Annotated in this window: 109 protein-coding genes, 1 tRNA gene and 2 pseudogenes (2 of these 112 running past the window's edge); 65 read left to right on the top strand and 47 right to left on the bottom strand. The window is 61.8% G+C overall.

All coding sequences use genetic code 11. The features are described from left to right. On the top strand, positions 1-367 hold the 3' portion of the coding sequence (locus V0R37_RS02945) for an NADPH-dependent F420 reductase (RefSeq protein WP_420373067.1). Its footprint begins 233 nt before the window's first position; only the last 367 of its 600 coding nucleotides appear in the window; its start codon lies off the left edge, out of view; the stop codon is at positions 365-367. A gap of 46 nt (positions 368-413) precedes the next feature. Here V0R37_RS02945 and V0R37_RS02940 read toward each other — a convergent pair whose 3' ends face one another. Together V0R37_RS02940 and V0R37_RS02935 are read right to left on the bottom strand one after the other, a co-directional pair. Further along, the gene (locus tag V0R37_RS02940) at positions 414-1,097 is read right to left on the bottom strand and encodes a haloacid dehalogenase type II (RefSeq protein WP_420373066.1); all 684 of its coding nucleotides are present in this window, start codon (positions 1,095-1,097) and stop codon (positions 414-416) included. A gap of 36 nt (positions 1,098-1,133) precedes the next feature. Beyond that, positions 1,134-1,754, bottom strand: a complete 621-nt coding sequence (locus tag V0R37_RS02935; protein ID WP_489685791.1) for a TetR/AcrR family transcriptional regulator — start codon at positions 1,752-1,754, stop codon at positions 1,134-1,136. A 153-nt stretch (positions 1,755-1,907) separates the two neighbouring features. Here V0R37_RS02935 and V0R37_RS02930 point away from each other — a divergent pair, with 153 nt between their 5' ends. Genes V0R37_RS02930 through V0R37_RS02920 form a run of 3 tightly spaced genes read left to right on the top strand, consistent with a single transcriptional unit; the run spans position 1,908 to position 4,322 of the window. Then, positions 1,908-2,612 carry a glutathione S-transferase family protein gene (locus V0R37_RS02930; RefSeq protein WP_420373065.1) on the top strand — a complete coding sequence of 235 codons (705 nt, stop codon included), beginning with the start codon at positions 1,908-1,910 and terminating at the stop codon, positions 2,610-2,612. Between the two features lie 31 nt (positions 2,613-2,643). Further along, complete coding sequence (gene yghU, locus V0R37_RS02925; RefSeq protein ID WP_420373064.1) at positions 2,644-3,519, top strand: glutathione-dependent disulfide-bond oxidoreductase; 876 nt, start codon at positions 2,644-2,646, stop codon at positions 3,517-3,519. After that, entirely contained in the window at positions 3,516-4,322 is an 807-nt protein-coding gene (locus V0R37_RS02920; protein ID WP_420373063.1) for an SDR family NAD(P)-dependent oxidoreductase, read from the top strand. Before yghU ends, V0R37_RS02920 begins: the two co-directional genes overlap by 4 nt. A 31-nt stretch (positions 4,323-4,353) precedes the next feature. On the opposite strand, the gene V0R37_RS02915 is transcribed toward V0R37_RS02920, so the two are convergent. Both V0R37_RS02915 and V0R37_RS02910 read right to left on the bottom strand, forming a co-directional pair. After that, positions 4,354-5,016, bottom strand: a complete 663-nt coding sequence (locus V0R37_RS02915; RefSeq protein WP_420373062.1) for a dihydrofolate reductase family protein — start codon at positions 5,014-5,016, stop codon at positions 4,354-4,356. 63 nt (positions 5,017-5,079) lie between these two features. After that, on the bottom strand, positions 5,080-5,718 hold the full coding sequence (locus tag V0R37_RS02910; RefSeq protein ID WP_420373061.1) for an NAD(P)-dependent oxidoreductase: 639 nt from the start codon (positions 5,716-5,718) through the stop codon (positions 5,080-5,082). Positions 5,719-5,858: 140 nt separating this feature from the next. On the opposite strand from V0R37_RS02910, the gene V0R37_RS02905 reads away from it, so the two are divergent. Then, complete coding sequence (locus tag V0R37_RS02905; RefSeq protein ID WP_420373060.1) at positions 5,859-6,800, top strand: LysR substrate-binding domain-containing protein; 942 nt, start codon at positions 5,859-5,861, stop codon at positions 6,798-6,800. 325 nt (positions 6,801-7,125) lie between these two features. On the opposite strand, the gene aptA is transcribed toward V0R37_RS02905, so the two are convergent. From aptA to V0R37_RS02885, 4 genes are read right to left on the bottom strand one after another with little or no spacing between them, the layout of a single operon-like run. Beyond that, positions 7,126-8,451 carry an omega-aminotransferase AptA gene (gene aptA / locus V0R37_RS02900; RefSeq protein ID WP_420373059.1) on the bottom strand — a complete coding sequence of 442 codons (1,326 nt, stop codon included), beginning with the start codon at positions 8,449-8,451 and terminating at the stop codon, positions 7,126-7,128. Between the two features lie 47 nt (positions 8,452-8,498). Next, the gene (locus tag V0R37_RS02895; RefSeq protein ID WP_420373058.1) at positions 8,499-8,996 is read right to left on the bottom strand and encodes a dihydrofolate reductase; all 498 of its coding nucleotides are present in this window, start codon (positions 8,994-8,996) and stop codon (positions 8,499-8,501) included. 20 nt (positions 8,997-9,016) lie between these two features. Beyond that, positions 9,017-9,811, bottom strand: coding sequence for a thymidylate synthase (locus V0R37_RS02890; RefSeq protein ID WP_420373057.1), 795 nt, complete (start codon positions 9,809-9,811; stop codon positions 9,017-9,019). A gap of 51 nt (positions 9,812-9,862) precedes the next feature. Next, positions 9,863-10,285, bottom strand: a complete 423-nt coding sequence (locus V0R37_RS02885) for an OsmC family protein (RefSeq protein ID WP_420373056.1) — start codon at positions 10,283-10,285, stop codon at positions 9,863-9,865. A gap of 248 nt (positions 10,286-10,533) precedes the next feature. On the opposite strand from V0R37_RS02885, the gene V0R37_RS02880 reads away from it, so the two are divergent. The 15 genes and pseudogenes from V0R37_RS02880 (at position 10,534) to V0R37_RS02810 (ending at position 27,329) form a co-directional block, all read left to right on the top strand. Next, the gene (locus V0R37_RS02880) at positions 10,534-12,210 is read left to right on the top strand and encodes a cbb3-type cytochrome c oxidase subunit I (protein ID WP_420373055.1); all 1,677 of its coding nucleotides are present in this window, start codon (positions 10,534-10,536) and stop codon (positions 12,208-12,210) included. Between the two features lie 2 nt (positions 12,211-12,212). Then, positions 12,213-12,806 (top strand): cbb3-type cytochrome c oxidase subunit II, encoded by a 594-nt coding sequence (locus V0R37_RS02875; protein ID WP_420373054.1) that lies wholly within the window; start codon positions 12,213-12,215, stop codon positions 12,804-12,806. A 54-nt stretch (positions 12,807-12,860) separates the two neighbouring features. Continuing rightward, the gene (locus V0R37_RS02870; protein ID WP_420373053.1) at positions 12,861-13,457 is read left to right on the top strand and encodes a c-type cytochrome; all 597 of its coding nucleotides are present in this window, start codon (positions 12,861-12,863) and stop codon (positions 13,455-13,457) included. 13 nt (positions 13,458-13,470) lie between these two features. Next, a complete protein-coding gene (locus V0R37_RS02865; protein ID WP_420373052.1) occupies positions 13,471-14,100 on the top strand; it encodes an SCO family protein in 630 nt (209 codons plus the stop codon). After that, positions 14,097-14,690, top strand: a complete 594-nt coding sequence (locus V0R37_RS02860; RefSeq protein ID WP_420373051.1) for a hypothetical protein — start codon at positions 14,097-14,099, stop codon at positions 14,688-14,690. The genes V0R37_RS02865 and V0R37_RS02860 overlap by 4 nt, the downstream gene beginning before the upstream one ends. A gap of 25 nt (positions 14,691-14,715) precedes the next feature. After that, a complete protein-coding gene (gene coq7 / locus V0R37_RS02855) occupies positions 14,716-15,405 on the top strand; it encodes a 2-polyprenyl-3-methyl-6-methoxy-1,4-benzoquinone monooxygenase (protein WP_420373050.1) in 690 nt (229 codons plus the stop codon). A gap of 541 nt (positions 15,406-15,946) precedes the next feature. After that, positions 15,947-17,026 carry an MraY family glycosyltransferase gene (locus tag V0R37_RS02850; RefSeq protein WP_420373132.1) on the top strand — a complete coding sequence of 360 codons (1,080 nt, stop codon included), beginning with the start codon at positions 15,947-15,949 and terminating at the stop codon, positions 17,024-17,026. Between the two features lie 56 nt (positions 17,027-17,082). Then, positions 17,083-18,357, top strand: coding sequence for a Vi polysaccharide biosynthesis UDP-N-acetylglucosamine C-6 dehydrogenase TviB (gene tviB / locus V0R37_RS02845; RefSeq protein ID WP_420373049.1), 1,275 nt, complete (start codon positions 17,083-17,085; stop codon positions 18,355-18,357). A 14-nt stretch (positions 18,358-18,371) separates the two neighbouring features. Continuing rightward, positions 18,372-19,397: an SDR family oxidoreductase gene (locus tag V0R37_RS02840; protein WP_420373048.1), complete on the top strand. Its 1,026-nt coding sequence runs from the start codon at positions 18,372-18,374 to the stop codon at positions 19,395-19,397. A 1-nt stretch (position 19,398) separates the two neighbouring features. Continuing rightward, entirely contained in the window at positions 19,399-20,754 is a 1,356-nt protein-coding gene (gene murJ / locus V0R37_RS02835) for a murein biosynthesis integral membrane protein MurJ (RefSeq protein WP_420373047.1), read from the top strand. Positions 20,755-20,800: 46 nt separating this feature from the next. Further along, positions 20,801-21,895, top strand: coding sequence for a glycosyltransferase family 4 protein (locus V0R37_RS02830; RefSeq protein WP_420373131.1), 1,095 nt, complete (start codon positions 20,801-20,803; stop codon positions 21,893-21,895). Positions 21,896-21,931: 36 nt separating this feature from the next. Then, a complete protein-coding gene (gene asnB, locus V0R37_RS02825) occupies positions 21,932-23,845 on the top strand; it encodes an asparagine synthase (glutamine-hydrolyzing) (protein ID WP_420373046.1) in 1,914 nt (637 codons plus the stop codon). 2 nt (positions 23,846-23,847) lie between these two features. Then, positions 23,848-24,987: a glycosyltransferase family 4 protein gene (locus V0R37_RS02820; RefSeq protein WP_420373045.1), complete on the top strand. Its 1,140-nt coding sequence runs from the start codon at positions 23,848-23,850 to the stop codon at positions 24,985-24,987. Beyond that, positions 24,984-26,012, top strand: a pseudogene (locus tag V0R37_RS02815) (glycosyltransferase); the annotation flags it as partial. The gene V0R37_RS02820 and the pseudogene V0R37_RS02815, both read left to right, overlap by 4 nt. A gap of 162 nt (positions 26,013-26,174) precedes the next feature. Then, positions 26,175-27,329, top strand: coding sequence for a glycosyltransferase family 4 protein (locus tag V0R37_RS02810; RefSeq protein WP_420373130.1), 1,155 nt, complete (start codon positions 26,175-26,177; stop codon positions 27,327-27,329). Positions 27,330-27,364: 35 nt separating this feature from the next. On the opposite strand, the gene V0R37_RS02805 is transcribed toward V0R37_RS02810, so the two are convergent. After that, entirely contained in the window at positions 27,365-28,756 is a 1,392-nt protein-coding gene (locus V0R37_RS02805; RefSeq protein WP_420373044.1) for a phosphomannomutase/phosphoglucomutase, read from the bottom strand. Between the two features lie 146 nt (positions 28,757-28,902). Between V0R37_RS02805 and V0R37_RS02800 the strand changes: the two genes are divergently transcribed. From V0R37_RS02800 to V0R37_RS02785, 4 genes are all read left to right on the top strand, one after another. Continuing rightward, positions 28,903-30,318: an FAD-binding oxidoreductase gene (locus V0R37_RS02800; protein WP_420373043.1), complete on the top strand. Its 1,416-nt coding sequence runs from the start codon at positions 28,903-28,905 to the stop codon at positions 30,316-30,318. Continuing rightward, a complete protein-coding gene (locus V0R37_RS02795) occupies positions 30,318-31,052 on the top strand; it encodes a response regulator transcription factor (protein ID WP_420373042.1) in 735 nt (244 codons plus the stop codon). The genes V0R37_RS02800 and V0R37_RS02795 overlap by 1 nt, the downstream gene beginning before the upstream one ends. Next, positions 31,049-32,392, top strand: a complete 1,344-nt coding sequence (locus tag V0R37_RS02790) for a sensor histidine kinase (RefSeq protein WP_420373041.1) — start codon at positions 31,049-31,051, stop codon at positions 32,390-32,392. Before V0R37_RS02795 ends, V0R37_RS02790 begins: the two co-directional genes overlap by 4 nt. Before the next feature lie 113 nt (positions 32,393-32,505). Then, the gene (locus tag V0R37_RS02785) at positions 32,506-33,891 is read left to right on the top strand and encodes a phosphatase PAP2 family protein (RefSeq protein WP_420373040.1); all 1,386 of its coding nucleotides are present in this window, start codon (positions 32,506-32,508) and stop codon (positions 33,889-33,891) included. Positions 33,892-33,908: 17 nt separating this feature from the next. Here V0R37_RS02785 and fahA read toward each other — a convergent pair whose 3' ends face one another. The 6 genes from fahA to mutM all read right to left on the bottom strand — a co-directional run bounded on the left by fahA (position 33,909) and on the right by mutM (position 40,394). Beyond that, on the bottom strand, positions 33,909-35,228 hold the full coding sequence (gene fahA / locus V0R37_RS02780; protein ID WP_420373039.1) for a fumarylacetoacetase: 1,320 nt from the start codon (positions 35,226-35,228) through the stop codon (positions 33,909-33,911). A gap of 54 nt (positions 35,229-35,282) precedes the next feature. Further along, positions 35,283-36,584, bottom strand: a complete 1,302-nt coding sequence (gene hmgA / locus V0R37_RS02775) for a homogentisate 1,2-dioxygenase (RefSeq protein WP_420373038.1) — start codon at positions 36,582-36,584, stop codon at positions 35,283-35,285. 22 nt (positions 36,585-36,606) lie between these two features. Further along, entirely contained in the window at positions 36,607-36,813 is a 207-nt protein-coding gene (locus tag V0R37_RS02770) for a DUF2783 domain-containing protein (RefSeq protein ID WP_420373037.1), read from the bottom strand. Continuing rightward, positions 36,810-38,492: an FAD-dependent oxidoreductase gene (locus V0R37_RS02765; protein ID WP_420373036.1), complete on the bottom strand. Its 1,683-nt coding sequence runs from the start codon at positions 38,490-38,492 to the stop codon at positions 36,810-36,812. Before V0R37_RS02765 ends, V0R37_RS02770 begins: the two co-directional genes overlap by 4 nt. Positions 38,493-38,530: 38 nt before the next feature. After that, entirely contained in the window at positions 38,531-39,487 is a 957-nt protein-coding gene (locus tag V0R37_RS02760; protein ID WP_420373035.1) for an MBL fold metallo-hydrolase, read from the bottom strand. Positions 39,488-39,566: 79 nt separating this feature from the next. Continuing rightward, positions 39,567-40,394 carry a bifunctional DNA-formamidopyrimidine glycosylase/DNA-(apurinic or apyrimidinic site) lyase gene (gene mutM / locus V0R37_RS02755; RefSeq protein WP_420373034.1) on the bottom strand — a complete coding sequence of 276 codons (828 nt, stop codon included), beginning with the start codon at positions 40,392-40,394 and terminating at the stop codon, positions 39,567-39,569. 85 nt (positions 40,395-40,479) lie between these two features. On the opposite strand from mutM, the gene V0R37_RS02750 reads away from it, so the two are divergent. From V0R37_RS02750 to ychF, 9 genes are all read left to right on the top strand, one after another. Beyond that, the gene (locus tag V0R37_RS02750) at positions 40,480-42,258 is read left to right on the top strand and encodes a tetratricopeptide repeat protein (protein WP_420373033.1); all 1,779 of its coding nucleotides are present in this window, start codon (positions 40,480-40,482) and stop codon (positions 42,256-42,258) included. Next, the gene (lolB, locus tag V0R37_RS02745) at positions 42,255-42,836 is read left to right on the top strand and encodes a lipoprotein insertase outer membrane protein LolB (protein ID WP_420373032.1); all 582 of its coding nucleotides are present in this window, start codon (positions 42,255-42,257) and stop codon (positions 42,834-42,836) included. The genes V0R37_RS02750 and lolB overlap by 4 nt, the downstream gene beginning before the upstream one ends. Positions 42,837-42,845: 9 nt before the next feature. Then, positions 42,846-43,772: a 4-(cytidine 5'-diphospho)-2-C-methyl-D-erythritol kinase gene (gene ispE, locus V0R37_RS02740; RefSeq protein ID WP_420373031.1), complete on the top strand. Its 927-nt coding sequence runs from the start codon at positions 42,846-42,848 to the stop codon at positions 43,770-43,772. A gap of 2 nt (positions 43,773-43,774) precedes the next feature. Then, a tRNA-Gln gene (locus V0R37_RS02735) sits at positions 43,775-43,851 on the top strand. A 110-nt stretch (positions 43,852-43,961) separates the two neighbouring features. After that, positions 43,962-44,912: a ribose-phosphate pyrophosphokinase gene (locus tag V0R37_RS02730; RefSeq protein WP_420373030.1), complete on the top strand. Its 951-nt coding sequence runs from the start codon at positions 43,962-43,964 to the stop codon at positions 44,910-44,912. Positions 44,913-45,036: 124 nt separating this feature from the next. Then, on the top strand, positions 45,037-45,660 hold the full coding sequence (locus V0R37_RS02725; RefSeq protein WP_420373029.1) for a 50S ribosomal protein L25/general stress protein Ctc: 624 nt from the start codon (positions 45,037-45,039) through the stop codon (positions 45,658-45,660). A 112-nt stretch (positions 45,661-45,772) separates the two neighbouring features. Next, positions 45,773-46,372, top strand: a complete 600-nt coding sequence (gene pth / locus V0R37_RS02720; protein ID WP_420373028.1) for an aminoacyl-tRNA hydrolase — start codon at positions 45,773-45,775, stop codon at positions 46,370-46,372. Further along, positions 46,365-47,153 carry a CPBP family glutamic-type intramembrane protease gene (locus V0R37_RS02715; RefSeq protein ID WP_420373027.1) on the top strand — a complete coding sequence of 263 codons (789 nt, stop codon included), beginning with the start codon at positions 46,365-46,367 and terminating at the stop codon, positions 47,151-47,153. The genes pth and V0R37_RS02715 overlap by 8 nt, the downstream gene beginning before the upstream one ends. 57 nt (positions 47,154-47,210) lie before the next feature. Next, entirely contained in the window at positions 47,211-48,302 is a 1,092-nt protein-coding gene (gene ychF / locus V0R37_RS02710) for a redox-regulated ATPase YchF (protein WP_420373026.1), read from the top strand. A 39-nt stretch (positions 48,303-48,341) separates the two neighbouring features. Here the strand turns inward: ychF and V0R37_RS02705 are convergent, their stop codons facing one another. Continuing rightward, positions 48,342-49,040, bottom strand: a complete 699-nt coding sequence (locus V0R37_RS02705) for a GntR family transcriptional regulator (protein WP_420373025.1) — start codon at positions 49,038-49,040, stop codon at positions 48,342-48,344. Positions 49,041-49,219: 179 nt separating this feature from the next. On the opposite strand from V0R37_RS02705, the gene V0R37_RS02700 reads away from it, so the two are divergent. From V0R37_RS02700 to gcvA, 8 genes are all read left to right on the top strand, one after another. Further along, a complete protein-coding gene (locus V0R37_RS02700; protein WP_420373024.1) occupies positions 49,220-50,260 on the top strand; it encodes an Ldh family oxidoreductase in 1,041 nt (346 codons plus the stop codon). Beyond that, complete coding sequence (locus tag V0R37_RS02695; protein WP_420373023.1) at positions 50,250-51,461, top strand: iron-containing alcohol dehydrogenase; 1,212 nt, start codon at positions 50,250-50,252, stop codon at positions 51,459-51,461. Before V0R37_RS02700 ends, V0R37_RS02695 begins: the two co-directional genes overlap by 11 nt. A 33-nt stretch (positions 51,462-51,494) precedes the next feature. Further along, on the top strand, positions 51,495-52,937 hold the full coding sequence (locus tag V0R37_RS02690) for an NAD-dependent succinate-semialdehyde dehydrogenase (protein ID WP_420373022.1): 1,443 nt from the start codon (positions 51,495-51,497) through the stop codon (positions 52,935-52,937). Between the two features lie 64 nt (positions 52,938-53,001). Next, entirely contained in the window at positions 53,002-53,913 is a 912-nt protein-coding gene (locus tag V0R37_RS02685; RefSeq protein ID WP_420373021.1) for an amidohydrolase family protein, read from the top strand. A gap of 200 nt (positions 53,914-54,113) precedes the next feature. Continuing rightward, positions 54,114-55,097, top strand: a complete 984-nt coding sequence (locus V0R37_RS02680; protein ID WP_420373020.1) for a Bug family tripartite tricarboxylate transporter substrate binding protein — start codon at positions 54,114-54,116, stop codon at positions 55,095-55,097. 36 nt (positions 55,098-55,133) lie between these two features. Beyond that, the gene (locus V0R37_RS02675; RefSeq protein ID WP_420373019.1) at positions 55,134-55,610 is read left to right on the top strand and encodes a tripartite tricarboxylate transporter TctB family protein; all 477 of its coding nucleotides are present in this window, start codon (positions 55,134-55,136) and stop codon (positions 55,608-55,610) included. A 3-nt stretch (positions 55,611-55,613) separates the two neighbouring features. Continuing rightward, a complete protein-coding gene (locus V0R37_RS02670; RefSeq protein WP_420373018.1) occupies positions 55,614-57,110 on the top strand; it encodes a tripartite tricarboxylate transporter permease in 1,497 nt (498 codons plus the stop codon). Between the two features lie 194 nt (positions 57,111-57,304). After that, entirely contained in the window at positions 57,305-58,213 is a 909-nt protein-coding gene (gene gcvA / locus V0R37_RS02665) for a transcriptional regulator GcvA (RefSeq protein ID WP_420373017.1), read from the top strand. Positions 58,214-58,242: 29 nt separating this feature from the next. On the opposite strand, the gene V0R37_RS02660 is transcribed toward gcvA, so the two are convergent. The 3 genes from V0R37_RS02660 to V0R37_RS02650 all read right to left on the bottom strand — a co-directional run bounded on the left by V0R37_RS02660 (position 58,243) and on the right by V0R37_RS02650 (position 61,512). Continuing rightward, positions 58,243-59,439: a CaiB/BaiF CoA transferase family protein gene (locus V0R37_RS02660; protein ID WP_420373016.1), complete on the bottom strand. Its 1,197-nt coding sequence runs from the start codon at positions 59,437-59,439 to the stop codon at positions 58,243-58,245. A 41-nt stretch (positions 59,440-59,480) separates the two neighbouring features. After that, positions 59,481-60,260: an enoyl-CoA hydratase-related protein gene (locus V0R37_RS02655; RefSeq protein ID WP_420373015.1), complete on the bottom strand. Its 780-nt coding sequence runs from the start codon at positions 60,258-60,260 to the stop codon at positions 59,481-59,483. An 88-nt stretch (positions 60,261-60,348) separates the two neighbouring features. Next, positions 60,349-61,512, bottom strand: coding sequence for an alpha-hydroxy acid oxidase (locus V0R37_RS02650; RefSeq protein WP_420373014.1), 1,164 nt, complete (start codon positions 61,510-61,512; stop codon positions 60,349-60,351). A gap of 333 nt (positions 61,513-61,845) precedes the next feature. On the opposite strand from V0R37_RS02650, the gene V0R37_RS02645 reads away from it, so the two are divergent. From V0R37_RS02645 to V0R37_RS02630, 4 genes are all read left to right on the top strand, one after another. Beyond that, a complete protein-coding gene (locus V0R37_RS02645) occupies positions 61,846-62,832 on the top strand; it encodes a Bug family tripartite tricarboxylate transporter substrate binding protein (RefSeq protein ID WP_420373013.1) in 987 nt (328 codons plus the stop codon). Between the two features lie 112 nt (positions 62,833-62,944). Then, positions 62,945-63,277, top strand: coding sequence for a YnfA family protein (locus V0R37_RS02640; protein ID WP_420373012.1), 333 nt, complete (start codon positions 62,945-62,947; stop codon positions 63,275-63,277). Positions 63,278-63,410: 133 nt separating this feature from the next. Beyond that, the gene (gene argH / locus V0R37_RS02635) at positions 63,411-64,937 is read left to right on the top strand and encodes an argininosuccinate lyase (RefSeq protein WP_420373011.1); all 1,527 of its coding nucleotides are present in this window, start codon (positions 63,411-63,413) and stop codon (positions 64,935-64,937) included. Between the two features lie 97 nt (positions 64,938-65,034). Further along, the gene (locus tag V0R37_RS02630; RefSeq protein WP_420373010.1) at positions 65,035-66,033 is read left to right on the top strand and encodes a Bug family tripartite tricarboxylate transporter substrate binding protein; all 999 of its coding nucleotides are present in this window, start codon (positions 65,035-65,037) and stop codon (positions 66,031-66,033) included. A gap of 44 nt (positions 66,034-66,077) precedes the next feature. On the opposite strand, the gene V0R37_RS02625 is transcribed toward V0R37_RS02630, so the two are convergent. Genes V0R37_RS02625 through V0R37_RS02615 form a run of 3 tightly spaced genes read right to left on the bottom strand, consistent with a single transcriptional unit; the run spans position 66,078 to position 69,261 of the window. After that, entirely contained in the window at positions 66,078-66,998 is a 921-nt protein-coding gene (locus V0R37_RS02625; RefSeq protein WP_420373009.1) for a LysR family transcriptional regulator, read from the bottom strand. Positions 66,999-67,028: 30 nt separating this feature from the next. Then, positions 67,029-68,378 (bottom strand): MFS transporter, encoded by a 1,350-nt coding sequence (locus V0R37_RS02620; protein ID WP_420373008.1) that lies wholly within the window; start codon positions 68,376-68,378, stop codon positions 67,029-67,031. A gap of 1 nt (position 68,379) precedes the next feature. Continuing rightward, entirely contained in the window at positions 68,380-69,261 is an 882-nt protein-coding gene (locus tag V0R37_RS02615; RefSeq protein ID WP_420373007.1) for a LysR family transcriptional regulator, read from the bottom strand. A gap of 107 nt (positions 69,262-69,368) precedes the next feature. Between V0R37_RS02615 and ggt the strand changes: the two genes are divergently transcribed. The 9 genes and pseudogenes from ggt (at position 69,369) to V0R37_RS02570 (ending at position 81,473) form a co-directional block, all read left to right on the top strand. Continuing rightward, positions 69,369-70,997, top strand: coding sequence for a gamma-glutamyltransferase (gene ggt / locus V0R37_RS02610; RefSeq protein WP_420373006.1), 1,629 nt, complete (start codon positions 69,369-69,371; stop codon positions 70,995-70,997). A 30-nt stretch (positions 70,998-71,027) separates the two neighbouring features. Next, a complete protein-coding gene (locus V0R37_RS02605) occupies positions 71,028-72,542 on the top strand; it encodes an ABC transporter substrate-binding protein (protein ID WP_420373005.1) in 1,515 nt (504 codons plus the stop codon). A gap of 83 nt (positions 72,543-72,625) precedes the next feature. Then, entirely contained in the window at positions 72,626-73,570 is a 945-nt protein-coding gene (locus V0R37_RS02600) for an ABC transporter permease (RefSeq protein WP_420373004.1), read from the top strand. Continuing rightward, positions 73,567-74,445, top strand: coding sequence for an ABC transporter permease (locus V0R37_RS02595; RefSeq protein WP_420373003.1), 879 nt, complete (start codon positions 73,567-73,569; stop codon positions 74,443-74,445). Before V0R37_RS02600 ends, V0R37_RS02595 begins: the two co-directional genes overlap by 4 nt. A gap of 4 nt (positions 74,446-74,449) precedes the next feature. Continuing rightward, positions 74,450-76,309 (top strand): dipeptide ABC transporter ATP-binding protein, encoded by a 1,860-nt coding sequence (locus V0R37_RS02590; protein ID WP_420373002.1) that lies wholly within the window; start codon positions 74,450-74,452, stop codon positions 76,307-76,309. 27 nt (positions 76,310-76,336) lie between these two features. Then, positions 76,337-77,833 carry an ABC transporter substrate-binding protein gene (locus tag V0R37_RS02585; RefSeq protein ID WP_420373001.1) on the top strand — a complete coding sequence of 499 codons (1,497 nt, stop codon included), beginning with the start codon at positions 76,337-76,339 and terminating at the stop codon, positions 77,831-77,833. Between the two features lie 27 nt (positions 77,834-77,860). Beyond that, positions 77,861-79,656: pseudogene (locus tag V0R37_RS02580) on the top strand (gamma-glutamyltransferase family protein). 131 nt (positions 79,657-79,787) lie between these two features. Continuing rightward, positions 79,788-80,987 carry a phosphoglycerate dehydrogenase gene (gene serA / locus V0R37_RS02575; protein ID WP_420373000.1) on the top strand — a complete coding sequence of 400 codons (1,200 nt, stop codon included), beginning with the start codon at positions 79,788-79,790 and terminating at the stop codon, positions 80,985-80,987. A gap of 33 nt (positions 80,988-81,020) precedes the next feature. Beyond that, positions 81,021-81,473, top strand: coding sequence for a MarR family winged helix-turn-helix transcriptional regulator (locus V0R37_RS02570; RefSeq protein WP_420373129.1), 453 nt, complete (start codon positions 81,021-81,023; stop codon positions 81,471-81,473). Positions 81,474-81,514: 41 nt separating this feature from the next. On the opposite strand, the gene V0R37_RS02565 is transcribed toward V0R37_RS02570, so the two are convergent. Genes V0R37_RS02565 through V0R37_RS02555 form a run of 3 tightly spaced genes read right to left on the bottom strand, consistent with a single transcriptional unit; the run spans position 81,515 to position 83,574 of the window. Then, positions 81,515-81,967: an RrF2 family transcriptional regulator gene (locus V0R37_RS02565; protein ID WP_420372999.1), complete on the bottom strand. Its 453-nt coding sequence runs from the start codon at positions 81,965-81,967 to the stop codon at positions 81,515-81,517. Between the two features lie 4 nt (positions 81,968-81,971). Further along, a complete protein-coding gene (locus V0R37_RS02560; RefSeq protein ID WP_420372998.1) occupies positions 81,972-83,177 on the bottom strand; it encodes an NnrS family protein in 1,206 nt (401 codons plus the stop codon). Beyond that, positions 83,170-83,574: a group III truncated hemoglobin gene (locus V0R37_RS02555; protein ID WP_420372997.1), complete on the bottom strand. Its 405-nt coding sequence runs from the start codon at positions 83,572-83,574 to the stop codon at positions 83,170-83,172. The genes V0R37_RS02560 and V0R37_RS02555 overlap by 8 nt, the downstream gene beginning before the upstream one ends. A gap of 243 nt (positions 83,575-83,817) precedes the next feature. Here V0R37_RS02555 and V0R37_RS02550 point away from each other — a divergent pair, with 243 nt between their 5' ends. Continuing rightward, positions 83,818-84,831, top strand: coding sequence for a glycosyltransferase family 2 protein (locus V0R37_RS02550; RefSeq protein ID WP_420372996.1), 1,014 nt, complete (start codon positions 83,818-83,820; stop codon positions 84,829-84,831). 112 nt (positions 84,832-84,943) lie between these two features. Here V0R37_RS02550 and V0R37_RS02545 read toward each other — a convergent pair whose 3' ends face one another. After that, positions 84,944-85,333, bottom strand: a complete 390-nt coding sequence (locus tag V0R37_RS02545) for a GtrA family protein (protein WP_420372995.1) — start codon at positions 85,331-85,333, stop codon at positions 84,944-84,946. A gap of 24 nt (positions 85,334-85,357) precedes the next feature. On the opposite strand from V0R37_RS02545, the gene V0R37_RS02540 reads away from it, so the two are divergent. Further along, positions 85,358-86,164, top strand: a complete 807-nt coding sequence (locus V0R37_RS02540; RefSeq protein ID WP_420372994.1) for a ChbG/HpnK family deacetylase — start codon at positions 85,358-85,360, stop codon at positions 86,162-86,164. A 36-nt stretch (positions 86,165-86,200) separates the two neighbouring features. Here V0R37_RS02540 and V0R37_RS02535 read toward each other — a convergent pair whose 3' ends face one another. Then, on the bottom strand, positions 86,201-86,794 hold the full coding sequence (locus V0R37_RS02535; protein WP_420372993.1) for a GNAT family N-acetyltransferase: 594 nt from the start codon (positions 86,792-86,794) through the stop codon (positions 86,201-86,203). Positions 86,795-86,841: 47 nt separating this feature from the next. Between V0R37_RS02535 and V0R37_RS02530 the strand changes: the two genes are divergently transcribed. Both V0R37_RS02530 and V0R37_RS02525 read left to right on the top strand, forming a co-directional pair. Continuing rightward, positions 86,842-87,183: a protein tyrosine phosphatase family protein gene (locus V0R37_RS02530; protein WP_420372992.1), complete on the top strand. Its 342-nt coding sequence runs from the start codon at positions 86,842-86,844 to the stop codon at positions 87,181-87,183. 91 nt (positions 87,184-87,274) lie between these two features. Then, positions 87,275-87,736 carry a universal stress protein gene (locus V0R37_RS02525; protein ID WP_420372991.1) on the top strand — a complete coding sequence of 154 codons (462 nt, stop codon included), beginning with the start codon at positions 87,275-87,277 and terminating at the stop codon, positions 87,734-87,736. Positions 87,737-87,835: 99 nt separating this feature from the next. On the opposite strand, the gene V0R37_RS02520 is transcribed toward V0R37_RS02525, so the two are convergent. From V0R37_RS02520 to V0R37_RS02490, 7 genes are all read right to left on the bottom strand, one after another. Beyond that, entirely contained in the window at positions 87,836-87,976 is a 141-nt protein-coding gene (locus tag V0R37_RS02520; protein WP_420372990.1) for an MFS transporter small subunit, read from the bottom strand. 12 nt (positions 87,977-87,988) lie between these two features. Then, a complete protein-coding gene (locus V0R37_RS02515) occupies positions 87,989-89,389 on the bottom strand; it encodes an L-lactate MFS transporter (RefSeq protein ID WP_420372989.1) in 1,401 nt (466 codons plus the stop codon). Between the two features lie 163 nt (positions 89,390-89,552). Continuing rightward, complete coding sequence (locus V0R37_RS02510) at positions 89,553-89,816, bottom strand: formate dehydrogenase subunit delta (RefSeq protein ID WP_420372988.1); 264 nt, start codon at positions 89,814-89,816, stop codon at positions 89,553-89,555. Further along, positions 89,813-90,670: a formate dehydrogenase accessory sulfurtransferase FdhD gene (gene fdhD, locus V0R37_RS02505; protein WP_420372987.1), complete on the bottom strand. Its 858-nt coding sequence runs from the start codon at positions 90,668-90,670 to the stop codon at positions 89,813-89,815. Before fdhD ends, V0R37_RS02510 begins: the two co-directional genes overlap by 4 nt. Positions 90,671-90,680: 10 nt before the next feature. Then, entirely contained in the window at positions 90,681-93,599 is a 2,919-nt protein-coding gene (gene fdhF, locus V0R37_RS02500; RefSeq protein ID WP_420372986.1) for a formate dehydrogenase subunit alpha, read from the bottom strand. A gap of 11 nt (positions 93,600-93,610) precedes the next feature. Further along, entirely contained in the window at positions 93,611-95,182 is a 1,572-nt protein-coding gene (locus V0R37_RS02495; RefSeq protein ID WP_420372985.1) for a formate dehydrogenase beta subunit, read from the bottom strand. A 3-nt stretch (positions 95,183-95,185) separates the two neighbouring features. Then, positions 95,186-95,686 carry a formate dehydrogenase subunit gamma gene (locus V0R37_RS02490; RefSeq protein WP_420372984.1) on the bottom strand — a complete coding sequence of 167 codons (501 nt, stop codon included), beginning with the start codon at positions 95,684-95,686 and terminating at the stop codon, positions 95,186-95,188. 196 nt (positions 95,687-95,882) lie between these two features. On the opposite strand from V0R37_RS02490, the gene V0R37_RS02485 reads away from it, so the two are divergent. Genes V0R37_RS02485 through mobA form a run of 3 tightly spaced genes read left to right on the top strand, consistent with a single transcriptional unit; the run spans position 95,883 to position 98,743 of the window. Continuing rightward, complete coding sequence (locus V0R37_RS02485) at positions 95,883-96,989, top strand: substrate-binding domain-containing protein (protein WP_420372983.1); 1,107 nt, start codon at positions 95,883-95,885, stop codon at positions 96,987-96,989. A gap of 21 nt (positions 96,990-97,010) precedes the next feature. After that, the gene (gene moaA / locus V0R37_RS02480) at positions 97,011-98,117 is read left to right on the top strand and encodes a GTP 3',8-cyclase MoaA (RefSeq protein ID WP_420372982.1); all 1,107 of its coding nucleotides are present in this window, start codon (positions 97,011-97,013) and stop codon (positions 98,115-98,117) included. Next, the gene (gene mobA / locus V0R37_RS02475) at positions 98,114-98,743 is read left to right on the top strand and encodes a molybdenum cofactor guanylyltransferase MobA (RefSeq protein ID WP_420372981.1); all 630 of its coding nucleotides are present in this window, start codon (positions 98,114-98,116) and stop codon (positions 98,741-98,743) included. Before moaA ends, mobA begins: the two co-directional genes overlap by 4 nt. Here mobA and V0R37_RS02470 read toward each other — a convergent pair. From V0R37_RS02470 to V0R37_RS02445, 6 genes are all read right to left on the bottom strand, one after another. After that, positions 98,716-99,921 carry a molybdopterin molybdotransferase MoeA gene (locus V0R37_RS02470; protein ID WP_420372980.1) on the bottom strand — a complete coding sequence of 402 codons (1,206 nt, stop codon included), beginning with the start codon at positions 99,919-99,921 and terminating at the stop codon, positions 98,716-98,718. The two genes, mobA and V0R37_RS02470, sit on opposite strands and share 28 nt — an antisense overlap. Further along, complete coding sequence (moaB, locus tag V0R37_RS02465; protein ID WP_420372979.1) at positions 99,914-100,432, bottom strand: molybdenum cofactor biosynthesis protein B; 519 nt, start codon at positions 100,430-100,432, stop codon at positions 99,914-99,916. Before moaB ends, V0R37_RS02470 begins: the two co-directional genes overlap by 8 nt. Positions 100,433-100,439: 7 nt before the next feature. Beyond that, positions 100,440-100,907: a molybdenum cofactor biosynthesis protein MoaE gene (locus tag V0R37_RS02460; protein ID WP_420372978.1), complete on the bottom strand. Its 468-nt coding sequence runs from the start codon at positions 100,905-100,907 to the stop codon at positions 100,440-100,442. A 5-nt stretch (positions 100,908-100,912) separates the two neighbouring features. Continuing rightward, complete coding sequence (locus V0R37_RS02455) at positions 100,913-101,164, bottom strand: MoaD/ThiS family protein (RefSeq protein WP_420373128.1); 252 nt, start codon at positions 101,162-101,164, stop codon at positions 100,913-100,915. Next, entirely contained in the window at positions 101,145-101,642 is a 498-nt protein-coding gene (gene moaC, locus V0R37_RS02450; RefSeq protein WP_420372977.1) for a cyclic pyranopterin monophosphate synthase MoaC, read from the bottom strand. Before moaC ends, V0R37_RS02455 begins: the two co-directional genes overlap by 20 nt. A 95-nt stretch (positions 101,643-101,737) precedes the next feature. Then, positions 101,738-102,133, bottom strand: a complete 396-nt coding sequence (locus tag V0R37_RS02445) for a hypothetical protein (protein WP_420372976.1) — start codon at positions 102,131-102,133, stop codon at positions 101,738-101,740. Positions 102,134-102,303: 170 nt separating this feature from the next. Here V0R37_RS02445 and V0R37_RS02440 point away from each other — a divergent pair, with 170 nt between their 5' ends. Both V0R37_RS02440 and V0R37_RS02435 read left to right on the top strand, forming a co-directional pair. Beyond that, positions 102,304-102,810: a peroxiredoxin gene (locus V0R37_RS02440; RefSeq protein WP_420372975.1), complete on the top strand. Its 507-nt coding sequence runs from the start codon at positions 102,304-102,306 to the stop codon at positions 102,808-102,810. Between the two features lie 27 nt (positions 102,811-102,837). Further along, complete coding sequence (locus V0R37_RS02435; protein WP_420372974.1) at positions 102,838-104,178, top strand: MFS transporter; 1,341 nt, start codon at positions 102,838-102,840, stop codon at positions 104,176-104,178. Here the strand turns inward: V0R37_RS02435 and V0R37_RS02430 are convergent. From V0R37_RS02430 to V0R37_RS02415, 4 genes are all read right to left on the bottom strand, one after another. Further along, positions 104,110-104,958 carry an EamA/RhaT family transporter gene (locus tag V0R37_RS02430; protein WP_420372973.1) on the bottom strand — a complete coding sequence of 283 codons (849 nt, stop codon included), beginning with the start codon at positions 104,956-104,958 and terminating at the stop codon, positions 104,110-104,112. The genes V0R37_RS02435 and V0R37_RS02430 overlap by 69 nt on opposite strands. A gap of 22 nt (positions 104,959-104,980) precedes the next feature. Further along, complete coding sequence (gene bioB, locus V0R37_RS02425; protein WP_420372972.1) at positions 104,981-106,045, bottom strand: biotin synthase BioB; 1,065 nt, start codon at positions 106,043-106,045, stop codon at positions 104,981-104,983. 190 nt (positions 106,046-106,235) lie between these two features. After that, entirely contained in the window at positions 106,236-106,658 is a 423-nt protein-coding gene (locus V0R37_RS02420; protein WP_420372971.1) for a DUF3293 domain-containing protein, read from the bottom strand. Between the two features lies 1 nt (position 106,659). Continuing rightward, positions 106,660-107,646, bottom strand: coding sequence for a LysR substrate-binding domain-containing protein (locus tag V0R37_RS02415; RefSeq protein WP_420372970.1), 987 nt, complete (start codon positions 107,644-107,646; stop codon positions 106,660-106,662). 133 nt (positions 107,647-107,779) lie between these two features. Here V0R37_RS02415 and V0R37_RS02410 point away from each other — a divergent pair, with 133 nt between their 5' ends. Continuing rightward, positions 107,780-110,068 carry an NADP-dependent malic enzyme gene (locus tag V0R37_RS02410; RefSeq protein ID WP_420372969.1) on the top strand — a complete coding sequence of 763 codons (2,289 nt, stop codon included), beginning with the start codon at positions 107,780-107,782 and terminating at the stop codon, positions 110,066-110,068. Between the two features lie 58 nt (positions 110,069-110,126). On the opposite strand, the gene V0R37_RS02405 is transcribed toward V0R37_RS02410, so the two are convergent. Continuing rightward, a complete protein-coding gene (locus tag V0R37_RS02405) occupies positions 110,127-110,717 on the bottom strand; it encodes a TetR/AcrR family transcriptional regulator (RefSeq protein ID WP_420372968.1) in 591 nt (196 codons plus the stop codon). Between the two features lie 76 nt (positions 110,718-110,793). Here V0R37_RS02405 and bdcA point away from each other — a divergent pair, with 76 nt between their 5' ends. After that, positions 110,794-111,507, top strand: coding sequence for an SDR family oxidoreductase (gene bdcA, locus V0R37_RS02400; protein WP_420372967.1), 714 nt, complete (start codon positions 110,794-110,796; stop codon positions 111,505-111,507). Positions 111,508-111,636: 129 nt separating this feature from the next. Here the strand turns inward: bdcA and V0R37_RS02395 are convergent, their stop codons facing one another. Beyond that, entirely contained in the window at positions 111,637-111,930 is a 294-nt protein-coding gene (locus tag V0R37_RS02395) for a HigA family addiction module antitoxin (protein WP_420372966.1), read from the bottom strand. Beyond that, positions 111,930-112,088 carry the 3' portion of a type II toxin-antitoxin system RelE/ParE family toxin gene (locus V0R37_RS02390; protein WP_420372965.1) on the bottom strand. The gene runs 120 nt beyond the window's last position, so only the last 159 of its 279 coding nucleotides appear in the window; its start codon lies off the right edge, out of view; its stop codon occupies positions 111,930-111,932. Before V0R37_RS02390 ends, V0R37_RS02395 begins: the two co-directional genes overlap by 1 nt.

The raw sequence follows: 112,088 nt of genomic DNA, 5'->3' as shown, positions 1-112,088 counted from the left end.
GTCTACCTGGAAGGGAAAGACCATCGTCGATGTGACCAATGCCTACGGCGTGCCGCCTGAAGAACTGGGAGGGCAGCCTTCTTCCAAGATCATCGCGCAGGCCTTCACTGGTGGAAGACTGGTTAAAGGCTTCAACCATTTGGCCGCTTCCGTTCTCGGCCAGGATACGGCCGTGCATGGTGGCAGGAGAGTCGTATTCCTGTCGAGCGACGATGACGACGCGGCCGAGGAGATCGCTGGGCTGGCGGAAAATCTGGGTTTCTCGCCGATCACGCTTGGCGGGCTTGCGGAAGGTGGACTGCTTGTGCAGGCGCGCGGAAACACCTGGGGCCGACTGATCTTCAAGGACTTGGTCAAGGTCGGCTGATGAGTCGTGATGGCACTAGCTCTACAAAGCGCGGCCCATTAAGGTTTCATGTGCGAAATTGCGAAAGCAGTAGCGGCAACTCGGACAGCGCCTTTAACTGATGCTTCGATGGGGCGCAATGGTACTCAAGCGGGGCGCCTTGCCTGTTGATGCGTACGGCGTTGAATCCGAAAGCCGCTGCGCCCGCCACATCCCACGCATTCGACGACACGAAGCAAACCTCGTGGGGGCGCACATCTAGACGGTCGCATGCCAGTTGATAGACGCTGGGGTCGGGCTTATAGGTCTTGATGTCGTCGGCGGAAATGCAGTCATCCAGCAAGCCGCCAAGATTGCCGGCGCTTATCGCGCCCTGCAGCATGTCATTATTTCCGTTGGACAAGATCGCGGTGATATAGCCTTCAGCCTTCAGCATTTCAAGGCTCTTGGCGGCATCCGGGTAGGCTTTCAATTCGAAGTAGGCGTTCAACAGGCTTTCTTTTAAGCCCGGCCGGTCTTCAAGCCCATAAGTCTGCAGGGCGAAGTCCAATGCTTCAATGGTCAGTTGCCAGAAGTCCGCATATTTTCCCATTACTCCGCGGGTCCATGAATATTCAAGCTGGCGCTGACGCCAGAGGGCCGAGAGTGCCTCGGCGCTATCCCCCACTTTGTCTGCGTTCCCCATGACGGCGGAATGGACGTCCAGCAAAGTGCCATAGGCGTCAAAGACGCATGCACGAATCGAATTCACGTTTATCTCCTGTTGGCCGCGGCGAAAGCCTGGGCGTCATGGTGTGCCGGAGGCGTCCAGAAGGGCCAGGGCAGGCGCTACGATGCCCTTTAGTAGTTCGGGCTCGGGCCGTACCCGCGCCAGAACACGCACTCCCATCAGAACTCCAAGAAGATGCTTGGCCAGGATGTCCGGCGGCATGGATTTTCCTATGCTCCCGTTGGCCTGTCCCGCGCTTAAATGCTCAAAAAAGAATCGTTCGATCTGCTTTAGAACGCCGGCGACGATTTCTTGAAACTCAGGGTCGTGCGGGGCCAGCTCAAGGGCGGCGTTGACCAGCATGCATCCCTTATGCTGAGGATCGCTTAGCGAGCGCTGGATGATATCGGCGAAGAATGCGTCTATCGCCTCGCGAGGCGGCAGTGCATCGCACGACTGGATGCGCTGCGCAACGCTGCAATTGACATAGTGATCCAGCGCTCTTTGATAGAGTGCCCGCTTGTCGCCAAATGCGTTGTACAGGCTCGCTCCGGTCAGGCCCGTTTCATTGATCAGGTCCCGTATCGAGGTAGCCTCGTAACCCTGGTTCCAAAAACATTGAACCGCCTTGTCGAGCACTATTTCTTCGTCGAACTCCCGTGGCCGCGCCATCCGCCTTCCCCCTTTTGTTTCTCGCACTTCAAACGCCTTAACTTTTTCAGCGTTGTATGTCATTATAGAACACATGAACTAAAATAAATCTCGAACTTGGTTTTACATCCAGGGTGTTGCTTTTCGCCGTCGATGAATTCCGCCAACCGGCCGCCTTCGTCACAGATAAAGGATATATGCATGATCCATTTCTATTTTCACCCTACGCCCAATCCGGCAAAGATTGCGCTCTTTCTGGAAGAGTCCGGCCTGCCTTACGAATTGATCCCCGTCGACACAAGCAAGGGGGAGCAACATACGCCGGCTTTTCGGAGGATCAATCCCAATGGGAAGGTGCCGGCGATCGTCGATCCGGACGGGCCGGGCGGCCGCGAAGCGCGTGTGTTCGACTCCACCGCGATCCTGATCTATCTTGCCGAAAAAACGGGCGGCTTCCTGGGGGCGCCGACAGACCGGCCGGAACTGCTTTCCTGGTTGCTGTTCATTGCTTCCGGCCTGGGGCCGTTCTCCGGCCAGGCCGTGCACTTCCAGTTCGCCGCGCCCGAGGGCCTGGATTACGCCGTCACGCGTTACCGGCGCGAGGCCGAGCGCCACTATCAAGTGCTGAACGATCACCTGGAAGGGCGTGAGTTCATCGCCGGCGATACCTATACGATTGCCGATATGTCGGCATGGGGATGGCTGGATCGCGCGGCGCGCGTGCGGAAGGGGGCGGATGATCCCCTTGAACCGTTCCCCAACCTCAGGCGACTTTTTCTGAATGTCGATGCGCGACCAGCAGCTGCCCGCGCGCGCGAGGTGGGTAAGGACCATGCTTTCAAGCGGGCCAACGATGAAGAAACAAGACGGTCCCTGTACCCGTCCAACTATCCTTCCGCCGCCTGAAGCAGACACACGCATCCATGGAGATGAAAGCATGACGAATGTTACCGATTACACACCGCCAGCCGTCTGGACCTGGAACAAACCCAACGGCGGCGCCTTCGCAAGCGTCAACCGCCCAGTGGCCGGGCCGACACACGAAAAGGAATTGCCCGTTGGACGGCATCCACTGCAACTCTATTCCCTGGCCACGCCGAATGGCCAGAAGGTCACGATCATGCTGGAAGAGCTGCTGGCCCTTGGGCACACCGGGGCGGAATACGACGCCTGGTTGATCCGCATCGGCGAGGGCGATCAGTTCGGCAGCGGCTTTGTTGAAGTCAACCCGAATTCCAAGATTCCCGCCTTGATGGACCGTTCGGGCGCAGCGCCTGTACGGGTATTCGAGTCCGGCGCGATTCTGGTCTATTTGGCTGAAAAATTCGGCGCCCTGTTGCCGACGACCCAGCCCGAACGCGCGGAGTGCCTGTCATGGCTATTCTGGCAGATGGGTAGCGCGCCATATCTGGGCGGCGGCTTCGGCCACTTCTATGCTTACGCACCCGTCAAGATCGAGTATGCCATCGACCGCTATGCCATGGAGGTCAAGCGTCAGCTCGATGTGCTGGATCGCCGCCTGGCCGAAAGCGAATACCTGGGCGGCAGCGACTACACCATTGCCGACATCGCTGTGTTCCCCTGGTATGGGGGCTTGGCCAAGGGCTGGCAATACGGCGCAGCCGAATTTCTATCGGTGCACGAATACACGCACGTACAGCGTTGGGCCGACGCGATACTGGCAAGGCCCGCCGTAAATCGGGGACGCAAGGTCAACCGCGTATCGGGGGAGCCGTCGTCTCAGTTGCACGAGCGCCACGATGCCGACGACTTCAATACGAAAACCCAGGACAAGCTGGGAGGGCAGTCATGAATATCAACGGTGCACGCATCCTGATCACCGGTGGCGCAAGCGGCATTGGTTTCGCTCTGGCCCAAGCCTTGCTGGCCAAAGGTGCAAAAGTCGCTATCAGCGGCCGTCGCCCTAATGCTGTCGCAACAGCAGTCCAGGCGCTTCAGTCTGGCGGCTCCGTCGTTCGCGGTATCGCCGCCGATGTGTCGACGGCAGAGGGGCGCGCGGCCACGATCAAAGAGACTTTGGATGCGCTTGGCGGACTTGATATCCTTGTCAACAACGCGGGTGGCGTCAGGGCGGGAAGGCTGGAGAACACCGCGGAAGCCGAGCTCCAGGCCATGATAGATGTCAATCTCGTGGGGCCGATCATGCTGACGCGTACCGCCTTGCCGGCGCTGCGTGCCAGCGGCGGAGCAATGGTGGTGAATGTGTCTTCCGGCATTGCCTTGATCGGCGCGCCGTTCTACGCAACCTACGCCGCCGTGAAAGCCGGCCTTGCCCGTTTTGGCGAATCGATGCGGCGCGAACTGAAAGGCGAAGGCATACACGTCCTGACCGTCTATCCGGGCGGCACAGACACACCGATGATGAAATCCAACCGGGCAGGTCCCGAGCTTGGCTTCTCGCGCGAGCCGGCCTCTGCCGTGGCCGACGCCATCGTCGCGGGAATCGAGTCCGAAGCCTTCGAGGTCATCCGTGGCGGAGATACCCGTGCGCAAATGATCGCCCTGAACCGCGACAACCCCGCAGCCATCGACGAGCGCTTTCTTGGACTAAAGCCGGCACTGGAGGATGCAATAAAGGACCATTCGGCACTCTGATGTGGCCGGGTGTTCGGCGGGTCGCCCATCGTCAGGCGCCGCTGTGTCCTTGGCGCCGGAGGACGACATGGGTGGCCTTCTCCGACGCTACGAATTCAACGCATTCGTATCCCAGAGCCCGCAGGTCGATCCCTTCGTACAGCGATTCCCCCCGGCCGAGCAGGACCGGCGCGATAGCAATGTGCAGTTCATCTATGAGGCCCTCGCGAAGATATTGCCGTATTGTGTCCGGCCCACCGCCGATCCGCACGTCCATTCCGGCCGCGGCCTCGCGTGCGCGGTCCAGCGCTTCATGAATGCCGCCTGTTATGAAATGGAACGTCGTGCCGCCTTCCATCTCGATGGACGGCCGGGCATGGTGGGTCAAGATAAAGGCTGGAACGTGGTATGGTGGATTGTCTCCCCACCAGCCTTTCCAGTTGGTGTCCGGCCAGTCCCCGCGAATGGGGCCGAACATATTCCTGCCGAGAATCCAGGCGCCAACATCCCGAAAGCCGCGGGCGGCGAAGTCGTCGTCAATCCCGACCGTACCGCCATCGTTGCCGAACAAGGCCCACTGGAACGTGCGTGTTGGAAGCAGCCATTGGTGCAGCTCTGTTCCGCCGACGCCAAGTGGATTGTCGATGTCTTGATTAGGACCCGCCCCGTATCCATCGAGCGAAATGGTGAAGCCCTCAACGCGAACTCGTGTCATCGTTTGCCTCCGTTTAACCGCCTGTTAGGTGTCGGGTACAACTGTCGCATTTTCATTCAATAATCAATAGCCTACTGTGAAGCGACTGCGTGGATGCGCGGGCTGTTCAAGTTCATCCATCATCGCAACGGCGTAATCCTCAAGAGAAATACGGCTCTCGCCGGCATTATCGGCCAGCAGCTGGTCCTTGCCGATGCGGAACTTGCCAGTGCGCCGGCCCGGTTCAAGGTGGGCCGAGGGCGCCAATACCGTCCAGTTCAGCTCCGGCTCATTGCGCAGCAGATCCAGGGCCTGGCGCGCGCCTTCCGCCGTGCCTTTCCATTGAGCAGGAAATGTCGGCGTATCGAGCAACTGTACACCCGGCGCGACTTCCAGGCCGCCGGCGCCGCCAACGACCAGCAGGCGCGGTACTGCCGCCTGCTTGACGGCGGAAATTATCGTTTGCATGCCTTTGACGTAATAGCCCAGCACGTCGGCTTGCACATGGCCGCTGAATGCGCTGATGACCGCATCATGGCCGGTCAGCTTGTCGGCCAAGCCGTCTTGTGCCATGACGTCGGCTTGCAATGCGACCACCTTGTCGGAAGCGGGGACCTTGCTTGGGCTGGACACAAGCGCGGTAATTTCATGCCCACGCGCGACAGCCTCTTTCAGCAACGCCGACCCGACAAACCCCGTGGCACCGATAATTGCAATTTTCATACTATTTCTCCGTGGTATTGATGAATAATCGCGGCTAATTCCGATCCGCCGATGTGTAGCATCATCACCGAAACCATTGAATAGAAAAATAGATTAATCAATAATTCACCTTTATTGATTTAATAATAATTGGGTGGTTTATGGCGCTCCCAGGAAGAATTGATCTGAACGATCTCTTGGTATTCGAGGCTGTGGCGGAAGCGGGCGGATTCACCGCCGCCGCGCAGCGGCTTGGCGTCGCGACACCCAAGGTCAGCGTCGAAATCAGCCGCCTTGAATCGAAGCTGGGCGTGGCGCTTTTTAGCCGCACAACCCGGACAGTGGCAATGACCGATGCCGGGCAAGCGCTGTATGAGGAATGCCGGCCGTTGCTGCAAGGGCTGACCGAAGCGATCGAGCGCGCCGCATTCGACACGAAGGAACTGGCGGGCACGCTCCGCATCAGCAGCACGGCTGACCACGTGGCGCTGACACTGGCTCCAGCCATGGCCGCCTTTGCGCAGCGCCACCCGCATCTTGTCGTAGATCTGCGCACAACGGATCGCGTCGTGGACCTGGTCGAGGAAGGATTTGACATTGCCATCCGCCTGGGCTGGCTTCAGGATTCGTCGCTCCACGCCGTGAAACTGGGCGAGTTCGATCAGTACGTCGTCGCTTCGCCTGGCTATCTGCGGCGCATCAAGCATCCAGAGACTCCGAAAGATCTGGAGGATCTTGACTGGGTTGCCCTTACGCTGCTTCCAACACCCTTTACGTGGAAGTTTTCCTCCAGCAGCGGGCAGACAGCAACCATTCACGTCAAGTCACGCTTCCGTGTCGACTCGGCAAGAGCGCTGCGTTCGGTTCTTGAGCAGCACGTGGGAGTCTCTATTTTGGATCAGTTCAATGCGCAGGATGGAATCAATGCCAAACGCCTTATCCGTCTGCTGCCGAAATGGTCTTTGCCATCCGCAGGCGTTTATGCTGTGTATCCCCCTGGGCGGCAGGTGCCGGCGAAAGTCCGAAGCTTTATCGACTTCTACCAGCAATACCTGAAAGATCTAAGGGCAGGGCCAACGTCGACCCTTACAAGAAAGAATTGATCTCTTCCACCTTATCATGATGCAGCCGCAGCCTGGGCCGGGGGCGATTCCGGCGGTAGGCGTGCGCCGCGTGCTTCCGAAGGGAGGGCGGGGGATGTCGTCGGCCGCTGTCTGACCGGAGCGGCACGCAGTGACGCGCAGGGAGTTCGGCCGACGCCCGCCAGTACGAGGAAGACGCGGAAACAAGCACGCCGTGCCGGAATCGCCCCCGGCCCAGGCTGCGGCGTGTACGAAGCGAAGACGAAGTCAGTTCACGAGTTACGTGTTAACTGACGATGCAGCCAAGAAACCAAACCAGCCACAGCGGAATACAGGGATAAGGCGATCAGGAAACCGTCTTCAACACATCTCCAATCTTCCCGAATATCTCCGAGATCTGGCCTTCCTCGATAATCAGCGGCGGCGATATCGCCAGGATGTCCCCGGTGTAGCGCACCATCAACCCCTGGTCGAAGCACTTGGCAAATACCTCCGCTGCACGCGCGCCCGGCGCACCCGGCCTAGGCGTCAGTTCTATACCAGCGACCAGCCCCAGGTTCCGTACATCAACCACGTGCTTCGCGCCTTCCAACTGATGCGCCGCATCCTCGAACACCTTCGACAGGCCCTGCGCACGCTTGAAAAGCTGTTCGCGCTTGTAGATGTCCAGCGTCGCGATGATTGCCGCCATCGCCAGCGGATGGCCCGAGTACGTGTAGCCATGGAAGAACTCGATGCCGTTGGCCGATGCATTCACGATGGTGTCGTGGATCTCGCGTTTCACGGCCACGGCGCCGGCCGGGACGCTGGCATTGCTGATGCCTTTGGCCAAGGCCATCAAATCCGGCGTCACGCCCAGGAACTCGCTGGCCGTGGCGGCGCCCAGACGTCCGAAGCCCGTGATCACTTCGTCGAAAATCAGCAGTATGCCGTGCTTCTCGGTAATGGCGCGCAGCCTTTCCAGATAGCCTTTGGGCGGAATCAGGACGCCGGTGGAGCCGGCCAGCGGCTCGACGATGACAGCCGCGATGGTGGATGCGTCGTGCAGGGCGACGATGCGCTCCAGCTCGTCGGCCAAGTGCTCGCCCCAGGCAGGCTGCCCGCGCGAGTTGGCGTTCTTGGACAGGTCGTGCGTATGCGGCAGATGGTCCACGCCGGGCAGCAGCGCGCCGGAGAACATCTTGCGGTTGGTTGAAATGCCGCCCACCGAAATGCCGCCGAAGCCCACGCCGTGGTAGCCGCGTTCCCGGCCGATAAGGCGGGTGCGCTGGCCCTCGCCGCGCGCCCGGTGATAGGCCAGGGCGATCTTCAGCGCGGTGTCGACGGATTCCGAACCCGAGTTCGTGAAGAAGATGCGGTCCATGCCGGCCGGCATCAGGCTGGCCACGGCCGAGGCCGCGCGGAAGGAGATGTCGTGGCCCAATTGGAAGCTGGGCGCATAGTCCAGTTCGGCGGCCTGGCGCGAAATGGCATCGACGATTTCCTGGCGCCCATGCCCCGCGTTCACGCACCACAGGCCCGATGTGCCATCCAGGATCTCGTGGTCGTCGGCCGCGTAGTAATACATGCCCTTGGCCCGGGTCAGCAGTCGCGGCTGCTGCTTGAACTGGCGGTTCGCCGTAAAGGGCATCCAAAGATTGGACAGATCGGGAAGAGGGGCGTGGCTGGTCATGATCACCTCGAAGACAGGGTTTGCAGACAGGTGCTTGGGTCGAGTGCTTATGCGCCGGGCCGCCGCGTGTAGCGGACGAAATCGAAGGCCAGGCCGTTTTCTTCCGCTTGCGGCAGCCGTTCGACCTCTTGCCATACGGCGGGATCCAGCGCGGGAAAATAGGTATCGCCTTCGATGTCCGCGTGGATTTCGGTGGCGACGATTTCATCGGCCAGGTCCAGGGCGTGGCGGAACAACTGTTCGCCGCCTATGATGCAAGCCTTGTCGGCCGTGCCGCAGGCGGCAAGCGCCCCTTCCAGCGTTGAAAATGTCGTGGCGCCTTCAGGCTGGTAGGCGAGGTTCCGGCTGACGACCAGGTTGGGCCGGCCCGGCAGCGGCCTGCCCAGCGATTCCCAGGTATTGCGGCCCATCACGATGGGGTGCCCCAGCGTCGTGCGCTTGAAATGCGCCAGGTCGGAAGGAAGCCGCCAGGGCAGGGCGTTGTCGCGGCCTATGACGCGGTTTCTGGAGTAAGCGACGACAAGCTGTATGGTGGGCGAGGGCATGCGGTTCCGGTACGGGCGGGTCAGACGGCGACAGGCGCCTTGATGTGCGGGTGCGACTCATAGCCGACAATTTCGAAATCGTCGTAGACGTAATCGAAGATGGAGTCGGGTTTGCGCTTGATGTTCAGTTTGGGGTAGGGATAGGGTTCGCGCGACAGTTGCAGGGCGACCTGTTCCAGATGGTTGCTGTACAGGTGGCAGTCGCCGCCCGTCCATATGAAGTCGCCCACTTCCAGGTCGCACTGCTGCGCCACCAGGTGGGTCAGCAAGGCATAGCTGGCAATATTGAAGGGCACGCCCAGGAAGATGTCGGCGCTGCGTTGATACAGCTGGCAGGACAGCTTGCCGTTAGCCACATAGAACTGGAAGAAGGCATGGCAGGGCGGCAGGGCCATATTGGGGATTTCCGCCACGTTCCAGGCCGACACGATCAGGCGGCGGGAGTCGGGGTTTTTGCGTATCTGGTCCAGCAACTGCGATATCTGGTCGATATGCCCGCCATTGGGTGTGGGCCACGACCGCCACTGCACGCCGTATACCGGTCCCAGGTCGCCGTTTTCGTCGGCCCATTCGTTCCAGATGCTTACGCCTTGCTCTTGCAGCCAGCGCACGTTCGAGTCGCCGCGAAGAAACCACAGCAATTCGATGAAAATGCTTTTGGTATGCAGCTTCTTGCTGGTGATCAGGGGGAAGCCTTCGGCAAGGTCGAAGCGCATCTGGTGGCCGAACACGGAGCGCGTTCCGGTGCCGGTCCTGTCGGTCTTGGCAATGCCATGTTCGTAGACATGGCGCATGAAATCTTCGTACTGATGCATGAGTATCTGATGTATCTGTAGTGGTGGCGCGAGCGCCGGAGCGGCCCGCGGCTAGGCTTCGACGACCGTGGTCGAATGCGTGATCTCGGCGGTCTTGGCCAGCATGGCGCTGGCCGAGCAGTATTTCTCGTGCGACAGCTGCACGGCGCGCTCGACCGCGGCGGTGGGCAGGCCCTTGCCCGTGACGGTGAAGGCGAAATGAATTTTGGTGAAGACCTTGGGATCGGCCTCCGCCCGTTCGGCGGTCAGTTTAACCTGGCAGCCTGTTACGGCATGGCGGCCGCGCTTCAGGATAAGTACCACATCGTAGGCGGCGCAGCCGCCGGTGCCGGTCAACACCATTTCCATGGGGCGCGGCGCCAGGTTGTGGCCGCCGCCGTCCGGGGCGCCGTCCATGGCGGTGACATGGCCGCTTCCCGTGCGAGCCACAAACAGCATCCCTTCGGGACCGCCCCAATCTATCGTGCTTTCCATATCCGTTCTTCCGCTTTCAACGTTCAGGTGAAGGATCAATCATACTCATAAGCGACCCCGGCGTCACATGCCCCGGGAGCGGCGCGAACCCGAGCCCTTCGGCTTGCATTACCAATATTCCGCGTAGGGAGATTACGGGTTTCCCCTTATATATCTCTTATGATTCTGGCAGTTCTATCGTGAAGCGATGTGCTTGCTCACAGCGGTCAAGACCGGCGTTCGCTTCCCGTCCCTGTTCCGGAGTTCTCATGAACACCATCACCATACTGCTTCTGACATTCATCCTTTCCGTCACGGGCCTGTTCGTTTTCATCTGGTCGCTGCGCAAGCACCTGTTCGACGATAACCCCGCCGCGGCCAATGTTATCTTTTCCGAGGGCGAGATCGGGAAAGTCGAGGAGCCGGCCGCCACGGCGGACCAGCACCGTGCGCTGCAAGAAGCGGTGGACGCCACCCATTCCTTCACCGCCGATGCGGCGCGCGACGCGCGCATGGCGGTGGAATTGGCCCAGCGTGTGCAGGCGGACCGTTCGACCGCCTACGTGACCTTCGTTTTCCTGGCCTGTGCGGTGGTATGGCTGATTTTCGCCTCGACCGCCGGACTGATCAGCTCGATCAAACTGCATCAGCCCGACTTCCTGACCGATTATGCCTGGCTTACCTTCGGCCGCATACGCACTTTGCACCTGAATGCGGTGGCCTACGGATGGGCGCCCATGGCGGCCTTCGGCATTGCCATATGGACTTTGCCGCGCCTGTTGAAGACGGAGCTCATGGGCGGCCGCTTCGCGATCCTGGGCGCCATGCTGTGGAATGCGGGTTTGATCGCCGGCCTGGGCAGCATCGCCGCGGGCTTCAACGATGGGCTGGAGTGGCTGGAAATTCCGTGGCAGATCGATATCCTGTTCGTGATCGGCGGGGCGCTGATCGGCCTGCCCCTGGTGTTCACACTGCAGAACCGCAAGGTGGAGCACTTGTACGTTTCCATCTGGTACATGGGCGCGGCGCTGTTCTGGTTCCCCATTCTGTTCCTGGTCGGCAACCTGCCCGGCGTACATTTCGGGGTGGAGCAGGCCACCATGAACTGGTGGTTCGGACATAACGTGCTGGGCTTGTTCTATACGCCGGTGGCGCTGGCCTCGGTGTACTACTTCCTGCCCAAGATCATCGGCCGCCCCATACAGTCGTATAACCTGTCGCTGCTGGGCTTCTGGGCGCTGGCCTTCTTCTATGGCCAAGTGGGCGGGCATCACCTGGTGGGCGGCCCCGTGCCAAGCTGGCTTATCACGCTGTCCATCGTGCAGAGCATCATGATGATCGTGCCGGTGCTGGCCTTCTCGGTGAATCAGCACCTGACCATGCGGCATCATTTCAAGACGCTGATCTATTCCCCCACGCTGCGTTTCATCGTGCTGGGCGGCATGATGTATACGCTCAGTTCCGTGCAGGGCTCCTTCGAGGCGCTGCGCAGCATCAACACGGTCACTCACTTCACGCACTTTACGGTGGCCCATGCGCACCTTGGGCTTTACGGCTTCTTCTCGCTGGTGATGTTCGGCGCGATCTACTTCGTGATGCCGCGCGTGATGTCCTGGGAATGGCCTTACCCCAGGCTTATCGCCCTGCATTTCTGGCTGGTCGTGGTCGGCTTCGGCATCTATTTCATAGGCCTGAGCATAGGCGGATGGCTGCAAGGCGTGGCGATGCTGGACGCCTCGCGCTCGTTCATGGAGTCGGTGCGCGTGACCATCCCCTATCTTGAAGCGCGCAGCGTGGGCGGGGCGATCATGACGCTGGGGCACCTGGTATTCGCCGTGCACTTCGTCACCATGGCCTTGCGTTACGGCCGCAAGCGGGTGGGGCCCGCCCTGTTTCATAAACAATCCGCCGTCGCCGCGGCAGTGCCGGTGCCGGTGGAGGCCTGATCATGGAAAGCGAATACAAACTGCTGGGCGGGGCCATGGTGACCCTGGCCCTGGCGACTGCCACGCTGGTCGTCGTGCCTTATATGCAGCTGTCGGACACGCAGCCGTCCGAAGGGCTCAAGCCCTATACCTCGGCGCAATTGCGCGGCCGGCAACAGTACATCGAGAACGGCTGCGTCTACTGCCACACCCAGCAGCCGCGCGCGCAGTCCCAGGCGCCCGACTTCAAGCGGGGATGGGGCCGCGCGCCGGTGGCGGGCGACTATTACTACGATCATCCGCATTTGCTGGGCACCATGCGCACTGGCCCCGACTTGCTGAACATCGGCGCCCGCCAGCCCAGCGCGGACTGGAACCTGGGCCATCTGTACCAGCCTCGCGCGTACACGCCGGGCAGCATCATGCCGTCCTACCCCTATTTGTTCGAACTCAAGGACAAGGCCGAGAAGGGCGACAAGGTGGTAAGCCTGCCGCCGGCCTATGCGCCGGTGGGGCAAGTGGTCGTGGCCCGTCCCGAAGCCCTGGACCTGGTGGACTACCTGCTGGCGCTGGATCGCACGTATCCGGTCAAGCCGCCGCCCGACGCCGCCCGATAGCCGTCATCCCGGCCGCGCGAAGGCCGGACGCAGAAAGAGTCGTTGGAGAACAGGATGTCAGACACTTCCAAGAAAATCGAAGCCCAGCAGCGCGAGATGCCGGAGCCCTATGAAGGAAACCGGCCCATCCCGTGGCTGGTCATCCTCATCGTGGCGGGGATCTTTGCATGGGCGATCGGCTATATCGGTTTTACGCATCAGACCAATCCGCCGTCCTACGGCGATCGCCGCACGGCCACCGATTTCAAGGTGGCGGCGACGACGGGCGGCGGGGCGGTGGACGGCGCGCAGATATATACCTCGCAATGCCTGGCCTGTCACCAGGCCGGCGGCCAAGGCTTGCCGGGCGTGTTTCCGCCGCTGGCGGGCTCGGAATGGGTCAATGGCAAGGCCACGCTGGCCGTACAGATTGTCCTGCACGGCATTACGGGCGACCTGACAGTGGGCGGCACGCACTACAACGGCCAGATGCCGACGTTCAAGGACAAGCTGGATGATGCGCAGATCGCCGCGGTGGTCAGCCATATACGCGGCAGCTTCGGCAATTCGGCCGGCCCGGTCGATGCCGCCACGGTCAAGGCCCAGCGCGAGGCGACGGCGGCGCATACGCAGCCCTGGAACGGCGATGCCGAGCTGGAGGCGCTGAAATAAGCGGCGGCTCCACATGAAATTGCTCCTGGCCGTGTTGATGGTCGGCGTACTGGGCGTTGGCGCCCTATGCTTCCAGACCGACGGCTTTACCGTGCTGACCACCGAAGCGGCGCGGCGCGCCGACATTGCGCGGCATCCCAAGGCGCTGCCCGATGCGGCCCTGCGTATGAGCGCCGGCGTAAGCGCCCCGTTTCTGCAGGCCTTGCGCGAAGACGGCCGCATCGCCATCGTCAACTTCATGTACACGCGGTGCTTCTCGATTTGCCTGGCCATGGGCGGCGAATTCCAGCAGTTGCAAGACGCCATCCAGCAAGGCGGACTGTCGGACCGCGTCCGCATCATCAGCCTTAGCTTCGATCCCGCCGATACGTCTGACGACCTGGCGCGTTACGCCGCCCGCATGCGGGCGCAGCCCGGCATCTGGCAGTTTGCCGGCATTGCCGACGCGGAAGAGCGCAAGGCGCTGCTTGATGCCTTCGGCATCGTGGTGGTGCCGGCTCCCTTGGGACAGTACGAGCACAATGCGGCCTATCATGTGGTGACGCCTGAGGGACAGCTGGCCCGCATAGTGGATATCGGCGATGCCGCCGGCCTGCTGGATGATGTCTCGGCCCGGATTCGCGGCGTAGGGACGGTGCAATGACGGCTCGTGTCCGTGCCCTGGCCAGCGCGGCGGTATTGCTGCTTGCCGTGGCGCTCGACCCCTTCCTGACGCGCAGCATGAGCCTGCATATGCTGCTGCATATTCCCCTGATTTTGGTTTCGGGCATCCTGGCCGCCAGCGCGCTTTTTTCCGGCGGCATCGGCGAGGCGGGACGCCTTGGGCGCCTGCGCGAACATTATGCGAAATATAATGAGTACGGAATACCCGGGCTGCTGCTATGCACGTTCGTTGCCGCCTACTGGATGATACCCAGTTCGCTGGATCAGGTTCTGGTTTCAGTACCGGCCCATGGCTTGAAGTACCTGGGCCTGTTTATTGCGGGAATGGCGCTGTACGATTCCCTGCGCCGAAGCAATAGCGTGATAGACCTGTTTTTTTTGGGTAATTTTTCCTGGATGACGGCGATCGCCGGCCTGCTCTACCAGGACAATCCAGAGCGGCTCTGCAATTTTTACCTGCTGAGCGATCAGGAGATGGCGGGAAGGGGGCTGGTGGCCGTCGCTGTGCTTGTACCATTGGCCTGGTTGATCGCGGAGCGCCGGCGCATACGGCGATTCTTGCGGCAGTGATTTACACGGAGCACGATAGAAGACAATGGACAAGCAAAATACATTGAACGCCAATTCTGGTTTTTCGCGGCGCATGGGCGTAGTGGATCGGATTCTGTCCGAGGCGGGGCGCGCGGTTCAGGTGCTGGATGGCTCCGTGCATGCCAGCCGCCCCAATCCCGCGGGCAAGCTTCCCTTGTCCGGCGAAGGGTCTGCGGCGCTGTCGCCGGCCGAGCAAAAGCACGCCGCCGGTCTTATGCGGGTAAACCATGTCGGAGAAATATGCGCCCAGGCGCTGTATCGCGGTCAGGCTTTGTTTTGCCGCGATGCATCAATTCGGGGAGTCTTGCATGGGGCGGCTTCCGAAGAGGTCGACCATCTGGCGTGGTGCCGGGACCGCCTGCAGGAACTGCAAAGCCGCCCAAGTTTGTTGAATCCCCTGTGGTACGCCGGTTCGTTCTCGTTGGGAGTGCTGGCCGGCAGGGCGGGGGTGGGCAGGAACCTGGGATTCATGGCCGAGACGGAAAAACAGGTCGAACAGCATCTTGACCGGCATTTAAGCGAGCTTCCGCTTGCGGATAAACGCTCACGCGACATCGTGACGCAAATGCGCGACGATGAAATCAGCCATCGCAATACGGCCGAAACGCATGGCGCGCATAAGCTGCCCGGACCGGTCCGGCTCGCCATGAAGGCCATGTCCAAGGTCATGACCACCACGGCGTACCGGATCTAGATTTTGCGGGACGGCTTTGTAACAGAGTGCGAGGGCAAGGGTTAACACTTAATTACCCCTTTCCGTTTTTAGCTGTGGCATAGTACGAATGACAGTATGAAAAAAGCCACAAAGTAGCTGAGTTACAGTTTTTCCGGCTTTTTATCTTGCATCGCACAAAAGAACGCTATATACTTTAGTTATCGGATGTCGAAACGTGATTGCAGAGGGAAAACCCCAATCACACGGTCTCAAGCCCAGCGCTTTAGCAGCCCGACATGCCAAGGTTGTCTCCTCCACCCTCCTCCTTTGGTGGATTTAGCCCGAGATCGTAAGATCTCGGGCTTTTTTTTTATTTTTTTTGCCCGTGTACCACTTTGGCCGATAGGCATCGGCGCCGATTCGTGCTTATATTTCTTGTTGCAGTTGTTACGGGCAAATCGGAGGCCTTGTTACAGCTTGGCCCGATAATGTTGAAGCTACCATTGTTAATAGGGATTTTGTGATTTCTCCTCAAGCCTGGGAATCGTTCACCTGGTTTTACATCTGTATTGTGGCGTTCATGGTGGGCGGATTGATTGTCGCTTCGGAGCGCTGGCACGGGATGTTCACCGGCGATTCCGACATGAACAAGCCGCAGGCCACTCATTCGCGCGCCGCCCCGCGCGTGGGCGGGCTGGCTGTGCTGGCCGGCAGTCTGGCGGGCCTGCTGGTGCTGGGTCCCAGCAATATGACGCTGACCTGGCTGTGGCCGGTATTGTTTATCGCGGCGATGCCGGTATTCGTGGCCGGCCTGCTGGAGGACATCACCAAGGACGTCGGTTCCGGAAAGCGCCTTTTGGCCGCCTTTGCCTCCGCCGCCATCGCCTGGTGGCTGTTGGGCGGCGTGTCGCGCGTGGGCCTGTCCTGGGCCGACTGGATTCTTTCGTACTGGCCGGTATCCCTGTTGTTCACCATGATCGCGGTCGGGGGCTGCACCCATGCCTTGAATATCGTGGACGGCATGAATGGCCTGGCGGGCATGATCGCCACGCTCATGGCCTTGTCGCTGGCGCTGGTTGCCCTACAGGTCCAGGACATCCCCATTTTCCTGATCTCCGCCGCGCTTGCTTCGGCGACGCTGGGCTTCCTGGTCTGGAACTTCCCTTTCGGCCGTGTTTTTCTGGGCGATGGCGGGGCCTACTTCCTGGGATTCATGCTGGCGGAACTCGCTGTGCAACTGGTGGTGCGCAATCCCAGCGTGTCGCCTTTCTACGCGCTGGCCGTATTGTTCTATCCGGTGTTTGAAACCCTGTTTTCCATCTGGCGCCGCCGCTTCAAGCGCGGCACGCCGGTGGATCAGCCCGATGCGCTGCATCTGCATCAATTGGTTTTCCGGCGCCTGGTCCGCGTTACCTTCAGCCGGGATCGGCGCCATGCGGTGCCGGCGCTGTGCAACGCGATGACCTCTCCTTATCTTTGGGTGCTGGCCCTTATCGGCCTGGTGCCCGCGACCATATGGTGGGATAACGCCTGGGCTCTTTGCGCCAGCCTGGTGGTTTTTTCCTCGGTCTATCTGTGGCTGTATTCCCGCCTGGTTTCATGGCGGCGCCCCGCATGGCTGTTATTGCCTTCGCTGGGGCGCGATAATCGTCACAAGTAGCGCTTGTTCGTAAATAAACTTTCTTCTTTTTTGGCGTATAGCGTGGGAGATTCAAGTTGCAAATTCAAGATGTGAAACTTGCAGTAGTCGGTTTGGGCTACGTGGGCCTGCCTCTGGCAGTGGAGTTCGGCAAGAAGCGCTCGGTGCTGGGCTTCGATATCAATGCCCGCCGCATCGCGGAGCTGAAGGAAGGCCGCGACCACACGCTGGAAGTGGAGCCCGATGAACTTCGCCAGGCCGGGAAGCTGGAATTCAGCCACGAGGCGGAACACCTGGCGCGGGCCAATGTGTTCATCGTGACTGTGCCCACGCCCATAGACGAATACAAGCAGCCCGACCTGACGCCCCTGGTGCGCGCCAGCGAGACCATAGGCAAAGTCCTCAAGCGGGGCGATATCGTGATCTACGAATCCACCGTTTATCCCGGCGCGACCGAGGAAGTGTGCGTGCCGGTGCTCGAGCGCGTTTCAGGCCTGCGTTTCAACGAGGATTTTTTCGCGGGCTACAGTCCCGAGCGCATCAATCCCGGCGACAAGGCGCACCGCGTCTCCACCATCAAGAAAGTCACATCGGGTTCCACGCCGCAAATCGCCGACCTGGTCGACGAACTGTATGGCCAGATCATCGTGGCGGGTACGCACAAGGCGCCGTCGATACGCGTGGCCGAGGCGGCCAAGGTCATCGAGAACACGCAGCGGGACGTCAATATCGCGCTGATCAACGAGCTGGCGCTGATTTTCAACCGAATGGGCATCGACACCCAGGCGGTGCTGGAAGCGGCCGGCACCAAATGGAATTTCCTGCCCTTTCGCCCAGGCCTGGTCGGCGGCCACTGCATAGGCGTCGATCCTTATTACCTGACCCACAAGGCGCAAGCCATCGGCTATCACCCGGAAATCATCCTGGCGGGCCGGCGGCTCAATGATTCCATGGGCGGCTATGTCGTATCGCAATTGGTCAAGACCATGACGAAGCGGCGCATACAGGTGCAGGGCTCCAAGGTGCTGGTCATGGGCCTGGCCTTCAAGGAAAACTGCCCCGACCTGCGTAATACCCGGATCGTGGACATCGTGCGCGAGCTGGGCGAATACAACATCGACGTAGACGTCTATGATCCATGGGTGGATGCGGACGAAGCGGTGCACGAGTACGGCATCACGCCGATCGACAGCCCGAAAGCGGGTTCCTACGACGGCATCATCCTGGCAGTGTCCCATCAACAGTTCGTCGCCATGGGCTGCCAGGCCATTCGCGCCCTGGGCAAGTCCGATCACGTGCTGTACGACCTGAAGTACGTGCTGGCCGCCGATGAATCCGATCTGCGGCTGTAAGAGAAGGGGGATTTATGACTACGCGCTATCAGGAAGTAACCGCCGGACTGCAGTCCGAACCCAAGACCTGGCTGATCACGGGCTGCGCCGGCTTCATCGGTTCCAATCTGTTGGAATCCCTGCTGCTCATGGACCAGAAGGTGGTGGGGCTGGACAATTTCGCGACCGGGCATCAATACAATCTGGATGAAGTCCGGAAGACCGTCGCGCCGGCCCAGTGGGCCAATTTCGTGTTTCATGAAGGCGACATCCGCGATCTGGACACCTGCCGCAAGGCGGTATCCGGCGTGGACCATGTCCTGCACCAGGCGGCGCTGGGTTCCGTGCCCCGTTCACTGAAGGACCCCATTACAAGCAACGGCGTCAATATCGACGGTTTCCTGAACATGCTGGTCGCCGCGCGCGACCAGCAGGTCCAGTCCTTCGTGTATGCGGCCTCCAGTTCGACCTACGGCGATCACGAGGCCCTGCCCAAGGTGGAAGACCGCATAGGCCGGCCGCTGTCGCCTTATGCCGTCACCAAGTATGTCAACGAACTGTATGCCGACGTCTTTGCGCGCGCCTATGGATTCGGCAGCATCGGGTTGCGCTACTTCAATGTGTTCGGCAAGCGCCAGGATCCCAATGGCGCCTATGCCGCCGTCATTCCAAAGTGGATCGCGGCCATGATACGCGGCGAAGACGTGATGGTGAACGGCGACGGCGAGACCAGCCGCGACTTCTGCTTTATCGACAACGTGGTCCAGGCCAACATCCTGGCGGCGCTGGCCCAGCCTGACGGCGTGAACCAGGTGTACAACGTGGCCTACAACGCCCGTACCAGCCTGAACGAGCTGTTCAACTACCTGGCCCAGGCGCTGGGCAACAACGGCATCGTGTACGACAAGCAGCCCGTTTACGGCGATTTCCGCGCCGGCGACGTGCGGCATTCCCAGGCGGACATCAGCAAGGCGAAGCAATTGCTGGGGTACGAGCCCATGCACAACATCGTGCAGGGGCTGGAAGTGTCCATGCCCTGGTATACGCAATTCTTGCGTTGACTTGAAAACTCTGGCGCGGCGGCTTTCCAGTCTGCACTCCGATCACAAGCGCATTGCACAAGGTGCGATGCGCGTGGCGTTTTTCCTGCTGCTGGGCAAGGCAGCGGGCGCGTTCAAGGAAATGGCGGTGGCCTACCGCTACGGCATCAGCGATGCGGTGGATGCCTACCAGTTCACCATGACCATGGCGAACTGGCTGCCCGTTACCATCGTGGGCGCGCTGTCAGTCGTGCTGATTCCGGTGCTGGTGCGTACACGCCGCGAAGCCCGCGCCGGCCGCGCGCGTTTTCTGGGCGAGCTGCAAGGCTGGATCATTGCGGCGGGCACCTTGCTGGCGGTTGCCACTTATGTGGCCTGGCCCTGGGTGCTCGATTTCGCCGGACAAGGGCTGACGCCTGAAGCCCGGCGCATGAGCCGAGAGCTGACCTTCGCCTTTGCGCCGGCGGCCCTGCTGACCCTGATGACGGGCATCAGTGCCGCGCGCTTGCGCGCGCATGAACGCCACATCAATACCCTGCTGGACAGCGTCCCGGCGGTGGTCATATTGATCTGGGTCCTGCTGGCCGCCACCGTGGATAATATTGGCCCCTTGTTGTGGGGTACGCTGGTCGGCTATCTGATTCAATCGGTGTGGCTGCTTTGGCTGGCGGCCAAGGCCGACGGCATGTGGGGGCGGCCGCGCCTGAGCCTGGCTTCGACGCATTGGCCGGAGCTGGTCAAGGCGGCCGGCATCATGCTGGTGGGGCAGGTGGCCATGAGCTTCGTGGGGCCCATCGATCAGTACACCGCGGCCAACCTGGGCAGCAACGCCAATGCAACGCTGGGTTATGCCAGCCGCTTGCTGTCCCTGATACTTGGCGTAGGCGCCGCATCGGTGGGGCGGGCAGCCTTGCCGGTGCTGGCCGACATCCACAGCCGGGGAGACCGGGAACGGGCGCGCGCCACCGCGCTGAAGTGGTCGGTATTGATGCTGGCGGCGGGTGCGGCGGTTACGCTGGCCGGATGGGTGCTGGCGCCCTGGGGCGTGGAACTGCTGTTCGAACGCGGGGCTTTCACGGCGCAAAACACCCAGGCGGTGGCCCAGGTGCTGCGCTGGGGCCTGCTGCAGCTGCCTTTTTATTTTGGAGTCCTGATACTGGTGCAGTTGCTGGCCAGCCAGAATCGTTATCGCATCATGGCCGCCATCGCGGTGGCCAACTTTGCCGTCAAGGCCGTGCTGAATCCGGTCCTGGCTCCGCAGATGGGGCCGGCCGGCATCATGCTGGCGACCAGCGTGATGTACGCCTTGTCGTACGCCTGCTACGTGGTCGTGGCGCTGCGTCCGCCGGCCGCGCCGGCGGCATCCAATCCGCTTTAGAAACACAGGTATTGCATTGAGTCATTCTTTCCAGAAGCCCCATCTCATGATCGTCATCCATTCCCTCAGCGGGGGCGGAGCCGAGCGGGTTGCGGCCGACCTGAGCGCCTATTGGGTTCAGCGGGGCTTTAACGTTACGCTGGTCACCCAGGCGGACGCCAGCACCGATGCCTACCCCTTGCACCCCGCGGTAACGCGCCATGCATTGGGGACCGCGGCGCCCAGCGCCGGCCGCTTGTCGGCCGCGCTGGCCAATCTGCGGCGCGTCTGGAGCCTGCGCCGGCTGATCAAGCGCGAACGCCCCACCGTTGTGCTGGGCATGATGACGACGGCGTCGGTGCTGGCCATCGCGGCGGCGCGCGGGCAGCCCTGCCGGGTCATCGCCACCGAGCATACGCATCCGCCTTCGCAGGAATTGCCGGCGATATGGGAACGGCTGCGCCGCTGGGCTTACCCCCAGGCCAGCGCGGTGGTGGCCCTGACGTCGGGCACGGCCTCCTGGCTGGAAAAGCATGTGCCCGGATCGCGCCTGACCGTCATTCCTAATGCCGTGCGCTGGCCGCTGGAAAGCGCCGAGCCCGTAATCGATCCGCCGCGCCGCAATGGCCGCTACCGCGTGCTGGCGGTCGGACGCCTGCACCCTCATAAAGGCTTCGACATACTGATCCGCGCTTTTCACGAAATCTCCGCGCATTTTCCCGAGTGGGACTTGATCATCCTGGGCGAGGGCGATTGCCGGGCGGAGCTGCAGGATCAGATCGATGCGGCGGGCCTGGGCGAGCGCATCAGCATGCCGGGAAGGGTGGGTAATGTGGCCGACTGGTATATGCAGTCCGACCTGTATGTGCTCAGCTCGCGGGTCGAGGGCTTGTCCAACACTTTGCTTGAGGCCATGGCCAGCGGCTTGGCGCCGGTCGCCTTCGATTGCGAAACGGGCCCGCGCGAAATCGTGCGCAACGGTATCGACGGGGTGCTGGTCAGTCCCGCCGGCGACAGCGAAGCGCTGGCGGCGCATCTGTCCGATATGATGGCTCATCCGGAACAGCGCGAGGCCTACGCCCGGCGCGCCGTGGACGTGCGGGATCGTTTCTCGACCCCCCGGATCATGGCGCTGTGGGGCTATTTGTTTGAAGTGCATTGACGCGGCCCGGCATACGGGCACGTAAGCGAGCGGATTATGTGTGGAATCGTGGGGATCTGGGGCGGCTTGCCTGACAAGCGCGCGCTGATAAGCGGCGGGTGCCGCCGCATGCGGCATCGCGGGCCCGATAGCGAAGGCTATTGGGAGGACGAGGGCGCGGGGCTGGCCCTGGGCCACGTCCGGCTGGCCATACTCGATCTGACACCCGCCGGCCATCAGCCCATGGTATCGGCCTGCGGCCGCTATGTGCTGGTATTGAACGGCGAAATCTACAATCACCTCGACCTGCGTTCGCGGCTCGAGGCGCAAGAGCGGGCGCCGGCCTGGCGCGGCCATTCCGATACCGAGACCATCCTGGCCGCTTTGGCCGCATGGGGCATCCAGGACACCCTGAAATCCGCCGTCGGCATGTTCGCCATGGCATTGTGGGACCGCCAGGAGCGCGAATTGACGCTGATGCGCGACCGCCTGGGCGAGAAGCCCTTGTACCTGGGCTTCGCCGGACGCAATTTTGTGTTCACCTCTGAACTGAAAGCGCTGGACGGTGTTCCCGGTTTCGGCCAGGAACTGGACCGCAAGGCTTTGTCGCTGCTGCTGCGCCACAACTATATTCCCGCTCCCTACAGCATATACAGCGGTATCGGCAAGCTGGCGCCGGGCTCATGGTTGACGCTGTCCGAGTCGCAATTGCATCAGGCGGCCCTGCCGCCCGCGCATTCGTACTGGTCGGTCCAGGAGGCCAGGCGGCAGGCGATGGAGCGTCCCTTGTCTTTCGATTCGGACGACAAGGCCGTCGATGCGCTGGACGCGGTGCTGGGAACGGCCGTCAAAGGGCAGATGATCTCGGACGTGGGCCTGGGCGCCTTCCTGTCCGGCGGCATCGATTCATCGGTGGTGGCGGCGCTTATGCAAAAGGCCGGCACGCAGCCTGTCAAGACCTTCTCCATCGGATTCGACGATCCGGCCTTCAACGAGGCCGAGCATGCCAAGGCCGTTGCGGCTCACCTGGGAACCTCGCATACCGAGCTCTATGTCAGCGCCCAGGACGCGCTGGCAGTGGTGCCGGAACTGGCGGCCATGTACGATGAGCCCTTTGCCGATTCGTCGCAGATACCCACGGCGCTGGTTGCGCGCATGGCGCGCCGGCACGTAACCGTGGCGCTTTCGGGCGATGGCGGGGACGAGCTGTTCGGCGGCTATTCCCGCTACTTCCGCGCACAGCGCTGGTGGGACAAGCGCCAAGCCGTGCCTGCCGCGCTGCGCGGCCCGATGGCGATGGCGGCCCGGGCGGGCGCGGGCCTGATGCCCGCCAGCCATGTGCGCGACCAACTGGAAAAATTGGCCGAAGTATTGGGGGCGGCGCATGCCGGGGCGTTCTACCAGCAGTTCGTGACGTACTGGAAGCAGCCGGCCCAGGCATTGATAGGCGCCGACCTGCCGGCGACGCTGTTCGACGCGCCGCCGCGGGACGGCCTGTTCGAGCATATGATGCTGCTGGATGCGCAGACTTACCTGCCTGACGACATACTGGTGAAGGTGGATAGGGCGGCGATGGCCGCCAGCCTGGAAACCCGCGTGCCGATGATAGACCATCGCGTATTTGAATTTGCGCAAAGCCTGCCGCTGGGCTACAAAGTTCGGGGCGGAAAAGGGAAATGGCTGCTGCGCCAGTTGCTGTACCGTTATGTTCCGCGCGAATTGGTGGACCGTCCCAAGAAGGGTTTTTCGGTACCGGTGGCGGCATGGCTGCGCGGTCCCTTGAAGGACTGGGGAGCCGCCTTGCTCGACCCCGCGCGATTGCGCCGCGATGGACTGTTCCATGCGGAGCCCATCGTGCGCAAATGGGAGGAGCACCAACGCGGCAGTCACGATTGGGGCACGCACTTGTGGAGCATCTTGATGACGCAAGCCTGGCTGGATAGGAATAAGAGCAATACCACGAAGGGATAGCCATGAGAATACTGTTCTTTGTCAGTTCCATGCATGCGGGCGGCGCCGAACGCGTTGCCGCCACGCTGGCAAGCGGCTGGGCCCGGCGCGGCGATTCCGTTACGCTGGTGCCCACCTACACGAAGAAGGGCAGTTGCTTCTACAGCCTGAACCCCGCCGTCCGGCTGATCTGGCTGGCCGACCGCATGGGATGGCTGGGCCGCACGCTCTTGCCGTCCTTAAGCAAATGGTTCGCCATCCGGCGGCTGGTCCGGGAAACCAATCCCGACGTCATTGTTTCCTTCCTGACCAATGTCAATGTGGTGGTCTTGTTCGCCACCCGCGGGCTGGGGGTTCCGGTCATCGTCTGCGAACGGACCAATCCGGCATTCAGCAGCAGCGCGGGCACTTTCCTGCAGCGTTTGCGGCGCTTCAGCTATCCATGGGCGAACGCCGTGGTCCTGCAGTCGCAGGACAGCGTCGACGCATTCAGGCAGATGGTCCCGCGGGCGAAGGAACTGCTGGTCGTGCCCAACCCTCTTCCCCCCGACCTGCGCGACCTTGCTATCGCTCCCTCGGCGCCCGTCGCCGCCCGGCGCCTTGTCCTGGGAATGGGCCGGCTGGTTCCGTTCAAGCGCTTCGATGCCCTGATCCAGGCCTTCGCGGCGCTGGCCAACGATTATCCCGATTGGGATCTGGCCATATGGGGCGAAGGGCCGCAGCGCGATGAACTGATGCAGCAAATCCAGGACACCGGCCTGGCGTCCCGCATTTCATTGCCGGGCCGCACGGAGCAGCCGTGGCAGGAAATGGCCAAGGCCGATATTTTCGTGCTGACCTCTCAGGTGGAGGGTTTTCCCAATGTGCTGCTGGAAGCCATGGCGCTGGGGCGCGCCTGCGTCACCGTGGATTGCCCCAGCGGCCCCAGGGAGCTCAGCCAGGACGGCAAGTACGCGTTGCTGACGCCCCTGGGCGATCAGCCGGCCTTGTGCCGCGCGATGGCGCAGCTTATGGACGATTCCACCTTGCGCGATGTCATGGGCCGGCACGCCGCCGCCTCCGTGCAGGAGCGCTACGGCTTGCCCGAGATACTGCTGCGCTGGGACGAAGTCATGGCCAAGGCCAGGCCGTTCGTTCCGCAAGAGGACAAGGTGGTTGGATGAGCGCAAGGGACAACAAGCCGGAAGATGCGCCTTTGCAGGTGGTGCATATTATTTCCGGCCTGGGCCAGGGCGGTGCGGAAACGGTCTTGCATCGCCTCGTGGCCGCCCCCTCCCAGCCCGATCATCATCATGTTGTTTCCATGGGCGACGCGGGCGTGTTCGGGCCCCGCCTGCGCGAGGCGGGCATTCCGGTCCACACATTGCATATGGGCAGCCCGGCCGGCATGGCCAAGGGTCTTTGGCGCATGTACCGCCTTTTGCGCGAACTGAATCCCGATGTGGTCCAGACCTGGATGTACCACGCGGATCTGATCGGCGGCATCGTTGCGCGCCTGGCAGGCATCAAGGCCGTGTCCTGGGGCATACGCAACTCGGGCGCCGACCTTCATAAAGGCAGCAAGTCCGCCCGCCTGTTTTCGTGGCTGTGCGCCCGCTTGTCGGGCCGGGTGCCGGCGGTCATTGTCTCCTGTGCGGAAAACGCCGCTCAGCGCCACCGTCAATGGGGCTACCGCGCGGACAGGATGCTGGTCATTCCCAACGGCTACGATCTTTCGCGTTGGCGCGCCGATGCACAGGCGCGCACGGCCGTCCGGACGCAATGGGGCGTGCCGGCCGACGCGCCGGTCATTGGCAGCGTGGCGCGATGGAATCCCCTGAAGGATCACGCGAACCTGTTGGCGGCATTCGCGCTCAGCGCCCAACATTTTCCGGCGATGCGCTGCGTTCTGATCGGCCATGGGATGGATGAATCCAACGCCGAATTGATGCGGCTTTTGAATGGCCACGGTATACGCGACAAGGTCATCCTGATGGGACGCCAGGACGATGTGCCCGGCTTGATGAATGGGCTGGATGTGCATGTGCTGTCCAGCCGGGCCGAGGGGTTCCCCAATGTGGTGGCCGAAGCCATGGCCAGCGGGGTCGCCTGCGTGGCGACCGATGTCGGCGACGCCGCCATGATCCTGGGCGGCGCGGGCTGGCTGGCGCCCGCGCAGAATGCGGCCGCCCTGTCGGCGGCCATCGGCCAGGCGGTGCAAGCGCTGGGCACGGCGGATCATGCGGAACGCATTGCGAAAGGCCGGGAGCGCGTGGGCAGCCTGTTCAGCCTGGAAGCCATGGTCGATGGCTATCATGCGGTGTGGCGCCGGCTGGCAGCCGATTTTCCGCGGCGCGCAGGGCCTGGCGGCTTGGCGCCGGAGGGGCAGGGCGCGTCGGCCCGCCGCCTGTTGTTCGTGGTGAACAATCCCGCTTTTTTCCTGTCGCATCGCCTGCCCCTGGCCTTGCGCGCCCGGGATGAAGGCTATGACGTGCATGTGGCGACCATGGACGGCCCGTCGGTTGCCCGAATTGTCGAGCTGGGCCTTGCGCATCATGTCATTCCCATGTCGCGCAGCGGAAAGAACCCCATTCAGGAAATCGGCAGCCTGTATGCGTTGTGGGCCTTGTTTCGCCGACTGCGTCCGCATATCGTGCATGCCGTCACCATCAAGCCGGTGCTGTATGGAGGCATCGCGGCCAGGCTGGCCGGCGTGCCGGCCTACGTCGCCGCCATTTCTGGCCTGGGCTTTATCTTTACCCGGCCGGCCCGGGGCGTCGACTTCCTGCGCGTTGCCGCGACCGTGCTGTACCGCCTGGCGCTGGGCCATCGCAACAGCCGGGTTATTTTCCAGAATGCGAACGATCGCGACGTCTTGCACAAGGCGGGCGTGGTCAGGACGGAGCAGGTCGTGCTGATTCGAGGCTCGGGCGTGGACCTGGATGAGTTCCAGGCCAGGCCGGAGCCGGACGGGCCGCCCGTCGCCATCATGGCCGCGCGCCTGTTGCGCGACAAGGGCGTATTGGAATTTGTCGAAGCGGCGCGCCTGGCCGCGTCCGATCCCGCGGGCTTGCGCTGGGTGCTGGCGGGCAGCCCCGACCCCGGCAATCCAGCCAGCATAAGCCTCGAACAATTCGAGAGCTGGCGGCGGGAGGGGGTGGTGCAGTGCCTGGGCGAGCGATCCGATATCGCGCAGCTTTATGGCGATGCGCACATTGCCGTGCTGCCTTCCTATCGCGAGGGCTTGCCCAAATCGCTGGTCGAGGCGGCGGCCTGCGGCCGCGCCGTGGTCACGACCGATGTGCCCGGCTGCCGCGATGCGATCGAGCCGGATGTCTCAGGCTTGCTGGTGCCCGCGCGCGATGCGCGGGCCTTGGCACAGGCCGTGTTGCGATTGGCCCGGGATGGCGAACTGCGGCGCGGGATGGGGACGGAAGGCCGCCGGCTTGCCGAGCGGGAATTCGACATCCGCAAGGTGGCGCAGGCCCATCTGGATATCTATCAGGTGTTGACGGCCGGCCGCTGACGGCCGAGCAGGGCCGTCGGCCACGGCGGCGGCAATCAAAAAGGCAGGGCGATATCGGGCGCCAGCGCAATCAGCGCCTTGCGGAATTCGTCCATGATGCGTTCCACATCTTCAGCCGAGTCGCCTTCGAAGCGCAATACGATGACGGGCGTGGTGTTGGAGGCGCGCGCCAGGCCGAAGCCGTCGGCGTATTCGGCGCGCACGCCGTCTATGGTGCTGATGTTGGTGGCGCTGGGAAACTGGCCTTCCTTTTGCAGGCGCGCGATCAGGGCGTGAGGCTGGCCTTCCTGCATTTCCAGCTTGATCTCGGGCGTGGAGACATCCTTGGGCAAGGCTTCCAGCACGGTCCAGGGCTGCCCGTGGCCGGACAGGATTTCCAGCAGGCGCGCGCCGGCGTACAGGCCGTCGTCAAACCCGAACCAGCGTTCCTTGAAGAAAATGTGGCCGCTCATTTCGCCGGCCAGCGGAGCGCCGGTTTCGGCCAGCTTGGCCTTGATCATCGAATGGCCGGTTTGCCACATCAGCGGCTTGCCGCCGGCCTGCTTGATGGCGCGGGCCACGTGGCGGCTGCATTTGACGTCGAAAATAATCGTGGAACCGGGTTGGCGTTGCAGGACGTCCTGCGCGTACAGGATCAGTTGGCGGTCGGGCCAGATGATTTCCCCCGATGGGGTGACCACGCCCAGCCGGTCGGCGTCGCCATCGAAGGCCAGGCCCAGCTCGCAGCCGTTCTCTTTTACGTGCCGGATCAGGTCCTGCAGATTATGCGGATCCGCCGGATCGGGATGGTGGTTGGGGAAGGCGCCGTCGACCTCGCAGTACAGTTCGTCGACCTCGCAGCCCAGAGCCCGGTACAGGCGCGCCGCCACGGCGCCGCCCACACCGTTGCCGCAGTCGATGGCGATCTTCATGGGGCGAGCAAGGGTGATGGTGCCGCGGATATGCTCGACATAGGCGTCCAGCAGTTCCAGCTTGCGCCGGGTTCCGGGCTTGATCCCATCGGTGGGCTCGGGCGCGGCCATGGCCTGCGACAGCTTTTGTATATCATCGCCGTACAGGGTCTTTCCGTCCATCATCATCTTGAAGCCGTTGTAGTCGGGCGGGTTGTGGCTGCCGGTGATCGCGACGCCCGAGCCGGTATGCTGCGTGTAGGCGGCAAAGTAGACGACGGGGGTGGGAACCATGCCCAGATCGATGGTGTCGATGCCACCTTGCAGCAGGCCGTTCTGCAGCCCCTGCGCCAGCTCCGGACTGCTTAGCCTGCCGTCGTATCCCACCACCAGCGTGCTTACCCCTTCGGACCGCGCGCGCTGCGCCAGGGCAAGGCCCAGGCCATGGGCGAATTCGGCGTTCAATTGATCGGGCACGGTGCCGCGAATATCGTAGGCTTTGAATACGGCGGCTGGGAAGGGTGGTTGACGGGTCACGGTGTATCCTTGAATGACTGATGCTTGGATATGATTATCGTGGATTATGCCGCGCACCGCTGATCGTGGGAAATTGCCCGGTAAGGATATGTAAAGCCTTAAAATAATGTCCGCAGATGTTTTTGTTTCTTGAAAGAAGGCGCGCAATGAGTCGATTAGACGAACTGGTTCAGATGCTGGGCTCCCAGTATGTATTGACGGGCAGCGATGCCGAACCCTACACGGTCGATTGGCGCGGCCGTTATAGCGGCGCGGCGCTGGCCGTGGTCAAGCCCGGCTCCACGCAAGAGGTGGCCGAGGTCGTGCGCTGGTGCGTCGCGCACAAGGTGCCCATGGTTCCGCAGGGCGGCAACACGGGCCTGTGCGGCGGTGCCACGCCCGATTCCAGCGGGGCCGCGCTGGTCATTTCCCTGACGCGTTTAAGCGCGATACGCAGCATCGATACCGACAACGACACCATGGTGGTGGAAGCCGGCTGCATCCTGCAGGCGGTCCAGCAGGCCGCGCGCGATGCCGACCGCCTGTTCCCCCTTAGCCTGGCAGCCGAAGGCAGTTGCACGCTGGGCGGCAACCTGGCCACCAATGCGGGCGGCACGCAAGTCTTGCGCTACGGCAACGCGCGCGACCTGGTCCTGGGCCTGGAGGTTGTCACGGCCGATGGCGATATCTGGCACGGCCTGCGCGGTCTGCGCAAGGACAACACCGGCTACGACTTGCGCAATCTGTACATAGGCAGCGAAGGGACCCTGGGCATCATCACGGCGGCCACGGTAAAACTGTATCCCGTGCCCGTGGCCCAGTGCACCGCCCTGTTGGCGCTGGATTCGGTCGAAGACGCCGTGTCGGTCCTGTCGGCGGCGCGCAAGGGCTTCGGCGCGGCCCTGACCGGCTTCGAGCTGATCGCGGGCAACTGCCTGCACGGCGTCACCCAATGCTACCCCCAGCAGCGGATTCCCTTCGAAGGCGAATCGGCCGCCAAACCCTGGTATGCCTTGCTGGAGCTGTCCGACAGCGAAAGCGCGGAACATGCCCGCGAACGCTTCGAGGCCATCGTAGGCGAGGCGATCGAGGCGGGCCTGGTGCAGGATGCCGTCATTGCCGAAAACATCAGCCAAAGCAAGGCCCTATGGCATCTGCGCGAAAGCATACCGCTGGCCGAGAAGGCTTTCGGCAAGAGCATCAAGCACGACGTATCGATTCCGGTGTCGCTGATGGCCGAGTTCGTGGCAACCACCAACGCCGCCCTGCAGCAACATTTCCCCGGCATAGAACACGTTATCTTTGGCCATCTGGGCGATGGCAACCTGCACTACAACGTGGCGCGCGGCCAAGCCTATACCGAAGACCAGCTTCTTGCCATGCAGTACGACGTCTACGAAGTCGTGCATGACAGCGTGCATCGTTTCGGTGGATCGATCAGCGCCGAGCACGGGGTGGGGCAACTGAAGCGCGATGCCCTGCCCAAGTACAAGGATCCGGTCGAGCTGGCGCTCATGCGCCGCATCAAGCAGGTGCTGGATCCCCATCAATTGATGAACCCGGGCAAGGTGCTGGCGCCCTGATGGGCGCGGGCCACGGCGGGGCGCTAAAGGCTGCCATGATGGCCATCAAGCCCCGGGTGCTGCTGGTGGAAAACGATTTCACCGTGGTGCAGAATCTGTACGGCTATCTTGAGCTCAAGGGCTTTGTTCCGGATGCTGCTTATGACGGCCATGCGGCGCTGGGGTTGCTGGAGACGGACGAATTCGATGCCGTCATCCTGGATATCGGCTTGCCGGGGCTGGATGGCTATGGCGTGTTGCAGGCGATCCGCAAAAGCCGCCATGCGGACCTTCCCGTCCTGATGCTGACGGCTCGCGGCCAACTGGAAGACAAGCTGGGTGCTTTTGAGCTGGGCGCCGACGATTACCTGGTCAAGCCCTTTGCCCTGGCCGAGGTCGAGGCGCGCTTGCGGGTCATGCTAAGGCATGCGTCCGGCGGCTGCCAGGAGCTTGTCCCGGAGTTCGCAGGCATCGTTTACGACGCGGCGGCGCAAACGGTCCGGGTACGCGGCAAGGCAGTCCACCTGACGCGCAAATCGCTGCTTATTCTTGAGCTGCTGCTGCGCCATGCAGGCAGGTTGGTGTCTCGCCGGCGGCTCGAGCAAGCGCTGTGGCCCGATGAACCGCCCTCGGACGAGGCGCTGCGCAGCCAGGTGCATTTATTGCGCAGGGCCTTGCAGGAGGCTGGCTACGACGGCATCGAGACGGTGCACGGCCAGGGCTGGAAGCTGAACGATCCGGGCGGCATGCCATGATGGCGCGCTATTCCCTGATGCAGCGCGTCACCTGGGCGCTGACGGGGTCGGCGACCCTTTTCGTGGTCGTGTTGTGCGCGGTGTTCTATCTTTCGTTTGGACAGATGGAGGATGATCTGGTCAATGCCGTCCTGGCGACGGAAGCGGGGCATCTGATGGGCCAGCTCGAGCAAGGCCATGCCATTCCCACTGAGCAGAGTCAGACGGAATTGGGTGCGCAGTTGCAGACCTGGCTCATCAATGACCATGCGGATGAAGCGCTGCTGCCCGGACCGTTGCGCGGCCTGGGCCTGGGCACGCATGTGATCGGGCCGGGCAATCAGACCTGGCATGTCCTGGTTGCGCAGACCCCCAAAGGAATGCTTTATTTACGTTACGACGCCACGGCGCACGAGGCCCGGGTATATGAGTTCGGCTGGATAGTGTTGATTCTGGGGGCGATGTGCATAGGCGCGGCTTTTGTTGTTTCCAGGTGGCTGGCCGGCCTGGTGGTGGGGCCGTTGTTGGATTTGGCCGACCACCTTTCGACATGGGCGCCAGGCGCGCCCGACATTTCCGTTCGGCGCGACGACGAAGTGGGGCGTCTGATCGAGGCGTTCAACCGGGTCCAGAACCGCGTTGAAGAATCGCTGGCCTTCGAGCGCGAGTTCGCCTTCAACCTGAGCCATGAGGTCCGCGGAGCCCTTGCGGGGATACGGACGGATGCCGAGATGCTGCTGCTGGACGCCACGCTCGCTCCCGTCGGGAAGCAACGCCTGGAGCGCGTGGTGGCCCATGTCGACATGATGGCGGGCAGCATTGCAAGCGCCGAAAGCCTGGCGCGCGACATTCCGGCCCAAAGCAAAGAGGTCGGCGTGCGCGACGGCCTGGATGAGGCATGGCTGGCGATCGAAACAGAGGCGGCGCGGCGTGGATTGGTTTTCGTCAACGATGTTCCCGCCGACATGACACTGGTGCTGGATCCCTACGCATTCCTGACTGTGGTGCGCAACCTGATGCGCAATGCGGCCGAACATGCGGCGCCGGCCACTCTGCGCGCGATGCGCCTGGACGAACACAGCCTGGCCTTTGCGGACGACGGCCCGGGGATCCCGCCCGATGTCCTGCCTTTGCTTTTCGAGCGCTACTTCAGTGCGCGCCGCAAGGATGCCATGGACGATGGCCGGGTGCCCGGCGCAGCCGCCGGGCAGAGCGGGGAGTCGCGCCGGGGCCTGGGCTTGGCCATAGCCCGCCAGATGTGCGTGCGCAAGGATTGGCAGTTGACGGTCCACTCGCGCGAGCGGGAGCCGGGCAGGGGCACCACCTTCATCCTGCGCCTGGATGCTGCGCCATCCGCCTGATGCATCCCTGTCGGTGCATGGCGGGAACGTCGATTCAACGCTAATTTCACGCCCTTGGTCGTATCGTGTGTCGTTTTCGGCGTATTGCGCCCGGCACCCGGCCGGGGCGCCGCATGCGCTCCGTTCAGGATGGAACCATGGGCAAGCCCGTGAACATGCATTATCAAAACCCGCTGTTTTATATATTGACCCAGGTGATGGGTCTGACCTTGCTTCTGGGATGGCTGGCCTATACGGTGCAGCAATCGCCCCTGGACATGAGCCTGGCCCGATTTTTCTATGACGCGGCCGGCCACGGTTTCCCTTGGAGACATCAGGCTTTCGTGGACGCCATGGGCCAATTCGCGGTGTGGCTGGTTCCTATCGCTGGCGCCTTGATTTGCGGCGCGGCGGCCGTGCTGGGCCAACAGGCTAAAGCAATGGCACCGGTGCGCAGTGCTTTATGGGCATTGTTCGCCGTATTTTGCCTGGTCCCGCTGCTGGCCGGCGGACTGAAGCACTATACCGCCTTGCCGCGCCCGTTCGCGCTGGCCATGTTCGGCGGCTACGTGCAGTTGCCGGCAGGGTTCTGGGCCGCAAGCGGCGAGCCGGGCGGCGGCGCTTTGCCCAGCGTGCACGCCGCTGTCGGCTATTCGGTGCTTGCCCTGTATTTCGCGGGATGGGCTTTGGGCGATGGTCGCATGCGCTGGTTGGGGTTGGCGGGCGGCCTGATCCTGGGAAGCTTTTTCGGCGCATTGCGCATCATGCAGGGCGCGCATTTCCTTAGCCAGGTGATGTGGTCGCTGGCCTTTGTGTGGTGCTTGTGCAGTGTGCTGTTTTATCCGCTGATCGTCACGCGCCATCGTGTCGCGCCCGACAATGTCCATGGCTATCATCTGGACGATATCTGGAAGCATCTGTCCGTCGTGCAGGTGCGCCGGCGCAATACCCTGACCGTCTATGGCGTGCTGCTGGCCTGCACGCTGCCTTTCCTGTCCTCGACCTGGACGGCGGAGTCGTGGGTGCATCTGGGGGTGGAATGGGTGGGGCTTGGGCTGATCTTGCTGGCCATCGCCGGTCGATGCTGGTGCATCCTGTACTTGGGCGGGCATAAGGGCGCCGAACTGATCGACCAGGGTCCGTATTCGGTCAGCCGCAATCCTCTGTACCTGTTTTCCATGCTGGCGGTGGCTGGCATAGGCGCCCAGTCGGGCAGCCTGTTGCTGGGTCCCATCCTGGCCTTGTTCGTATACGCCGTGTTCAACAATGTGATCGATGAAGAGGAACGCTTGCTGCGCAAGGTATTCGGGCAGGACTATGCCGGCTATTGCGCACGGGTTCCCCGTTTCGGTCCGCGCCTGTCCGCATGGAAAAGCCAGGAGCTGTTGCTGATTTCGGTGTCGGGCCTGTGGCGCACCATACGCGATGCCGTACCGTACCTGCTGGCGCTGCCCCTGTTCGAACTGATCGAGTGGGGGCAGGCGTCAGGCTGGTTTCCGGTGCTGATACGCCTGCCTTGAAGCGCCCGCGCTGTGAATCAGGCCCTGGCCGGCAGCACGGTGCCTACGCACTCGCCCAGGCTGATGGCGGGATAGCCGGGTTTGTTGCAGCTGGCCCGCAGGATCACCTGGTCGTGGTCCTGCAGGAAGACGCGTTCTTCGCCCCAGGGCAGCTTGATGGGGTTCTTGCCGCCTTGGTTGAGTTCCAGCAACGAGCCTTCCTGTCCCGGGCCGGGTCCCGACAGCGTGCCCGTGCCCAATAGATCGCCGGCCTGCAGGTTGCAGCCGTTGACCGTGTGGTGCGCCAAAAGCTGGGCCACGTTCCAGTAGGCTTCCTTGAAGTTGCTGCGCGACAGCAGGGCGGGCGGCGCCTGGTCGGTGCGCGATTTTTGCGTGGTCAACAAGACTTCGAGAGCGATGTCGAAAGCGCCGGCTGCCTTGTTTTCCGTGGAGCTGAGGTAGGGCAGCGGCTGCGGATCGCCGGCATCGCGCTCGAAAGCGACGCGGAAAGGCGCCAGCGCTTCAAGGGTGACGATCCAGGGCGAAATCGTGCTGGCAAAATTCTTGGCCAGGAAGGGACCCAGAGGCTGGTACTCCCAGGCTTGCAGGTCGCGGGCGGACCAGTCGTTCAGTATGCACAGGCCGAATACATGCGATTCGGCTTCATCGATGCTCAGGCGTTCGCCTTGAGCATTGCCTTGCCCCACGAAAATGCCCAGCTCCAGCTCGTAATCCAGCCGCTGGCTAGGACCAAAGCAGGGTGTGCCGTTTTCCTGGGCGGGACGCGTTTGGCCGACCGGGCGGGGAAATTCCTGGCCCGAGGCGCCTATGCTGGAGGCGCGCCCGTGGTAGCCGATGGGCACCCATTTATAGTTGGGCAACAAGGGGTTGTCGGGGCGGAATTGCTTGCCCACCGAGGTGGCGTGGTGCAGCGAGATATAGAAATCGGTGTAATCGCCGATACGGGCGGGCAAGCCCATCTCAACGCTGGAGGCATCGGCCAAAAGGGGCTCCAAGGCGCCCTGCAGCGCCGAGCCGCTACGCAGCGCGCGCGACAGTTCAAGGCGCAACGCCGACCAGTGGGCTTGGCCCAGGCTCATGAGCCCGTTCAAGGTGCCGGACTTGCATGCGGCCAACGCCTGGGCCGCCGTTCCCGACCAGGACGCGGCGTCGGCCAGCGCTGCAAGGTCCAGGATCTTGTCGCCGATGGCGACGCCTGGACGGAAATCCTGGGAACTGCCGCTTGGACGGAAAACGCCGAAGGGCAGGTTCTGGATGGGAAAGCCGTTACCCTTTGTGTTGGCGGACATGACCCAGCTTTGCAGCGAAGGGTCGTGGGTTTCGTTCAGATAAGACATGGTTGAATCCTGTTGATGCGTAGGACGCGGTCGGCGCTGAAAAGTAGCGCTGCCCTAGGCTTTGCGGGGATCGAAGTGCTTCTTGATGCCCGACCAGGCTGCATCATAATCGGTTTGCAGCGTGCTGGACGACAGGGCCGCCGGGGTGGGGCGGATGACCCGGCGCGTTTCGAACATAAACGCCATGGTGTCGCGTATGCGGGTCGGCTCGCTCAAGTCGGCCGTGGAGGCTTTCTCGAATGTCCCGGCATCGGGGCCGTGCGGGCTCATGCAGTTGTGCAGGCTGGCGCCGCCGGGCGAGAAGCCGTCGGCCTTGGCGTCGTATACGCCCTGGATCAAGCCCATGAACTCGCTGGCGATGTTGCGATGGAACCAGGGCGGCCTGAAGGTGTTTTCCATAGCCAGGATGCGCGGCGGAAAGATGGCGAAGTCCATATTGGCCGCGCCCGGAGTATCCGAAGGCGATGTCAGTACGGTGAAAATGCAGGGATCCGGATGATCGTAACTGATGGAGCCTATGGTGTTGAACAGCCGCAGGTCATATTTGTAGGGGGCGTTGGTGCCATGCCATGCGACGACGTCCAGCGGCGAATGCCCCAGCGTCGTGCGCCAGAAGCCGCCGGTAAATTTGGCGATCAGCTCGCACTCGCCTTCGCGGTCTTCGTACCAGGCGACGGGAGTCTTGAAATCCCGCGCATTGGCCAGGCCGTTCGATCCGATGGGCCCCAGCTCCGGCAGGCGCAGCGCGGCGCCGAAGTTTTCCAGCATATAGCCGCGCGCCGACGAGTCCAGCAGTTCGACGCGGAAGCGCACGCCGCGCGGAATGACCGCGATTTCGCAAGGCTCGATGTCGATCAGGCCCAGCTCGGTGGCCAGGCGCAAGCGGCCTTGCTGAGGCACGATCAGCATTTCGCCGTCGGCGTTGTAGAAATAGCGATCCTTCATGGACCGGTTGGCGGCATACAGATTGATGCTGACGCCGGCCTGTTCGTCGCTGTGGCCATTGCCGGCCCAGGTTTGCATGCCTTCGATGAAATCCGTGGGTTCCGCAGGGATGTCCAGGGGATTCCAGCGCAGGCGGTTGGGCGTGACCGGCCCGTCGCCATAGCGGCTGGTCCAGCGGCCGGCGCCGTCGAAAGGCTCGAATGCATTTTGCAGCGCGGCGGGCCGGATGCGGTACAGCCACGAGCGGCGGCTTTCGGCGCGGGATACGGTGAATGCCGTGCCGGACAGTTGTTCGGCGTACAGTCCGTAAGGGCACACTTGCGGCGAGTTGCGGCCCTGGGGCAATGCGCCGGGTAGCGCTTCGGTTGCGCAGCTGTTGCCGAAGCCGGTCTGGTATTGAAGAGTGCTCATGGCAAGAATTCCTGAAAAAGAGTCAGTCGGCGGCCTGGACGGTGGCGCGGGCTGTTTCCAGCGCTTGGGCCAGCACGTCCAGGTCGCCGATGTGATTGGACAGCAGCAATACCAGCGCGGCGTTCATGGCGTGGCTTTGCTCTGTGCTCAAGTCGCGGTGCGCTTCGATAAGCTGTTCATAGAAATCGTCGGGCGCGGAAAAATTGGATTGCGTAGTCAGGCGATTCATGGCGTGGCCTCCAAAGCCGAGCCTGTTGCACGGAGCAGGGCGCCGCGGATATGCGCGGCGTCCACCTCGCGCCAGCGGGCCGCGATATGCTGGTCGGGCCGTATCAGGTAGCAGGCGTCCTGGATGGCGTCATAGCGCCGCGCCAGTGTCATTTGCCTATCCACCACGCAGGCATATCCTTCGGGCGCACGCTGAGCCAGTGCGGGCGACAGCACCAGGACCAGCTTCAGGTCCGGCGGACCGTCTTGCAGCCGCGCAAGCTCGCGCAAGATGCCGGCGTCGGGAATGCCGGTATTGCAGAACAGGGCAAGCACGAATTGGCCCGATAGCTGGCCCAGCCACCAGTCCAGCCGGCCGTCTATCGTGATGGGGCCGTCGGGAGCCACGCCGCCCAGGGGCGGCGCGTCGGAAAAATCCGCCGTGTCGGGCGTATTCAGGCTGGACGAGGTGTACGACGTCGGCATGGAAAGGCGGCCGCTGTTGACCAGCTTGCGCGCAAAATCATGCTGCTTGGCCAGCTTCAGGACTGTGTTCCTGAACAGCAGGCTGATCTCGCTCTTGGGCGTGATGAAGTCCGTCGAGCGCGACGAGTTCAGTATGTTCTCTTCGGCGGCCTGTTCCCGCTCGGATGCATAGCTGTCTATAAGCGCTTCGGGGGCAAGGCCGCGGCTGACCAGCGCCAGCTTCCAGCCCAGGTTGTCGGCGTCCTGCACGCCGCTGTTGGCGCCGCGCGCACCGAATGGCGACACCCGGTGGGCGGCGTCTCCGGCGAATATGATGCGTCCGTGGCGGAACCGGTCCATGCGTTCGCAGGCGAAGGTGTAGATGCTGACCCATTCAAGTTCGAATTGAGCCTCTTTGCCCAGCAGCGCCTGGATGCGGGGTATGACGTTCTCGGGCTTGACTTCCTGGACCGGATCGGCGTTCCAGCCCAGTTGGAAGTCGATGCGCCAGACGTTGTCGGGCTGGCTGTGCAGCAGCACCGATTGCCCGGGATGGAAGGGCGGATCGAACCAGAACCAGCGCTCCGTCGGGAAGTCCGCTTGCATGCGCACATCGGCGATCAGGAAGCGATCATGGAAAACGCGTCCGTGGCTTTCCTGGCCTATCATCTTGCGCAAGGGCGAGCGCGCCCCGTCGCAGGCCACCAGCCAGTCGGCCGTCAGCGTGTAGGGGCCGTCGGGCGTCTCCACAGTTAGGGCGACATGGTCGGCGTGCTGCCGCACGCCGACGGCCTTGTTCTTCCAGCGCAGTTCTATATTGGGATGGCGGGCGGCCTGTTCATGCAGGAAGCCTTCGCAATAGTATTGCTGCAGGTTGATGAAAGCCGGCCGGCGGTGGCCCTGTTCGGGCAACAGGTCAAAGCGCCAGACCTCTTCGTCCTTGAAATAGACCCTGCCGACATTCCAGGAGATTCCCTTTTGCACCATGCGTTCGCCCACGCCCAGGCGATCCCATATGTCCAGCGTGCGCTTGGCGAAGCAAATGGCGCGCGAGCCCGTGGACAGCCGGCAGTCGTCGTCGATGAGCACGACCTTGAGCCCGCGCTGCGCGAGGTCCAGGGCCATCGACAGGCCCACCGGTCCCGCGCCCACCACGACGGCGGCATGCCGCGCCGTGTCGGGCGAAGTTCGCGGGGCATAGTCGAACTCCAGGGCCTGGTAATCGATGTCTCCCACCCCTTGCTCCTTGTCTATCTCTATACGGCGGAAGCTATTTATTGGCCTTCAAGCTGCTTCCACATTTCGATATCGCGTTCCGCCGTCCAGATGCGCGGGTCGTCGTAGCCGGTGGCTTCGTCGTAGGCGCGCGAGACGTCGAAGGGCATGCAATGGTCGAAGATGACCCAGTCGGCATAACGCGGCTTCATGAAATCATAGGTTTCGCGGTATATCGTTTTCAAGTCCTTGCCCTCGGCAACGCCGGTATTCACGCAGGTGTACAGGTCCGTCAGGAAGGCGCGTGTGCCGGCCAGGCCCTTGCGCACTTCGTCGGCCGATTTCAGCGCCGGGCCGCGTCCGGGCACCATCTTCTCGGCATTGAACTCAGCCAGCGTGTCCAGCGTGTGCGGCCATTCGCGGAAGTAGCAGTCGCCCGCATAGGGAGTGGATTGGTATTCGACCAGGTCGCCCGCGAACAGGATGCGCTGCTCGGGCAGCCAGGCAATGGTGTCGCCCTTGGTATGGCCGCGGCCCACTTGCAGAATCTGGACTTCCAGGTTGCCCAGGTTGACCGTCATCTCGCCGTCGAAGGTAATGGTCGGCCAGGTCAGGCCGGGGGGCACGGATTCAACGTTGCGGAACAGGCGGGGGAAACGGCCGATTTCGCTGGCCTTGTCCTGTTCGCCGCGTTCGACGATCAGGTCGTAGGTATCGCGGCTGGCGATGATTTCCTGGGCGTTGTAGGCCGAGGCGCCCAGCACGCGCACGGCGTGATAGTGCGACAGCAGGATGTACTTGATGGGTTTGTCGGTGACTTCGCGGACGCGGCGGATGACGTCTTGCGCCATCACAGGCGTGGCTTGCGTGTCTATCACCATGACGGATTCGTCGCCGACGATGATGCCCGTGTTGGGGTCGCCTTCAGCCGTGTAGGCATAGGCGTTATCGGATAGTTTTTCAAATGAAACGACTTTGTCGTCGAGATCGGCGTGGGACGCGAACTGTTTGCTCATGGGTAAGTCTCCGTTAATAAGAAAGAATATATCGCATTGTTCGTTTATATGCAATGTGTTTGTTATAAACGAATGAAACTTATCGACGCTGGCATTTCGGGCAGAAATAGCTGGCGCGCTGGCCCTGGACGATGCGCCGTATGGGCGTGGCGCACACGATGCAGGGCTTCCCCGCTTTTTCATATACCGCCGCATGCATGTCGAAGTAGGCGCCGGGCTGGCCGGTGGCATTGACGTAATCGCGCAGGGTGCTGCCGCCCGAGTCCAGCGCCTCGCCCAGTGTTTGCCGGATGGCCGCGGCCAGGGCCTTGCAGCGCGCAAGCGATACCGTGCCGGCCGGAGTGCGGGGATTGATACGGGCCCGGAACAGCGCCTCCGAGGCATAGATATTGCCGACACCCACGACGATATGCCCCGCCAGCAGCGCCTGCTTGATGGCCAGGGTTTTGCCCTTCAGCCTGCCATGAAGGAACTCCGCGGTGAATTGCTCGTCGAAGGGTTCCACGCCCAGTACGGCCAGCAGGGGATGGGCGGCGATGGCGCCGTCCGCGGCATCGTGCCACAGCACCGCGCCGAAGCGGCGCGGATCGTGCAGCAGAAACCGGGCGTGGCCGAAAATCCATTCGGCATGGTCGTGCTTGCGCCGGGGCTCATCGGGGGGCGCCCGGCGCAGCGAGCCGGACATGCCCAGGTGGATGATTTGCGTGCCGTGATCGAAATTGATCAGCAGATACTTGCCGCGGCGTTCGCAACTCAGTACTTTCCGGCCGCTGATCCTGGCGGGCAGATCGACGGGAATGGGCCAGCGCATGCGCGGCTCGTAAACCACAAAGCGCTCGAGCACGTGGCCGGGCATAATCGTCGCTATTCCGCGACGTGTCGTTTCGACTTCTGGCAGTTCGGGCATAAGGGGGTGATAACATCTTTAAATCTGACTGTGTAATTTTGCCATCTGACGCTTATTCCGGGCGCAGCGGCGATGGTCCTCTTGAATGAAACTTTCAATTCCCTTGCTGTTTACGGTGTTGGCGCCTGTTTTTGCGCATTGGCCTGCTCCCGCGCATTCCGCCCCGGCCGACGAGCCCGTCGGGCAGGTCGAGCAGATCCGCCTACGCGCCGGCGAGCTTCCCGCAGTCAAGCTTACCGCCGATATCCTTTACAGGATACTCACTTCGGAAGTCGCCGCCAGCCGAGGGCGCTACGATGTGGCCGGCCAGGCGCTGCTCGACCTGGCGCGCGAAACCTCCGATCCGCGGCTGGCCAAGCGGGCCTTCCAGTTTTCCATCGCCGACCGCAACATGACGCAGGCGCTCAGCGCCGCGCGCGAATGGGCGCTGCTTTCCCCCCGAGATCCGGAAGCGGTTGCGTCGTCGCTGGCGCTGGCCGCGTCCAACGGCCAGACCTCGGGCCTGGCGTCCGCTTTATGGGCGCGCATAGAAAAAGCCCAGGATAAAGAGCAGGCCGTGGCGCAGGCGTCGGCCATCGTCGCCAAGATGGCCGACAAGCGCCTTGCGCTGGATGTGCTGGAACAGGCTTTGCATCCGTCTGTCCGGTCTCTGCCGGTGGCCCACCTGGCGCTGGCCGATGCGGCATGGGCGGCATCCGAGCCCGCCCGGGCCCTGGATGAAGCCAAGCAGGCCCAGGCCATGGAACCCGATTCCGACGCCGCCGCCCAAAGAGTGCTTGAATACGGGCTCAAGGTGGATCCGGCCGCTGCCATCAACAGCACGCGTGCCTATCTGGACAAGCACCCGGGTAGCCGCAAGCTTCAACTGATGCTGGTCAGCCGCCTTGCGGACCGCCATGAGTTCGACGCCGCGATCTCGCAAATCCAGACCATGCGCCGCCAGGCTCCCGAGGACTTCGACCTGCTGTACAACGAGGCCCAGGTCAATGTGCGAGCCGAGCGCTATACGCAGGCGCAAGCGCTGCTGCGCGAATACATCAATGTGCAGACTCAACGCCGGCAGTCCATCAGCGACAAAGCCACCAGCGCCGCCGCCGATGCGTCGGACGCGCGCCTGCTGTTGGTGCAGATCGCCGAGAAGCAGGATCGCATCGATGATGCCATTGCCGAGCTCGACCGAATCGACGACCCGTCCCTGCGCTTCCAGGCGCAAGTCCACAAGGCGGTGCTGCAGGCCAGGAAAGGGCGGCTGGATCAGGCGCGCCAGACCATCGATGCCCTGAAGCCTCAGGACAACCATGAGCGGTCCGTGGTGGCCCTGACCCTGGCCTCCATCTATCGCGAGGCCGGCCGCACGGATACGGCGGTCGAGGTTCTGGCCAAGGCCGATAAAGAAATCCCCAACAGTTCCGAAGTCAAATATGACCTGGCCATGCTTTACGAGCGCCAGGGCAAAATGGACGAATTCGAGGCGCTGATGAGGCGCGTCATCGAACTGGACCCGAACAACGCCAACGCGTACAACTCGCTGGGCTACACCTACGCGGATCAAAACCGCAAGCTGGACGAAGCGCAGGACCTTCTGGAACGCGCCCTGGAATTGGACCCCGACAATCCCTACATACTGGATAGCGTGGGCTGGTATCTGTTTCGCACGGGCGACAACGAGGCGGCCATCGAATACCTGGAGCGCTCTTATCAGCAGTTGCCCACGGCCGATGTGGCGGCCCATCTGGGCGAGGTCCTGTGGGTCAGCAAACGCGGCGACGAAGCCAGGCGCATCTGGCGCGAAGGCATGAAGCAGGACGCTGAAAACGAAACCCTGGTAAAGACCTTGCAACGCTTGGGAGTGGATCTGGAATGATGCAAAGGCTGTTGCGGCGTTACAGGGCATGGTGGGCTGCGGGCCTGGCGGCTCTTTTACTGGCCGCCTGCGCGACCCCGCAGAAAATCGGCCGCGATGCATCCGGAGCCGCGTTCGAGCGCGCGGGGCGCTTTGCGGTAAGTGTGAATTACTTCGGCGGCAGGCACGAGGCGGTGCAGGGCGGTTTCGCCTGGCGCGATACGGGCAGTGTGCTGACGCTGGATTTGGCCAATCCGCTGGGCAACACACTGGCGCGGGTCGAAGTCGAGCCGGGGCTGGCCACGCTGACGCGCAGCAATGGCGTGCGCGAACAAGCGGCGCATCCCGACGCGCTGGTCGAGCAGGTGCTGGGCAGTCCCATACCCGTGGCGGGCTTGCGTGACTGGCTGCGAGGCCAGGTCGCCGGAGTCGGCGTGTCCGGACTTCAAAAGAACGAGCAGGGCCAGGTGAGCGCATTCAGCCAGGATGGCTGGCGTGTACAGCTTTCACGCTACGACGGCCAGGGGCCGGCCTTGTTGCAGATGAACCGCAACGATCCCGATCGCAGCATCAGCGTGCGCCTGGTGGTCGACGACTAGGCGGGTTCAATGGCTTTGTACGATGTGCCGGCGCCGGCCAAGATCAATCTTTTCCTGCACGTAACGGGCCGCCGCGACGACGGCTATCACCTGTTGCAGACCGCATTCCGCTTCATCGACCTGTGCGATACGCTCAGCTTCGACTTGCGCCGCGACGGGCATATCTTGCGCGAAGGCGAAGGCATGGCCGGACTGGCCCACGATGACGACCTGGTGGTGCGCGCCGCACGCGCCCTGCAGCAGGCCACAGGCACGTCGCTGGGCGCGCAAATCCGCTATCGCAAGGTCATTCCTTCCGGCGGCGGGCTGGGCGGGGGCTCCAGCGATGCCGCCACCACGCTGATCGCCCTGAATCGCTTGTGGCGGACGGGCCTGAGCCGCCGGGACCTTATGAAGCTGGCCTTGCCGCTGGGCGCGGACGTGCCCGTGTTCCTGTATGGCCAGCCCGCTTTCGCGGAAGGCGTGGGGGAAGTCCTGTCGCCGCTGGAGCTGCCGGAGCGTGCCTATCTTGTTGTGCAGCCGCCGCAAAGTGTCCCGACCGCAGGGGTGTTTTCATCGCCCGATTTGACAAGGAATTCTCCTTCGGTCAAAATATCGGTCTTTGCTGATTGGCAAAAAATCAATGCGCCCGATAACGGTTTTTTCGAGAACGGTTTTTTTGGACGCAACGATCTTGAGCCAGTCGTTTTTGCGAAGTATCCGCGTGTCGGGGCAGCATGCAGCTGGCTTGGTCAACAAGGGTTAAGCGCAAGAATGAGCGGTTCGGGCTCTTGTTTTTTTGCAGAGTTTGTAACGCTGGAACAAGCAGTCGTGTGCCGACAGCAAATAATCGGTAAAATATCTTGTCGCGAAAGCGGCAACGCAGCGGTAGTTCAAAACGCCTGGGCTTGCTCCGGGTTGATGGATCACCCGCTACGAGACTGGATAAGCAGTTGAATTGGGGAATCGCCAAGCTGGTTAAGGCACTGGATTTTGATTCCAGCATGCGAAGGTTCGAATCCTTCTTCCCCAGCCATTTTTTCAAGCCAACAGGCTTGCAGTTAACGTAAAGCTGTTGAGTCGGCCCCAAACGGCGGTGCTGGTCAACAGCTTTGTTGTTTAACGCTACGCAATCTACCCTCCGCCATGGCACACGACAGATTCATGATTTTTACCGGCACGGCTAACACTCGTTTAGCGGTCGATGTTGCAAATCACCTTGACATGTCGCTCGGGAAAATGACCGTCGGTCGTTTTTCAGATGGCGAAGTCATGGTGGAAATCAATGAAAATGTGCGTGGCAAAGACGTTTTCGTGCTGCAGCCCACGTGCGCGCCGACCAACGACAACCTGATGGAAATCATGGTCATGGTCGATGCCCTGCGCCGTGCCTCGGCGGGCAAGATAACCGCCGCGATTCCTTATTTCGGCTACGCACGCCAAGATCGACGCCCCCGCTCCGCGCGGGTTTCCATTTCGGCCAAGGTGGTAGCCAACATGCTGCAGGTCGTGGGCGTCGACCGCGTCATGACCATGGACCTGCATGCCGACCAGATCCAGGGGTTTTTCGATATCCCGGTCGACAATATTTATGCCGGCCCCATATTGCTGGGCGATATCTGGCGCCGCAACTATCAGAACCTGGTCGTGGTGTCGCCCGACATCGGCGGCGTGGTTCGCGCCCGCGCGCTGGCCAAGCAATTGGAAGCCGACCTGGCCATTATCGACAAACGCCGTCCGCGGGCCAATGTGTCGGAAGTCATGAACATCATCGGCGAAGTCGATGGCCGCACCTGTATCATCATGGATGACATGGTCGACACCGCCGGCACCTTGTGCAAGGCCGCCCAGGCCCTGAAAGAGCGGGGCGCGGGCACTGTCTATGCGTATTGCACGCATCCCGTCCTGTCGGGCGGCGCCGTCCAGCGCATCGCCGAGTCCGAGCTTGACGAACTGGTCGTCACCGACACCATTCCGCTTTCGGAAGCGGCGCGCGCTTGCGGCAAAATACGCCAGCTGTCCTGCGCATCGCTGCTGGGCGAAACCATATTACGCATTTCCAACGCCGAATCGGTCAGTTCCCTTTTCGTCGATTAAGCATACCGTTGCCCGCTGGTCGCGGCGGGCGGCAGTCGTTCGCGGCGCATGATAGCGCCGCGTTTACCAACAGGGCCTGCGCATCCGCAAGGGTAGTGCAAGCTCAAAGCAACTGGAGTTTTCCATGAAATTCAACGCCACTTCGCGTAGCGATAAGGGTACGAGTGCGAGCCGCCGCCTGCGCCACGCTGGCCGTGTTCCCGCCATTGTCTATGGCGGCACCGCCGACCCGCTGAGCATCGAGCTCGACCACAACGAAATCTACCATGCCCTGCGCAAGGAAGAGTTCCACGCCTCCATTCTCGATATGGAGCTCGATGGCAAGAAGGCCGACCAGGTCCTGTTGCGTGCCGTGCAATGGCACCCCTACAAGCAGCAAGTCCTGCACGTCGATTTCCAGCGCGTCGATGCATCGCAGACCATCACCACGAAGGTGCCCCTGCACTTCATCAATGGCGACATCTCGCCCGCGGTCAAGCTTAGCAGCCAGATCATCAGCCACGTCATGACCGAACTGGAAGTCACTTGCCTGCCAGCCAACCTGCCCAAGTTCATTGAAGTGGATCTGGCCCAGTTGACCGGCGGCGCCAACGTGTACCTGTCGGACATCACCCTGCCCAAGGGCGTGACCCACACGGTCCACGGCGCTGAAGCCGACCTGGTGTTGGCTGCCGCTCTGGCCCAGCGCGGCGCCACCGATAGCGGCGATGCGGCCGAGGGCGATGCCGCCGCTCCCTCCGCGGAGTAAGGCTCGCCATCCGGACGGGGCGCCGCTGCGCCGCTGGGTGTAGCCCGGTCCCGCCCAACCCCTGCCTGGCCCATAAGCCGGCAGGGGTTTTTCTTGTGTAGACTCTTGGACTATGACTCAACCTCCCGTGCGCCTGATCATAGGCTTGGGCAACCCCGGCCCCGAATACGAAACGACCCGCCACAATGCCGGCTTCTGGCTGGCGGACCATCTGGCCGACGATCTGAAGGCCGGCTTCACGCTGGAAAAATCATTTTCCGCCTGGGTGGCCAAGGCGCGTTTCGACGGCGACGCGGTCATCATTGCCAAGCCATCCACCTATATGAACCGTTCGGGACAGGCCGCCGGCGCGTTGATGCGTTTTTACAAGCTGGTTCCCGAGCAGGTGCTGGTACTGCACGATGAACTTGATCTTCTTCCGGGCAGCGTCAAGCTGAAACAGGGAGGCGGACACGCGGGCCATAACGGCTTGCGCGATATCCAGGCCGCATTTTCCAGCCCGGATTTCTGGCGCCTGAGGCTGGGCATTGGCCATCCCCGCACGCTGGGCTTGGCGCAACAGGTTGCCGCCTTCGTGCTGAACCCGCCGCGCCGCGACGAACTGAAGGAAATAGAAGCGGTCATAGACCGCTGCCGCGCAATCACCCCCGCCTTGTTGCGCGGCGAATTCGCGCAGGCCACCAGCCAGCTGCACGAGGCCAATCGTGGCTGACGAGGCATTGGCCGCTGCGCGCCGTCCATCCAGCTTGCGCTTTCGCGACGAGCTGCGCGATTTTTTCCGCTTTATCTTCAAGCCGCGCTTCGGCCCAAGACTGCCGGGCCGCCATGCCGTCAGCGGCTGGTGGGAAGACTGGTTTCCGGGCTTGTCCATCGGCCGGCTGCTGAAATGGGCCATCTTCCTGTGGGCCGTCAACCTGGTGTTCCTGGGGCCGATAGCCGTGGCGGCCGCCGGCGCCGGCGGCGCCACGCACCGGCTGGACTTGAACAATGTGCCCTGGCTGCAAGCCCTGCTGTGGGCGCCGGTGGTCGAAGAACTGGTCTTTCGCTACAGCTTGCGACGCATAGGCCAGGCATGGTGGCTGTTGCCCGCCGCCGTGGCCGCCATGGTCCTGGGCGCTCGCTGGCCCGGCATCCTGTTGCTGGCCGGCATATTGATCGTATGCTGGCTGCCTTATATGGCGGCGATGCCGTATACCCGACGGCCGCTGCCCTGGCGCTATCGCCTGGTCTACCGGCGCTGCTTTCCCTGGGCCTTCCACCTTGCGTCCCTGCTGTTCGCCGCCGTGCATCTGTACAACTTCAACCTGCACCATACGCCGCTGTGGCTATTGCCGCTGCTGGTCCTGCCCCAGTGGCTGACCGGCCTGGTGCTGGGCTGGCTGCGCGTCAAGCGCGGCATAGGCGCCTCCATGCTTTTGCACGGCATGTTCAACGGCGGCCCCTTGCTGGTGGTGTGGCTGATACTACGGATGGCGCCCGAACTGGCGGCGTAAGGCCAAACCACTACAATAGCTTCTTTTCAGTTTTTATCTTTATATCTCAGGACACTCATGGCTTTGCAATGTGGCATCGTTGGCCTGCCCAACGTCGGAAAATCAACCCTGTTCAATGCCTTGACCAAGGCCGGCATCGCCGCCGAGAACTATCCCTTCTGCACCATAGAGCCGAACGTGGGCGTCGTTGAAGTGCCGGATAGCCGCCTGTCGGCGCTGGCCGAGATCGTCAAGCCCGAGCGCATACTGCCGGCCGTGGTCGAGTTCGTCGACATCGCCGGCCTGGTCGCCGGCGCATCCAAAGGCGAGGGCCTGGGCAACCAGTTTCTGGCCAACATCCGCGAGACCGACGCCATCGTGCACGTCGTGCGCTGCTTCGACGACGAGAACGTGATCCACGTGGCCGGCCGCATCGACCCCATTTCCGATATCGAAGTCATCAATACCGAATTGGCCCTGGCCGACCTGGCCACCGCCGAGAAAGCCTTGCAGCGCAACCAGAAGACGGCGCGCGCCGGTGACAAGGAAGGCATCAAGCTGGTGGCGCTGCTGGAAAAAATCATTCCCGTCCTGAACGAAGCGCGGCCCGTGCGCTCGCTGGGATTGGACGAAGATGACCTGGCCTTGATCAAGCAGTTCTGCTTCATCACCGCCAAGCGCTGCATGTACGTGGCCAATGTCAAGGAAGACGGCTTCGAAAATAACCCGCACCTGACCGCCGTGCAAAAGTACGCCGAAGCCGAGAACGCGCCCGTCGTGGCCGTATGCGCCGCCGTCGAGGCCGAAATCGCCGAACTGGACGACGAAGACAAGAATGTGTTCCTGGCCGACATGGGCATGGACGAGCCCGGCTTGAACCGCGTCATCCGCGCGGCCTACAGCCTGCTGGGCTTGCAGACCTACTTCACGGCGGGCGTCAAGGAAGTACGCGCCTGGACCATACACATCGGCGATACCGCGCCCAAGGCGGCGGGCGTCATCCACACCGACTTCGAGCGCGGCTTCATTCGTGCGCAGACGATTGCGTTCGAGGACTTCATCGCCGGCAAGGGCGAGCAGGGCGCCAAGGAAGCCGGCAAGATGCGGGCCGAAGGGAAGGAGTATGTGGTGAAGGATGGGGATGTGTTGAACTTCTTGTTCAACGTGTAGACATCACCGGCATTCGCCTATTCTTCGGCGGCTGCCTGCCTACTGCTCCGTCTGATAATACGGCTCCATCCTGTCCCGGGACGCCGCGATATGCGCGGCCATGGCGGCCTTGGCCGCCTGCGCATCGCCTTTCTTCATGGCGTCCATGATTGCAAGGTGTTCCTTGATGGCTTCCTCGGCGACCGCCGAGTGATAGCGCAGGCGAAACAGATTCATGTGGGCATAGAAGCCATGCAGCGTATCGGCCAGAACCTGATTTCCGCATAAGGAAGCAAGCAGCGAATGGAACTGGCCGTCAAGAAGGGCGAAACGCCCGTAATTGGCATGCGTGTCGTCTTCCACCAGGCTGGCCATTTTCTCGCACAGCTCGCCGAGCTGCTGCAATCCCTCTTTATCGACGCGCTGTGTGGCAAGAAAAGCCGCCTCGGGCTCCAGCAGCAGGCGCATCGCATACACATCCCGAAAGTGCGCGCCTGAAGGAATGGGCGCGGCGCTGTAGCCGGTATTGAACTTCTTGACCACCAGCCCTTCGGTTTCAAGCCGGATCAATGCCGCGCGTATCGGTGTCTGCGACACGCCGAACTGGCGTGCCAGAGCATCGACCGAGAGCCGCTCTCCGGGCCGGACGCGCAGCGAAATCAGATGGGAAACCAGCGCCTCGTAGACATCCTCGCTTAAAGAAACGCGGTGTATCGGCTCTATATAGGCAGGTTCTGGTTTTTCACGTAACGGTTTCATGGCTCGCTTTTCGCCTTAAGCACGTAAGGATTGAAATCCCGATCATGTCGGGACGGGGATAGTTTATAGCTTTTTATTGACGCTGTTATTTAAGATCGGATATGATATTTGATATTCAATCATAATTATAGCGACAACAGCCCCTATAGAACGAGCGGGCGGGCGCGTCAAGGAGACCCATGCCGAGTCTGCAGGAAATTCGATCCGTCAGCTTGCAAGCCTTATGCCGGGCGGGCGTTTCCCCCAGTTACGCTGAAACGCAATTGTCCCTGCTGCTGGAGGCGGAACTGCGTGGGGTGCCATCGCATGGGCTGTTGCGGCTGCCTCGCATCATTGAACGCATAGGCAACGGCGCGACGGATCCATCCACCAGCGGAGCGGGGCACTGGCGGGGCAATGCCTTGTGGCAGGTCGACGGCCGTCAGGGGTTGGGGCCTGTTGTCGCCGTTGAAGCGCTGCGCACAATATGCCGAAAGGCAAGCGACACCGGCGTTTCGATGGCCGCCGTGCGCAATTGCGACCATCTGGGCATGCTTGCATGGTATGCCGAGCACGTGGCGGCGCAAGGCCAGATATTGATCGCGCTGACGATCAGCGAGGCGCTGGTTCATCCGTGGGGCGGCCGCCAGGCTCTGCTTGGCACGAATCCGATTGCCATCGGCGTGCCCGGCGCCGATGCCCCCTTTGTGTTCGACATGGCGACCAGCCTGGTGTCGATGGGGAAAATACATGATCACGCCAGCCGGGACTTGCCGATACCGCTTGACTGGGCGCTGGACGCGCAGGGCAATCCCACTGTGGATCCGAACGCCGCCAAGTCGGGCTCGATTGCGCCGTTCGGCGGCGCCAAGGGTTATGGACTGGGTCTGGCATTCGAGCTGCTGGTCGCCAGCCTGGCCGGCTCCGCGATTGGGCGCGATGTGAAAGGCACCCTGGACTCCACGGAGCTCTGCAACAAGGGCGATGTATTCATCGTGATGGAGCCGCTTGCGGACACAGGGGCTGTGGTGTCGCGCTACCTGGAGGCGATCCGTCAATCACCGCCCTCCGATCCGGCAACGCCTGTGCGGGTGCCGGGCGATCGCGCCCTTAAAACACGCGCCGAACGCATGGACGGAAACATATCCCTGGCCGCTGACGTCTGGGAAAACATTCAACAACTGGCACAACACGGTCCGGCGCCTTGCCGGGCTACTCAGGAGAAGACTTATGAGGCTTGATTATGGCGTCACCAGGGCCCCGGCACGATTGATATTCGGCCCCGGACAAAGGCGTTCCATCGGAATTGCCGCGGCCAGCCTTGGGAAGCGGGCGCTGATCTGTACGGATGCGCGCTTCGCCGGCCTGCCGGTCATGCAGGAAATACTTGCGGATCTGGCCGCTCATGGCGTTCAAGCCCGGCTTTTCAGTGAAACAGAGGCCGAGCTTCCCCTGAGCAGTATTCTTGCTTGCGTCGAGCAGTATCGGGATTTCGATCCCGAGGTGCTGATAGGCATTGGCGGCGGCAGCTGCGTCGACCTGGCCAAGCTGGTCAGCCTGCTTCTTGTGCATCCCGCTCCTTTGTCCCTGTATTACGGCGAGTTCAAGGTTCCGGGGCCGATACGTCCGGTCATCGCCGTGCCCACCACTTCGGGCACGGGCGCCGAGGTGACGCCGGTTGCGGTCCTGGGCGACTCCGAGCGGACGATGAAGGTGGGCATCTCCAGCCCTGAACTGATTCCGCATACCGCCATTTGCGATCCCGAACTTACCGTTACCTGCCCTAGAGGCCTTACCGCGATCTCGGGCGCCGATGCGCTGACGCATGCGATAGAAGCATTTGCCGCCAAATCGCGCCCGGCGGATCCCGAAATGGCAATGGGGCGTGTGTTTGTCGGCAAGAACGTCCTTAGCGACCACTACGCCTTGACGGCGATCAAGCTGATTTTCGAGAATCTGGAACGCGCCACCAACGCGGGCGACGACATAGCCGCCCGCAGCTCGGTCATGCTTGGCGCCACCTATGCCGGCCTGGCATTCGGAAGCGCTGGCACATCGGCGGCGCATGCGATTCAGTATCCCATCGGCGCCTTGACCTCGACGGCGCATGGGTTGGGGATAGGGGTGTTGCTGCCTTATACGATGGATTTCAATCTGCCTGCCGCGACAGCCGAATACGCCGCAATAGGCCGCGCCATAGGTGTTGCCTCGGCCGATGACACGGAAATGGAGTCAGCCACCAAAGCGATCGCGTCGATTCGCGTCTTGCTTGCGGCCGTAGGCATACCGGGCAGCGTTCGGGAAATAGGCATACGTGAAGAGCATATCGAAGACATCGCCACACAATCCATGGGCGCCGCCCGTTTGGTGGAAAACAATCCGCGCCCGCTGGATCCGGCTTCGATCAAGTCGATACTGGTCGCAGCCATGAAGGCCGCTTGAATACTTTACATGAACAAGTACACAGGAAAAGAAATGACGGATAGCGTATACGACAACAAGCTTTTCATCGGTGGCGCCTGGCGCGCCGCCAGCCGCAATCGTGCGATCGACGTGGTGAATCCTTCGGACGGCAGCCGTCTCCTGGGGGTGGCCGACGCCAGCGCCGATGATGCCATTGCCGCTGTGGATGCCGCCGCGGCTGCCGCCGAAAAATGGGCGGCGACCGCTCCGCGCCAGCGATCGGAGATTCTGCGCAAGTGCTATGAGCTGATGATGCGCGACGCGGAAAGCCTGGCGGAACTGATCTCGTTGGAAAATGGGAAGGCGCTGAAGGATGCCAGGGGCGAAGTCGCCTATGCGGCCGAATTTTTCCGTTGGTTCGCCGAAGAGGCGGTTCGGATCAACGGCGATTTGTCCATTGCGCCTTCAGGCGCCAATCGGATTCTCGTGCAGTATCAGCCTATAGGGGTAGCCCTATTGATAACCCCCTGGAATTTTCCGGCGGCGATGGCTACGCGGAAGATAGCGCCGGCATTGGCCGCCGGTTGTACCTGCGTGCTCAAGCCGGCTACCGCCACGCCGCTTACGGCCTATGCCGTCGCCAAGATTCTGGCGGAAGCCGGCGTTCCTGACGGGGTGGTGAACGTAATCACTTCATCGACGACGTCCGAAGTGGTCAATGCCATGCTGGATGATTCCCGTGTGCGCAAGCTTTCGTTCACCGGGTCGACGGAGGTCGGGCGGGTGCTGTTGCGCAAAGCGGCCGACCAGGTGATCCATAGTTCGATGGAGCTGGGCGGCAACGCGCCTTTCATCGTCTTCGACGATGCGGATATGGACAAGGCCCTGGAAGGGGCGATGATCGCCAAGATGCGCAATGGCGGCGAAGCCTGCACGGCGGCGAACCGGATCTATGTCCAGCGCGGCGTGGCACAGGAGTTTGCGCGCCGCCTGACAGAAAAAATGCTTGGCCTTAAAGTCGGGCCGGGGGCGCGTGAAGATACCGATTGCGGGCCGCTGATCGATGCCGCGGCGGTAAATAAAGTCGCGCAACTGGTCGATGATGCGGTTTCGCGCGGCGCCAAAGTCCTGTGCGGCGGGAAGACGCTGGATCAGGATGGGTGCTTTTACTTGCCCACCGTATTGACCGACGTTCCCGCGGGGGCGGCCATGGAACGTGAAGAAATATTCGGGCCGGTTGCGCCAATATACGTATTCGACACCGAAGACGAGGTGGTGGCCCGGGCCAATGATACCGAGTATGGACTGGTGGCCTACGTCTATACCCAGGACCTGACGCGCGGACTGCGCGTATCGGGAAGGCTGGAGGCCGGAATGCTGGCATTGAATCGCGGTCTGGTGTCAGACCCCGCCGCGCCTTTTGGCGGGACCAAGCAAAGCGGCCTTGGACGCGAGGGCGCGCACCATGGGATGCTTGAGTTCATGGAGGCCAAATACATAGCCACCGACTGGTGATTCATCTTTCTTGCGCCGCCCGTCCCCGGATGGGCGGCAAGTTATCCGTATTGAAGAGGGCGCCATGAGCCACGTCATTTATGAAGGCCCGATTGTCGATGCCCATCATCACTTTTGGGATCCGCGGAATAATCCGCATCCCTGGCTGCGGCCCGAGGTCAATATTCCCTTCCGCTACGGCGATTACAACCCGATCAAGCGGCGGTATTTTCCCGAAGACTATCTGGCCGATACGGCGGACCACAATGTGGTGCAGTCGGTGTATATCGAAACGGAGTGGGAGCCCTCCGATCCCTTGGGCGAAACGCGGTTTATCACGCAACTGGCCTGCCTGGCCGGCTACCCCAATGCTGTCGTTGCGCAAGCATGGCTGCATCACGATAACGCCGATGAAGTCTTGAAGGCGCAAGCGGCCTTCCCATTGGTCCGCAGCGTGCGCCACAAACCCGGCGGGCCCGAGCGGCCGGACGATGTGGGCAAGCAGACAACACTGATGAGCGATCCGGCATGGCGCAACGGTTATGCCCGGCTCGCCGACTCAGGCCTGCACTTCGACCTTCAAACGCCGTGGTGGAACTTGCCCGAGGCTGTCCGGCTGGCTCGGGATTTTCCCGACACCACCATATTGCTGAATCATACCGGCCTGCCTCAGGATCGCAGCGAAGCCGGCCTGGCGCAGTGGCGCGAGGCAATGGCCCGCTTTGCGCAGTGCCCCAATGTGGCTGTGAAGATATCCGGTATTGGTGTGCGCGGCGTTCCTTGGACCGTGGAAGCCAATGAATGGATAGTCCGGCAGGTCATTGATTTGTTCGGTTCGGATCGGGCCATGTTTGCCAGCAATTTCCCGGTTGACGGCTTGTGCGCGTCGTTCAATACGATTTTCAGCGGATTCAAAACAATAGTCAGCGATCTGCCCGAATCGATCCAGATGAAATTATTCCATGACAATGCGCGCCGATATTATCGGATCGCGTAGCGGCCGCCATCTTTTCATGCGAAAGGCAGAGCCCCTCCATTGCCCTCGAAGCTAGGGTAAACCTGGATAAATTTCTCTGCCGACCAAATCATATCGTATCTAATATCCGTTATACTTTTTTAAAAGGGTTGCCAACCCACCGCCTGCGCCGTGTCGTGCCAGAAGCCGGACGGTCCAAAAATCAGAATCAGGAGACAAACATGCTCGGATTGGTAAAGCATTCCAAACGAAACCTTCTTGCCGCGTCGCTGGCTTTCGGCATCCTTGCCGCTGCGGGAACAGCCCACGCAAAAGAATGGCCCAGCCGCCCCATTACGGTCATCGTGCCGTATCCCGCCGGCGGAGGAGCCGACATCGGCGCTCGCACATGGGGAGGCTTGCTGGAAAAGGAACTGGGCGTGCCGGTCAATGTCGTCAACCGCGGGGGTGGCGCGGCTATACCGGGGCACACCGCCATTGCCAAGGCCAAGCCGGACGGCTACACCATCGGCGTGGTAACCAATGACATCAGCTTGTACAAGCCCCAAGGCCTGGCCGAGCTGACCTATGCCGACATGCGTCCGCTTGGGCAGGCCACACAGATCGCATCGGCGGTAAATGTCATCAAGGATGCGCCGTACAACACGCTCCAGGACCTGGTCGATGACATCAAGGCCAAGCCGGGGCAGTTGAAAGCGACCGGCGCCGCTCCCGGTGTGAACTGGCATATCTCCTTCTTGGGATTGATGCTGGATCTGGGCATAGACCCGGAAACCGTCATCTGGGTGCCGACCCAGGGCGGAACCGCGGGTCACCTGGACGTGGCCTCGGGCAACTCGACTTTCTCCACGGCATCCATGGCCGAGGCGGCCGCATTGCTGGAATCCAACAAGCTCAAGGCGCTCGCGGTAATGACGCCGGAGCGTCTGCCCCGCTTTCCCGATACGCCGACGCTCAAGGAAGCGGCCGGTTCGGATTGGACCTATTCCGTGCTTCACGGCATAGCCGGTCCGAAAGACCTGCCGGACGATATTGCGGCAAAACTGACCGCCGCCCTGGGCAAGGTCATCCAGAGCGACGAATTCGGCAAAGCCATGGATTCGCGCGGCATCGACGTGAAATGGCGCGACGACCAAGAATGGAAGGCGCTGCTGGCGAACGATTTGAAGAGCACCTCCGACATTCTCGCCAAGGTCAAGAAGTAAGACGGTTACTCCGCCCACCAGATATCAGGAAATAGCGTGCGACTTAGCGATACTTTGCTCGGGCTGCTGGCCGTTGCATTCGGACTGGCCATTTTGTGGCATATCCAAAGCTTTCCCAAGATCCCCGGCCACTACTATGGGCCCGCCATGTTCCCCGGCATCGTGGGGTGGGGATTCGTCCTGTTTGGCGGATTGCTGCTGATACGGGTGGGCCGTCAGGCTGGATGGCGGCGGAAGCTGATCTCTTGCGATGACTGGCGCAACAATATCAAAGGGTCTTTTGCGGCCGCCATCGTCCTGGCATCCATCCTTGCCTTTATCTACTGGGGCGATGCGGTCGGATTTCCTTTGCTCAGCATGCTCACCATGAGCGTACTGTTCCTGTGGTCCGGCCGTAAGTTGGTTTTCTCCATGGGTCTGGCCCTGATCATCACGCTGGTGCTGGATACCTTGTTCAGCAAACTGCTAAGGGTGCCTTTGCCTACCGGTATTCTTTCCCAATTTTGGTGGTAGCCCATGGATTATCTGCTTCCGGCCTTGAACATGGTGTTTCAGCCCGACATATTGTTGGTGCTGTTGCTGTCCTCGCTATTCGGATTTGTGGTGGGCGTGCTGCCGGGGGTGACTGCTACGATGGCCGTTGCCTTGATGGTTCCACTGACATTCGCCTTGAGTCCTCTTGCGGCCATCGCTTCCATCGTTTCGGCGGCGGCAATGGTCATGGCGGCTGGGGATGTCCCCGGAGCCCTATTGCGGATTCCCGGAACGCCGGCCTCGGCCGCCTATGTCGACGATGCGCATAAGCTCACTTTGCAGGGACGGGCGGGTTACATCATAGGCATAGGGGCGCTTTGTTCGATGCTGGGCGGTGTGTTTGGATCGTCCGTGCTGATATTTGCGGCGCCGATGCTGGCCAACGTGGCACTGAAGTTCAGCGTGTTCGAGTTCTTCTGGCTTAGCGCCTTGGGGTTGAGCTGCGCAATATTCGTGGCGGGGGACGACACGATCAAGGGGGGGCTGGCCTTGTTGATCGGCCTGGCGATCTCGTGCGTCGGCATGGAGTATTCGTCGGGCCATCCGCGATTCACTTTCGGCAATACCGATCTGCTGGAGGGGGTGTCTTTTATTCCGGCACTGATCGGCATGTTCGCCTTGCCTGAAATCATACGATCTTTCCTGCGCACCGGAAAAGCGGCGAACGCCGCCGGCACCCGGGCGGTGGACGAATGGCGTAATGTGTTTTCGTCCGTCTGGGGATATGGCAGGGTCGTGCTGCGAAGCTGCGGCCTGGGGTCGTTCGTCGGCATGTTGCCGGGCGCCAGCGCGGACATTGCCGCGTGGATATCGACCGCCATTACGCGGCGGTTTTCGCGCACGCCCGAAAAATGGGGAAAAGGCCACATCGAGGGCGTGATCGCGGGTGCCAGCGCCAACAACGCCGCCCTGAGCAGCGCTTGGATTCCAGCGCTGGTGTTTGCCATACCCGGCGACACCATTACCGCAATCGCTATTGGCGTGCTGTATCTAAAAGGCATGAATCCCGGCCCGGCGGTCTTTATCAACAATGCGGATCTGGTCTATGCCGTGTTCATTGTTTTCTTCCTGGCCAATCTGCTGCTGTTGCCGTTTGGATGGCTCGCCATCCGCATTGCCAAGGTCGTGCTGCGCATTCCCCAGAAGCTGATCATGCCCGCTTTGCTGATCCTGGCGGTGATAGGCTCGTTTGCCATCAATAACGATTTTTCAGGGATATCCGTGATGTTCTGGGTTGGCGTCATGGCCTATATCCTGGAGGAATGCGGGGTGCCGATTGCGCCGGTGGTTCTGGGGATCGTGCTTGGAACTATCGTGGAACGCAATCTGATGCAGTCGCTGATCAGCACGCAGGGCAATCTGATGGGATTCTTCGATCGTCCCTTGTCCGCCGTCCTGGGGATCGTCACCTTGCTGGTTTGGTGTTTTCCGCTACTGCGCCGCGTGTTCCAAAGGCAGGCGGCCCGGGCGATTGCCTAGCCGGACCAAGCGCGCAACGGCGGCTGCGGCGTGGCCGCCGGCATCGATTTTGTCGGCTCTGCCGCAATAAGCCAGGCAAGCGCCAGCTCACTCCGCGCCAAGGGCGGGCAGCGGATTGCGTGGTATAAAACCAGCTTGCTTGTTGACTGCCATAGCGTGTAGAGACTGGTTATAAGGCTTTATCCGGAGCATTCATGTCGCCCAGAATTCCACCATTAAATCCGTTGCGCACCTTCGAAGTGGCGGCCCGGCATCTAAGCTTCACCCGTGCCGCCGACGAGTTGTTCGTGACGGCTGCCGCGGTCAGCCACCAAATCAAGGTGCTCGAGAGCAGCCTGGGGGTCAAGCTGTTTTCCCGCATCGGCGGGAACCTGGTGCTGACCGACGTTGGGCAGGCCTACCTGCCGGCCATCCAGCAAGCCTTTCGGCAGGTGCTCGACGCCACCGATCTTTTGCACAGGCACAAGGACGTTTCCGTCCTGAAAATCAATGCATCCCCGACCTTCTCGGTGAAATGGCTGTTGCCTCGCCTGGAGGCCTTCTTTCAGAAGCACCCGGACATCGATCTGAAGCTTTCCACATCGCATCATCTGATCGATTTTTCTCGCGAGGACCTGGATCTGGTCATCCGCTACGGACAGGGGAATTATCCGGGAATGCGATCCGAGCGATGCTTTTCAGTCGAGGTTGTGCCGGTGTGCAGCCCGAAGCTGCTGCGCGACCGGCCCAAGCTGCGGCATCCCTCGGATCTGCAAAATTACCCGTTGCTGCACGACGGCAGCGATAGCACCCATCCCGATTGGCGCAGTTGGTTCGATAACATCGACTGCCACGATGTGGATACATCGCGCGGGCCTACCTTCTGGCCCAGCCACTTGGTCATCGACGCCGCCATCGACGGCCTGGGCGTGGCCTTGGTCAAGCGCGCCTGGATCGAACAGGATCTGGCCAGCGGCCGATTGGTGCAATTGTTCGATATCAGCATGCCGGTCAATTACGCGTATTACATCAGCTATCCAGAGGCCCGCTCGGAATCTCACGCCATTCGCAGCTTCGTCGATTGGGTACAGTCGCAGGCCCGTCAAACTGCGCGCAGCGAATAGCCGCCGTATGGCGGCTATTCCGCGCCGATCTATTTTTGAAATGCGCCCAGGGCCGCAAGCCTGTCGAACTGTTCGGGATCCAGCCCCGACTCAAGCAGCACCTCACGGGTGTGCTGGCCCAGCAGCGGGGGCGCATGGCGCACTTTTTGAGGTGTCCGGCTGAGTTTGACGGGAAAGCCCAAGGTGTTGATGCTTCCCTCGACGGGATGCTCGATCGGCAATACCATTTGCCGCGCCTGGGCTTGTTCGCTGGTGGTGGCCTCCTGGTAATTCAGGATGGGCGCGGTCGGCACGCCCGCCTCCTGGATGATGTCCACCCATTCTTCCGCCGTTTTGGTGGAGAAAATGGCTTCGAGGCTTTCAATGAGCGGAGCCAGGTTCTTGATGCGGTCGGCGTTGGTTGCGTAGCGCTCGTCATCCAGCAGAGCGTCGCCGCCGATAGCCCGGCATAACGCGGTCCAGAGCTTTTGATTGGCCGCGCCAATAACGAAATACCTGTCGCTGGCCTTGACGGCCTGATAGGGCGCGCTCATGCGATTGGCGCTGCCTATGGGGGTAGGCAGTGTCTTGGTGCCCCAGTATTCCGTGGTTTCCCAAACGGACAGGCCCAGCGCTGTTTCAAACAGCGATGCATCGACGTATTGGCCCAGGCCGCTGCTGTGCCGCCCCATCAGGGCGCTGAGTATTCCGTACACACAGAACAGGCCCGCGCCCAGATCCGCCAGAGGTATGGCGGATTTCACAGGCAAGCCGCCGGGATGGCCCATTACGCTCATTACGCCCGAGGTGGCCTGGGCGATCAGGTCCAGGCCGGGGCGGGATGTCCAGGGCCCGGTCTGGCCGAAGCCCGATATGCTCGCGTACACCAGCCGGGGATTGATCTCTTTCAAGGTTTCATAATCGATCTTCAGTCGCTTGGCGACCCCGGGCCGGCTGTTCTCGACCAGCACGTCAGCGGTTTTGACCAGCTCGTAGAAGGCCTCAAGGCCCGGTTCGGATTTCAGGTTGATTTCGACGCTGCGCTTGTTGCGGTTCAGCGCCAAAAACCCGCCGCTATCGCTGCCCTTGAGCTTGAATCCCATGGCCTTGCGGGTTTGGTCGCCGACGCCGGGGGGTTCGACCTTGATGACGTCCGCTCCCATATCGCCAAGCAGCATGCAGCAGAAAGGGCCGGCCATGATCTGGCTGACGTCAAGAACGCGGATATTGGAGAGAGGTAGATCCATAATGACTCGTGAAGAAATGGGTTGGGCGGAAAGCGGACGACTCAGCGCCCCGTGAATTTCGGTTTTTCCTTGTTCAGGAATGCCTGGTAGCCGATTCGGAAGTCTTCGGTATCGAAGCAGTCGTAGGACTCTTTCCATTCCTCTGGCGTGATCGCCGCGGGATCCAGCAGGCGGCGGCTGAATTTTTTGTGCCACCGGTTTACCAGCGGTGCGCGCTCGGCGATGGTATTGGCGATATCCATGACCGCGTCGCCCAGGGTCTCGTCCGGGTAAATGCGATTGATCAGCCGCTTGTCCAAGGCTTCGTCGGCATCGAATACCCGGCCTTCCAGTACGATTTCCATGGCAATGGCCGGGCCCACCAGGCGCATCAGCCCGCGCATTTCCCCGTAGGACAGAACCAGGCCCAGCTTGTTCACGGGCACGCCGAAACGGCCCGACGCATTGCTGTAGCGCAAGTCGCAAACCGAAGCCAGCTCAAGGCCGCCGCCAACGCAAACTCCTGTGATCATGGCAATGGTGGGATGCCTGCAATTGGCCAACGCGTCCATGGCTGATTGCGTTACAAGGCCGTAGGCGTATGCCTGCTCCGAGTTTTGGCGCCGGGTCGTGAACTCGGAAATATCGGCGCCGGCCGAAAATGCCCGGCCGCCGGCCCCGTGCAGCACGACGCAGCGCACGTCATCGTCGTCCGAAAGGGTGCGCAAAGCCTGGTCCAGTTGAATCCAACCGTCGTAGTCGAGCGAATTCATCTTTTCCGGGCGGTTCAGCACGATCGTGGCGACGTGATCCTTCTTTGCTACCTGGATGGTGTTGGTCATAGTGTTCCTATCTATGTCTGCATTGATTAACAAGGGCATAGGGCTTTGGCGTCCGGGGTCGCGGAGGCCAAAGCTTCGTCGGCCGGATTCAGTATTCGCGGGAAAAGTACCGGGGATTTTCAAGGCAGGTTTCGTCCACTTCGGACAAGTCCCGGATGCCCATCAAGGCCATGCATACTTCCAGCTCGTTCTTCAGGATCGTGAAGAGCGTATCGAGACCCGCGGGACCCGCGGCCGACAAGGCATACAGGTAGGGCCTGCCCACCATGCACAGGTCGGCTCCCAGTGCGAGCGCCCGGATGATGTCCTGTCCGCTGCGAATGCCGCCGTCCAGAAGAACCGGAGCCTGCCGGTTCACGGCTGTTGCCACGGAGCGCAGGCTGGAAATGGTGGAGCGAGCGCCGTCGAGCTGCCGGCCTCCGTGATTGGACACAATGACGGCGTCGCAGCCATGGTCGATTGCATGGCGGGCGTCTTCCGCATTCAGGACGCCTTTGGCGATAAGCTTGCCTTTCCAGAGCTTTCGTATCCAGGCCACATCGTCCCAGCTAAGCGAAGGGTCGTATTGCGATGCGCACCATTGCGCCAGGCCCATCAGCTTCGAGTTTTCAGCCGAGGCCATGCCCGCCAGGTTTCCGAAGGACTTGCTTTTGGCGAACATTTGCCGTCTCCACCATCCATGGCGCAGCATCATGTCGAACAGGCCGCCGCCGGTGAAGCGCAAAGGAACGCTCAAGCCATTCTTGATGTCGCGGTGGCGCTGTCCCGAAATAGGCAGGTCGACCGTCAGGACGAGCGCGCTGCAATGTGCCGCCGCCGCGCGTTCGATCAGTGATTCGGTAAAGGCGCGGTCCTTCATGATGTAGAGCTGGAACCAGAAGGGGTAATCGGTACTGCCGCGCAATTGCTCGAGCGAGCAGATCGAAAGCGTGCTCAAGGTGTACGGAATATTCCACTTTTCCGCCGCCGCCAGTGCGACCACTTCTCCTTCGGGGTAATACAGGCCGGCCATGCCCGTGGGCGCAATGCCGACGGGCAGGGCATATGATTGACCCAGAACCGATCTGCCAAGGCGCTTGCCGGATGTATCGACCATGACGCGCTGTCGTAGTTGCAGTGCATCAAAATCCGTTTCGTTGCGGCGCAAGGTCTGTTCATCGTAAGAGCCGCCATCTACGTAATCGAACAGCATGCGCGGAAGAATTTTTTTTGAACGTTGCCGCAGATCTTCTATGTTGGTGATAATGCTCATGACTGTTGCCCGCTGACACGCTCGAAACTTGAATGCCTTTGTGCTCGCCGCGGCTTGAAAGGCGCCCAGGCAGGCCGCGATCGAGGTTGATTTCAAGCAAGTCTACAAGACGCCCTATAGCGAATCAAACGACATTTTCTTGTGTGGGCAACTAGAAAAACTAGCCTGCGGCTCGATGCCGGAATGCGCGTCACTGCATTACCTTTTCTTGTTTCGAACCATAGAAAAAATCATTTGGTCGCCGTGAACCCGACTTGTACACTCACCGTGTCATGCCATTCCGTGATCGATTCAAAAAACAGATTTCAAAGAGAAAATCCAGGAGACTATTCCATGATTAAAAGCATTGCCTTTCAGCGGGGCCTGCTGTGCAGCGGCATGGCGATCGCGCTTGCCTTTGCCGCGCCTTCCCTGGCCGCGGACAGCTATCCCAGCAAGCCGATACGCATTTTGGTAGGAGCTTCCGCAGGTGGCGGGACAGATATCCTGGCCAGAATGTTTGCCGATAAGTTCAGCCAGGCGCTGAAACAGTCGGTGATAGTCGAGAATCGCCCCGGCGCCTCTCAAACCATTGCGGCCGACAACACCGCGCGCGCGCCGAAAGATGGCTATACCTTGCTTGCCGCGACCAACACCAACCAGGCCATTGCCCCGCATATACTCAAGTTGTCCTATGACCCGCTCAAGGACATCAATGCGGTAGGCCTGATTGCCAAAGTTCCGCACGTTCTGGTGGTTGGCAAGGACTCGCCGTACAAATCGGTAAAGGATGTCATCGAGGCCATGAAGGCCAACCCGGGCCAGTTGACGTACGGCTCCTCGGGTATCGGAAGCACGCAGCACATTGCTGGAGTGGCTTTTGGGCTGGCGGTGGGCGCCGAAGCGACTCATGTGCCTTATAAAGGCAGCTCGCAGGCGCATATCGATATCATCTCGGGCGAGGTTTCCATGATGTTCGACACCAGCTCTTCCTCCATGGCTCAAATCCGCAGCGGCGGCTTGCGAGCACTGGCCGTGCTGTCGCCCAAACGCTCGGCCCAACTGCCCGACGTCCCGACCTTGGCTGAAAGCGGGGTCAGCGGGGCCGATATGTATACGTGGTACGGTATGTTCGTTACCGGCGGCACCGATCCGAAAACCGTAGAGCTGCTCAACAAGACCCTGAATCAGACCCTTGAACTGCCAGACGTGCGGGAACGCTTGTTGGGCTTGGGGGGCGAAATTACGCCGATAAGCGCGGCGGAAATGGCCGAGATGAATCGTGAGGAATTCGAGCGGTTTGGTAAATTGATCAAAAAGGCGAATCTGAAGGCCAACTAGACCAGGCGCCGCCCGGACTTTTCAATCAGCAGCAACGCGCAAGGCGGCGGCCGGCAGGCCGCCGCTTTGCGTTATCGTTCCACCATGAATCATTGTTCCCCGGGAGCCTGCGTTGGAATTGTTGCGCCTAAGCTTGTTGTTCGCCGTCACGGCGCTTGCTGAAATCATCGGCTGCTATCTGCCCTGGCTGGTGCTTAGACAGGGGAAAAGCCTGTATTTGCTTATTCCCGCCGCCGTTGCTCTGGCGTTGTTCGCCTGGCTGCTGACCTTGCATCCCAGCGCGGCGGGCAGGACTTACGCGGCATACGGCGGCATGTATATTGCGGTCGCGCTGCTGTGGCTGCGGTTCGTCGACGGCGTTTCGCTGACGCGCTGGGATGCGGCCGGGGCCGGCATTGCGCTGCTTGGCATGGCGATCATCGCCCTGCAGCCCTCGAGCGCGTGATTGGACTCTATCTGAACGAAGAAAAAGCAGTTAATTAACCATATGGTTAATTAATAATCACTTTAATTCGCTAACTGTTCCTTCAATGAGGCGGCTAGACTCTCTTGCATTGGAAACACGCAGGAGTTATTTCATGTCCGTTTATCGCGCCGCCCAGGTACGTTTATCTCAACCGGTTCGGCCCGAACTGGCACAAGTTTGCTTGCCGGGGCCCGATGAGAGCGTGCTTGGCAAGTACGCCCGCTTGCGTGAGCAGCTAGGCGCTTTCCACGCTTTCGACAAGGCTCACATTTTGATGCTGGCTGAGCAGCGCTTGCTGGCGCGGGATGACGCGGTGGCCATGTTGGAAGTCCTGCGCAAGGTCGAGCGCGATGGCGTCGTAGAAGTGCGAGCCGAAACTGCTGAGAATATGCATTCGGGTGAAGCGATACTGACGCGCGAGCTGGGTAGCGAAGTGGCGGGAAAGCTGCATTTGGGCCGCAGTTCCGGCGATCTCCTGGCGGTGTCGTTTCGGCTTACGCTGCGCGGCAAGCTGATTGCTCTGTATCAGGCAGGAAACAAGCTGCGCGCGACGCTGCTGGACCTGGCGCAAGCGCATATCGAGACGGTTATGCCGGGTTATACGCACTTGCAGCATGCACAACCAATCACTTTCGCTCATTATCTTCTTTCCATGTTGAGCGGCCTGGATCGCGATGGCGAGCGCATCCGGCAGTTTTATTCGAGGCTGAATCTCAGCCCGGCGGGTGCGGCGATCCTGGTTGGATCCGAGTTTGCGCTCGATCGCGAACGGACTGCCGATCTTCTTGGCTTCGATGGACTCGCCCTTAACACGCGCGATGCGGTTTGGGGGCGCGATCTGGAGATCGAAGCACATGCTATCGCCACACTGATGGCCGGCAACATTAATCGATTGGCGGAGGACCTTATGCTGTGGTCCGCGCCTGAGTACGGCATGCTGGAATGCGCGGACGGCTTCTGCGGCACCAGCAGCATCATGCCGCAAAAGAAAAATCCCAATGCCCTGGAATGCCTAAAAGGATTGGTTGCGACAACGAGTGGCATGTTGGTCAGTGCGGTCGTTGTGCACAAGAATCCATCGACGGTGCCGGTATTCGAGTGGATACGCGCATTGTCCGATCATTGGCGCAGCTACGATGAGCTCATCGACGGCACGATGTTGATGGATGCTCTGCTCGGCAGCCTGCAAGTGCACACATCGAGAATGGCACAGAGCGCTAATGCGCACTGGGCCACCGCGGCGGATCTGGCGGGCGCCATGGTCCGGCACGCTGGAGTGCATTGGCGCGCCGCGCACCAAATTGCCGGGATCACCGTAAGGCTTGCGCTGGAAGCCGGCCGCACGCCTTCGCAGGTGGATTCCGGATTGATCGATCAGGCGGCGCGCCTATTCATGAACAAGCCGTTGAGCCTGGATGATGAGGTGATCCGGGACGCGTTGGACGCGCATGCGTCGGTCTTGCGTCACGAGTTGCCCGGCGGTCCTGCGCCGCGGCGGGTGCGTGAAGCCATCGTTGTGCACCAGAAGCTGCTGGACGCCGACAAACAGTGGCTGCTGCGCAGCGGGCAGCGACTGGACGCCGCCGCAGAGCGGTTGGAAGCGGCGATTGATGCATTGCTTGGCGAGCGCCGGCATTAGCCTTTACTTATCTAAACCTGCTCTTTCGACGATTGTCGCTTATAGGCAGCGCTGGGGCGTGCTGTCTTTCAAGAACCATAAACTGAGGAAAAACACCATGCTTGATTCACGTAGACGCTTTATGAAGACCGCGGCCGGCGTGGCCGCCTGCCTTCCCGGAATGGGCTTGGCAATGAACGCAAGGGCTGACTCGCTGCAGGCCTGGCCGGCAAGGCCGGTACAGCTGGTGCTCGGTTATCCGACGGGCGGCGCAACCGATGGCGTGGCCCGCCCACTGGAGCTGATGCTGAAGGACAGTCTGGGCCAGCCGGTGGTGTTCGACTATCGGCCGGGCGCGGGGGCCACCATTGGCGCGGCCTATGTGGCGCGTGCGAAACCGGATGGCTATACCTTGCATGTGACTGATAGTGGCCCCATGACGATACTGCCCAACGGCCGCAAGGTGGGCTATGACCCGCTTACGGGATTTACGCCGGTTGGGATGGTGTGCGAGGGCGCTTCCATTATCGTGGTGCATCCGTCCGTACCAGCCCATACGCTGGAAGAGTTGATCACGCTGGCTAAACGCGATCCAGGCGCGATCGGTTTTGGCACTTCGGGATTGGGTGGAGCCGCGCACTTGTCGGGAGAGTTGTTCCAGGCGATGACAGGCACGCAGTTGGTGCATATACCCTATCGAGGCGGTAGCCAGGCGGCGATCGACTTGGTCGGTGGGCAGATTCCCATGGCTTTCGCATCGACAGGGACCGCATTGCCGTTCGTGAAATCAGGAAAAATGCGGGCGCTTGCCGTTACATCGAGTCAGCGCGTATCGATTTTTCCTGACGTCCCCACTGTGGCGGAAGCGGGCTACCCCGACTACGACGCGACTGTTTGGTTTGCCATTGTCGGCCCGGCGGGCCTGCCGGACCCCATCGTGGCACGTTTCAATCATGCCTTGCAGGACGCCTTGGGAGCACAGAGCACGAAGGACACCCTGCGAGCTCAGGGCTACGAACCGGCGGCGGGTACGCCGCAGATGCTGGCGCAGCGCTTGCGTGCCGACTACGAGAAATGGGGCAACTTAATCCGCGAAAAGCAGATTGCGTTTGAGTAGTGGGCGAAGCCGGCTGTTTGGTTCCATTTGGGAGCGGCGGGAATTCAGGTCTGCGCGTTTTGGCTGCGCAGACGCATGAGAGCCGATTCCAGAAAATGCTGTGCCGTGGCGGACATGGGCAGGATGCGGTTCCATATCAGTCCCACAGCGTCGCCTGCCGGCGGCACTTCGATGGGTAGAACACACCCGACAGGCGGTGCCAGAAAACGTTGAGCGACGCGTGTGGGCACGATGGTCAGGTAGTGTCCCAGGCCAAACAAGGGAGCCACAAGCGTCATGTCGCTGGTCTCCACATAGCGGGTCGGAAGATCAAGCTGTTGAGCGGCTAATGTGCGAGTCAATAGATCGCGCATCAACGTGCCGGGCGCCGGAAGACACCATTGGTGCGCCACGAGTTCCTCCCAGCAGACCTTGCGCTGGAGAGCAAGCGGGTGATCGGCGCTGGCGACGATCGCCACTGTATCGGTCGTGACCGCTGCGCTGGCCAGCCCCGCCTTGGTGATGTCCGCGCTAAGGCGGGCGAACAATAGCGAGAGCTGGCCTTCGATAAGCATATCGCGCAGGTCGGCCGACTCTCCTTCGACGATGCGCAGCCTTACTCGTGGGAATTGTCGGGAAAACTCCGCAATCGTATCCGCCAAAAACGGATGCAGCGATACCGCTTTTACCCCGATGCGCAACTCGCCAAAATGGCCCTGTCCCAGGCCTTGGGCGTCCTCAGAGAGCACGCTTAGCTGGGCTTGCACCTGCTGACCCGCGCTAATGACCAGCTCGCCCAGCGCAGTGGGGCGAATCCATCCGCGACCGCGCTCGAACAACGGCTGGGAAAACACGGCCTCGGCTTCGGTCAGCGCCTTGGAGATTGCAGCGGGCGTAATGTACAGCCGCTCGGCAGCCTGGGCCAGGCTGCGTGCCTGGCTAATGGCAAGAACAATATTCAGATGCCTCAGCTTGAGTCCGTTCATGAGTTTCGATTTATTTGACGGTTCTCCGAATCACCGCGCCGCGACAGGCACCACGAAAGCCTGGCGCGATGCGGGCAGGCTCATGGATACGATGCTTGCCGCCAGCAGCAGCGCGCCGGCGCTGCCGAAGGCGATCCAGTGCGTGCCGAAGGTTTCGTAGCCCCAGCCGCCCAGCCATGAACTGATCATGCCGCCAACCTGATGGCCCAGGTAAGTCCAGCCGTAAAGGATGCCGACCAGGCGCACGCCGTAAAGGTCGGCGAGTATGGCGGACGACAGCGCGATGCTGCCGGCCCAGACGATGCCGCCTATGGTGGCCGCGGCATAGAGTTCCCATTGCGTGCCGACCATCACCAGCGCAAAAAAGCCCAGGCCCCGGATCAGGTAGATGGCGGAAAGAATGTTCCTGCGCGGCACCATGTCCGACAGGCGGCCCAGGACCAGGGTGCTGAATATGGCGGCGAAGCCGATCAGGCCGATGCCGAAGGAACCGGTCATGGCGTCGAAGCCATGATCCATCAGCATGGGCACGCCATGCGTGCCCAGCAGGTTCATGCTGTAGCCGCAGGCGAACAGGCCGAAGGCGATTTTCCAGAATTGCACGGTGCGCAGGGCGTCGCGGACTTTAAGGTCGACTGCCGGCGAAGGCCGCATTGCGGCCCGGCCGGGCGCGGGCGAAGCACAATTGGCCGCGGCAAGCGCGGATGAATCGGCCGTAGCGGCGGCCGATGGGGCACCTGGGGTCGCCGGACCGGCATCCGCATCGGGCGGCGCGTCTTCGCGAATGATGAACAGCGCAATGGGGACGGTGATGACGGCCAGCAGGACGGCGAAGCTCAGCAGGGTCTCCCGCCAGCCCAGCCATTCGATCGATAGCCCCAGCACAGGCGTCAGGATGGCGATGCCGGCCATGGATCCCGTGGACAGGAAAAACAGGGCCATGCCGCGCCGCCGCACGAACCAGCGGCTCAGCACGGGCGTCATCGTGACGGGGCTGATGAAAGACAGGCCCAGGGACAGCAGCACGCCGAAGGCCAGCAGGAAGCTTATCGGGCCGGTCGCCATGACGGTCCCGGCAATGGCAACCGCGACCAGGGCGGTGCCCAGCAGCAGCACGAAACGCGTGCCGCGGGTGCTGACCAGGTGTCCGGCGATGGGCATGCCTATGCCGTAGAACAGCATGCCGATGGCGATGATGCCGGCCAGCAGGCTGCGGCTGAATCCCAGGTCGTGCGCAATGGGCAGGAAAAAAGGGCCTATGCCCATGCGCAGGCCCACCGTCAACAAGGTGAGCGTTGCGGCCGCCGCAACGATCGTCCATCCGAAATACCAGTTACCGATACGTCCAAGCGCCACAGCCTTCTCCTGTTTTTCGCACATTCTACCTAAGAGACAGGCTGGCGTAACTGTCGTAGACGGCTTGGGTGATGTCCAGTTGCATGCTGTCGCGCCGCACTATCATGCCGATGTCCCGCGAGGGCGAACCCAACTCGGCCGGCAGCGGCAGTATGCGCAGGCCGTTCATGGTTTCCCAGTCCAGCGTGTGCAGCAGCGGCAGCACCGTAACCCCCACGTCCTGCTGCACCAGGCTGAGCAATTGCTCGATGGCGTTCAGTTCCAGGAAATCGTCGGGCACGATGCCCATTTTTTGCAGCACACGGTCTATTTGCCGGCCTGTGTGCTGGCTGCGATCGAAGCGCAGGAAGGGATGTTGCGTCAGGATTTCCCGGGGATCGTCGCTGCGGACCGAGAGCGGGGCAATGATGCGCAGCGGTTCCTGATAAAGCAGGGACCAGGTCGTGCCGGCGGGGCGCTTGACGGTCCCGACGACGAAGGCGGCGTCGATATCGCCTCGTTCCACTTTCTGGGTCAGCTCGCTGGATTTGCCCGAAACCAGGCGTATGCCCAGCTCTTTATGCTGACTCTTCAATTGCGACACGATTTTCGCCAGGATGCTCATGCTGGATACGATGGCGCCTATGGCCAGCTCGCCCGCGAAGTGCCCGGTGGATGGCCGGGGCAGCCGGATGCGATCGTAGAGCTCCAGCAGCCGGTTCACTTCGGGCAGCAACTCGCGTCCGGCCTGGTTAAGCAGGGCCAGCCGGCCGCTGCGGTCGAAAAGCTCTCGGCCGAACTCCTTTTCCAGCGTCCGCATTTGCAGGCTGACGGCGGCCTGAGTCAGGCCCACGTGCTCGGCGGCCTCCGAAAACGAGCCTAAGCGGGCAATGGCGACGAAGGTGCGCAGAAAGCGAAGTGAACTCATAAGAAAAACTTGAATGAGAAATATAAAACTAAATTGATCTAATGAAAGAATGATAGTAGCTTAGACGGTTTGAGCAACACTTTTTCTGGCAACATTTCTTTCCCGACATGAAAAACTTCAACTGGTCCAATCCCTATCCTTCCATTCGTACGCCGGTGTTCGCGCGCAATGTGGTCTCCACCTCTCACCCGCTAGCGGCCCAGGCCGGATTGCGCATGATGCTTAAAGGGGGGAATGCGGTCGATGCGGCCATTGCGGCCGCCGCCACGATAACGCTGGTCGAGCCGGTATCTTGCGGCATCGGCGGCGACTGCTTCGCTATTTTGTGGGATGGCAAGAAACTGCATGGCCTGAACTCGTCAGGCGTGGCGCCGGCGGCCTGGAATGTGGAGTATTTCAAGCGCAAATACGGCACGGGTTCCGATGGCCTGGCCAAACAGCCCAAGCGCGGCTGGGACGCCGTGACGGTGCCTGGCGTGGTGGCGGGCTGGGCCGCTTTGCATGGCAAGTTCGGCAAGCTTCCGTTCGAAACCCTGTTCGAGCCGGCGATCGAGATTGCCGAACGCGGCTATGTAGTGCCGCCTGTGGTGGCCGGCAAGTGGGCCACGGCGGCCGACGAACTCAAAGACCAGCCGGGCTATGCCGATGCCTTCATGCCCGAAGGCCGTGCGCCTCGTACGGGCGAGTTGTTCCGCTTGAAAGGCGCGGCCAATACGCTGAAGCGCATTGCGCAAAGCCATGGCCGTGATTTCTACGAAGGCGAGCTGGCCGAGAAGATAGCCGCCTTCAGCCGCGAATGCGGCGCCGCCATGACCCTGGATGACTTGCGCGGCTACAAGCCTGAGTGGGTCGAGCCCATTTCCAAGGATTATCACGGCTATACGCTGAACGAGATCCCGCCCAACGGGCAGGGCATTGCGGCGCTGATCGCGCTGGGCATCTGCGAGCGTTTCGATCTGCGCAATATTCCGGTCGACTCGGTGCGATCCCAGCATATCCAGATCGAGGCGATGAAGCTGGCCTTCGCCGACCTGTACCGCTATGTGTCCGATCCGCGCAGCATGCCCATCACGCCGGAGCAGATGCTGGACGACAATTACCTGGATAGCCGGGCCAAGCTGATCCGCCTGGACGAGGCCTCGTTCCCGGCCGCCGGCCGTCCGCATGCGGGCGGCACCATTTATTTGTCGGCCGCCGACGAAAGCGGCATGATGATCTCCTTCATTCAGTCCAACTATATGGGTTTCGGCTCCGGTGTGGTGGTTCCGGGCACGGGCATCAGCATGCAGAATCGCGGCGTGGGCTTTTCGATGGATCCGCAATCGCCCAATGTGGTGGAGGGCGGCAAAAGGCCTTTCCATACGATCATCCCCGGCTTTTTGAGCAAGGACGGCAAGCCGGTCATGAGCTTCGGCGTAATGGGCGGAGACATGCAGCCCCAGGGCCATTTGCAGACCGTGGTCCGCATGATCGATTACGACCAGCAGCCGCAGGCCGCCTGCTGCGCCCCGCGCTGGAAGGTGAATCGCGATTTCACGCTGGATATCGAGCACACCATGGACGCTTCCGTTACCCAGGGCCTGATCGGGCTGGGGCACAAGCTGCATTCGGTGAACGACCCTTATATGGATTTCGGCGCCGGACAGTTCATCTGGCGCATGTCGGAAGACGACAACGAACAAGGTTATGTGGCGGCCAGCGATGGCCGCAGGGATGGCCAGGCGGTAGGTTTTTAATCCATAACGACAAGCTGGAGGAGACAAGACATGAAAAAAATCACGGTATTGGCCGGAGGCCTGCTGCTGGGCATGGCCGCTGTCGGCCATGCGCAAGACTTGCGCATCGGCATGCAGGACGATCCGGACACGCTGGATCCGCATCGTTCGCGCACCTATGCGGCGCGCATCGTCTTCACGTCGCTGTGCGACAAGCTGGTGGACATCGACGGCAAGCTTCAGTTCGTGCCGAAGCTGGCCAAGTCCTGGTCCTGGAACGAGGACAACACGGCGCTGACTTTCAAACTGCGCGAAGACGCCGTTTTCCATGACGGCGGCAAGTTCGACGCCCAGGCCGCCAAGGCCAATCTGGATCGCGCCATGACCTTGCCGGAAAGCCAGCGCAAGAGCGAACTGGCTTCGGTCAGCCAGGTGGAGGCGCCCGACGCGTACACGCTGGTCATCAAGGTCAAGCAGCCCGACGCGCCGCTGCTGGCGCAGTTGTCGGACCGGGCCGGCATGATGCTGTCGCCCAAAAGCTTCGCGGGCGCGGACAGCGCATCCACGGTGGGCCGCAATCCGGTCTGCTCGGGGCCCTACAAATTCGTCGAGCGCGTCCAGAACGACCGCATCGTCCTGGAAAAATTCGACAAATACTACGATGCCAAGGATTACGCATTCGACAAGGTCACCTTCTTTGCCATACCCGACTCCACGGTGCGCCTCTCGAACCTGAAGTCGGGCGGCATAGACATACTTGAACGGGCCAATCCCAGCGACGTGCCGGATATCAAGCAGGATGCCGGGCTGGTGTTCAAGCCGGTAACCGGCTTGGGATTCCGTCAATTCATGTTCAACGTAAGCAACGGGGAAGGCGCCAAGAACAATCCCTTCAGCAACAAGCTCGTGCGCCAGGCCTTCCAGTTGACGATAGACCGGGCCGCCATAGGCGAAGTGATAGGCGGGGGCATCTTTCCGCCCGCTCAGCAGCCTTTTCCGCTGGCCAGCCCCTATCACAGCGAAAAGTTTCCGGTGGTCAAGCCCGATATCGCCAAGGCCAAGGCCTTGCTGAAAGAGGCGGGCATGGAAACCGTACAGGCTCAATTGACCTTCGCCAACAACACCATCGAGGCGTCCACGGCGGAAATGGTGCAGGCGATGGCCGGCCAGGCGGGCTTCCAGCTCAGCCTGCGCCCCACGGAGTACGCGGCCATGCTTGCCGAGTCGGCCAAGGGCAATTTCCAGGTGGACATGCGGGGCTGGTCGGGCCGGGTGGATCCGGACGGCAATATCTTTTCGTTCGTAACCTGCAAGGGCACGCTGAATGACGGCAAGTATTGCAATCCCAAGGTCGATGAATTGCTGCGCAAGGCGCGCACGATATCCGATCAAGAGAAGCGCAAGGCCGTGTACGACGAAGCGCAAACGATATTGCAGGACGAATTGCCCAGCATGTATATTTACTACCAGCCATGGCCGTTCGTCATTCAAAAGAAAGTGCAGGGCTTTGATCCTTACCCTGACGGCATGATCCGGCTCAAAGGGGTGTCCTTCTCCAAGGGATGATCCCCGGCGCACCCGGTCCGGGCGGCGCGCCGTAGCGCCGCCCGTGTCCACGCATTGTTTCACGCCAGCCAGGACTCCATTGCATGTTCAAGCTTATTTTGCGCCGCGTCATCGTAGCCATACCCACGTTGATCCTTGTGTCGATCGTGATATTCGGCTTGCAGAAGATACTTCCCGGCGATCCGGTGCTGGCCATGGCCGGCGAAGAGCGTGATCCCGCCGTGCTGGACTTCCTGCGCGAAAAGTACCGCCTTAACGACCCCCTGCCAGTCCAGTACGTGGCCTGGATAAAGGAAGTCAGCCAGGGAAATCTGGGCGTATCGCTGCGCACCGATATTCCGGTCACGACGTTGGTGTCGCAGAAGTTGCCGGTGACCATACAGCTGGCCATCATGGCCATGCTCTTCGCGATTCTGGTCGGAATCCCGTTGGGCATTCTTGCGGCGGTCCGCAAGGGGACGCGGGTGGAATTCGGGGCCAACCTGTTCGCGCTGTCGGGCATGTCCATTCCCAACTTCTGGCTGGGCATCATATTGATCATGATTGTTTCGGTGCAGTTCAAGCTGCTGCCGGCCTCGGGCTACGTGCCGCCGGGCCGTGATTTCTGGCTGTCCATGAAAACCATGCTGATGCCGGCGCTGGTGCTGTCCACGGCTATCGCCGCCTATCTGATGCGCCATACCCGTTCCGCCATGCTGGAGGCTTTGAGCGCCGATTATGTGCGCACCGCGCGGGCCAAGGGGGCGTCCGAGCGCGTCGTGGTGCTGCGCCATGCCTTGCGCAATGCGCTCATGCCCATCGTCACCCTGGTGACCATCCTGTTCGGCGAACTATTGGCCGGCGCCGTGCTGACCGAGCAGATCTTCGGCATACCGGGCTTCGGCAAGCTGCTGGTCGATGCGGTCTTCAATCGGGACTATGCGGTGGTGCAGGGCGTGGTGCTGTGCATCGCGGTCGGCTTCATTGTCCTGACCCTGGTGGCGGACGTGCTGTACATCCTGGTCAATCCACGCTTGAGGTATGCATGAGCACGCATGTCGCCACCGCCGGGCAGGGCGTGTTCGAACGGCGCCGCAGCCGGTCCTGGTCCAAGTTCAGGCGCAGCCCTTCGGCCATGCTGGGCGCGGCCATTGTCATGTTCTTTGTGCTGGTCGCCCTATTCGCCCCGCTGATCGCCGGATACGATCCGGCGCAGGTCAGCTTCACCGCCATACGCAAGGCGCCCTCGGCGGCGCACTGGCTGGGGACCGACGAACTGGGCCGCGACATCCTTAGCCGCATGGTGTACGGTGCGCGCGCTTCCCTGCTGGCCGGCATGTGCTCGGTGCTGATTGCGCTGGCGGCGGGCGTGCCTTTCGGCCTGCTGGCCGGCTATTTCGGCGGCCTGATCGACGGCTGCATCTCGCGCGCCACCGAGGCGCTGCTGTCCATTCCCTTCCTGATACTGGCCATCGCGCTGGCCGCCTTCCTTGGACCCAGCCTGATCAATGCGATGATCGCCATCGGGGTGTCGGCGGCGCCGCTGTTCATCCGGCTGGCGCGCGGCCAGGTGCTGGCGATCAAGAATGAAGACTATGTACAAAGCACGCGCTCGCTGGGCGCATCGAACACGCGCATCATCCTGCGCCATATACTGCCCAATGTGATGCCGGCGCTTATCGTTCAGGCCACCATCATGATCGCCAGCGCCATCATCGCCGAGGCCAGCCTGTCTTTCCTGGGCCTGGGCCTGCAGCCGCCCAATCCTTCCTGGGGATCGATGCTGAACACGGCCAAGAACTTCATGACCCAAGCGCCATGGATGTCCATTTTCCCCGGCTCGGCGATCTTCCTGGTGGTTTTCGGGTTCAACCTTCTGGGCGACGGACTGCGCGATGCGCTCGATCCGCGGCAGGAGCATTGACGCCATGCAGACGATGAATGGACAACATGTCATACAGGTAAGCGATCTGACGGTTGCCTTTACGACGCCGGACCGTTCGGTCGAGGCGGTGCGCGACCTGTCATTTCATGTGGCCAAGGGCGAAACCCTGGCCATTGTGGGCGAATCGGGCTCCGGCAAGTCGGTGACTTCGCTTTCGCTGATGCGTCTGGTTGAATTCGGCAACGGCCGCATCATGCGGGGCAGCATCCTGCTGCGCCGCCGCGACGGCAGCGTCCTGGATCTGGCCGCCGCGTCCGAGGCCGAAATGCGCACGGTGCGCGGCGCCGACATCGCCATGATCTTCCAGGAGCCCATGACCTCGCTCAATCCCAGTTTCACGGCCGGCGATCAGATTGCCGAGGCGCTGCAACTGCACCAGGGCATGGATCGCGCCGCGGCGCTGGCCGAGACGCTGCGGCTGCTGGAAGTCGTGCGCATTCCCGATGCGCGGGCGGTGCGCGGACGCTACCCTCATCAGCTTTCGGGAGGCATGCGCCAGCGCATCATGATTGCGATGGCTCTGTCATGCCGGCCTCAGGTCCTGATTGCCGATGAACCGACCACGGCGCTCGATGTCACGATACAGGCGCAGATATTGCAGCTTATTCGGCAACTGCAGCAGGAAATGGACATGGGCGTGATCTTCATCACGCACGATATGGGCGTGGTGGCCGAGGTGGCCGACCGGGTAATGGTGATGCATCGGGGCGACAAGGTCGAGGAGAACGATTCCGATGCGCTCTTTGGCGATCCCCGGCATCCCTACACCCGTGCGCTGCTTTCGGCCGTGCCCAGGCTGGGCTCCATGAAAGGCAGCGACCAGCCGGCGCCTTTTGCCTTGCTGGACATCGCGCGGAACCAGGACGCCCCGGCCGCGGCGCCGCCGCCGGCCAGCACGGCGCGCTACGGCCAGGACCCGCTGCTGAAGGTGGACAAGCTGACGACCCAGTTCGATATCGCCACCGGGCTGTTCGGCAGGGTCAGCCATCGGGTGCATGCGGTGGAACAGGTCAGTTTCGACCTGTACCCGGGCGAAACGCTGGCAATCGTGGGCGAGTCCGGCTGCGGGAAGACCACCACCGGGCGCTCGCTGGCGCAGCTGGAGCGCATACGGGGCGGCAAGGTCACCTTCCAGGGGCAGGACATCAGCCTGTTGCGCGGCAACGAAATGCAGGCCCTGCGGCGCCACATACAATTCATTTTCCAGGATCCTTTCGCGTCGCTGGACCCGCGCGTGACGATAGGCTATTCCATCATGGAGCCGTTGCTGATCCATGGCGTGGCCAAAGGGCGCGAAGCCCAGCAGCGTGTCAGCTGGCTCATGGAAAAATGCGGCCTTGCGCCCGAAATGATAGACCGTTATCCGCACGAGTTTTCCGGCGGACAGCGTCAACGCATCTGTATCGCGCGCGCCTTGGCGCTGAACCCCAAGGTCATCATCGCCGACGAGTCGGTATCGGCCCTGGACGTTTCCATACAGGCGCAGATCGTGAACCTGCTGCTTGATCTGCAACGGGAACTGGACCTGGCCATACTGTTCATTTCTCACGACATGGCGGTGGTCGAACGCATCAGCCATCGCGTAGTGGTGATGTACCTGGGCCAGGTGGTCGAAATAGGCCCGCGCCGCGCCGTCTTCGAGAATCCGCAGCATCCCTATACGAAGAAACTGATGGCGGCCGTTCCGGTCGCCGATCCCAGCTATCGCCACAGGCAGCATTCATTGCTGGTGGACGAGATCCCCAGCGTGGTTCGCCATGTGAGCGACAAGCCCCTGGTTCGTCCGCTGGTCGAGGTGGGCAAGGGCCATTTCGTGGCTCGCCATGCCGTAGGTGTTTATTGAAGCGTTGGTTTATTTGGGAGAGTGATCATGCATAAGGCAATGTTCAAGCTGGCGTTGGCGGCCAGCCTGGCTTTCTCGGGCGCCGCCGCGGCGCAGAGCACCATAAGGATAGGATTGCAGGACGATCCGGACCAGCTCGATCCCGCTCGCGCCAGGACATTCGTGGGCCGCATCGTATTTGCATCGCTATGCGACAAGCTGGTCGACATCACGCCCACGCTGGAGTTCGTGCCGCAACTGGCGACGTCCTGGGAATGGCAGGACAGCAAGACGCTAAAGATGACGCTGCGCGACAAGGTCGTCTACCACGACGGCACGCCCATGGACGCGGCGTCGGTCAAGGCCAATCTGGAGCGGGCCAAGAACCTGCCCGACAGCAACCGCAAGAGCGAACTGGCGACCCTGGCGCGGGTCGATGCGCCCGATCCGTCCACCGTCATTCTGCATTTGTCCGAGCCGGATGCCTCGTTCCTGTCGCAGCTCTCGGATCGGGCCGGCATGATGCAGTCGCCGGCCAGCTTCGACAAGGATCCCGGCAAGAACCCGGTGTGTTCGGGGCCGTACCGATTCAAGGACAGGGTGCAGAACGATCACATCACGCTGGAAAAATTCCCGCAGTACTGGGACGCGGCCAGCTACCATTTCGATACGGTCAGGTTCAGCCCCGTACCCGATGCCACCGTGCGGCTGAACAATATGCGCTCGGGCGGGCTGGACATTATCGAACGCGTCGCGCCCAGCGATGTGGAGACCGTGAAGGGCGACCCCAATCTGGCCTTCATGCCGATCACCGGCCTGGGCTTCCAGGCCATTTCCGTCAATTTCGCCCATGGACCGCGCGCGGACAACCCCTTCGCCAAGGACGCGCGGGTACGGCAGGCTTTCGATCTGGCGCTGGACAAGGATGCCATCAACCAGGTCGTGGGCATGGGTCTGTACCAGCCGGCCTTCCAGCCTTTCCCGCCGGCCAGCTTTGCCTACGATAAAAGCGTGGAGCGCAAGGGGCGCGATGTTGAAAAGGCGCGCGCGCTATTGAAGGCGGCAGGCCACGATCGTGTCAAGGTGGAGATTTCCTTCGGCAACAACACCATCATGCAGCAGGTCTTCGAGCTGATCCAGGCCATGGGCAGCGAAGCGGGCTTCGACATAAGCTTGCGGCCCATGGAGTTCGCGGCCCTGCAATCGACCATGGCGCGCGGCGATTTCGAACTGGCCCAGGCGGGCTGGTCGGGCCGGGTCGATCCCAGCGGCAATGTATTCCAGTATGTGGCCTGCAAGGGCAGCCTGAATGACGGCAAGTTCTGCGACCAGGCCATGAACGACTTGCTGATCAAGGCGCGCCAGGAACTGGACACCGCCAAGCGCAAGCAGCTGTACTCCGAGTTCCTTAAGCAGATGCAGGAGAAGCGGCCCATTTTCTATACGTTTTACCTGCCCTGGACCTTCGGCTTGCAAAAGCGCGTGCAAGGTTTCGTGCCTTATCCCGACGGCCTCATCCGCTTGAAGAACGTCACCCTGAAATAATCCCCCGGCAATAGGCGGCTTTCCAGCATGTTCACGACCCGTCCCGAAATTACCGGCACCTTCGGTGTCGTGACTTCCACGCACTGGCTGGCCTCGTCGGTGGGCATGGCCATGCTGGAGCGGGGCGGCAACGCTTTCGATGCCTGTGTGGCCAGTGCCTTTACGCTGCATGTGGTCGAACCCCACCTGGTGGGTCCAGCCGGCGAGGTGCCGGGCATTTTCTATTCGGCGCGCACCGGCAAGGTCCAGGTGCTGTGCGGGCAGGGCACGACGCCGGCGGGCGCCACGCTGGAGCACTACCGTTCACAGGGGCTGGAACTTATTCCGGGCAATGGCCTGCTGGCCACGGTGATCCCCGGCGCTTTCGATGCGTGGATGATATTGTTGCGCGACCATGGCAGCATGACGTTGCGGGATGTCCTGGAGCCGGCCATCCATTACGCCCGGCACGGCCATCCCATGCTGCCCCGCGTGGCCAACACCATTGCGGCCTGAAAGATTTCTTTGAAACGCACTGGCCCACCTCGGCCGGCATATATGTACCCAAAGGAGCGCTGCCGCGGGCTGGCAAACTATTCTGCAATCCGGCCCTGGCCCAAACCTGGGAACGCATATTGGCCGAAGCGGAAGGCGCCGGCGGCGATCGCGAGAAGCAGATCGAGGCGGCCCGCAAGGCCTTCTACCAGGGGTTTGTGGCCGAAGCGATAGATCGCTTTGTCTCGGGCAACGAGGTCATGGACGAAAGCGGTACCCCGCACAAGGGCGTCATGACGGGGCAGGATCTGGCGGGCTGGTCCGCCAGCTATGAAGAACCGCTATTGCATGACTACGGCGGCGCAACGGTGGCCAAGACGCAGCCCTGGAGCCAGGGCCCTGCTTTTCTTCAGACGCTTGCCCTGCTGGAGCACACCGATATCGCCCGGCTGAAAGACGGCGATCCGCGTTTCATTCATTTGCTGATCGAGGCCATGAAGCTGGCGTTCGCGGATCGCGAAGCCTATTACGGCGATCCCGGCTTTGTCGACGTGCCGATGCGGGCCTTGCTGTCGCCGGACTATAACCGGGAGCGCGGCAGGCTGATCGGCGAACAGGCCTTCAATGAACTGCGTCCGGGAATCGTGCCGGGCTACGAGGCGCAAGTGGCCCGGGTGAACGCGGTGCTGGATCGCTTGTCCCGCAACAACGATGGCAGCCTGCTTTCCGCAATGGACCGCGCCAACCCCCTGTTGTCCGCCAAGCGGGGCGACACCACGCATATCGACGCCATAGACCGCTGGGGCAATATGATTGCCGTGACCCCTTCGGGCGGCTGGCTGCAATCTTCGCCGGTCATCTCCGAGTTGGGTTTCGGGCTGAATACCCGCGCCCAGATGTTCTGGCTGGAAGAGGGCTTGCCGGGCACCCTTGCCCCCGGCAAGCGCCCGCGCACCACGCTAAGCCCCACCATGCTGCTGCGAGACGGGAATCCATACATGGTGTTCGGCACACCGGGCGGCGACCAGCAGGAACAATGGCAACTGATTCTTTTCCTGCGCCACATGCATCAAGGCATGAACCTGCAACAGGCCATCGATGCGCCGATGTTCCATACGCAGCATTTTCCCAGTTCCTTCTATCCGCGCGGGCGCAAGCCGGGCAACATCACCATAGAGACGGCCGTGGGCGCGCGGGTGCTGGACGATCTGCGCCGCCGGGGACACCAGCTTGAGGAATCGCAGGAGTGGAGCATAGGCCGCCTGACGGCGGCAGCGCGCGATCCGGACGGCTTGCTCCATGCGGCGGCGTCGCCCCGGCTGGTCCAGGCCTATGCGGTGGGGCGCTAGGCCCGGCCACGCCGCCTGGCCGGCCGGCATTGCCGCAATGCACAAATCCCTTTGCCCGGAATGGGCACAAGGGCATTCAGTCCTAAAATAGTCCACAATAACTGTTTATCGTTGTTTCCCCGGGATATTTAATGACTCGCATTGTCCTCTTTGAGAATATTCACCCTAGCGCCAAGGAAATCTTCACATCCGCCGGTTTGGACGATATCGTGATGCATGCGTCGGCGCTGCAGCCCGACGCCCTGCGCGAGGCGCTGCGCGGCGCGCATCTGGTCGGCATCCGTTCCCGCACGCACCTGGACGCCGCCTTGCTGGCGGATGCGCCCGATTTGCAGGCCATCGGCTGCTTCTGCATAGGAACCAACCAGGTGGACCTGGAAGCGGCCATGCTGCGCGGCATTCCGGTATTCAACGCGCCTTTCTCCAATACCCGCTCGGTCGCCGAATTGGTGCTGGGCGAGGCCATTTTGCTGCTGCGCCGCATTCCAGAGAAGAACGACAGGGTGCATCAGGGGCATTGGGACAAATCGGCTGAAGGCGCCTTCGAGGCGCGCGGCAAGACGCTGGGCATCATCGGATACGGGAACATCGGTTCGCAGGTTGGCACCCTGGCCGAGGCGGCGGGCATGCGCATCATCTTCCACGATGTCGAGGCCAAGCTGCCGCTGGGCAACGCCAGGGCCAGCGGCTCGCTGAAAAAGCTGCTGGCGCAATCGGACATCGTCACTTTGCACGTGCCGGGGGGGAAATCCACCCAGAACATCATGGACGCGCAGGCCATTGCGGCGATGAAGCCCGGCGCGATACTCATCAACGCTTCGCGGGGCACCGTCGTTGATATCGACGCGCTGCATGCGGCACTGGTTTCCGGGCACCTGTCCGGCGCCGCGCTCGACGTCTTTCCCACCGAGCCGAAAAGCGTGAACGAACCGCTGGCCAGCCCCTTGATCGGCATGCGCAATGTCATTCTTACTCCTCATATCGGCGGCAGCACTCAGGAGTCGCAGGAGAATATCGGCCGCGAAGTGGCCGAAAAGCTGGTTCGCTTCGCATTGAGCGGCACAACCAAGGGCGCCGTGAATTTCCCCGAAGTTCCCTACCAGGAGGCTGCCGGCACGGCCCGCATACTGCATGTACACCGGAACCTGCCGGGCGCCATGGGTACGCTGAGCAACCTGATGGCGGAACACGGCCTGAATATCGTCAGCCAGCAATTGCAGACGCGCGGCCAGATCGGTTATGTTATTTCCGATGTCGAAGGAAAAGTCGACGATACCGTCATGTCGGTATTGCGTTCGCACCCCATAACGGTGCGCTGCAATCAGGTCTGACATGCCCGGCCGCCACGGCGGCCTTCTTTAGCGCTGACAGGTCCAGTGACTTCCTACAACAATCCCTCCAACAGCAAAGATGGAAGTCCGACCCGCGCCGATTACGAAGCGCTGGCCATGTTTCGCTTCACCTTGCGCCGCTTCAGCGCCTTCAGCGAAGCGGCGGCCGCCGCTGCGGGGCTGATGCCGCAGCAGCACCAGGCCCTTCTGGTGATCAAGGCCATGAGCGCCGATGCCGCGCCCAGCGTGGGCGACGTCGCCGAGCACCTGCTGATCCGCCACCATAGTGCGGTGGAGCTCATCAATCGCCTGGTCCGCATGGAACTGGTGCATCGCTTGCGGGATCCGGCCGACCGCCGCCGCGTGCGGGTCATGCTGACGCCGCTGGCCGATGAAAAGCTGGCGGCCCTGTCGAATGTCCACCTTGAAGAGCTGCGCGCGGTGCGGCCTTTGCTGACTAAATTGCTGCGTCATTTCAGCAGTTAGGCCCATCGGCGTTCAAGCGCTGACAGGCATGGCCGTTGGCCTTAGCTGGCTTTGATTCGTTCCACGAAGTGCAGGACAGAGCTTGCGCCGGGCGCGGGCTCGGGCAGTATGTCGGCCAGTGAATAGCGGTCCAGATGCTGCATGAACTGCTGCAGCGCGCCGTCGATGATGGCGGTCAGGCCGCAATGGCCGCTTAGCGAGCAGCCATTGCCGGCCACGAAGCATTCCACCAGGGCCAGGTCGTTCTCGGTATCGCGCACGACGGCTCCCAGGTTGATTTCCCGGGGAGGCCGGGCCAGGCGCATGCCGCCGTTCTTGCCGCGCACGGTTTCTATCCAGCCCCGCTGTGCCAGCCTATGCGTGATCTTCATGAGATGCGGCTCGGAGATGCCGTAGGACTGCGCGATTTCGGCGATCGTGCATAGACGGTCGGGGTGCCTGCCGACATACATCAGCAGGCGCATCGCATAATCGGTCATGGTGGTCAGGCGCATGCGATTACCCCGGACTCGCAGGGCGCGGGCGGATCAGCATGGGTACGAAGCGCCATAGATAAAGGGCCATGCACGCGATCCAGCTTAGCGCGGCCGCGCGCAGCAGCCACAGGCTGTCGCTGCTTGGCCACAGCGCGCCCAGCCGCAGCACGACCGCGGCTATCATCAGGTAGTAGCTGACCAGCATGCTGTTGTCCAGGGCCAGGGGGCGGCCCAGGTGGCCCAGCGCCGTGCGGGTCACCATGCCGATGATCAACACCGCGAACCCGCCCATGCCGATGATGTGTACATGTACCGCGGCGCGCGCCAGCACGCCGGTGGCCAGTCCGCTGGTGTGCCAGGCGGCGAAGATCAAACCCAGGCCCATGGCGGCATAGCCCAGGTAAAGTATCCAGAGCATGGGCTTATGCAGGACCGCCAGCGGCTTCCACCGCGCCACTTGCCACAGGCTGACCAGGCCGACCGCCGCCAGCGCGGCGGCCATGGGCAAAGCCAGGCCGGCCAGGCCCAGGGCAATGGCGATCACGCCGATGGCGAGCTGGATCTGGCCGCTGCGAACCTGCATGGGCAGGGCGAGGCCGGGCACCATGCGCATCGAGAAGAAAGGAATGACCCGCCGCGCGATCAGCAGGGCGATCACGGCCATGCAGATCATGCCCAGATCGAAACGCCGCATGAGCAGGACGTAATCGCCATCCAGGGCGGCGCGCAGGTACAGCGCGTTGGCCGCTCCCAGGCCCAGCACGAGTAGCGGCACGCCGTAGTTGCGGCGGCTTTTTCCCTTGACCATGACGCGCATCAGACATGCCGCGCTGATCACGAAAAAGGCGATTTCGCTGGCGCAGGCGATATGGGTCGCGATTTCACCGCCGACCAGATAGCCGATGCGCGCGATCAGCCACAGCACGACGATACCCGCCAGGCCCGCGCCCTTCAGGGGATTGAAGCCGGTCCAGGTGGCGCTGGCCGTCAACAGGAAAGCGACGGCGATGGTGGCGATGAAACCCCAGAGCATTTCGTGGGCGTGCCATGCCAGGCCGCCCAGCGGCTGACCTATCCATTGCGGCGCAAAGATCCAGATGAACAGGGAAATCAGGGCCCAGCCGCAGCCGGCAATATACAGCGGTCTGAAACCCAGGCTAAGGAATGCGTTCATATCGGGCCGGCTTGCGGCGCTTCCGCCCTCGTGGACCTGCGGCAGTTCAGCCATGTGTGATCTCCGTGGGCATGCGATTGGGTTCGTTGTTCATCTGGTATCCAAACCACAGGCTGCGGGCGATGCGCTGGGCGAATTCCTCGGCGCGCTCGGCGAAGGGGCGGTTCGGCAGCTCTTGCGCCGTTTCGTGAAAAAGCGACAGCCATTGGGTGAACATGCCGGCGTTCAGGCCGGGCAGGGCGATGTGCTTGGGCATGGGCGTACCGCTGTACGATCCGGTGCCCAGCAGTAGCGACGACCAAAAACGAACCATGATGGCCAGATGCTTGTCCCAGTCGTCGATGTGGCGGTTGAAGATGGGGCCCAGCATGGCGTCGGCCCGCACCCGCTCGTAGAACCCGTAAACCAGCGTTCTTATTTCTTCTTCGGTACAGAGTTCGGATCGGGTCATGGGATAGTGTTTCCTGCTGCCCCGGAAGCGACAGCGGTCAAGAATAATAAGTTTAAAGATTTATTTAAAAGTAATCTTATAAAAGTTCGCTATCGCCGTCAATCCCAGGGTATGCAACACTAACGGCGGATACATGTTTTACGTTAATATTAGCGGTTGCTGCATTTTGTAATATTTATTCGACGCGAATTTCACGCGCTTTGTGATCTGATCTGGCCACGAACTTACTACATTGATTTGTCCATGTCTCAGTCCACCACGCTTACCTGCGTGATCCCCTGCCTGAATGAGGAAGCCAATTTAAATGTATTGTTGCCTCAACTTCTCGCCGTCCTGAATTCGTTGCACATCCGCTACGAAATCATCGTGGTGGATGACGGCAGCACCGACGGCACGCCCGCCGCCATGCAGGACTGGGCGGCCAGGCATTCCGAAATCCTGTACATGCAGCTTTCCCGGAATTTCGGCAAGGAAGCCGCGTTGACGGCGGGGCTGGAAACCGCCCTTGGGCAGGTCGTGGTCTGCATGGATGCCGATTTGCAACATCCTCCCCAACTGATTCCACAAATGCTGGAACGCTGGCAGGCCGGGGCCGAAATGGTCTATGCCGTGCGTGCCACGCGTCAGGACGAATCCTTGTTCAAGCGCATGGGTACCCGGTTTTTTTACGCACTGATGCGAACATCCGGGGGGCTGCAAGTTCCCGAGAACGCGGGGGACTTCCGCCTGATGGATCGCGTGGTGGTGGATGCGCTGCTACGTCTGCCCGAGCGTAATCGCTTCATGAAAGGGCTATTCGCCTGGGTGGGCTATCGGTCCGAGCCCATGCTGTATTCGCCCCCCGAGCGCCTGCATGGTAAATCGACGTTCAAGCCGTTCAAGCTGTTCCGTTTTGCCGTCGATGGCATCACGGCGTTCACGACCTGGCCCCTGCGCATGCTGAGCCTGATCGGAATTTTCCTGTCCCTGCTGTCGTTCGCCTACGGTTTGTTCATTGTTGTGACCTATCTGATGTTCGGCGATCCGGTTCAGGGCTGGGCTTCGCTGATTACGGTCGTTCTTTTCTTTGCGGGCGTCCAGCTCATTTCCGTGGGTGTGCTGGGCGAATATATCGCCCGTATTTTCGGAGAAGTCAAGAATCGTCCGGTGTATCTCGTGCGCCAACAATGCGGGCGCGGCCTGACACAAGCCGCCGCAACACCGCAAACGGTGGCGTCCGTTACGCACGCCAATTTTCCGGCGCAAAAAACCGGCTAAGCCACCGCGCCTTCGTGCCGCGGCGCCGGGCGGTCCCTTTCATTCTCCTGGCGCTACTGTCGATTATGCTCATCCGAGACGCAACCCTGGTATGTGCCGGCTGGCGGAGCGCTCAGCCTTTGCGCCGGAATGCCCAAAGCCGGCCAAGAATAAAGGTCATGCCGGCAATCGCGATTAAAATCAGCGCCAGCAGGATATCGTAGGGCAGGTCGGTGACGCGCAGCAGCCAGGCATAAGCCAGTTCATTGACGGCGAATCCCAGGGCCGAGACAGCGAAGAAACGCCGCGCCGCCTGGGCTGGGGGAGCTCTGTGATGCTTGAAGGTAAGCTGGTAATGGCCCGCGAAAGACACGCAAAATGCCACCAGCCAGCCAATGACGTTGGCGGCCAGGGGCGCCAGCCCGCTGGCCGATACGACGGCGACAACGACCAGCCAATGCGTGGTGGCCGCCGCACAGCCTACGGCAATAAACCAAGCCAGTTGCCGTACAAGTTTTTGCATCGTAATTGTTTCCGGAGAAAGCGTGTGGCCGAAATTGAACAAAAGCGTATTGTGATCTGCGCGGACGATTTTGGCATGAATACGGCCATCGATGCCGGCATACTGGAATTGGCCGGATCAGGGCGCCTGAATGCCGCCAGTTGCCTGTCTCTGGGGCCTTCGTTCAAGGCCAGCGCGCCGGCGCTGCGCGAGTGCCCGGGCCTGCAAGCGGGATTGCATCTGAATTTTACCGAATCGCTGGATCAGCCCGGCCTTTATCTTCCCGTATCGGCGCTGATCGTGCGCAGTTGGTTGCGCCGTTTGAATCCGGGCCGGATCAAGGACCAGATCGTACGTCAGCTGGACGGTTTTGAAGACATCATGGGGCGGCGGCCTGACTTCGTCGATGGCCATCAGCATGTGCATCAGTTTCCACAGATACGCCGAGAGCTGCTGGCGGAACTGGAGCGGCGTTACGCCGATGCGCGTCCCTGGCTGCGTTATACCCGTAGCGCGGCACTGACCGGCTTGCCGGCCTCCCTGTGTTTGAAAGCGCGCATTATTGAATCGTTGGGGGCGCGCCGCTTCGGCCGCATGGCCCGCAGTCGGGGTTTTTCGCTGAATCGTCGATTTTTAGGGGTCTACGACTTCCAGGGGGGCGAAATCGTCTACGCGGGCTTGTTGCGGCAATGGCTGAGCCTGGCACGCGAGGGCGATGCCGTCATGTGCCATCCGGCAAGCCTGGCGCTGGCCGGCGACGGCCTGGGTGCGCAACGGCTTGCGGAATTCCAGGTATTGCGCAGCGACGCGCTGGGCGCCTGGCTGGCGGAGTACCGGATTGCGTTGGCCTAGGGCCGCCGCGACCTTCCTTCCAGCCGTGATGGGGCGTTAGTAGCCGGCGGGCTTGGTGCTGCTGCCTTCGCTCAGCGCCCGCTGCATGAAGACGACGTCTATCCACTGATTGAACTTGAATCCCGTGGCGGTTTGGGTGCCGGCGTGAACGAAGCCCAGGCTGCGATGCAGTCCGATCGAACCCTGGTTGTCGTGACCGGCGATAACGGCAATCATCTGCCGCCAAGGTCCTTGTTCGCAACGCTCGATCAGCGCCGACAGCAAGGCTTTTCCCAGGCCTCTTCCGGACTGGCCCTCTTCCAGGTAGATGGAGTCTTCTATGGTGTACCGGTAGGCGACGCGGGGCCGGTATAGCGAGGCATAGCAATACCCCACGACCCGGTTGTTCAGCTCCGCCAGCAGGTAGGGCATGCCAAGATCCAGCACCTTTTCGCGCCGTTCCCGCATTTCCTGTACCGTGGGCGGTGTTTCCTCGAAGGTGGCCGTGCCATGCAGCACGTGGTGGGCGTATATGCGCTGCACCTGGGCCATGTCGGACGCTTGCGCATCGCGTATGATCAGCCGGTCGCGCGTTGGCCCATCGGTGGCGAATGCCTGCGGCGGGGCTTGCACTGAGGAGGCGCTGGTCATACTATTTTCCTTAATCGAAACGCAAGTATAAACATCCGGAGTCATCTATGTCAGTACCTATCAATGCGCTTACCGACACCTTCGCCGTTGCTCCGCAACTGTCCGCCGAAGATATGCAATCGGTGGCCAATGCCGGCTTCAAAAGCGTCATCATCAACCGTCCCGATCTTGAAGGCGGTCCCGACCAGCCCTCTTCGGTCGAAGTCATGAAGGCGGCGCGCGCGGCCGGCCTGGCGGTTGAATACCAACCCGTTGTCAGCGGAGCCATGACGCAGGACGACGTGGTCAAGTTCGCCCAATTGTTGAAGGACCTGCCGGCACCCGTGCTGGCCTACTGCCGCACGGGTACGCGCTGCACGCATCTTTTCAACGCGGCCCGCTCCCTTTGATGTGAATCAAACCCCGCGTATATACCGACTGTATTTTCGCGGCGGTTGGGGTTAAGCTGTTGGCACCTCACTACGATTGGGAGCCAACCCTATGTTCAAGAAAATACTTATTCCAACCGACGGCTCGGCTCTGTCGGCGCAAGCTGCCAACAAGGGTGTCTGCTTTGCTCGCGAAACAGGCGCCGAAATCGTCGCCCTGTATGTAACCCAGCCATTTGCCGCTACTGTCGGCTTCGACGGCATGGCCGCCGCTTATGCCATCACCGACGAAGACTACGACAAGACCGCGCAAGAGCAGGCCCAAAAATACCTGAAGGCGGTGCTCGATCGTGCCGAAACCGCCGGCGTCAAGGCCAAGGCCAAGGCGGTCTCCAACTTCAACGTGGCCGACGGCCTGGTTCAGGCCGCCGAGGAAGAAGGCTGCGACCTTATCTTTATCGGCAGCCATGGCCGCAGCGGGCTGTCCCGCCTGTTGCTGGGCAGCGTCACCATCAAGGTGCTAAGCCTGGCAAAAACCGCTGTGCTGGTGTATCGCGTCAAGGAATCTTCCTGATCCGGCCGGTATCCGGCACCGATTTCCCGCTTTAAACGCAAAGCCGCGCCTGTCTCCAGACAGGCGCGGCTTTTTCTTGCATGGGATCGGTAAGCGGGCCTATTTGAACAGGCCGGCCGCCTTCAGCAAGGTTTCCCAAACCCCGATGGCCAGGGGAATGCCCACATACAGCCAGAAAATGATCAGCAGGATGGGCGAGGTGGTCGAGCGGACGGCTGCGGTGCTGGTGGTGTTATCCATAGTGAGTCTCCCTTATTTGGTGGCCATGGCCGGCGTCATGTGGCCTTGCTGTTCGTTGCCCATATGATGGCGCGCGGCAACCGGGCGAACAAGCATATTGCAGATGAAACCGATGACCAGCAGGCCGGACATCAAGTACATGGTGGCGGTATAGGATTGCGCTGCCGGCACGCCGTGATCCACCTGATACTGGCGGATGTAGTTCACCAGCGCGGGACCGAAGATGCCCGCCGCCGCCCAGGCAGTCAGCAGGCGTCCGTGTATGCCGCCCACGTAGCGGGTGCCGAACAGATCGGCCAGGTAGGCCGGCACGGTCGAGAAGCTGCCGCCGTACATCGAAATGATGATGCAGTAGAACAGCACGAACAGAGCCACGTTGCCGGCCGAACCCATGCCGGGCACCAGGAAGTACAAGGCCGTGCCCAGCACAAAGAAGATCGAATAGGTGTTCTTGCGGCCCACGTAGTCCGAGACGGATGACCAGAAGAAGCGGCCCAGCATATTGGCCAGCGACATGACGCCTACGAAACCCGCGGCTGCGGCCGGGGTGATGGCGCCCTTGAAGCTTTCCTGGATCATGACGGAAGCCTGGCCCAGCACGCCTATGCCGGCCGTGACATTCAGGCACAGAGCCCACCAGAGCAGCCAGAACTGCGGTGTTTTCAGCGCCTGGTCGATATGCACATGGTTGCGGGAGATCATGGCGCTTTGGTTGGCCGGCGGGGTCCAGCCGTCGGGTTTCCAGTCGGCGGCCGGAATTCGTATGGCGAAGGCGCCTATCATCATCGAGCAGAAGTACAGGGCGCCCATGACGACAAAGGTCTGGACCACGCCGACCGAAGTGGGCGTGCTGAAGTGCTTCATCAGGGCCACCGACATGGGCGAGGCGATGAAGGCGCCGCCACCGAAGCCCATGATGGCCATGCCCGTGGCCATGCCGCGCTTATCGGGGAACCATTTGATCAGCGTGGACACGGGCGATACATAGCCTATGCCCAGGCCCACGCCGCCCAGCACGCCGTAACCCAGATATACCAGCCATATCTGATGCATGGCGATACCGGCCGCCGCCACCATGAAGCCGCCGCCGAAGCAGCAGGCCGCGGTGAACATGGCTTTGCGCGGCCCTACCTCTTCCAGCCATTTGCCGGCGAATGCCGCGGACAGGCCCAGGAAAAAGATGGCCAGGCTGAATATCCAGCCCAGGGTGGGCAGGTCCCAATCGCCGGGGGCGGACTGGGTGATGCCCAGCAGCTTGGTCATGGGGTTGTTGAACACCGAGAAGGCGTAGGCTTGGCCGATGCATAGGTGAACCGCCAAGGCCGCCGGCGGGATCATCCATCGATTGAAACCGGGGGGAGCGGTTATCCGCTCCTTGCTGAAAAAGCCGTGATCTGCAGAATTGGTACTCATGTTGTCTCCTTGCGACTGCGTTGGCGCAGTCTGTATTACGTTTGTGCAGAAGTGGAAAGAAAAGCCGGATGGCGGGTTCGAGCGATTCCTGTGTTGAAAAAAGGCAAAAGACTCCCCTCATTGGGCCAAGCCCAATGCTGTTGCGGCAAACAAAAAAGGAAAATTAAACGGTCGTCGGCATTTTTGGCGTCAGTCGTTCCTTGTTCTGGCTGATGGCCTGCAGCGCGATTTCGCTAAGGCCTGTTTCACCGAGTTGCCCGTCGGGCTGGGTTTCAAGAAACTTCAGCATGGCGGTGCGCATGCGAGGTTCCCAGAACTTCTGGATGTGGTTGGCGATGCCCTCGACGCCTTCGGCGCGGTCGGGCATGGCTTCGAAAAAGGTGCCTATGCGGTTGGCCAGGCGTATCAGGTGTTCGATGTTGTTCAAGGCGTGTTCCCTGGTGTGCTTAGGTATTCGGGGTGGCTGTAGACGGTGAACAGCGAGCTGCGCGCGAATCCGGCCAGAAGGATATTCAGTTCGTCGGCCAGTTGAACGGCATAGCTGGTGGGCGCCGATACGGCCACCAGGGCGGGAATGCCGGCAGCGGCGGCTTTCTGGACCATCTCGAAACTGGCGCGGCTGGAAATGACCGCGATGCCTTGCGACGGATCCATCGAGCTTCGGATCAGGTGTCCGATGAGCTTGTCCAGCGCGTTGTGCCGGCCCACGTCTTCGCGAACGCACTGTATGTTTCCGTCGCGATCGGCCCAGCCCGCGGCGTGAGTGGCGCCGGTGGCCAGGTGCAGGGGCTGCAGCGAGCGCAATTGATCGACCGCGCTTGAAATGGCCCGGGCGGACAATGCGCCTTGCTGCGCCGGAAGGGCGGGAAGCTCGCGTCGGACCTCATCCAGGCTTTCAATACCGCACAATCCGCAGCCGCTGCGCCCCGCCAGACTGCGCCGGCGCAGCTTCAACTGGTTCTGGCAGGCGCTGGCCATATCGATCTGGACGATGAAGCCCTGCGGGCCGTCGACGATGTCCACCCCGTAGATATCGCGGGCCGACCGGATGATGCCCTCGGTATAGGAAAAGCCGAAGGCGAAATCCTCAAGGTCGTGGGGCGTGGCAAGCAGGGTGGCGTGACTGATGCCGTTGTATTCCAGCGCGACGGGCACTTCCTGTGCGATCAGATCGGCTTCCTCGCGGCCCGGCGTTTGCGCACCCGCGCGCAGCACCCGCCGCAAGCGGCTGCCCGCCGGCGGGGCGGCTTGCTGTTCCGGTTGCTGCAGATCGCCGGGCATGGGCGCTTCCTTATTCCTGCGGGCTCAGCACGGGGGCCGCTTGCGGCGCTGGCGCAGCGGCCGACGCCGCATCCTGCTCGCGCTGGCGCTGTTCCAGCAAAGAGAGCTGGATGTCGCTGAAGCGGGACCATTTCGCCTGCCACTGGGATGGGCTTGTCACCAGGCGCGCCTGCACGGCCGTGACTTTGTATTCGGGACAATCCGTTGCCCAGTCGGTGCTGTCGGTGGTGACCACATTGGCGCCCGACTCGGGGAAGTGGAAGGTGGTGTAGACCACGCCGGGCTGGACGCGCTCGGTCACGTCGGCGCGCAACACGGTTTCACCCGAGCGGCTTTGAACGGCGACCATGTCGCCCTCGCGTATGCCCCGATCTTCGGCGTCCTGCGGATGGATCTCCAGCAAGTCCTCGCTGTGCCACATGACGTTCGGCGTGCGCCGTGTCTGCGCTCCCACGTTGTACTGGGACAGTATGCGGCCGGTGGTCAGCAGCAAGGGGTATTTGCGGGTGCTGCGTTCGTCGCTGGGCACATATTTGGTGATCATGAAGCGGCCCTTGCCGCGCACGAACTCGTCCACGTGCATGATGGGGGTGCCGTCCGGCGCATTGTCGTTGCAGGGCCACTGCACACTGCCGCCCAGCTCGTCTATCTTCTTGAAGGACACGCCTTCGAAGGTAGGCGTCAGCCGCGCGATCTCGTTCATGATCTCGGACGGATGCTTATAGTTCATGGGATAGCCCAGCGCATTGGACAGCGCGCAAGTGACTTCCCAGTCGGCCATCCCGCCTTTGGGCTCCATGACCTTGCGTACTCGCGAAACGCGCCGTTCCGCATTGGTGAACGTGCCGTCCTTTTCCAGGAAGGACGAGCCCGGCAGGAAGACGTGCGCATACTTGGCGGTTTCATTCAGGAAGATGTCCTGGACGATGATGCACTCCATGGATGCCAGCGCCTTGGCGACATGCTGGGTGTTGGGATCGGACTGGACGATGTCCTCGCCCTGGCAATACATGCCCTTGAAGGATCCGCTGAGCGCCGCGTCGAACATATTCGGTATGCGCAGACCCGGTTCGGGCTGCAAGGTGACGCCCCAGTCCTGTTCGAACTGATGGCGCACCGTGTCGTCCGAAATATGGCGGTAGCCGGGCAGTTCGTGCGGAAAGGATCCCATGTCGCAGGAGCCCTGCACGTTGTTCTGGCCCCGCAAGGGATTCACGCCCACGCCTTCCTTGCCCAGGTTGCCTGTGGCCATGGCCAGGTTGGCGATGGCCATGACGGTGGTCGAGCCCTGGCTGTGCTCGGTGACGCCCAGGCCGTAATAAATGGAGCCGTTGCCCTGGGTGGCGAACAGGCGCGCCGCGCCGCGCAGGTCGGCCGCCGGCACGCCGGTGACCGATTCCATGGCTTCGGGCGAATTTTCGGGCAGGGAGACGAAGTCGCGCCATTGCTGGAAGGCCGGCGCCTCGCAGCGCTCCGCGACGAAGGCTTCATCGATGAGGCCTTCGGTGGCGATGACGTGGGCCATCGAAGTCAGCAGGGCGGTGTTGGTGCCCGGCCTGACCGGCAGGTGGTAGTCGGCCTTGACGTGAGGGGCATCAACGAACTCGATCTGGCGCGGGTCGATGACGATCAGCTTGGCGCCTTGGCGCAGGCGTCGCTTCAGGCGCGAGGCGAATACCGGATGCGCGGCACTGGGGTTGGCCCCCATGATGATGACCACATCGGTGAACATGACCGAATCGAAGGTCTGGGTGCCTGCCGATTCGCCCAGCGTGGTCTTCAAGCCGTAGCCGGTCGGCGAATGGCAGACGCGCGCGCAGGTGTCCACGTTATTGGTGCCGAAGGCGGCGCGCACCAGCTTCTGGACAAGATAGGTTTCTTCGTTGGTGCAGCGCGACGAGGTGATGCCCCCGATGGAGTCGCGGCCGTACTTGGCCTGTATGCGCCGCAATTCAGACGCGGCGTAATTAATGGCTTCCTCCCAGCTGACTTCGCGCCAGGGCTCGGAAATATCGCCGCGTATCATGGGCTTGAGCATGCGGTCCTCATGCGTGGCATAGCCCCAGGCGAAGCGGCCTTTCACGCAAGAGTGGCCGCGATTGGCCTGGCCGTCTTTCCAGGGCACCATGCGCACGACTTCCTGGCCTTTCATCTCGGCCTTGAAGGCGCAGCCCACGCCGCAGTAGGCGCAGGTCGTGATGATGGAATGCTCGGCCTGGCCCATGTCGATGACGGTTTTTTCCATCAGGGTGGATGTGGGGCAGGCCTGCACACAGGCTCCGCAGGAAACGCAATCGCTTTCCAGGAAGCTGTTGTTCTGGCCTGCGGTAATGCGCGAATCGAAGCCGCGTCCGGTGATGGTCAGGGCAAACGTGCCCTGCACCTCGTCGCAGGCGCGCACGCAGCGGCTGCATACGATGCATTTAGATGGATCGTAGGCGAAGTAGGGGTTGGAGACGTCGGCGGTGTCGTTCAGGTGATTGGCGCCGTCGAATCCGTAGCGCACATTGCGCAGCCCGACGACGCCGGCCATGTCCTGCAACTCGCAATCGCCGTTGGCGGGACAGGTCAGGCAGTCCAGCGGGTGGTCGGATATGTACAGCTCCATGACGCCCCGGCGCAGATCATGCAGCTTGGGCGTTTCCGTCCAGACGACCATGCCTTCTTCCACAGGCGTGGTGCACGAGGCGGGATAGCCTTTGCGCCCTTCGATCTGCACCAGGCACAGGCGGCAGGACCCGAAGGCTTCCAGGTTGTCGGATGCGCAAAGCTTGGGGATATTGATGCCGGCTTCGGCGGCGGCGCGCATGACCGAGGTGCCGGCCGGCACTTTCATTTCGGTGCCGTCTATGGTGATGCCGATCTGCTGCGTGCTGGTCGACGCCGGAGTGCCGAAATCGCGATCGCGCTTGATGACTGTTTCTAACATGATGGCCTCCGTCAGGCGATTTGCGCACTTGCGGGTTGATGGGTCGGCAAGCCGAAATCTTCTGGGAAGTGTTCCAGCGCCGAAAGAACCGGATAAGGCGTCATGCCGCCCAGCGCGCACAGCGAGCCCGCCAGCATGGTGTCGCAAAGATCGCGCAGCAGGACGACCTGCTCTTCGCGCTGTTCGTTATGGCGGATCTTGTCGATGACCTCGGCGCCGCGCACGGCGCCGATCCGACAGGGCGTGCATTTGCCGCAAGATTCGATGGCGCAGAACTCCATGGCATATTCCGCCATCCTGGACATGTCGACGGTTTCGTCGAAAGCAACCAGGCCGCCGTGGCCCACCATGGCCGAGATGCCGATATAGGCTTCGTAATCCAGCGGGACGTCCCATTGCGATTCCGGCAGGTAGGCGCCCAGCGGTCCGCCCACCTGCACGGCGCGCAGGGGCTTGCCGCTGGCGCTGCCGCCGCCGAAGTCGTAAAGCAGTTCGCGCAGGGTCAAGCCGAAGGCTTTTTCGACCAGGCCGCCGTGCCGCAGGTTGCCCGCCAGTTGGAAAGGCAGGGTTCCCCTGGATCGGCCCATTCCGAAATCGCGGTAGAAGGCGGCCCCGCGCGCCAGGATGATGGGCACGGATGCCAGCGAGATCACATTGTTGATGACGGTGGGCTGCCCGAACAGGCCTTTGACGGCCGGCAATGGCGGCTTGGCGCGCACCAGCGCGCGCTTGCCTTCCAGGCTTTCCAGCAGCGAGGTTTCTTCGCCGCAGATATAGGCGCCGGCGGCGCAACGGACCTCGAGATCGAAGCGGCGGTCGCTGCCGCGTATGTCGGCGCCCAGCCAGCCGGCTTCACGGGCGCGAACGATGGCGGCCTCGAGCGCGGCAATGGCATAGGGATACTCGGAACGCACATAGATATAGCCGTAGGTGGCCTGCACGGCCAGGCCGGCGATGGCCATGCCCTCGATCAAGGCATAGGGATCGCCTTCCATCAGCATGCGGTCGGAAAATGTGCCCGAGTCGCCTTCGTCGGCATTGCAGACGATGTACTTCTGGCTGGCTTCGGTGGCCAGTACTGTTTTCCATTTGATGCCGGTGGGGAAGGCCGCGCCGCCCCGTCCGCGCAGGCCGGAATCGACCACCTGGTCGACAATGGCGATCGGCGTCATGGCCAGGGCCTTTTCAAGTCCCTTGAAACCTTCGCGCGCCTGGTAGTCGGCCAGCGACAGCGGATCGGTGATGCCGACCCGCGCGAAGGTAAGCCGCTCCTGCTTCTTCAGGTAGGGGATCTCTTCGGTAAGCCCATGGGCCAGGGCGTGCGGCTTGCCTTGCAGCCAGCCGGCATCGAACAGGCCGGGCACATCGTCGGCTTCGACGGGACCGTAGGCGACCCGGCCGGCGGGCGTGTCCACCTCGACCAGCGTTTCCAGCCAGAGCAGCCCGCGCGAACCATTGCGCACAATGTTTACAGGCAGCCCGCGGCTGGCGGCTTCGCGCTCGATGGCGGATACGACCGCATCGGCGCCGACGGCAATCGCGGCGCTGTCTTTCGGTACGAACAGGGTAATGGCGGCGTTCATGTCTTATACCCCCTCGGCCTGCAGCAGGCGGTCGAGCTTTTCGGGCGTCATGCGCGCATGCGGCCGGCCGTTGATCATGACGGCCGGCGACTGGGCGCAAAGACCCAGGCAGTAGACGGGTTCGAGCGTGGCGGCCCGGTTCGGCGTGGTGCCGTGGAATTCGCAGCCCAGGCGTTGGCGGGCGTGGTCGGCCAGGGCGTCGCCGCCCATGGCCTGACAGGATTCGGCCCTGCAGACTTCCAGGACGACGGCGCCAGCGGGCTGGTCGCGGAAGTGCGCATAAAAGCTGATGACGCCGTGTATCTCGGCGCGCGATAGTTGCAAGGCCTGCGCCAGCAGCGGCACGGCGCCTGGCGGTATATAGCCCAGTTCGTGCTGCACGGCATGCAGCACCGGCAACAGATTGCCTTGCTGGCCTTCATAGCGTTGCAACGCCTGCCGGACCGCTAGCTGCACGGTGTCATCGGATGGGCTGAATTCGCTGGTGTCTTGCGGCGTGTGCATGACGCTTTCCTTCAACGGTGGTGAGCGTTCGCTCGATTGATATTTGTCTCTTATATGTTTAATTTTGCATATATATTTATTCTGTATTTGAGGTAATCTACTCGCGATAAACCAATCAATCAATAGGAAAAAATAGACATATAAAGAATTTCCAAATAGGAAATCAAAAACATATTAAAACCGTGGCGGACGACAAATGACGTACAAATTCAAGGCGCGATTGAGTTCCGAGTGGGTACTGGAAAAGCCCTCCGGAACGGTGCTGGCACTGAGCGAGGTCTTGCGTTTGCTGGCCGCGATCGATGCCACCGGACACATCGCCGGAGCCTGTAAGGCCTGCGGGCTTTCCTACCGCCATGCCTGGGGTATTTTGCGCAACGCCGAAAAAGAATTCGAAGCGCCTCTTATTGAAACGTCGCGCCGGCAAGGCACCAAGCTCACCAATTTTGGCCAGCATCTTATCTGGGCGAACCGACGGGTCGATGCCCGCTTGATGCCCACCCTGGAAAGCATGGCCTCCGAGCTGCAGGAAGAGCTTGAACGCCTTTACCCCGAAAGCCAGCAGCGCTTGCGCCTGCATGCCAGCCACGGCTTCGCGGTCGAAGGCCTGATGCAATTGGCCAACGGCATGGACATGTCGCCGCTGGAATTGCGCTATCGCACCGCCATCGAGGCGCTGGCATCGCTGGACCGCGCGGAGTGCGACCTGGCCGGATTCCAGGTGTCCGAAGGGGAATACGAACTGCCCATTCTGAAGCGCTACAGCCCGTGGCTGAATCCCGACCGCCATCGGCTCATCCACCTGGCTGTGCGCAACACCGGCCTGTTCGTCAAACCGGAGAACCCCAAGGGCATCAAGTCCGTGGCCGATCTGATCAATCCGGACGTGCGTTTCGTCAACCGGCAGATCGGGTCCAGCACGCGCTTCCTGGTCAGCCTGATGCTGGCCCAGCTTGATATCGAGGCCACGAAAGTACAAGGCTTCGACAGCAGCGAATTCACCCACATGGCAATTGCGGCGCACATCGCCAGCGGCATGGCCGATGTCGGCATCGGCGTCGAAACGGCCGCCTGGCGTTGCGGGCTGGCTTTCATACCGCTGGTCAAGGAGCGCTATTTTTTCGCCGTGCATCGCGATACGCTGGAGACGCCGCAGATGCAGCGCCTGTTCGATTTGATGAACGGCGAGCAGTACCAGGCCTATGTGTCGCAACTGGTGGGCTACGACGCCACCCATATGGGCCAGGTGCAGACGCTGGAAGAGGCCTTCGGTCCGGCCATCGTGGCCGCCCTGAAAGCGTGACGCGGGAGTTATGATTAGGCCATGAGCAAAGTGATATTCCTGACGGGTGACCATCGTTCCGCCGATTCCACGGACGGACTGGCGGCTGGCGCGCCGCACGGGCCGGGAGAGCCCTTGCTTGATGCTCGCCGCCGGCCTTTGCACGATCTGCGCATTTCAGTGACCGATCGATGCAATTTCCGCTGCACCTATTGCATGCCGCGCGAAGTGTTCGACGCCGACTACACCTTCATGCCGCATTCGGCGCTGCTCAGCTTCGAAGAGATCACCCGGGTTGCCGGCGTGGCGGTGCAAATGGGCGTGCGCAAATTGCGCCTGACCGGCGGCGAGCCGCTACTGCGCAAAAACATCGAGGTCCTGATCGGCATGCTGGCGGCCCTGCGCACGCCGGACGGCAAGCCGGTGGACATTACCCTGACGACCAACGGCACGCTGCTGGAAAAGAAAGCCGCGGCGCTCAAGCAAGCCGGGCTTGCGCGTGTCACGGTCAGCCTAGATGCCCTGGACGAGCATAAATTCGAGCGCATGAGCGACAGCCGGGTTAGCGTCGAGACCGTATTGCGCGGCATCGATGAAGCCGCGCGCGTCGGACTGGCGCCGGTAAAAGTGAATATGGTCGTCCGGAAAGACTTGAACGATGATCAGATCCTTCCCATGGCGCGGCATTTCCGCGGCAGCGGCCATATCCTGCGCTTCATCGAGTTCATGGATGTCGGCGACAGCAATGGCTGGAATCTATCCGAGGTGCTGACGGGCGCCGAAATTCTCCAGCGCATCGCCGCCGAGTTTCCGCTGGAGCCCGCGCAGGCGGCTTATCGGGGCGAAGTTGCCGCTCGCTGGCGCTACGCCGACGGCGCGGGCGAAATCGGCCTTATCACCAGCGTATCGCAGCCGTTTTGCGGCGACTGTACACGCGCACGCCTGTCGCCCGAGGGCAAGCTGTTTCTTTGTCTGTTCGCCAGCCAGGGGCACGACTTGCGCTCTCTGTTGCGCGGCGGCGCCGGCGACGAGGAAATCGCGGCGCGCATCGCGGCCATCTGGTCTGGTCGCGGCGACCACTATTCCGAGTTGCGAGGGCGCGAAACGGCGCAGCGCAAGAAGATCGAAATGAGCTACATCGGCGGATGATCGCGCGTTCCCAGATTACAGGCCTTATCCTGGCCGGAGGCCGGGCCCGGCGCATGCAGCAGGAAGACAGCCTGGATGTGGACAAAGGCCTGCTTGGCCTGGACGGCGCGCCGCTGGTGGCCCATGCGCAGCGCTATCTGGCGCCGCAGGTAAGCAGCGTCCTGGTCAGCGCCAATCGGCATCTGGAAGACTACGCGGATTACGGCCGGGTCGTTTCCGACGACCCCAGGCTGGGAATCGATCTGGGGCCCCTGGCCGGCGTTGCAAGCGCCCTGGCGGCCACATCCACGCCCTGGCTGGCGGTCATGCCTGTCGATGTATTGAACCTGCCGGCCGATATGGTGGCGCGGCTGGCTGGCGCCGCCGACGAAGCGGGAGCCCTTGCGGCCTATGCCGGCACCGTCGGTCCGGATCGTGTCCATCCTTTATGCATGTTGGTGCATGCCAGCCTGGCGGGCAGCCTGCGCGATTACCTGGGCGGGGGCGATCGCAAGGTCCAGCTATGGCAGCAAATGCATGCAGCCGTGCCGGTGTGCTTCGACGGCGGCCATGGCGCTTTCTTTAACATCAACACGCCCCAGGACTTGAGGCTTGCCGTTCAGGCCAGCCAGCGGGCCAGGTCGTAATAGGCGACCAGGTCTCCGCCCCGCAGCACTGTATCGGCGGGAATCCTGGCCAGGCCGCTGGCCCAGGGCAGGGAGCTGATGATGCCCGAGCCTTGTTGCGAGTACGGCGTCAGCATGGTTTGGCCCTGCGGCCCGAAGGCCGCCTGGACCCGCAGGAATTCGTCCCGCTTTTCATTGAATGGGCGGTCGGATACCAGCGTGCCGTACTGGACGGTAGGCATGGCCTGGGCACGGCCTTGCATGGTGCGCAGCATGGGTGTGACCAGCAGGGTGAACACGGCGTAAGCCGAGACGGGATTGCCAGGCAGGCAGACCACGGGCTTGCCATCGATGTGCGCCAGGGCGACGGGCTTGCCCGGCTTCATGCAGACGCGCCAGAGATCCAGGACGCCGCCCAACTGTTCGATGGCGGGTTTGACCAGGTCTTTTTCACCTACCGAGACACCGCCCACGGTCAGGATCAGGTCGCAGTCCCGCAGCAGGATGGCAAACGCCTCTTGCAAGGACTCCTGCGTGTCGCGCGCATGCAGCACATGGGCAACGGTGGCGCCCATGTTTTCGGCCAGGGCGGCCAGCATGGGGCCGTTGGAGTTGTAGATATGCTCGTCGGCGCGAGGCTGTCCGGGGCTGACCAGTTCGTCGCCCGTGGTCAGTATGCCGACCTTCAGCGCGGCGTAGGTGGTAATCTGGGCATAACCTTGCGAGGCCAGCAGGGCGATTTCAGCGGCTCCCAGCAGGGTGCCTTTGGGCAGAAGTTGGTCGCCCTCGCGCACATCCTCGCCTTGGCGCCGGACATGGGCGCCAAGGGTGGGGGGCAGGTTTATTTCGAACCGATCATCGTGTTCGACACCGTCCTCTTGCATGACGATGGTGTCGGCGCCCGCCGGCACAAGGCTGCCGGTGAACAGGCGTATGGCATGGCCGGGCTTGAGCGGTTCGGGGCGTTCTCCGGCGTAGCAGCGCTGCTGCACCGGCAAGGGCTTGCCGGGCGCATAGTCGGCATGGCGTATGGCATAGCCGTCCATGGCGCTGTTGTCGGCGGGAGGGAGATCCAGTGTGGCAAATAGCGTTTGCGCCAGCACGCGGCCCCTGGCCAGATGCAATGGACAGGCCTCGGTGATGGCGGGCGGTTTGCCGGCCGTGGACAGGCGCGATTGCGCCGAATCGAAATCAAGCATGGTAGTGGGTGCCGAAATTGCAGGGACGGTGCGTGCTGTCCAGTTGTTCTTTGATGATGCCTTCCCAGGCCGTCTTGCAGGCGCCGGTCGAGCCGGGCATGCAGAATACCAAGGTGTTGTTCGCCGCGCCGGCGAAGGCGTCCGATTGCAGGGTCGAGCTGCCGATTTCCAGGAAGGACAGATGCCGGAACAGCTCGCCGAAACCCGGGATGACCTGGTCCAGCAAAGGCGTGATGGCGGCGGCTGTGGATTTGTTGTGCGAGAAGCCGGTGCCGCCGTTGGTCAGGATGATTTGTATGGAATCGTCCGCGATCCAGTCGCTGACGACCTTGCGGATCTGGTACAGATTGCCCTGACTGATGGCACGCTTGTCGCAGCGGTGGCCGGCGGCAAGCAGGCTTTCCGCCAGGTAATCGCCCGAGGTGTCATTGCCGGCGTCGCGGGTGTCGGAAATCGTCAGGACGGCGCAGTTCAATGAAACGGGCGGCTTCTTCGTGTCGGCTTTGCTCATGGGGATGTCAGGTTTCCGTGGGGTTTTCCCATTGCGAGGTTTTGGCGGCATCGGCATCTTTTTGCTGCACCCAGAAACGCTCGCCGGTGGCCAGTGTTTCGCGCTTCCAGAATGGCGCACGGGTCTTCAATGCATCGATAATGTATTCGCAGGCCCTGAAGGCATCGGTGCGATGGGCGCTGGCGGCGGCGACGAAGACGATCTGGTCGCTGTTGCGCAGCTCGCCCACCCGGTGCACGACCATGCATTGCTGCGTATTCCAGCGCGACTGCGCCGTTGCGCATAGCGCTTCGATTTCGCGTTCGCACATGCCGGGGTAGTGTTCCAGGAACAAGGATTGCGTGGGTGCGTCGTCGGCATAGTCGCGCACATAGCCGGTAAAGCTGACGATGGCGCCGGCCTTGCCTGCCACGCGCCGGCGCAGTTCCTCGACAAGGGCGGCGGCGTCGAAGTCGGCCTCTTGAACAATGACCATCTTTGCTAGCCTCCGGTCACGGGCTCGAAAACGGCCAGCTCGTCGCCCGGCTGTATGAGGCAGTCGTGCGCAACATGGTATTGATTGATGGCGAGCTTTAGCCGCGCGGCGGGCGCCAGTTGCGGATAGCGTGCCTGCAGCTGCGACAGCCAGTCGGCGCCGCGGATGGGCGCGGGCAAGGGCCAGTCTTCCTGCCGAACCCGGGTCAGTTCAGCCACCTGTGCAAAATACAGGACCTTAATCGTTGTGCCAGTCACCACTTTTGCCTCCGGATTTAGAGCGTAGCCGTATGCTTTCCAGGACGATGCCTTTGTCGGCCGCCTTGCACATGTCGTAGATGGTCAGCGCCGCGATGCTGCATGCCGTCATGGCCTCCATCTCGACGCCGGTCTTGTAGTCGGTGCTGCACGTGGCCTTGACCATTATGCTGTGCGAGGCGTCGTCGGCCAGGAACTCGATGCCGGCGAAATTGAGGGGCAGGCTGTGGCACAGCGGTATGAGTTCGGCGCAGCGTTTGGCGGCCAGTATGCCCGCCACCCTGGCGGTGTTCAGGACTTCGCCCTTGGCGTTTTCACGGGCGGACAGCAGCCGGTACGCGGCCGGGCTCATGCGCACGCGGCCTTCCGCGACGGCGGTGCGCAAGGTCGAGGCCTTGCCGCCAACGTCGACCATGCGTGCCTGTCCGGCTTCATCTAGATGGCTGAGTGCGGGTGTGTCGGTAGGAATCGTGCTCATTGCGTCTTGGACCTGCGTGCTTCGCGATAGTCCTATGATATACGCAATTCGGACCCGGCAGACGCAGTCCGGCGGGCCCGCGCGGAGCGGCCGCGTCAAACGGTATTCAGCGCGTCCCTGACGTCCTGGTAGGAAATGTTGGTGTCGCGCAGGAAGCCTCGCATAAGCGACTGCAGCTTGCCTGGGTCGATGCTGCGTCCCCGGGCCAGCAGCCGCTTGCCCTCGATGATGCCCTGGTCGAACAGGGCGTCGAATTCATCCAGGGCCAGCCCTTGTTCCAGGGCATAGCGCATCAGGTGATCACGGACATTCAGCCTGTGGGCCTGCCGGTCGATCGGATCGGCGCCGGCGGCATCGGCCGCCCCGTTGGCCGCGCCGCACATCATGACCCACTGGTCCAGGGAAATGTCGCTTTCCAGGCTGGAGGCGGCATAGGCGCTTCCCAGCATCGCCATCGACAGTATGGCGGCGGATAATTTAGGTAGTATCAAATCGGCTCCCCTTGGTGGCGTGTCGATGCTGCATTGTGGGGGACAAACATTGCGGCAGCATGAAGGAAAAGTGTGCAGTTGTTTCAAGCTGTGGTGCCTGGCAACATGGGACGCCTGGGCGTCGTATGATTAAGGCTCTTTCATCCCTTTCAATAAAAACGGAGAACACTATGTCTATTCAGGTTGGCGATAAGGTGCCCGACGGCACCTTGGGCGAGTTCATCGAAACGGCCACCGAATCCTGCGCCATCGGACCGAACAATTTTCAGGTGGCCGATCTGGTCAAGGGCAAGACGATTGCGCTGTTCGCCCTTCCCGGCGCGTTCACCCCGACCTGCTCCGCCAAGCATCTGCCCGGCTATATCGAGCTGCACGATCAATTGAAGGCCAAGGGCGTCGACGAAATCTGGTGCGTGGCGGTCAACGACCCCTTCGTCATGGGCGCCTGGGGGCGCGACCAGGGCGTCGACGGCAAGGTTCGCATGATGGCCGACGGCAGCGCCAACTGGACGCGGGCCATGGGCCTGGAGCTGGATCTGACGGCTCGCGGCATGGGCGTGCGTTCGCAGCGCTATTCCGCCTTGCTGCAGGATGGCGTGGTCAAGAAGCTGAACATCGAGAAAGCCGGCCAATACGAGGTCAGCGACGCTAAGACCCTGCTGGAACAATTGGGCTAAGCCTGGCGGCAAAGTCTGGAATCACCCATGATACAAATGCTGGCGGCGTTTTCTTCGCTTTATCTTGCCACCCTGCTGTTGCTGGTCGGTTCCGGACTCTTCAATACCTATATGGGCTTACGCCTGACGGCGCAGTCCGTATCCGAGCTTTGGGTCGGCGGCCTGATCGCCGTGTACTACCTGGGCCTGGTATTCGGCGCGCGTATCGGCCACAAGATCATCATACAAGTAGGCCATATACGCGCCTATGCGGCCACCGCCGCCATTGTCACGATCACCGTCCTGGTGCTGGCCCTGCTGGACAATCTCTGGATATGGCTGGGATTCCGCTTCATTGCCGGCATCGCCATGGTCACCCAATTCATGGTGCTGGAAAGCTGGCTGAACGAGCAGACCGAAAACCATCAGCGCGGCCGCGTCTTCGCCTTCTACATGGTCTTCTCCAGCACCGGCACGGTATTGGGGCAGTTGTCCCTGACGCTCTTCCCGACGCTGAATTATGAACCGCTTATTTTTGCCGCCATCTGTTCGGCGCTGTGCCTGGTGCCCGTCGCCCTGACGCGCCGCCTGCACCCGGCGCTGCAAGTGCCGGCGCCCATACAGGCCAAGTACTACGTGGCCCGGGTGCCCATGTCGCTGACCGTCCTGTTCGTGGCGGGTACGCTGACTGGCGCTTTCTACGGCCTGGCGCCCGTGTATGCGTTGAAGCAGGGCTTGTCCAATAGCCAGGTGGCGGTATTCCTGGCCGCCTCGGTGGCGACCGGCCTGGTGGCGCAATGGCCGCTGGGCTGGCTGGCCGACCGCATCAGCCGCGTCGGCATGATACGGGTGAACGCCTGCATACTGTTCCTGCTGGCCGTGCCTTTGTGGGGATGGTGGGTTTTTCCGTTCTGGGCACTGCTGCTTTTTTCCTGCGCGTTCGGCGTATTGCAGTTCACGCTATACCCTCTTGGCGCCGCTTTCGCCAACGACAACGTCGACCAGGAACGCAGGGTGGGTCTAAGCGCAATCCTGTACATGGTTTACGGCCTGGGCGCCTGTGTGGGACCGCTGCTGGCGGGCCTGTTGATGCGCGAACTGGAAGTCAGCATGTACTTCGTCTTCGTCTCGGCCTGCGCCGCCGTGCTGGTCCTGGTGATTCGGCCGCAGCGCGTTACCGGCGCCAACCTCAGCCAGGATGCGCCCACGCACTTCGTGCCCATGTCCGACAGCCTGCAAAGCTCGAACGTCGTGGCCGCCCTGGATCCCCGGGTCGATGTGGAAAGCGACGTGTCGTTCGAGCCGGTCGATGAAGAGGTCTTAGCGGGGAATCAGGATCACGATGGCGGTGATGGCCAGAAGGATCCCAAGAGCGTTGACCCAGCGTAGCTTCTCTTTGAAGAAGCCCGCGCCGACCAGGGTGCCCAGCGAAATGACTCCGATGTTCATGGCCGAGAAAACCAGCGTCGGGTTCTCGGGAAACACCTGGTGCGCCCGGATGTAGAAATAGATATTGCCGAAATTCAGCAGGCCCAGCACCACGCCCGCGACGACATTGCGCAACTGCCACACGCTGCGCCTGGCGATCAGGTAAAGAAAGATCAGGATGCCCGCCAGGGTGAAGGCGGCGAACAGACTGCTGGAAAATACGGCGCCGCTCTTGGCCATCTGTTTGAACAGGATGTCTATGGTGCCGTAGCCCACCCACACGGCCAGCAGCAAGGCAATGGTTTTTCCGGCTTCGCCGGAGCCTTCCTGCGGCCTGGGTCGGTACAGCAGGCATCCCAGGGCGATCAGCGCCACGATGATGCCGGCCAGCTTGCCGCCGGATGCGGCTTCTCCGAACAGGACGAAGGCCGCAATCAAGGGTATGAACAGGGACAGCCGTTGAGCGGCGTCGCTTAATACGATGCCGGCGTGGCGAACGGCGCCCGCCATGGCCAGAAAAATCGATGGCAGCAGCACGCCCAGGGCAATCAGCACCCACCATGGCGTGCTGGGATTGAGCAGTGCCGCGGGCTGTGGCCGTAATATGAGCAGGCACAGGCTGGCCGCAACCACGTAGTTCACGGCAATGGCCTGGTCTATCTGCAGATTCCGGCGTCGGGCTATCTTCAGCAGCACCGATACGGCGACGCTGCAGGCAATGCTTATGATCAGGGTATACATATCTTGGCCGGGCTCCGGAAAATTAGTGTGCGCTTTCAGTTTCGGTTTCTGTTGCGGCTAGCGGTACGCCGGCGGAGGGCCTCAGGCCCAGGCGCTCGAAGAGAAGCTTGTCCTGCGCCGCCTGCGGATTGCCGGTGGTAAGCAGCCTGTCGCCATAGAAAATCGAGTTGGCGCCGGCCATGAAGCACAGGGCCTGCAGCTCGTCGCTCATCGCCTCGCGGCCGGCGGAAAGCCTGACCACCGCCCCGGGCATGGTGATGCGTGCCACGGCGATGGTGCGCACGAACTCGAAGGGGTCGATATCGGCTGCTCCGGCCAGCGGCGTGCCCGGTACTTTGACCAGGTTGTTGATCGGTACGGATTCCGGGTGGGGCGACAGATTGGCAAGCTGGGCAATCAGGCCGGCGCGCTCGCCCCGCGATTCCCCCATGCCGACGATGCCGCCGCAGCATACATTCACGCCGGCGGCGCGCACGCGCGCCAGCGTATCCAGCCGGTCCTGATAGCCGCGGGTGGAAATGATGCTGCCGTAGAACTCGGGCGAGGTATCCAGGTTGTGATTGTAGTAGTCCAGCCCCGCATCGCGCAGCCGCTCGGCCTGGCCATCCTTGAGCATGCCCAGCGTGACGCAGGTTTCCAGGCCCATGGCCTTGACCGCGGCCACCATGTCCACGATGGCATCCACTTGGCGGGCTGTCGGCGAGCGCCATGCCGCGCCCATGCAGAAACGCTGCGCGCCGCTTTCCTTTGCTTCCCGGGCGGCTTGCAGCACTTCTTCCAGCGGCATCAGGGCTTCGTCCTGAAGATCCGTGTCATAGCGAGACGATTGAGGGCAATACGCGCAATCCTCGGGACAGGCGCCGGTCTTCACGGATAGCAGGCTGGACAATTGCACGGCATTGGCCGGATGATGCCGGCGGTGGATATCCTGGGCCTGCAGCAGGAGATCAAGCAGGGGAAGCTCGTATAGGCCAAGGATGCGGCCGACGGTCCACGTCGAGGCGGGATGGGGAGAGGAATGAGATGTTTCTGGCGACACGGCTCGTACCTGAGTTGGCGAACAATGGCCGCATGGTAGGGCTGCCATTCCAGGAGAGCAAGAGGATGGTTGGAGGCTATAGGCTTGAAATTGGGCGAAATTGAGCGACAGTTGAGCGAATATCGTGCAATTCAGCCTATCCGATATGGAAGGTGGCGCAAATGGCCTGGCGGTGAATTTTGTTTCGTTTTGTGACGGCGGGATTAAAGCACGCGTCTTGCGCTCAGTCGGGTGGGCGTCAGGGCCACAGCAGTTCGGGGACGCCGTCTTCCTTGCTGAAAACGAAAGCCAATTGCCCGTAGCGCCGTGCCAGGCCGCATCCCTGCCGCAATGAAGCCCCCAGGATCGCCACGGTGGGTTCCGTCGGGCCATCGCCGTCGCCCGCCAGATTCCTGCCATAATAGCAAGGCAGGCCCAGCGCGGAAGCGTCTTGCAATAAAGCCCTTTGTACGCGGCGGTTTGCGGCGATGCCGGCCTGCCGAGCACCGGGATTGTAGGCCGTCAATATTGCCGTCGACAGGCATCCCTGTGCCGCCATCAGGCCTTGCAAGGCGGGGTTGTGCCGGCCGATGCGTAGCGTGATGGTGCCGGCGGGCGCAAACACAAGATACCGCGCTGCCTGGAATGCCGAGACGATGGTGTCGGGGATGTCGCTGCGCATTTCAGTATTCGGTCTGGCGTTCTTTCAGATGGGGATCCTGCTTGCAGGCTACCCGCAGCGCCTGGGCAAACATCCGTATGGCGTCCGGCTTCGGGCCCTCGCGGCGCGTGAATAGAGCAATGGGCGGCAAGGTCCAGTCGAACGAATAGGGGACGATGGCGACCCCCGCAATACGCACGAGCTCGTCGGCGATGTCCGCCGGCACGATGGATACGGCCTTGTCGCTGGAAACAATCAGCTCGCCCATGAGCTTGGTGGCATAGCTTTCGATAATGGGAGTGGGCGGCGCCACGCCCGCTTTCAGGAAGATGTCGCTGACCTGTTCGCGTATGGGTGTGCCCGGCGCGCCCATGATCCAGTCAAGCCGGGCCAATTGCCGCCAGTTCAGGCGATGACGGCCCAATTGCGCGGCAAGCCGCCGGCCAGCCACCAGACGGGGCTGCTGATCGTACAAGGTTTCGAATTCCAACTGATCGATATTCACGGTGGTCGATGGCCGGCCGATGGCGATATCCAGTGTGTGATCACGCAGTTGCTGCACCAACTGGTCGCTGGTCCCCTCGTGTATGGTCAAGGTCAGGCGTCCGCCGCCTTCGGGCAGAGTGCGCTGCACGGCCGCGGAAAGCATCTGCCCCGAAATAAAGGGTATGACGCCAATATGCAGGTGGGCGGCGTTTCCTGTTGCAACCGTTTCCATGTCGCGCACCAGGTGGCCCAGGTCGTTGATCATGGCCTGCGCGCGGGCCAACGCCACTTTTCCAAGCGCGGTGGGCGCCATTCCGCGTGCCGACCGATCGAAGAGCGCCGCGCCGAACATGCCTTCGACCTCGGCCAGGGCATTGGTGATGGCCGGCTGGCTGGTGGACATTTCCTCGGCCACACGCGTCAGCGATCCATGCTGCTGGATGCGCAGCAGCAACTGCAAATGGCGCATTTTCAGCCGGGCAGTCAGCCTGCGCACCACGTCTGTGGCCTCAAAGGTGCTCATAAGAACTTGAATAATAAGAAATATAAGTTAAATATTATAGAACGATATAAATTTAAAATGATATGGTTATGTTTGCTGCGTAGAATGAATTCATCATCAATGCGCGAATGCGCAACCAGGAGAGCATAGGATTATGGGTACGTCAGATCGCCAGGCGGCTTTGGATTATCACGAGTTCCCGACCCCGGGCAAGATTTCTGTCAATGCCAGCAAGCCGCTGGTGACCCAGCGCGATCTTGGCCTGGCCTACACGCCAGGCGTTGCGGCGGCTTGCGAAGAAATCGCGGCCGATCCTTTGAATGCATTCCGCTACACCGGGCGCGGCAACCTGGTCGGGGTCATCACCAACGGCACGGCGGTGCTGGGTCTGGGCAATATCGGCCCGCTGGCCTCCAAGCCGGTCATGGAAGGCAAGGCGGTGCTGTTCAAGAAGTTCGCCGGCATTGACGTTTTCGACATCGAGATCAACGAAACCGATCCGGACAAGCTGGTGGAGATCATCGCGGGGCTGGAGCCCACCTTTGGCGGCATCAACCTGGAAGACATCAAGGCGCCGGAATGCTTCGTTGTGGAAGGCAAGCTGCGCGAGCGCATGAACATCCCGGTGTTCCACGACGACCAGCACGGCACGGCCATCACGGTGTCCGCCGCCGTCATCAATGGGCTGAAAGTCGTGGGCAAGGATCTTTCCAAGGTCAGGCTCGTGGCATCCGGCGCCGGCGCCGCCGCGCTGGCCTGCCTGGAGCTGCTGGTTGATCTGGGCCTGCCGCTGGAAAACATCTGGGTGACCGACATCGAAGGCGTGGTCTATGAAGGCCGGCAAGCCCTCATGGACCCCAAAAAAGAGCGTTTTGCTCAAAAGACCCAGGCTCGTACATTAGGCGAGGTCATCGACGGCGCCGACGTATTCCTGGGCTTGTCGGCCGGGGGCGTTCTTAAGTCGGACATGGTCGCCCGCATGGCCGCTCGTCCTTTGATCCTGGCGCTGGCCAATCCCAACCCCGAAATCCTGCCCGAGGACGCGCATGCGGCGCGCGACGACGTGGTCATGGCCACCGGTCGTTCCGACTACCCCAACCAAGTCAACAACGTGCTGTGTTTCCCTTACGTGTTCCGCGGCGCGCTGGACGTCGGCGCCACCACCATCACGCGCGAGATGGAAAAAGCGGCGGTCTATGCCATTGCCGGCCTGGCCGAGGAAGAACAGAACGAAGTGGTGGCCGCGGCCTACGGCACCTACGGCGTATCGTTTGGCCGCGAATACTTCATTCCCAAGCCCTTCGATCCGCGCCTGATTGTGCGCATCGCGGTGGCCGTGGCCAAGGCGGCCATGGAAAGCGGCGTGGCGACGCGTCCGATGCCGGACCTGGATGCCTACGCCGAGCAGTTGCAGCATTTCGTCTACCACTCGGGCGCTTTCATGAAGCCCCTGTTTTCGTCCGCCAGGCAACTGGTGCGCGACGGCGGCAAGGCGCGCATCGTGTTCACGGAAGGCGAAGAAGAGCGCGTGCTGCGCGCGGTGCAGGTCATTGTCGACGAAAAGCTGGCCCATCCCATTCTGGTGGGGCGACCCCAGGTGCTGCTGTCGCGCATCGAGAAATACGGCCTGCGCCTGCGCCTGGGCCAGGACGTGGAAGTCACCAATCCCGAGTACGACGAGCGCTTCCATCAATACTGGACCACCTATTGGGAGCTGATGTGCCGGCAGGGCATCACCAAGGAAATGGCGCGCGTCGAAATGCGCCGCCGGCTGACCTTGATAGGCGCCATGATGCTCCACCTGGGCGATGCCGACGGCATGATATGCGGTACGGTGGGCGGCTATCACGACCATCTGCGCTTTGTGGACCAGGTCATCGGCAAGAAGCCCGGCGCCCAGACCTACGCGGCCATGAACGTGCTGCTGCTGGACGAGCGCACGGTCGCATTGGTCGACACCCATATCAACGATGATCCGACCGCCGAGCAGATTGCCGAATTCACCATTGCCGCGGCCGAGCAGATGAGCCGGCTGGACCTGGAGCCCAAGGTGGCCATGCTGTCGCGCTCCAACTTCGGATCGGGCAGTTCGGCTTCGGGTTCCAAGATGCGCCGGGCGCTGGAGCTGGTGCAAGAGCGCGCTCCCGAACTGGAGATCGACGGCGAAATGCACGGCGACTGCGCGCTGGACGAAGCCCTGCGTTCGCGCATCCTGCCCACATCCAAGCTGAAAGGCTCCGCCAACCTGCTGGTCTGCCCGAACGTGGATGCCGGCAATATCGCCTACAACCTGCTCAAGACCACGGCCGGAAGCAATGTGGCGGTGGGGCCATTCCTGCTGGGCGCCAACGCGCCCGTGCATATCCTGACCACCAGTTCCACCGTGCGGCGCATCATCAATATGGCGGCCCTGACTGTTATTGACGCCAACCGCGTCGACTGAACGAAGCGTGAAACCGGCCCGGCGGCACAGCGGTGCCGGGCCGGCTTGACAGCCGATGTCACGCGCGCAGGGCAGCTGCGATGGCGTAGCTGGCTACTCGTACGGTTTCAAGAAGGGTGTCCAATCCCTTTCCGGCGCGCGCCTGTGCGGAAAGGCCTATCATCAGCGTGCTGATGTACTCCGTAAGTTGCGCCGCATCCGAGGGGTGTCGGGCGGCGATGTAGCTGCGGATGACCTCAGCGGCAGCACCATGCGCAGCGCGTGCAAGATCACGGGCTTCTTCGTCGTTGCAACGGCATCCCTCCAGCACTATGCATCCGGTGGCGGCAGGGTCGGTGGCATAGCGGCGTGCCGCTTCTTCAAGCATCGCAATGATGCAGTCGGCCACTGGACGGTCAGGGCGCAGAATATCGGCAAGCGGAACAGCTCCGTGGTCCGCATACCGGTTGATGACCCGCTCGTAAAGGCCAGCCTTGCTTCGGAAGGCCGAATAGAAGCTGGGCGTGTTGATGCCCAGCGTTTCGGTCACGTCCGAGACGCTGACTGCCTCATAACCTCGGGAATGGAACAGGCTTTGAGCGGTCGCGATGGCCTCATCAACATCGAATTTGCGCGGGCGGCCTCTGGGTCGGGCTAATTTTGTAGTCATAACTATAAAAATACTTGACATCGTTGTCGTTTCGTTTATTGTAGTGTTTCCTACATATTTAATCCAGAGGTGTTTGATGGCTGTGTTCGACAAAAAGTCCGTGCTGGTGCTGGGCGGAAGTCGTGGGATTGGAGCGGCAATTGTGCGGCGCTTTGTGGCGGATGGCGCAAACGTGGCGTTCACCTATTCAGGGTCCCGGACAGCGGCCGAGGAGCTTGCTGCGGAGACCGCCAGCAAGGCAGTCCAGACGGACAGCGCCGACCGGGACGCGGTCATTGCACAGGTGCGCGACAGCGGCCCGCTGGACGTGCTGGTGGTGAATGCAGGAATCGCGATCTTCGGCGACGCGTTGGAGCTCGATCCCGATGCGGTGGATCGCCTGTTCAAAATCAATGTGCATGCGCCTTATCACGCATCTGTCGAGGCGGCGCGCCGTATGCCCCAAGGTGGCCGAATCATCATCATCGGATCGGTGAACGGGGACCGGATGCCCGTGCCTGGCATGGCCGCGTATGCACTAAGCAAGTCGGCTTTGCAGGGAATGGCTCGAGGCCTGGCGCGTGACTTCGGTCCGCGCGGCCTCACCGTGAACGTCGTTCAGCCGGGCCCCATCGACACGGACGCGAATCGGGCCGATGGACCGATGAAAGATCTGCTGCATGGATTCATGGCCATCAAGCGTCACGGCCAGCCGGAAGAGGTCGCGGCAATGGTGGCATGGCTGGCGGGCCCGGAGGCCGGCTTCGTGACTGGAGCGATGCACACGATAGATGGGGCATTCGGAGCCTGACGGATGAATCGAACGGGAAACGAACAGGGCATTTCCTGTGCGGGTTCCGTTCCAATGCTGGTATATGCTTGAGCCGTCAGGCGGGTTCAAGCACACGCATCTCAATATGGTGGTTGGAAACCAGGAGTGCTAGGCCACGGCGAATTGGAGTTTGTCGACATCTTGCAAATTAACGTGCTGACGAGCAAGCCACAAGTCGTGAGCGTCCTGCATGGACAGCCAGCTTTCCGGGCTGCGTCCAAGCGCCTTGGAAAGGCGAAGCGCCATTTCAGGCGTGACACGAGAAGTGCCGTTGAGTACTCGGCTGAGGGTAGAGGCGGCTACGCCAAGTGCTTGAGCGAGTTCGCGCCCGCTGATATTGTTGGGCTCAAGATAGATGCCCGAGATAAATTCACCGGGGTGGGGTGGATTGTGCATGTTCATCAGTGATAGTCCTCATAGCCCAGTACATAGGCATTTCCGTCCTCAAACTCAAAGGTGATGCGCCAATTTCCGTTGACGGTGATTGACCAGCGGTCCTTCATTGCGCCCTTGAGGGGATGGAGCCTAAACCCTGGAATGTTCATGTCTTCGATAATCTG

It is taken from the genome of Pollutimonas rozaliensis, assembly GCF_048751585.1.
Lineage (GTDB): Bacteria > Pseudomonadota > Gammaproteobacteria > Burkholderiales > Burkholderiaceae_B.
This window is presented reverse-complemented; position numbering and strand designations above follow the sequence as displayed.

What these genes read in the sequence shown, in the direction of transcription:
- ispE (WP_420373031.1), top strand. Translation starts at nt 42,846, where the DNA reads ATGGCTTTGTACGATGTGCCGGCGCCGGCCAAGATCAATCTTTTCCTG.
- fahA (WP_420373039.1), bottom strand. Translation starts at nt 35,228, where the DNA reads ATGTCTTATCTGAACGAAACCCACGACCCTTCGCTGCAAAGCTGGGTC.
- V0R37_RS02490 (WP_420372984.1), bottom strand. Translation starts at nt 95,686, where the DNA reads ATGCACACGCCGCAAGACACCAGCGAATTCAGCCCATCCGATGACACC.
- V0R37_RS02530 (WP_420372992.1), top strand. Translation starts at nt 86,842, where the DNA reads ATGTCAGTACCTATCAATGCGCTTACCGACACCTTCGCCGTTGCTCCG.
- coq7 (WP_420373050.1), top strand. Translation starts at nt 14,716, where the DNA reads ATGGACAAGCAAAATACATTGAACGCCAATTCTGGTTTTTCGCGGCGC.
- V0R37_RS02890 (WP_420373057.1), bottom strand. Translation starts at nt 9,811, where the DNA reads ATGCATCAGTACGAAGATTTCATGCGCCATGTCTACGAACATGGCATT.
- V0R37_RS02645 (WP_420373013.1), top strand. Translation starts at nt 61,846, where the DNA reads ATGATTAAAAGCATTGCCTTTCAGCGGGGCCTGCTGTGCAGCGGCATG.
- V0R37_RS02800 (WP_420373043.1), top strand. Translation starts at nt 28,903, where the DNA reads ATGAGTCGATTAGACGAACTGGTTCAGATGCTGGGCTCCCAGTATGTA.
- V0R37_RS02555 (WP_420372997.1), bottom strand. Translation starts at nt 83,574, where the DNA reads ATGACCCGATCCGAACTCTGTACCGAAGAAGAAATAAGAACGCTGGTT.
- V0R37_RS02820 (WP_420373045.1), top strand. Translation starts at nt 23,848, where the DNA reads ATGAGAATACTGTTCTTTGTCAGTTCCATGCATGCGGGCGGCGCCGAA.
- V0R37_RS02485 (WP_420372983.1), top strand. Translation starts at nt 95,883, where the DNA reads ATGACGTACAAATTCAAGGCGCGATTGAGTTCCGAGTGGGTACTGGAA.
- V0R37_RS02550 (WP_420372996.1), top strand. Translation starts at nt 83,818, where the DNA reads ATGTCTCAGTCCACCACGCTTACCTGCGTGATCCCCTGCCTGAATGAG.
- lolB (WP_420373032.1), top strand. Translation starts at nt 42,255, where the DNA reads ATGATGCAAAGGCTGTTGCGGCGTTACAGGGCATGGTGGGCTGCGGGC.
- pth (WP_420373028.1), top strand. Translation starts at nt 45,773, where the DNA reads ATGACTCAACCTCCCGTGCGCCTGATCATAGGCTTGGGCAACCCCGGC.
- V0R37_RS02495 (WP_420372985.1), bottom strand. Translation starts at nt 95,182, where the DNA reads ATGAACGCCGCCATTACCCTGTTCGTACCGAAAGACAGCGCCGCGATT.
- V0R37_RS02830 (WP_420373131.1), top strand. Translation starts at nt 20,801, where the DNA reads ATGATCGTCATCCATTCCCTCAGCGGGGGCGGAGCCGAGCGGGTTGCG.
- serA (WP_420373000.1), top strand. Translation starts at nt 79,788, where the DNA reads ATGACTCGCATTGTCCTCTTTGAGAATATTCACCCTAGCGCCAAGGAA.
- V0R37_RS02790 (WP_420373041.1), top strand. Translation starts at nt 31,049, where the DNA reads ATGATGGCGCGCTATTCCCTGATGCAGCGCGTCACCTGGGCGCTGACG.
- V0R37_RS02430 (WP_420372973.1), bottom strand. Translation starts at nt 104,958, where the DNA reads ATGTATACCCTGATCATAAGCATTGCCTGCAGCGTCGCCGTATCGGTG.
- V0R37_RS02605 (WP_420373005.1), top strand. Translation starts at nt 71,028, where the DNA reads ATGAAAAAAATCACGGTATTGGCCGGAGGCCTGCTGCTGGGCATGGCC.
- moaA (WP_420372982.1), top strand. Translation starts at nt 97,011, where the DNA reads ATGAGCAAAGTGATATTCCTGACGGGTGACCATCGTTCCGCCGATTCC.
- V0R37_RS02770 (WP_420373037.1), bottom strand. Translation starts at nt 36,813, where the DNA reads ATGAATCGCCTGACTACGCAATCCAATTTTTCCGCGCCCGACGATTTC.
- V0R37_RS02590 (WP_420373002.1), top strand. Translation starts at nt 74,450, where the DNA reads ATGCAGACGATGAATGGACAACATGTCATACAGGTAAGCGATCTGACG.
- V0R37_RS02515 (WP_420372989.1), bottom strand. Translation starts at nt 89,389, where the DNA reads ATGAGTACCAATTCTGCAGATCACGGCTTTTTCAGCAAGGAGCGGATA.
- mutM (WP_420373034.1), bottom strand. Translation starts at nt 40,394, where the DNA reads ATGCCCGAACTGCCAGAAGTCGAAACGACACGTCGCGGAATAGCGACG.
- V0R37_RS02860 (WP_420373051.1), top strand. Translation starts at nt 14,097, where the DNA reads ATGACGGCTCGTGTCCGTGCCCTGGCCAGCGCGGCGGTATTGCTGCTT.
- V0R37_RS02685 (WP_420373021.1), top strand. Translation starts at nt 53,002, where the DNA reads ATGAGCCACGTCATTTATGAAGGCCCGATTGTCGATGCCCATCATCAC.
- V0R37_RS02440 (WP_420372975.1), top strand. Translation starts at nt 102,304, where the DNA reads ATGTCTATTCAGGTTGGCGATAAGGTGCCCGACGGCACCTTGGGCGAG.
- mobA (WP_420372981.1), top strand. Translation starts at nt 98,114, where the DNA reads ATGATCGCGCGTTCCCAGATTACAGGCCTTATCCTGGCCGGAGGCCGG.
- V0R37_RS02730 (WP_420373030.1), top strand. Translation starts at nt 43,962, where the DNA reads ATGGCACACGACAGATTCATGATTTTTACCGGCACGGCTAACACTCGT.
- V0R37_RS02395 (WP_420372966.1), bottom strand. Translation starts at nt 111,930, where the DNA reads ATGAACATGCACAATCCACCCCACCCCGGTGAATTTATCTCGGGCATC.
- V0R37_RS02880 (WP_420373055.1), top strand. Translation starts at nt 10,534, where the DNA reads ATGAACACCATCACCATACTGCTTCTGACATTCATCCTTTCCGTCACG.
- V0R37_RS02705 (WP_420373025.1), bottom strand. Translation starts at nt 49,040, where the DNA reads ATGAAACCGTTACGTGAAAAACCAGAACCTGCCTATATAGAGCCGATA.
- aptA (WP_420373059.1), bottom strand. Translation starts at nt 8,451, where the DNA reads ATGACCAGCCACGCCCCTCTTCCCGATCTGTCCAATCTTTGGATGCCC.
- V0R37_RS02520 (WP_420372990.1), bottom strand. Translation starts at nt 87,976, where the DNA reads ATGGATAACACCACCAGCACCGCAGCCGTCCGCTCGACCACCTCGCCC.
- V0R37_RS02895 (WP_420373058.1), bottom strand. Translation starts at nt 8,996, where the DNA reads ATGCCCTCGCCCACCATACAGCTTGTCGTCGCTTACTCCAGAAACCGC.
- V0R37_RS02595 (WP_420373003.1), top strand. Translation starts at nt 73,567, where the DNA reads ATGAGCACGCATGTCGCCACCGCCGGGCAGGGCGTGTTCGAACGGCGC.
- V0R37_RS02565 (WP_420372999.1), bottom strand. Translation starts at nt 81,967, where the DNA reads ATGCGCCTGACCACCATGACCGATTATGCGATGCGCCTGCTGATGTAT.
- V0R37_RS02670 (WP_420373018.1), top strand. Translation starts at nt 55,614, where the DNA reads ATGGATTATCTGCTTCCGGCCTTGAACATGGTGTTTCAGCCCGACATA.
- V0R37_RS02525 (WP_420372991.1), top strand. Translation starts at nt 87,275, where the DNA reads ATGTTCAAGAAAATACTTATTCCAACCGACGGCTCGGCTCTGTCGGCG.
- V0R37_RS02840 (WP_420373048.1), top strand. Translation starts at nt 18,372, where the DNA reads ATGACTACGCGCTATCAGGAAGTAACCGCCGGACTGCAGTCCGAACCC.
- moaC (WP_420372977.1), bottom strand. Translation starts at nt 101,642, where the DNA reads ATGAGCACGATTCCTACCGACACACCCGCACTCAGCCATCTAGATGAA.
- V0R37_RS02535 (WP_420372993.1), bottom strand. Translation starts at nt 86,794, where the DNA reads ATGACCAGCGCCTCCTCAGTGCAAGCCCCGCCGCAGGCATTCGCCACC.
- V0R37_RS02435 (WP_420372974.1), top strand. Translation starts at nt 102,838, where the DNA reads ATGATACAAATGCTGGCGGCGTTTTCTTCGCTTTATCTTGCCACCCTG.
- V0R37_RS02545 (WP_420372995.1), bottom strand. Translation starts at nt 85,333, where the DNA reads ATGCAAAAACTTGTACGGCAACTGGCTTGGTTTATTGCCGTAGGCTGT.
- V0R37_RS02870 (WP_420373053.1), top strand. Translation starts at nt 12,861, where the DNA reads ATGTCAGACACTTCCAAGAAAATCGAAGCCCAGCAGCGCGAGATGCCG.
- V0R37_RS02420 (WP_420372971.1), bottom strand. Translation starts at nt 106,658, where the DNA reads ATGCGCAGCGACATCCCCGACACCATCGTCTCGGCATTCCAGGCAGCG.
- V0R37_RS02760 (WP_420373035.1), bottom strand. Translation starts at nt 39,487, where the DNA reads ATGAGCAAACAGTTCGCGTCCCACGCCGATCTCGACGACAAAGTCGTT.
- V0R37_RS02750 (WP_420373033.1), top strand. Translation starts at nt 40,480, where the DNA reads ATGAAACTTTCAATTCCCTTGCTGTTTACGGTGTTGGCGCCTGTTTTT.
- V0R37_RS02680 (WP_420373020.1), top strand. Translation starts at nt 54,114, where the DNA reads ATGCTCGGATTGGTAAAGCATTCCAAACGAAACCTTCTTGCCGCGTCG.
- argH (WP_420373011.1), top strand. Translation starts at nt 63,411, where the DNA reads ATGTCCGTTTATCGCGCCGCCCAGGTACGTTTATCTCAACCGGTTCGG.
- V0R37_RS02865 (WP_420373052.1), top strand. Translation starts at nt 13,471, where the DNA reads ATGAAATTGCTCCTGGCCGTGTTGATGGTCGGCGTACTGGGCGTTGGC.
- V0R37_RS02405 (WP_420372968.1), bottom strand. Translation starts at nt 110,717, where the DNA reads ATGACTACAAAATTAGCCCGACCCAGAGGCCGCCCGCGCAAATTCGAT.
- V0R37_RS02910 (WP_420373061.1), bottom strand. Translation starts at nt 5,718, where the DNA reads ATGAAAATTGCAATTATCGGTGCCACGGGGTTTGTCGGGTCGGCGTTG.
- V0R37_RS02615 (WP_420373007.1), bottom strand. Translation starts at nt 69,261, where the DNA reads ATGAGTTCACTTCGCTTTCTGCGCACCTTCGTCGCCATTGCCCGCTTA.
- V0R37_RS02655 (WP_420373015.1), bottom strand. Translation starts at nt 60,260, where the DNA reads ATGACCAACACCATCCAGGTAGCAAAGAAGGATCACGTCGCCACGATC.
- V0R37_RS02470 (WP_420372980.1), bottom strand. Translation starts at nt 99,921, where the DNA reads ATGCTTGATTTCGATTCGGCGCAATCGCGCCTGTCCACGGCCGGCAAA.
- V0R37_RS02630 (WP_420373010.1), top strand. Translation starts at nt 65,035, where the DNA reads ATGCTTGATTCACGTAGACGCTTTATGAAGACCGCGGCCGGCGTGGCC.
- V0R37_RS02725 (WP_420373029.1), top strand. Translation starts at nt 45,037, where the DNA reads ATGAAATTCAACGCCACTTCGCGTAGCGATAAGGGTACGAGTGCGAGC.
- V0R37_RS02930 (WP_420373065.1), top strand. Translation starts at nt 1,908, where the DNA reads ATGATCCATTTCTATTTTCACCCTACGCCCAATCCGGCAAAGATTGCG.
- V0R37_RS02625 (WP_420373009.1), bottom strand. Translation starts at nt 66,998, where the DNA reads ATGAACGGACTCAAGCTGAGGCATCTGAATATTGTTCTTGCCATTAGC.
- V0R37_RS02560 (WP_420372998.1), bottom strand. Translation starts at nt 83,177, where the DNA reads ATGGCTGAACTGCCGCAGGTCCACGAGGGCGGAAGCGCCGCAAGCCGG.
- V0R37_RS02460 (WP_420372978.1), bottom strand. Translation starts at nt 100,907, where the DNA reads ATGGTCATTGTTCAAGAGGCCGACTTCGACGCCGCCGCCCTTGTCGAG.
- yghU (WP_420373064.1), top strand. Translation starts at nt 2,644, where the DNA reads ATGACGAATGTTACCGATTACACACCGCCAGCCGTCTGGACCTGGAAC.
- V0R37_RS02875 (WP_420373054.1), top strand. Translation starts at nt 12,213, where the DNA reads ATGGAAAGCGAATACAAACTGCTGGGCGGGGCCATGGTGACCCTGGCC.
- V0R37_RS02885 (WP_420373056.1), bottom strand. Translation starts at nt 10,285, where the DNA reads ATGGAAAGCACGATAGATTGGGGCGGTCCCGAAGGGATGCTGTTTGTG.
- V0R37_RS02795 (WP_420373042.1), top strand. Translation starts at nt 30,318, where the DNA reads ATGGGCGCGGGCCACGGCGGGGCGCTAAAGGCTGCCATGATGGCCATC.
- V0R37_RS02660 (WP_420373016.1), bottom strand. Translation starts at nt 59,439, where the DNA reads ATGGATCTACCTCTCTCCAATATCCGCGTTCTTGACGTCAGCCAGATC.
- V0R37_RS02920 (WP_420373063.1), top strand. Translation starts at nt 3,516, where the DNA reads ATGAATATCAACGGTGCACGCATCCTGATCACCGGTGGCGCAAGCGGC.
- V0R37_RS02410 (WP_420372969.1), top strand. Translation starts at nt 107,780, where the DNA reads ATGGGTACGTCAGATCGCCAGGCGGCTTTGGATTATCACGAGTTCCCG.
- V0R37_RS02905 (WP_420373060.1), top strand. Translation starts at nt 5,859, where the DNA reads ATGGCGCTCCCAGGAAGAATTGATCTGAACGATCTCTTGGTATTCGAG.
- gcvA (WP_420373017.1), top strand. Translation starts at nt 57,305, where the DNA reads ATGTCGCCCAGAATTCCACCATTAAATCCGTTGCGCACCTTCGAAGTG.
- V0R37_RS02690 (WP_420373022.1), top strand. Translation starts at nt 51,495, where the DNA reads ATGACGGATAGCGTATACGACAACAAGCTTTTCATCGGTGGCGCCTGG.
- V0R37_RS02695 (WP_420373023.1), top strand. Translation starts at nt 50,250, where the DNA reads ATGAGGCTTGATTATGGCGTCACCAGGGCCCCGGCACGATTGATATTC.
- bioB (WP_420372972.1), bottom strand. Translation starts at nt 106,045, where the DNA reads ATGGCAGCCCTACCATGCGGCCATTGTTCGCCAACTCAGGTACGAGCC.
- V0R37_RS02915 (WP_420373062.1), bottom strand. Translation starts at nt 5,016, where the DNA reads ATGACACGAGTTCGCGTTGAGGGCTTCACCATTTCGCTCGATGGATAC.
- fdhF (WP_420372986.1), bottom strand. Translation starts at nt 93,599, where the DNA reads ATGTTAGAAACAGTCATCAAGCGCGATCGCGATTTCGGCACTCCGGCG.
- hmgA (WP_420373038.1), bottom strand. Translation starts at nt 36,584, where the DNA reads ATGAGCACTCTTCAATACCAGACCGGCTTCGGCAACAGCTGCGCAACC.
- asnB (WP_420373046.1), top strand. Translation starts at nt 21,932, where the DNA reads ATGTGTGGAATCGTGGGGATCTGGGGCGGCTTGCCTGACAAGCGCGCG.
- V0R37_RS02620 (WP_420373008.1), bottom strand. Translation starts at nt 68,378, where the DNA reads ATGTGCGAAAAACAGGAGAAGGCTGTGGCGCTTGGACGTATCGGTAAC.
- V0R37_RS02850 (WP_420373132.1), top strand. Translation starts at nt 15,947, where the DNA reads ATGGTGGGCGGATTGATTGTCGCTTCGGAGCGCTGGCACGGGATGTTC.
- bdcA (WP_420372967.1), top strand. Translation starts at nt 110,794, where the DNA reads ATGGCTGTGTTCGACAAAAAGTCCGTGCTGGTGCTGGGCGGAAGTCGT.
- V0R37_RS02785 (WP_420373040.1), top strand. Translation starts at nt 32,506, where the DNA reads ATGCGCTCCGTTCAGGATGGAACCATGGGCAAGCCCGTGAACATGCAT.
- ggt (WP_420373006.1), top strand. Translation starts at nt 69,369, where the DNA reads ATGAAAAACTTCAACTGGTCCAATCCCTATCCTTCCATTCGTACGCCG.
- moaB (WP_420372979.1), bottom strand. Translation starts at nt 100,432, where the DNA reads ATGAGCAAAGCCGACACGAAGAAGCCGCCCGTTTCATTGAACTGCGCC.
- V0R37_RS02700 (WP_420373024.1), top strand. Translation starts at nt 49,220, where the DNA reads ATGCCGAGTCTGCAGGAAATTCGATCCGTCAGCTTGCAAGCCTTATGC.
- V0R37_RS02650 (WP_420373014.1), bottom strand. Translation starts at nt 61,512, where the DNA reads ATGAGCATTATCACCAACATAGAAGATCTGCGGCAACGTTCAAAAAAA.
- V0R37_RS02600 (WP_420373004.1), top strand. Translation starts at nt 72,626, where the DNA reads ATGTTCAAGCTTATTTTGCGCCGCGTCATCGTAGCCATACCCACGTTG.
- fdhD (WP_420372987.1), bottom strand. Translation starts at nt 90,670, where the DNA reads ATGCCCGGCGATCTGCAGCAACCGGAACAGCAAGCCGCCCCGCCGGCG.
- V0R37_RS02585 (WP_420373001.1), top strand. Translation starts at nt 76,337, where the DNA reads ATGCATAAGGCAATGTTCAAGCTGGCGTTGGCGGCCAGCCTGGCTTTC.
- ychF (WP_420373026.1), top strand. Translation starts at nt 47,211, where the DNA reads ATGGCTTTGCAATGTGGCATCGTTGGCCTGCCCAACGTCGGAAAATCA.
- V0R37_RS02415 (WP_420372970.1), bottom strand. Translation starts at nt 107,646, where the DNA reads ATGAGCACCTTTGAGGCCACAGACGTGGTGCGCAGGCTGACTGCCCGG.